The sequence below is a fragment of the Paraliobacillus sp. X-1268 genome, assembly GCF_003426095.1.
GTDB lineage: Bacteria > Bacillota > Bacilli > Bacillales > Amphibacillaceae > Paraliobacillus_A > Paraliobacillus_A zengyii.
Map to the genome: position 1 here is coordinate 57,672 of NZ_QJSK01000002.1, position 115,343 is coordinate 173,014.

The window sequence follows — 115,343 nt, forward strand, 5'->3', positions numbered from 1 at the left end:
TTTTGGTGGTTATCTAGCTTTGTTAATCCGATTTAAAGATTTAGACTATTCACTTGGTGAAATAATTAATTCAAAGGTATTTGGTGCCGAGATGATCACAATTCTTTGTGGTGGGATTGGTGTTGCCTTGATTATCCCGATTACTGCTCTAATAACTTCAACCGTTTTAGTTAACAAAGAAATAAATAATACTTCCAAAATCAAATAGTTGACTTAAAATATTTAACTGTTTTATGATGTTTATCACAGTTAATATCTCTGAATTGAGATATTATACTGAGATAGTTGTTTTATGACTATAAATAAGATTGAAAAAATAGAAAGGTGTTATGATTATGTCTAAAGTATTATATATTACAGCACATCCGCACGATGAAAAGATCTCTTTTAGTATGGCTACAGGTAAGGCGTTTATTGATACATATAAGGATGTTAACCCTAATGATGAAGTGATACACATAGATCTTTATAAAGAAAACATTCCTTCGATTGATGCAGATGTTTTTGAAGGTTGGGGAAAACTTCAGTCTGGTAAAGGATTTGAAGAACTTAGTAAAGAAGAGAAAGAAAAAGTAGGACGTCTCAATGAATTGAGTGAACAGTTTATCGGAGCGGATAAATATGTATTTGTTTCACCTTTATGGAACTTCTCTTTTCCACCTGTAATGAAAGCTTATATTGATTCAGTTGCGGTTGCAAATAAAGCATTTAAATATACAGCCGAAGGTCCTATTGGCCTTTTGACTGACAAAAAAGCTTTGCATATTCAAGCTAGTGGAGGAATTTATTCTAAAGGCCCAGCTGCTGATATGGAAATGGGACATCGTTATTTAAATACTGTTATGAATTTCTTTGGTGTACCATCCTTTGAAGGTTTGTTTGTTGAAGGCCATGCCGCAATGCCTGAAAAAGCAGAAGAGATTAAAGTAGACGGTATTAACCGTGCAAAAGATGTAGCACACACATTTTAAACAACTAAAGCTGTTTTCTTAAGGATTATTGTTTATGATAAGAGCCTCCATTAAAATGGAGGCTCTCTTTATTCTTTAATGATTCTATGTTAAGGATGCTGTGTAAATATTCTTGATGGACTTCTCTATCATCGCATTAAATTCTGCATCTGTTTGATTTGCATTTAGATCCTCAGATAGTGCTCTTGAGAAACTTGCTATTAGACCTGAATTATTAGCTAATTTTTCAATTGCTTCTTCTCTTGGATAACCTCCAGAAAGTGCGACTACTCTCACCACCTGTGGATGGTTAATTAATTCTTTATAAAAATTATCTACAGTTGGAATAGAGATTTTTATCATAACATTTTCATTAGCATTTAATGTATCTAGTTGATTTAAGATTTCATCTTTTAGGATTTGCTCAGACTGTTCCTTATCTGCACTGTTAATGTCTACTTCGGGTTCAATAATTGGAACTAAACCAGCAGCAAGGATTTGTTTACCAGTATCAAACTGCTGTGCAACAACTTTCTTTATACCTTCAGGGTTTGCCTCTTTAATAACGGAACGCATTTTAGTTCCAAAAATATGTTTTTCACTTGCTCTTTTTAATAAATTATCCAAACCTGGATTGGGCTTCATTAATTGAACACCCTCAGCTTCATCTGCCAAGCCTTTATCTACTTTTAAGAAGGGAACAATCCCTTTTTTCTCCCATAAATAATTAGCGGTAAAAAGATCTTGAATCTTGCTGTCCATAGTCTGCTCGAATAAAATAGCACCGAGTATATAATCAGAATCAAATGTTGGTGAGGTAATAATACGTGTTCTCATTTCATGAACAAGGTCAAACATTTCTTCTTCACTAGTATAAGAATTTTCTGCTACGCCATACTCTGCTAATGCCTTAGGTGTACTTCCGCCACTTTGGTCTAATGCTGCGATAAAGCCTTCTCCATTTTTAATAACATCAAATTGTTTTTTCTTCATGATTACAACTCCTTTAATTTATTTTAAGTAAACCTTCTATATTATTAGTGTATCAACTCAAGTTATGAACTACAAAAATAAACAACTAAAGAAGTACTACATAGTAGTATGTCTTATGAACAAATTTCTATTTCTCAACATAGAATTTATATTTTCCCTTTCCTTCACTTTTCACTTGATACATTGCCAGGTCAGCTTTATTCATTAATCCAGATGGATTTGTATCATCAAAAGGGTAAAGCGCAATACCGATACTAGGTGAACTTAGAACGTTATCGTCATTTATTACATGTGGTTGTATCAAAGTGTTAATCAAATCATTAGCTATTTGACTTACTTCTTCTCGATTTGAAATACCTTTAAGTAAGATAGTAAACTCGTCGCCTCCATTACGCGCTACAAGTGTATCTTTATTAACACATTTTCTTAATTTTTCGGATATCGACACAAGTAATTTATCTCCTACATCATGCCCTAATGTATCATTAATTTTTTTAAAATTATCCAAATCGATAAACATAATTGCAAATGGCTCATTTTGGGTTGTTGCTGATACTAATGAGTCTTCCAGCAATCTTCTGTTTGCTAAACCTGTTAACGCATCATGATATGCAAGAAATTGTATCTTTTCTTCATTTTGTTTGTTCTCGGTAATATCTTTTGCTATTCCATAAATACCTACAAGTTTGCCTCGCACAAGTATAGGGATATTAGTAATGTTTGCAATATATGTTTGTCCCACACTATCGCGCAAAGATATTTCATAATTCTGTGCTTGCCCGCGCATGACAACTTCCATATGCGCGTATGCTTTTTTATGGTCTTTCTCTAGTATAAAGTTAGAACTAGAAATACCAATTAGTTCTTCTTTATCGCTCGCGAGTAATTTTGCGCAGGCACTATTGACACTTTCAAATCTACCTTTTAAATCAAGTGAATATACTGCATCTGGATGATACTCATAAAGAGATTTATAACGTTTTTTACCTATCTCTAGTTGTTCTTTCTTCTTATGAAGTTGTTGAAGCAGTTGCTGGTTTTCTGAAACTATAAAAATTTGTCTTATCATAACTAGTAAAATGGAAATAGCTGAACCAATCGTAACAATATCAGTATTGGTATTACGATAGATCATAAAGACAAATAGAAAAGTAACAGTTAAGTATGGAAGAATAAGACGAAAAACTCCCGTTTTATGAATGGCTCTTTCATCTGTTTGATTCAACGTGGTTTCGGTCTTTTTAAAAACACCTGTTAAGCCTACAAATAGAATAGCTAATATAAATAAAGGGTCTATCAGGCTTCCGGAAGAATAACCGTCTATAGATATTAAATATAAAAAATAAGAGTCAGCAAAGATCTGTATCAATAAACCGATAAAGAGTAAATATAGTAATTTGTTTTCTTTGACTAGTTGATTTTGGAAGTAAACACTTATTATCCCTGCTAATAAGACTAAATCTCCGATAGGATATGCCAAGGAGACGACTAAAGGAAAGAGAGATACATCACCTGCAGCAATAGTGGGATGGATTAGAAAATGCCAACTGAAAGTAGAGGCAACTGTCATCACAATTACAAGGTCGAAAATAAACTTCGTAAAGTGATACTTTCTTTTGGTACCTGATAATTTATATGTAATAGCAACAAAATAAAAAACAATTTGTAAAAGGTAAAACAAATCAGGCAATCCAGGAAAGGGGACATCTATTTTGAGGATGTTCTCATAAAAATGCCAGAAGAATTCAGCTATAAATGTACTCGATGTTCCTAATAATAAGAGAAGCCAAAAGTTCCGCTCTGTTTTCTCGCTTTCTTTGGTTGCAGTATATAACCAAATGGCGGCTATGAAACAGCCGAAAAGAGAAAGGAAGTTCCCGACCAAGGATAGGACACCTTCATTACTTTTCCATGTGATCAAAAAAATATAATAAAGACCTGTATAAATAAATATGAATAATATGGATAATTGTTTCTTTTTACGTATGTTCATGTGTGTGTGCCTCACCGTCTGTGCTTATTCCGTGCTAGTTCTATATACCCGTTTTTTTAATTTTCAACCTAGTTAAATAATGTTTCTCTATCTAGTACTATAATACTAATTTTTTTGATAATTCAATAGTTTTATTGCTAGTATTGGTATTTATAAAACAATTTTTTGTAAAATTTGTCTTTTATAGAGGTTTATTAGCTACTGTTGTGGAATTAGTACATATATAGAGAAAATCGAATTTAACTGTCTAAAAAGTTAACAGAGGGGGTGTAAGGTTGAATCAAACGAGGTATTCAAGACTTGCTAATATTACAAAGTTAATAAATACAAAGTTAGAATTACGAGAGGTGTTGGAGAATGTTGTAACCGCAATATCTGAAGAGATCGTTCAATGTGACTCTGTTGGGATCTATTTACCTGAAGCTGATGGTACATTTAGAGGATATGTAGGTAAACCTCAGGTGATTAATGGCATGACACTTGATATGCAAGTCATTGATATGGAAGAAGACTTACTTGCTAAAGAAGTTGTTGATACACAAAAGGCAATTTACATTCCAGATACAATGAAAGATGATCGTCCTGATTCAAGAGCTGTCAAGGGATTTCAGATTAAGTCTTTACTAGTATTACCTATTTCACATGAACAGGAATTATTTGGTTTAGTCTTTTTGTTTGATTACGGTATTCCAATGAACTTAACAGATGTGGAAATAAAAACCGTAGAGGCTTATGTGAATATGGCTGCTGTTGCGATTCGAAACTCAACTAATTTAGCGCGTAAGGAAAATCTTATTAAGGAAAAGCAACTATTACTTGATGTTACACGTGATTTATCCATGTGTTCCACTATGCAAGATGTATTGGATAAGTGTTTTTACTATGTAGGTAAAGTTTTAAACAACACGAATGTAGGCGTTCATTTATTAGATCCGATTAGGAATAGAGAATTTAAACCAGCAAAGTTAAGCAAGGATAGTGATTGGACAGAAGAAAATTGGATGAATACACATAAAACATTTAATTTAGGTCAAAACAATGATGCTTTATTTCAAGAAGTTATTAAAACCAAGAAGGCCATTCTAATTCCAAATGTGTACGAAGATACAAGACCAAGTCATCTTGTTTGTCGTAATTTTGGTATTAAAGGTTTATTTATGGTTCCTTTAGTTTCTATGGGTGAAGTATTAGGTTTAGTAGCAGTTGCTAAATTGGAAGAGCAACACATCGTTTATTCAGAAGCGAGTATGCAGTTAGCGCAATCTATTGTAGATACAACAGCATCAACATTAGCTAACTTATTATATATGGAGAAACAAGAACAAATTATTGAAGAAAGAACATCAGAAATAACAACTAAAAATAAAGAATTAGAAAGCGCTATCTCTGAATTAAAGACAATTAGTCGAGAAAAAGAACTAATTCTTAATTCAGCAGGAGAAGGGATTTTTGGTTTAGATCTTGCAGGTAATATTACGTTTTGTAATCCTGCTAGTGATTCTATGCTGGGCTATGAGAAGAGTGAATTAATAGGGAAATCGTATAAGGTTATTTTTAATGGAAATAAAGCAAATTTAAAAGAGAATAATTATAAAATTAAAGGTTTTGATATGGATTCAGAAGGATTTAATAAGAATGATAGCTTTTATAGAAAAGACCGTTCAAGCTTTCCAGTTGAATATGTTATCTCATCAATAAAGGAACAAGGTGAAATAATAGGTGATGTTATTACGTTTAAAGATGTAACACAGCGACAACAAATGGAGGAAGAAATTAAATATTATGCGTATTATGATAGTTTAACAGATTTACCTAATAGAAATCTCTTTAAAGATAGACTTAACCAGGGAATTATAAAAGCGAAATATACAAGTCAAAAGTTAGCTGTTATGTATTTGGATTTAGACAGATTTAAATTAATTAACGATTCTCTAGGACATAGCTATGGGGATTTATTATTGAAGGATTTTGCAAATCGTTTAAGAGCCTGTATTTCTAAGTGCGATACAATATCTCGTCAAGGTGGTGATGAATTTTCAATATTTTTACCAAATATAAAAGGTAAAAATGAAATATTAGCTGTTATTAAATGTATAAATAAAGCCCTTTGTCAGCCATTTAATTTAAAAGGACACGAGATCTATATTAAAGTTAGCATAGGTGTAAGTATGTTTCCTAGTGATGGTGATAATACTGAAGAATTAATTAAAAATGCAGATACGGCTATGTACAGATCAAAAGAAGTGTCTGGTAACAACTGTAATTTTTTTGTAAAGGGAATGGATACGAGAACTTTTGAAAGTATCAAATTAGAGAACGCTTTATACAGAGCTTTAGAGCAAGATGAACTAGTCATTCAATATCAGCCTCAAGTAGACTATCAATCCAAACAATGTATCGGTATGGAAGCGCTATTGAGATGGAACCATCCGACAGAAGGTATGATACCACCTGATAAATTCATACCAATTGCTGAAGAGACAGGTCTAATCGTTTCGATAGGAGAATGGGTAATCGAAAAAGCTTGTGAACAATTAAAAACCTGGCATGAGCAAGGATATCCATTGATAAGTGTAGCTGTTAATTTATCTGTTCGACAATTTGAAGAGAATGACTTATTTACTAAAATTAAAACTATTCTTAAGAAATTTAATTTATCTCCTGAATTTTTACAAGTGGAACTTACTGAGAATCAAATTATTAAGAATAAGGATAGCACCTTACGAACAATGGAGCAACTTAAAGAGTTAGGGATAAAAATAGCTATTGACGATTTTGGTACAGGCTATTCATCTTTAGGCTATTTAAAGAATTTCCCTATCCATACATTGAAAATTGATAAGTCATTTATTCAGGATATTATAGAAGATAACAATAATGCAGCGATTACGAATACAATTATTACATTGGCCCAAAATTTAAATCTTAACGTAATTGCAGAAGGTGTGGAAACAATAGAACAAGCAGAATTTCTAGCTTCAAGGAGCTGTTATTTCATGCAAGGATTTTGCTTTAGTCGTCCGCTTAGTGCCACTGATTTTGCGCAGCAAATTTTTATAGATAATAAAATAGAAGCAGGAGGAATTATATGAAAGCAGCTCGTTCCGTATTAAATTACTTAAGAAATAGTGGAGTGGAATATATTTTTGGGATTCCAGCAGGATCAGTTAACGCGATATTCGATGAGCTTTATGATATGCCTGAAATACAGCCAATAGTAACGAAACATGAGGGTGCAGCATCATATATGGCGGCTAGTTATGCTAAATATGCAAAAAAAATGAGCGTGTGTATAGCTTGTAGTGGTCCCGGTGGAGCAAACCTAATGACGGGTGCGGCAAACGCAATGCGTGAACATTTACCTGTATTATTTATTACAGGAGCAGTTCCTGTAAATACAGTAGGATTAAATGCTTCTCAAGAGCTAGATGCTGAGCCAATTTATCGGAATGTAACGAAATACAGTGTAACGGTTAACACTGCAGATGATCTGTTGGCGGAGGTTGCTAAAGCAAATGAGATAGCTATATCAGGGGTTCCAGGTCCAGTCCATATTGCAGTTCCCATTAATGTTCAATTACAAGAAGTTCAAGTGACAGAAATGCTCGCGCCTCCTAAAAGAGAGCCTATTATCCCTGATGTAGAAACAATACAAATGGTAGCTAAAGAGTTAGCTAGTAGAAAGAAAGGCTATGTTTTTGTTGGTCAAGGAATTAGAAATTCTGTAGAACAAACAATAGAATTAGCAGAAATTCTTAACTGGGACATCATAACAACCCCACAAGCGAAAGGATTTATAAAAGACGATCATCCATTACTAGCGGGTGTCTTTGGATTTGCTGGTCATGATAATGCCTCGTCGTTAATTAATGAGGGTAACGGAGAAGCCTTATTGGTAATAGGATCAAGTTTGGGGGAAACAGCGACAAATAATTGGAATGTAAATTTAAACAAGAATCGCTTTACTGTTCAATTTGATTTTGATGAGACAGTTTTCAATCGAAAATACAAAGTTGATCTTCCAGTATGGGGCGATATTGATTTAAGTTTATTATTTCTAATCGAAGAGTTAAAAGAATTAGGGTTCTCCAAAAATGACATGAATACTAGTGAGAGAAAGTTGGATAATGTTGATCAAGATGCCTATAATACAAAAAATATCCTGTTAAACATACAAAAACACCTTCCTACTTCTACTAGATATACAATCGATATAGGTGAGTTTATGTCTTATGTGATTCATCATATGAATGTGCTTGATTCAGATAGCTTTGATATTAACGTACATTATGGTGCGATGGGAACTGGGATTAGTTCGGCTATAGGTTCAAAATTGGCTGAGCCAGAACGACCTGTTGCTTGTATAACAGGAGATGGATGCTTCTTTATGCACGGTATGGAAATATTAACGGCAAAGGAAAATAAGCTACCGATACTGTTTGTGGTTATGAATAATGCGCGTTTAGGGATGGTGTATCACGGACACTCGCTACAATATAAACGTTCCCACCAGAGCTTTGAACAGGAACCCGTTAATATTGCAGCAATGGCAGCAGCTATGAATATACCAAGTTATCGCGTAGACAAATTAGAAGATTTGGATGAAGCAGCGATTAAAAATTTGCTTGAATCTGATGGTCCAGCAGTTTTAGAAATCGCTTTGGTAGATAACAATACACCACCAATGGGCGATCGCGTCAAATTCCTTTCATCATTTAGTAAATAAAGGCTATTTACTATCGAATTAGCGCTCGCTCCGCCGGATTAAAGGCTAGTTCCGTCGAATTAGCTTCTCGCTTCGCCGGATTAAAGGTGAGTTCCGTCGAATTAGCTTCTCGCTCCGCCGGATTAAAGGTGAGTTCCGCCGAATTAGCGCTCGCTCCGCCGGATTAAAGGTGAGTTCCGTCGAATTAGCGCTCGCTCCGCCGGATTAAAGGCTAGTTCCGCCGAATTAGCGCTCGCTCCGCCGGATTAATAGCTAGTTCCGCTGAATTCTATCAAATCCCAATAGCAAAGTAATATTTTTTACAAAAAAAGTCTAAATAAAAGGATGTTTTTTATAAGAGAGGCTGACTTTAATAAGTCAGCCTCTCTTATTTAATAGTAGGTTAGAAATCTATATATGCGAGTAGGAGCTTTTGATTTCATTAATAATTGCTCCAATAGTTTGTCCTTTAAATGCACCATCAACCGGTTCGTTTGTAGGACTTAAGAAATAATAAGCATTGATATCTTCGTTGTAATGAAAGCCAATACCTTTTAATGCATGTTGTAATTTATCGGGGATTTGCTCTAAACCAGTTTTTTGCGTAAAGTATGCTGTTGGGTAAACCTTTACATCTACATCACCCGTTCCAGTATAAACAACAAATAAATCGTTCTCATTTTTAATAACCCACTGTCCTTTTGAGTATAAGGATAATCGAGCATCTTCTAATGCGTTTATCGCATTTAAGTTAACACCAAAGAAGTCATTTATGATTGTTCGAATTTCATCACCTGAAACATTGCTTCCGCAAGAATTTAGTTTAGAATCTATTAAATCTCTAGCAATAGTAATTTGCTCTTGCTTATCCTCGTGTAATGGAATTTTCTCTAAATCGAATCCAAAAACTTGTTTAACAATCCAACAAATCGCCGTGCTAGTAAGCTCAGGTCCCAGAGAAGCTAAATAATTATCCATTAACTCTATCTTTGTCATTTGTTCAATTTGTTGTACTACGTCAAGTTCAGAATACGAATACTTCTTACTATTAATCGTCTTTTTAACGCCTTCTATTAATTCTAAAGGGTATCTTGGTTCTACCATAAAAATTATCTCCTTTTCGTAGTGAGAATATAATCGAATTTATTGGATGGATATTTGGTAAGAATCATCTTTTTGATTGATTTTTTTCTTCCTTCCTAATAAGTCTATAATTGCTCTTCCGTCACTAAAAAAGCCATCTTTATAATACTGTGAGATAGCGGTATAGAAAGCTGTAATGTATGAGTAAAAAATAAATCCTCTAACCGGGAGATAATCAAAGTGTACAAAGTACCATTGAATAATTTAATGAATATCGCATGTCCAGTTTCATGTATTAAAATAACTAAAGGTATTGATAAGGTTAATTATAAAAATATACCTAGAACTTTATATACACCAACTTTATTTCATAGTGGTTATCCAATACCGAAATAAGAATATAATTTACTCAACTTTCTCACTTAAAAAATAAGTGCTAATTGTTTGCTTTTATGAGTTTGAAGTGTGTTTAATACTGAATAAACATAGACTCTGTCGTAACTGCCATGTTGATTTCCGCTTCAGGCAGTCGCTTTCCGCGGGCAAATGTTTTCGATGGGATGAGTAATCGCAATCCCACAAAAAGGGAGACCATTTGCTACCGTAGCGTATCTAAAGTTGTAAAATATTTACGACAGATTTTCTCTCAAGTGCGTCAGGTCAAACGGACTGATGATTACCAAAGAAGTGTGAAGTCAACTCCTATTTTAGATTGTGAGACTTTCTTGTTGTACCAAGACTTAAGTGCCTGTTTTACAGTGCGAAAGTTGAGTAATTTAGAACAGTTTAAAAGTTTTTGATTCCATTTCACCACTGTTATATTAGAGAACGTACTTTGAAGTATAATTTCTATAACTGACACATGGTAATGAGAATATTTAATCAAAAAGTAGAAACTATATTTATAGATCGCTTAGTTATATAGTATAGGAAACCAAGGATAAAAGGAAGTTAATGGATGTTTTTTTGATGTGAATTTTCCTTTTTTAGCTCTTTTCATAAATGGATATTAAATTAGCTATGGTATACACTAAAAGAAGTAAATTCAAATCCAGAAAAAGATATAAAAAGCGGCTTTGAAACAAACTTCCCACTTACTACGCCAATAAAATATCTAGCTGTTTGTAGTTATTTAACTTTAAGGGCTAATTACAACTAATAGGGCAGTTCAACTAACAATAAAGTTTACGAAAAGAGGGATATAATGACAAAAAGTGTAAAAGAAACTGGTTGGAATTTAGAAAACACATATGCTACGCTTCCTGATCTGTTTTTTTCAAAGATTACTCCAAACCCAGTTCGTGCACCTAAATTGGTTATTCTAAATGATTCATTAGCCGAATCTTTAGGTTTAAATAGTGAGGCATTAAAAGCTGAAGTTGGTGTGGAAGTGCTCGCAGGTAATCAGACTGTTGATGGAGGATTACCTCTTGCCCAAGCATATGCTGGACATCAATTTGGGAATTTCACAATGTTGGGTGATGGAAGAGCCATACTACATGGCGAGCAGATAACTCCTCAAGGAAAACGATTTGATATTCAATTAAAAGGCTCAGGTAGAACACCTTATTCACGAGGTGGTGATGGTAGAGCAACACTTGGTCCTATGTTACGAGAGTACATTATTAGTGAGGCTATGCATGCGTTAGGAATTCCTACTACCCGGAGTCTCGCTGTTGTGACAACAGGAGAGCAAGTTATTCGTGAAACGGATCTACCTGGTGCGATTATGACTCGTGTGGCTGCTAGTCATCTGCGAGTAGGAACGTTTGAATATGCGTTAAAATGGGGTGAAGATGACGATTTACAGGCATTAGCTGATTACACGCTAGAACGGCATTTTCCAGAGGTAGAAAGAAGTGAACATCGCTACCTATCTTTGCTAAAAGAAGTGATCAAGCGTCAGGCAGCACTAATTGCAAAATGGCAGCTAGTTGGCTTTATCCATGGTGTAATGAATACCGACAATATGGCTATTTGTGGGGAAACAATAGATTATGGTCCATGTGCATTTATGAATGTTTATAACCCGAAAACGGTATTTAGTTCTATCGATAGACAAGGTCGTTACGCCTATGGAAATCAACCACCTATTGGAGGCTGGAATCTTGCACGATTTGCAGAAACACTAGTACCTCTGTTGCATGAAAATCAAGAAGAAGCGGTGAAGATAGCACAAGATGAATTGTTAAAGTATGAGGAGCATTATCGTTCAAATTGGTTACAAGGAATGAGAGCGAAAATAGGGATAGTTAAAGAAGAGGATGAGGATGAAGCGCTTATTGTAGATCTCCTACGTATGATGGAGGAGCATGATGCTGATTATACCAATACTTTTCGTGCACTAACATTTGATAATTATGAAGATGAAGTCCTATTTGAAACCCCAGCGTTTGCGAAATGGAAAGAAAGATGGCACGCACGATTGGATATTCAACGAGAATCAAAAGATGTTATACACAATTTAATGAAAAAGAGTAATCCTGCAGTTATACCTCGAAATCATCGAGTGGAAGAGGCGCTAGAAGCTGCGGTGAAAAATAACGATTATAGTGTAATGGAGCAACTTCTTGCCGTTCTTAAAAAGCCATATGCACACACTACAGACCAGGAAGTATATGCTTTTGTACCAGCTAGAACAGATCGTTACTACCAGACTTTTTGTGGCACGTGATAGAGTGAAAATGGGGATGGGGTCGAGAAACTCTATGCCCCAATTTCACTGGTACATAGTTTAAATAATTTTTTTATCGTATACTATATAAATGATACTACTAGAGAATAGTAGTTTATGTTGGTAAAATTAATAATGATTGGAGAAATGATAGTATGGTAGAGTTACCAAATTGCCCCGAATGTAATTCAGAATATACATACGAAGATGGAAGTCTACTAGTATGTCCTGTATGTGCACATGAGTGGACTTTGGATTCTGAAAATGAAAACAGTGAAGATGAAAAAGTATACAGAGACTCGAATGGTCATGTGCTAAGCAATGGAGATTCTGTAACAGTAATTAAAGATCTTAAAGTAAAAGGAAGCTCAAATCCTTTAAAAATGGGAACAAAAATTAAAAACATTCGTTTAGTTGCTGATGGAGAAGATGGACATGATATTGATTGTAAAATTGATGGTTTTGGAGCAATGTTAGTAAAATCAAAATTTGTTAAAAAACTTTAAAACCTAAAAGGCTATGTAGTGTCAAAGAGTTGTTGACGCTACATAGCCTTTTCAATACGTTACGTTCAAATCAAAATAAATGTATAAAGAGCAATATTCTGTTAAAATAACCCATAGTAATGAATAAGGGAGACGTTTATATGATAAAAAATAAACAAATCGTTTTAGCAAAAAGACCTCAAGGAATGCCAGATAATGATACATTTAAATTTATTGAAACAGACCTGAAAGAACTAGAGGCTGAAGAAGTACTGGTCCGTACGATATATGTTTCCGTTGATCCATATATGAGAGGAAGAATGCAAGATGTAGCGTCTTATATTGAACCGTTTAAAGTTAATGGTGTAATAGAGGGAGGCTCAATTGGGGAAGTAGTGGAATCAAAGTCAGCTAACTTTAAGCAGGGAGATATTGTTATTGGATCATATGGCTGGCAAACGTCCTATATTGCAAATGAAAATGAAATAAGAAAAATTGACCCATCACTTGCTCCTATATCAACACACTTAGGTATATTAGGAATGACTGGTTTAACTGCTTATTTTGGTTTGCTTGATATAGGTGATCCAAAAGCAGGAGAGACAGTTGTTATTTCTGGAGCGGCAGGAGCAGTAGGATCAATAGTTGGCCAAATCGCAAAAATAAAAGGTGCACATGTAGTTGGTATAGCTGGTTCAGATAAGAAGACCAAACTATTAAAAGAAGAATTCAACTTTGATGCAACGATAAATTATCGAACAACAGCTAACATGGAAGAAGCATTAAAAGAAGCTTGTCCTAATGGTGTTGATGTTTACTTTGATAATGTAGGTGGGGAAATCTCTGACGCAGTTTTAACGCAAATAAATAAACATGCCCGTATCCCAATTTGTGGAGCAATCTCTTCTTATAATTTAGAAACATTAGACATCGGACCTCGTGTTCAAACAAAACTTGTTAAGAAAAGTGCGCTAATGAAAGGTTTTACCTTAGGTGACTACTCCAGTCGTTTTAATGAAGGAACGATGCAATTAGCCCAATGGTTTAAAGAAGGAAAGTTAACATACCGTGAAACAATTAAAGAGGGATTTGAGAATATTCCTGATGCTTTTCTTGATCTCTTTAAGGGAAATAATATTGGCAAGCAACTTGTGAAAGTGGCTGATCAACAGTATAATAAATAAGTAAATTACGGCAAATTTTAAAGGACTACACAGACGTCAAGAGATTTTGACATGTGTAGTCCTTTTATTTGTTCTTAAGCTCCGCTTTTTTCAAATTTGTCCCGATGCTCTTTACCCCATTCGGTCATAAAATATAGTGTTTCCTCAAGATCTCTTCCGTACTTAGTTAGTGTATATTCAACTTTTGGTGGAACTTCAGGGAAGATCTCGCGCTCAATGAGCTGTTCTTTTTCCAACTCGCGAAGCTGTTGTGCTAACATTTTCTTGCTTATTTTTGGAATCTTTTTTTGTAATTCTCCGAAGCGCATTGTTCTATCAAGTAAATGACAAAGAATTAGCGCTTTCCATTTTCCACAAACAACATTTAAGGTTACTTCAATTGGATGTTCATATGTTTTATCCATTTTTTCACACTCCATAGGTAACTATCTAGTAACTATTACACCAAAAAGTGCCTACTTGAATAATATCTTATTCTATTACTATCATAGGTGTATTAGTTAGATAGTAAATACCCGATTATGAGGTGATTGAAACCATGGGAATTCCAATTTTAGAAAAGGCGAAAAAGGAAATTAAGACCAATATCATTAAGAATAAAGCTAAATTGGCTGGGTTTCAGTATCATCTTTTGAATGATAGAGATAATACACATAAGAATTTAATTGATTTTAGGGAAACCCTACTTATCATATACGCCGATTCTGTGACGTCTAACACACGAATGATTTGTTTGTGCGACTACAAAACTGGAGTTGTGCAATTTCTGGAGAGCTATTAGAGCAACAGCTATCAATAGAAGATGTGATAGAAGAGGCATATTTTTCTAGAGAGGCAATTGACCTTCTAATTAAAGAAGAGGCAAATTATTATGAATTAACAATTGATGATTTTTATGCGATTATTTCGTCGTTTCATACTACAGTGGAGCAGGCTGGACAATTATTAGGTTTAGCATATAAAAAAGGGCACACGAAAAAACGAAAGTATTTAATTCAAAAGTACGGGAATTGTCTACCCCGATGTTGAAGCTTACAGAAAGTATTGGTTTTTTTCCTTTGATTGGTGCTATTGACAATGATCGAGCAAAACAGTTAATGGAGACAGCGTTGACACAAGGAAGTGAATTAAAGGTTAAGTATATCATCTTTGACTTATCTGGTGTCCCTGCTATTGATGAATGGGTAGCTTCGCAAATAATCCGGTTTGTCACAGCACTTAGGTTAATTGGGATCGAGGCAGAATTAAGTGGGATTCGCCCTGAAATAGCACAAAAGCTTGTAGGGTTAGGAATAGAATTTAAAACTATTCAAACCTTCTCTAATCTTCAACAGGCAATAGATCATGTAAATCATTTGAAGACCGCCCAAAAATAGAGCATTCCCAAATTTGGGAATGCTCCTAATTACTTAAGGTTTACTGGTGCTCTTCTTCTTTCAGTTCTGTTACATCTACTTCAAACTCAGTCTCGGATTTTTTTGTATAATTAATGAGGGCCTTTTGTGACTCATCATCAACATCATGAATGTAGACATACTTCCCATTATAAACAACATCTTTCATAACAGGATTGTCTTTTATATCTTTTGCTCGCATAAGATTCACCTAAATCGCCTCCGATAATTTATTAACTTATACTTTATCATTAACCGTTATCGATTTAATTTAAACATTTGCTTGGTAGATATAGACTGTTATTTATTTGTGTTATGTTGTTTACTAGGTAATGTACGATCGGCGTGTGCCTTTCCTTGTCGCTTTTCAATTTGCTCCGCTTTGTGTTGTGTATCGTGCAATTTTTCAACAAATTCATGTGTATCATCCATAGTACGAATCCCTCCTTGTTTAAAATTTATTTATACGTTTTCTCTTGCAAGATGATTCATACATTTAAGATTAGCTTTTTATTTTAAAAAGCATCCTAAAAGTTTCGTTATTTAATTAGATTAAATGACTTTGCAACAGTGATAGCTTGGACTCTATTTTTCACTTGTAATTTCCCGAAAATATTAACAATATGATTTTTGACTGTACCTTCCGCCAACTTATATGTCAGAGCAATTTCTTTGTTTGTTAGTCCGTTACTCATAAGATTGATAATTTCCAATTCCCTTTTGGTTAACGACTCAATAAGCTTAGGTGTTAGCCCTTTTGTAACCAATTCTGTTACTTCGGTGGTATTTTCATCAGAGCGAAAGCGTTCAATTGTAGTGGTAAGTCTTTCTTGAGAAAGAGGTTTGACGATGTAATCATAGGCATGCACATCAAAAGCAGATAAGGCATATTCTTTGTGCGATGTCACAAAGACCAACCTCGTTCGCCAACCGCTCTCTCTTAAACGCTTGGCAAAATCAAGACCATTTTCTTTATGCATATTAATATCAATAAATACTAAGTCAACTTTACAGTTCTTTAGATAGGAAAAGGCTATTGTCGTGTCTTGAAAACTTCCAACGATTTCAACGTTATCAATCTTCGCAAGCATGCGTTTCATAATCAAGTGCATAGCAAATTCGTCGTCAATAATTACTACTTTCATCTTGTACTCATTCCCTCTTCTTGTTTTACAGCGTCTGGGCTCATTCCAATAGGAGTAGAGAAATAAAAAGTACTACCTTGATTAGGGACACTTTCAAACCACAGTTCCCCACCATTTATTTGAGCAAATTCTCTACATAAAGTAAGTCCAATACCAATACCTTTTTCTCCCGCGGTTCCGTTCAAAGATTCAAGATATCCTTCTTGATCTTGTAGTAATCTAAGCGCTTGATCTGGAGGTACCCCTTGACCACTGTCTTTTATAGATATTATTACTTTGTCTTTTACCTGATCTGCACGTAATAGGATAATCCCTTCAAATTCTGAGAATTTAATAGCATTCGAAAGAATATTTCTGATAAGTAGATCTAATATTTCTTTATCCGCATAAACAACCATATCATTAGCTATTTCTGAGATGACCGTAATTTGTTTTCTATCACTCTGAATGTGTAATAAATCTGTATTCTTCCGAATAATTTGCGATAAATTCCATGATACAGGATTAAATGACATGCCACCTTTTTGACTTCGGAACCAGTCAAGTAGGCTTTCTACCAGTGAAAAGGCATTTTGAATTTGTTGTTCCATTTCACGGGCAATTTCATCGTGCTTGTCTTGATACTCTTGTAATTCATCTTTAAGGATCTCCATCAGATTCATCAGTAATGAAAGTGGATCACGAATGTCATGAGCAACAATTGTGAACATCTTATCCTTAAACGCATTCAGTTCTTCTAACTGTTTTGAACTAGCAAGTAGTTTTTCCTCATTAAGTACTAATGCTGTTATGTCATTTAACCAGAGTGTTTTCCCAACGATTTTCTGTCTCTTATTACGAACATGTGAAATGTAAACATGATAATAGTGAAAACCTGTTTCGTTCGCTAACTTTATTTTTCTTTGCAAGGAATCGCCAGCTGTAATAGTTTTAAGTAGTTCTGGATAGTAGGAGAGTATAGTAGTGGCAGATTGTCCAATTACTGTCTTGTCAAGCTCTTGAAAAACTTGGCTAGCGGAGAAGTTAAAGCTTGTGATGTTATTATCTAGGTCAAGTATTATTACTGCGTCCTTCATTGAATTAAAAACTTGATTTAATGCATGTGGCAACAATTTCATCATGTTTAAATGATAGATTCCCCATATAATAAGAATACCTGAAAAAAGAAGTCCAAATGGAGAAAGGTCGATAGGTGTTTCCATAAAACCGCTTAAATATATAATGGAAATAAGATAAGGTCCACAAGAGCCTATCATCATTACTAAAACTTGATTCTTCATATGGCTTGCAGCTTTTCGGTACATATGCAATAAAAATAACATTCCGACAATAAAAAGTACGAAAGAATATATGATGTGAAGCATATAAAATGGGCCGATTTTTATGGAAACTAGAGAAAAGCTATTCCACTCATAAAGCCAAGTATCTTTATAAAATAAATGATGCCACTCATTCGTATAATGACTTACAAATGTAAGAATAGGTATAATGGAGAGCTTTACTAGTATCCACTTTTGCAGAAGCATATGATGACTCGTAAATTGCAACACCATGATAAACCAAATAAGTGTTCCAAAAGAGATACCGATATATTCCACTTTAAGCCAAAAGTGTATTTGGTTTAAGTCTGAGCTAATTATTTCAAAAGCATAACCAAATGAATAACAAGCCCCTGAGCACATACCTAAAAATAAGCTGACAGCAACAGGTGATTCTCTTTTTCTCCATGCGAGATATGCAATATAAAGCAAACAACCAGTGATGGCCAACAATAGTAAAAACAACACTTGATTTAAGCTCATTTTCGAGGAAACCTCCTCTCATTATTTTTCATTATATACTTAATATACCATTAAATTAAGTAAGTTCACCTTTTTTTAAACTATTCAGGCTAATTACTGTATAACTGTATTATTAATTACTGAGAATAGCTATTATAATAACGGATTTCCGGAAATTTTTGTCTTTGCTATTTTTAACAGATAAGATTGTCCGACAAATTCATTTGTATAAGCCCATCTTTTTTCCTTATTGAAATTATTCATAAATAACTAATAAAGAAACGTACACACAAACTGGTATTAAGATAGAAATTTGAAACCTATACTCCTTTTATTTGTATTTATATAAGGTGAACAATATGATTTATTGACGTATTGACTTATATCTTATATGGAAAATATTTTATTTATGGCAGCTCTAATTTTAGAAATAATAGAAAAGTCCATTAACAAAAACAGAAAAATCCATTCATAGAAAGTATAGCCTCCTCTACAATAACAATGAGAATGATTATCATTATTAATTTGTGCATTAGTTGTTATTAGGAGGAAAAAGAGTTGTTATGACTACTTTAGTTAAACCTGTGAAAGAAAAGGTGAAGTCAGAAGAAGACATTGTAATAAAATCACGTCCTATATTTGCAATAAGTATTATTGCAGTAGGCATTATTCTTATTTTAATAGGAATGGTTACATCAATAAGTACTGGTGCTGCAGGGATCTCTTTTTCTGTTGTATTGGATGCAGTATTTCACTTTAATCCAAGCCTAGAACAACACCAAATAGTATACAATCTTCGTTTTCCTCGTGCTTTAACTGGAGCACTAATAGGGGCGGGTTTCGCAGTATCAGGTGCAATTATGCAGGGAATGACACGGAATCCTCTTGCAGATACAGGCTTACTAGGAATTAACGCAGGTGCAGGATTTGTTTTAGTAGTGGTATTTGCATTTTATCCTAATATGGAGTTTAAGTATTTAATCTTGTTCTCGTTTATTGGGGCAGGACTTGGAGTTGGTCTTATTTATGCAATTGCCTATTTTGCTAAGGGTGGACTAACACCACTACGATTAGTCTTAGCTGGAGCAATTATTGGTTCACTTGTAAAAGGAATCACACAAATTATTTCATTGGTTTCGGGTGTATCATATGAATTGGCTTTTTGGTCAGCGGGAGGGATTTCGGCTGTTGAATGGTTTCAAGTAAAGGTGATCATACCCTGGATTACCATTGGCTTACTTGGGGCTATTGCAATATCTCCTAAACTAACAATATTAAGTCTTGGTGAAGAAGTGGCAATTGGATTAGGACAAGGAACGAAAGTGATTAAGGCATTAGCGGCAGTTGTTGTACTCCTTCTTGTTGGTGCTTCTGTGTCAACTGTTGGTGGAGTGGGGTTTATTGGATTAATCGTTCCACATATTGTGCGTTTTTTAGTTGGTGTCGATTACCGATTAATTATACCTTGTTCAGCTGTTGTTGGTGCAGTAATCGTGGTTATTGCCGATATTGGTGCCAAGCTGATAAACATGCCTTATGAAACTCCATTAGGTTCAATTATGGCTGTGCTTGGTGTTCCATTTTTCTTATATCTAGCTAGAAAAGAAAAGAGAGAATTAATATGAAGCTAGTTACAATAACGGAAATTCAACATAAACGAATGGTTAAAAGTTTAAAGTTAATACTTATCTTTGCTATTCTTTTAGCGATCGTTTTTGTTATTAGTATGAATACTGGAACAGTCAGATTGTCACCGCAAGAAGTATTCGATACTCTATTAGGAAATTCATCAGATAAGCACCATATTATTCTATATCAACTTCGATTACCGAGAATGATAATTGCAATTATGGTTGGAGCGAGCCTTGCGATTTCGGGGGCTATTTTACAAGGGATATCAAGAAATGGTTTAGCAGACCCTGGAATTATAGGGATAAATTCGGGTGCGGGTTTAGTGGTATTGCTTATCGTTGTGATGAAACCAACTTCAACAGGAGTTAACCCCTATATTTTACCGTTATTTGCTTTAATAGGAGCTGCACTTACAGCATTGTTGATTTATTTACTCGCCTTTAAAAAAGGAGAAGGAATGACGCCGACTAGGCTACTTTTAGTTGGTATTGCAGTTAGTGCAGGACTATCAGCTGTCTCGATTATTTTAACTTTAAGACTTAATCCGAATGAATATGACTTTGTGCTTCAGTGGAATTTAGGAAATCTTTATGGTGGAAATTGGAGCTTTGTTTTAGCTTTACTTCCATGGACATTACTTTTATTACCGTATGTTTATTATAAATCACATGTTTTGAATTTATTAAATTTAAATGATGCCCTAGGTACGAGTCTTGGACTTTCATTAGAGAGAGAAAAGTTATATTTACTAGCTGTGGCTGTTGGTTTAGCAGCATCTGCTGTAGCTATTGGAGGCGGTATTGGTTTTATTGGATTAATGGGACCGCATATTGCGCGAAAATTAGTAGGACCTAAACATCAATTTATGCTTCCAGTAACAGCGTTAATCGGATCGCTTTTGGTATTAACAGGAGATACAATTGCCAGAAGTATTATGAAATATTCTGAACTACCTGCTGGCATCATCATTACTTTAATAGGAGCACCATATTTTTTATACTTATTAATTAAATCAAAATAAAGGGAGTAGGATCGATAAATGAAAAAAAATCTATTGTTTTCAATCGTTAGTTTAACGGCATTAATGTTTCTAATAGTGGGCTGCAACACGCAAACAGAAGAAGTAAGCTCAGAGGAAACATCGAATCAGGAATCAGAAGAGGCGGAGGAAGCTATTTATCCACGTACAGTAACACACACTAATGGAGAGATCACGCTTGAACAACAGCCTGAAAAAATAGTAGCTATTAACGAACATATTATAGATGTTTTAGTTATGTTAGGACATCCACCAATAGCCAGTGAAGCAATAGAGGAGGTCAGCAATTCAACTATTATGGATCCTTACTTAGAAGGTCAAGATATCATTGATTTAGGTAATAGATTAAATTTGGAAACACTTCTAGATATGGAATCAGATTTAGCTATTTTAACAACAGACAAAATAAATGAATTAGAACAAATTGAACCACTTGCACCAACTGCAGTTATAGAGTGGGGGACAGACTATCCTAGTAGTATTCGAAAAATTGCAGAGTTAATCGGTGAAGAAGCAAAGGCAGAAGAAATTATTACAGACTATGAAACGAAAGTGGCAGAAACTAAAAAGGTAATTGGTTCAGAATTCGATGAAACCGTTCTTGTACTTCGTGCAAACGGAAAAAACTTTACAGCTATTAGTACAGAAGATTTTAGTCTTTTGTATGAGGAACTAGGCTTTTCACCTGTTGCTGATATAGAGTATGGTGGAGAATTAACAATTGAAGGGGTAAGTGCAGCGAACGCTGATCATATTATTATCGCAGAATGGGCTCGGAATTCAGATCCAGAAAACCCAAATTCTTTAATTAATATGTGGCATGATAATTCCGTATGGCAAAGCTTAGAACCAGTGAAAAACGATAATGTTTATGTGATGGATAAATTGTTTATTGAGCCAGTATTTTCTTCCCAATTTGAAATACTAGAATTAGCTGAAGAGATTGCTACAAAGTAATATAGTTTGCTTATTGAACTCCCACTGTACTAGTGGGATATCATGCTTTTGATGGAGGAATTGTCAATGAAGGACATTATCGTCACCGAGAAGTTGAATATAGGCTATGAAGAAGCGATTATTGTAGAGGATTTGAATTTAAAGATTCCTAAACATCGTATTACTGCATTAGTTGGAGCAAATGGTTCGGGTAAATCAACAATTTTAAAAGCTATTTCTCGTATTTTAAATCCTGTTGGTGGCGCTGTTTATATAAATGGTAAAACCATTAAGGAGCAAAGATCAAAGGAAATAGCAAAACAGTTAGCTGTACTTCCACAAAATCCAGTTGCTCCTGATGGATTAACTGTTGCAGAATTAGTCAGCTATGGACGTTCACCTCATCAAGGAGGATTTGGTGTATTAAGTAAACATGACAAAAAAATGGTTCAATGGGCTATCGATGTGACTAATATGAGAGAGTTTGCAGACAGGTCCATAGATAGACTATCAGGCGGACAACGACAAAGGGTCTGGATAGCTATGGCCCTAGCTCAAGATACAGAAGTTTTATTGCTTGATGAGCCAACAACTTACCTTGATATTGCTCATCAATATGAGGTGCTTTATCTATTAAAACATTTAAACGAGAGAGAAGGACGAACTATTGTAATGGTAGTTCATGATTTAAATCATGCCAGTCGTTTTGCTGATCATATGGTTGCTATCAAAGAAGGTAAGGTGATGCGTAGCGGAACCCCTCAAGAAGTTATGGAACCCGAGTTGCTTTTTGATGTCTTTGGCATTCATTCGGATATTATAACTCATCCAAGGAGCGGACTTCCAATATGTTTACCGTATGTCAAGGAAGAAAAGGGAAACACATCCGAATCAAATTCACTAGATAGAAAAGCTGCGTATCATCCATCTTATGAGGGAATATATTGAAAATTACTAACCGCGTATTAACTAAACTATAAGTTTATATTACTTAGGGAGGATTTAGATATGATAAATAAAGAAACTTATCCAATTGCTCAACTAATCCGTGATCGAAGAACAATAAAGAAGTTTAAGGATAAAAAAATACCGGTAGAATTGATAACGGAAATTCTTGATACAGCAGTTTGGGCTCCAACTCATAGATTAAGAGAACCGTGGCGTTTTATAGCATTCATTGGAGATGGACGAAAAAAAGTAGTTCAGTTGATTAAGTCAGAAAGTGAAAAAGGAAAAATGGGAAGGCCACTCAAACGAGCTAAATTGGAATATCTTTTATCTATTCCTTGTCATATCGTTATAGTTATGAATGAAGATCCTCGTACGAAGGTTTGGGAAGAAGATTATGCTGCTGTGTGTGCATTAATTCAAAACTTCCAGCTTACAGCATGGGAGCGTGGTCTTGGTGTTGTTTGGAAAACGGATGAATATATTTCTTCGCCTAAATTTAGAGAGGGGATAGATGTAGTACCAGGTGAAAAAATTGTTGGACTTTTGCAAGTAGGATATCCAGATGCAATCCCAAGATATTCTAAAAGAATACCTGCAACTAAAAAGCTAACAGTAATTGATAGGTTTATGGATAAAGATAAAAAAGATAAATTTAAGTTAGACATCAATCAAAGTAATGTTTTTTTTGACCTTCCTGATATGTCTAAAACAGCTGCGATACAATTTGCTGGAGAGAAATTAGTAGAGCTAGGGTATGTTGGGGAAGCGTATGTTGACAGTATGCATGAAAAAGAGAGCATGAAGTCTACATATCTTGGCAACGGAATTGCGACACCTCACGGGTCAAAGTCAGCCAAAGAAGCTGTTGTAAAATCCGGAATTATTATCATGCATTTCAGAGATGGTATTGATTATGACGGTGAGAAGGTTCATTTAATGGTTGGTATTGCAGCCGAAAGACAATACCATTTAGACGTTTTATTAAAAGTCTCAACGATGTTTGAAGATATCAAGAATTCAGAAAAAGTTTTTGCGGCGTCTTCTTTAAAAGAATTTATTAATCTTTTTGAAAAGGTCGATGAAGAGAGTGATCTTTTTTAATTATAGATTTAAGTAGGAGTAGTTAATTACTATGAAAAAACAATCTTACATTCTAGTAAATCCTCTGGGTTTACACTTCAGACCAGCTAGTTTAATTATTGAAAAAGCATTATTATACACCTGTCAGATTACACTTTGCAGGGATACTGAGGTTGCTCATACAAACAGTATAATGAGTCTCTTAAAGCTTGGAGCTAAAGGAGGAGAGGAGATTATTGTAATAGCTAATGGTATTGATGAAAATGAGGCAGTTAAAGCTATTGGGGAAATTATTGAGTCGAATAAAGACTAAGAAATAGCTATTAATAAAAAGTCTTTTTAGATAACAGGATAATACAGGTAAGACATTTTAGAATAGTGGTGCGGGATTATAACCTGCACCACTATTTGGCATTCTAATTGACAGAATTTTAAGTTTTGTATAAAATGATAATGATAATCATTATCATTTATTCGTTTGTTATTATGTGAATTTATTCTATCATCTTAGTTAAGAAGACCTCTACATTAAAAATTAGTTGGAAATTAGCAAGAGATTAATTGGTTTTTACCATGATTTCACTTCAACAGAAAAGCAACTGAGAAAGGATAGATATCATGGACAATTTTAAGAATGAGATAAAGCATCTTTGGTTTACTATTGAAGGTCATTATACGTTGAAATTAAACACAAGAAAGATTCATGAATTAATGACAAATACTAATACGCTCATATATGTCCAAACAGGAGAAGCAGAGGTTTATGATGATCTTAAGTCTAAGATGGTTTTAAATGGTGATTTACTTTATTGTAATCCCGCAAAAACTACACGCATTGTAAATATTGGTGATAGTCCGTTGAAAGTAAAGGTGTTTACATTTACTTGTAGTAAAATTAGTCGAGTTAAAGGTGATTGGCAGGCGGTAGCTTATATCATTCCATTCAATAGTTTTCTTACTCACAAGTCTGCAACAAATGCTAGGTCTGTCATGGAAAGTCTTTGGGAAATAGTGGATGATACTAGAAATAATCAACAAATTGAAATACAAGTTTTAATTAGAAACTTATTAGAAAACTTAATAGAAGCTGATGGAATAAATGATAAAAGCGTGTTTGATGAAGATGCAGGCATCTTGCAAATAGCAAAATTAATGAAGGCAAACACACAAGAAGAGTTTATGATAGAGGAACTAGCTGAAAAGTCAGGGTCAAGTGTTTCTGTGTTTTATCAACGTTTTAAAAAAAGAATGGGATTGAGTCCTGGTCAGTATATAATTGAACATCGTATTCGCAAATCAAGAGAGCTCCTATCTGGTTCATCGTTCAAAGTATCAGAAGTAGCTCATTCCGTAGGTTATAGTGACGAATATTATTTTAGTAGAATTTTCAAGAAAAAAGTTGGTCTCTCACCTATCCAATTTATGCATTGTTCACGAAAGAAGATTGCGGCATTATCTTGGGAGATTGAAGAAACGCTACTTGCATTGGGGATCAAACCATGCATTGCTATAATGAATACACCACGGCCATGGCGTTGGGAGAAAGTGATTGATAGCTTAGCAGACCAACTTAGGGAAGCGAAACCTGATTTAATAATTGCACCTTCTGGAGAAGAAGCCTGTATGGAAATTTTATCTGAAATTGCTCCAGTTTATTTCATTGACTGGAGAGGGGAAAACTGGGATTCAAATTTAATAAAAACAGCTGAAATACTTGGAATGAAGGAAGCCGCTTTTGCTTGGCTTAGTAATTATTATACAAGAGAAGAGCAAGTTCGAAAACACCTCTATCAAGAGACAAAAGGGGAATCATTCCTATTAGTAAAGGATAATCAGAATTCTTTAGGTATTTACGGTTCAAAAAAGGGAAGAAGAATTGGAGAATTTGTTTACCAGAGTCTCGGCTTAAAGCAGCCAGAATCATTAAAAGGAATCTCTTATCTTGAAGTGAAGCGTTGGAGCGACCTTGAGGATTTTGATGCGGATCGGATTATTTACTTAATTGATGAGTTTTCTGAACAATATCGGCATAAATTAATGGCAACAAAAAGCGATAATGTATATATATCAAATTCTTATCCGTGGACGCATAATTCAGCGCTAGGACATGAGCTAATGCTTGATAAAGCACTGTCTCTATTTTCATAAAAGGTTCGATCTAATAAAGTAAGTTCACTTTACTTTTTAACTATTTGGAAATTTTATTATATAAGCATTCTGTTATCTACTAAAAATAGCTAGGATAGCAATACATGACAATTTGTGATAGCATTTAGATTAATACAGAAAGAGGAAGTGAGCATACGTGATAGAAATAACAATTCCGACACCGGATATTACAATTAAAAAGAAAGACCATCCAGAGTTAAGTAACATCTATGGTTTTACGGACTTTCACCTTATACCTAGAGATAAGGGTGGTATTTTTTTGTTTTACAATGACGATAATGAACTGTTATTCGTCGGGAAGGCAAGAAAGCTAAGACCTAGAGTTAAGAAACATTTTGAGGACTCTGTATCTGTAATAAAAGAACACAGACATGAAGTTACCAAGATTGAAGTGTGTAAAATTGAAGAACCTGTCGACAGAGAAATTTATGAAACGTACATTGTTAATAAACTTAAAGCTAAATATAATGTAGAGAAAGCGTTTTTTAAATAAAATCGATAAACGAAAAGCAATACGTACAGTCAAATGTAGACTATGCCTATTGCTTTTGTTATGTTATAAAGAACATTTACTTGTTGAACATGAAATTGATAACTTAAAGGATGACTAATAAATTGCATACGAATAACCTACAAACTTCGAATAATTATATATATAGTTGCTCATTTCCCGAAGATGAGAGATCATTATTTGCTTTGGAAATGCGCACTTTCTTTGGGAAGGAAGCAACGTCTAACGTTTTGGAAAGTACGGTGGAAGTTGATCCTACACGAAGTCCATTTCTAAAGGAAAGAATTCGTGTAATTTATGAAGGCGAAACGTTAGAAGATCTAATCAATCAAGTGAAAGACTTAGACTTGGCTGAGGAAACGTTTAAAATAATCTATGTCAAAAACCTTGGCTTAACCAAGAAAGAAAAAGAGGGTTTTGAGCTACGACGTACAATAGAGAAAGATATTGGACTACATGTTACAAGTGAAGCTGACTTTCATAATCCAGATCGATTACTTGGGGTTATGTTTGTGAATGGTCGTTGGGTATTTGGTGACTATGTTAAAAATGAACCAGTGTGGTTACATCATCAAAAGAAGCCACATAGTTATTCGACAGCGCTTAACACACGTGTTGCAAGATCAGTTGTAAATATTGCTATTCCAAAAACAGAGGGTATCAAAGCGATTGATCCTTGCTGCGGAATCGGAACTGTATTAGTTGAGGCTCGATCAATGGGTATTGATATTGTAGGTAGCGATAGAAATTATCTCATTCTAGATGGGGCGCGAGAAAATATTGCACACTTTGGTCTTACGGGAGAAGTGAATCTAGCAGATATCCGAGATATCACAATGAATTATGATGTAGCTATCATTGATTTGCCTTATAACTTGTGTTCTGTCATAACGCATGAGGAACAAATTGAGATGCTTGCAAGTGCGCGTAGATTTGCAAAGAAAGTAGTAGTGATAACCGTTGAACCAATTGACGAAATTTTACTAACAGTTGGTTTTACAATAGTTGATAGGGCTGTCGCTAAAAAAAGATTATTCACCCGCGAAGTTATTGTTTGTAACTAACTGGGCTTTAACAGTAGGGAATAGCTATCCCCTACTGTTTCTTTTAATTATTTTCTATTATATGTAAAGTAAACCGTACAACTTTCTAATAATTCTTATTAACTTGAGTGTTTGTAAAAAACAAGAGAAAAATCCGGTTGACAATTACTGTCAGGTGTATTACATTAAGTAATGTTCAAAGCTTTTAACTTATTGACAAGTTTGATGTAAGCGTTTTAAAAATTATGGGTACATCTACTTATTGGAGGTTTTATATGACGGAAATTTAATACAACCATCTACAATTGCTGTTTAGTAAAGCTCACTCAACGACTCGTATTTCTATTGCACATCTAAGAGCCCTCTTCCCTGCTCTATTTTACATACTCAGAAAAAAGGAACAGAATCTAACGTTCTTAACAACAAGAAAGTCTTTATTGAAGTTAGTGTCTAACTACTCAATATAGATTTATGGAGCAATATGGTTACGCTTTCAAAAATTGTGTTAAGAGAGGAGAAAGAAGTAATGCGACATTTTTTTAAATTATTTATATCTGTTTTTTTATTGCTTGTTTTATTTATGCCATCCACTGTTTTAGGTGTTGAAGAAGGGGATGAACTTGAAGTGCCTGAATTGAGAAATGCCTCCGTACATGATCCATCAATAATTAAGGCTGAGGACAGTGAGACTTACTATGTGTTTGGTTCACATATCGCGTCAGCTAAATCGACCGACTTAATTAATTGGGATACATTCACTACTGAGTATAGTACGCCAGAGGATAATCAACTTTATGGTGATTTATCCGAAAACTTAGCGGAATCATTTGCTTGGGCAGGGGAAGATGACGCGGATAGTAGTGGCGGATTTGCTGTATGGGCGCCCGATATTTTTTGGAATGAAGATTATGTAAATCTAGATGGGACAACTGGAGCTTATATGATGTACTATAGTGTTTCTTCTACGTATATTCGATCTGCAATTGGGATCGCGGTTTCAAAGGATATTGAAGGACCGTATCAATACGTTGATACAATTATGTACTCTGGTTTCACGAACTATGAAACATATGATAATAGTAGTGATGTAAATAAACACTATGAAAATACAAATCTTCCAGAATTAATAGAGGATTGTGTTATTGAAGATGTAAATCCAGATTGGTTTACTAGTGAAGAAAATGGTAATTACAATAATGCACTTTATACAAATGCCATTGATGCGAATATTCTCTATGATGAGAATGGAACGTTATGGATGACTTATGGTTCCTGGTCTGGCGGAACTTTCATTTTAGAACTAGATAAAGAAACGGGTCAACCACTTTATCCTGGAGAAGATGGGCAAACAGAAGATGGAAGAATGATTGATAGATATTTCGGTACTAAGATTGCTGGTGGATATGGAAGATCTGGCGAGGGAACTTATGCAGTATATGATGAGGAGACTGGCTATTACTATCTTTATATCACATATGGCGGCTTAGCTTCTGATGGTGGCTATCAAATGCGCCAGTTTAGATCAGAAAATATCGAAGGTCCGTATGTAGATGCTGCAGGAAACGAAGCCGTTTTCCCAGAGTCATTTGACGAAGGTGTTGGGAATTTCCCTGCAATGGATGACCATAAAGAAATAGGAAATAAAATGATGGGTAACTTCTTGTTTAAACGGGATCTTGGAGAAGCAGGCACTGGAATTGGAACAGGCTATGCCGCACCAGGACATAACTCTTACTATACCGATTCCGATACAGGAAAAGAATTTTTGGTTACGCATACACGTTTCCCAGAACAAGGGGAGACACATGAGGTTCGTGTACATCAAACATTTAAGAACACGGATCAATGGCCGGTACCAACACCATATCGCTATGCAGGTGAAACAATCGAAACGGTTTCGACTGAGGCTATTGTTGGCGACTATAAGTACATTAACCATGGAAAAGAAATTACTGGAGATGTAACCGAATCATCATGGATAAAATTAAATGCCGATTATACAATCTCTGGAGCTGTAACAGGTACATGGGAATTGTATGACGATTATCGAGTGGAATTATCGATTGATAATAACACCTATGATGGCGTATTTATTCGGCAGTGGGATCCTACTTCCGAGAGTTGGGTTATGACGTTTAGTGCGATGTCAGGTGAAGGAGTCGTTATTTGGGGAAGTCACGTGGAAAGTTCATCGGATGCCGAGTTGGTAGCAGCGATAAAAGATGAATTAAGTAACGCGATTCCAACTACTGTCATTAGTGACGTATCACTTCAAACTGTAGCAACAAGAGGAACACAAATTTCATGGGAGTCTTCAGCACCTGACGTACTAGCGAATGATGGGACTGTTGTGCGACCAAGATTTGGTATGGAAGACGCGCCTGTGGAGCTTAAGGCGACGATTACATTAGGAGATGTTACTGAAACATTGTCGATTACTACTACTGTTTTAGCTGAGGCTGAAGGTGGCTTATCTGCTTATTACAACTTTAGTGATAATTTGAAAGATCAATCTGGCAAACAAGAAGATGCCACAGTAACGGGTAACAGAATTAATAATGATGGTGGATCGATTACATTTGAAGATGGTGTGGTTGGTCAGGCAGCAAAGTTTGATGGTGAATCGGGCTTACGCTTAGCGGATGGTTTAGTTTCGAGTGATACGTATACTGTATCATTATGGATGAAACCAGAAGAAATTACACAGTATACAACTACATTTTTTGGTGCGAGGACAGAGAACAACTGGATTAGTCTTGTGCCAAGTGGGCCATCTGATGGAAATACGGAGTTATGGGCGCATAATGGAGCTGATTGGTATGATGCAGTACCGAGCACAAATATTCCTGCTAACGAGTGGACACATGTAGCTTTGACGGTTGAAGCAGGAAATATTGTATTTTATATTAATGGTGAACCACAATTCACGGGTGATGAATTCCCAGATATATTTACATCGATAGATGCAGTCTTTGGTCTTGGTGTTAACTACTGGGATACACCATTTAAAGGTTTAATGGATGAGGTTCGTATTTATGACGGAGTGGCTCTTTTAGAAACTGATGTAAACGAACTTTATCAAAATCCAAATGGGTTAACAGCTAACTATAAGTTTGATGATAATTTAGAAGAAGAAACAGGGAATTTAGAAGCAGGAACTATTACAGGTGATCTTATTGATAATACGGGTGGGAGCATTTCCTTTGATAGTGGTATAAATGGTCAAGCTGCATTATTCAATGGCGAATCTGGTATAAGGTTACCAAATGGTTTAATTGATACGGATACGTATTCTGTATCCATGTGGTTAAATCCAGATGAAATAAATGACTATACCACAACATTCTTTGGCACAAAAACAAACAGTGAATGGGTTAGTTTTGTTCCGATTAGCCCAATTGATGGTGAGGAAAAAAACACCAATCTAATGGCTGATAGTAGTGGTGGACGTTATAATGCATCAATCGGTGAAACGATCCCAACTAACGCATGGACACATGTAGCTTTTACTGTTGATAATGGAGAGATTGTTGTATATATCAATGGTGAGGAAGCATTTGCTGGTACGGACTTCCCTGATGTGTTTAGCGCCTCAGATGCAAGCTTTGGCTTAGGTGTTAACTATTGGGATGCACCATACAAAGGTTTAATGGATGATCTGCGTATATACGGCGAAACAGCTATATCTAAAAATGAGATTAAAGCTTATTATGATCTTGTTATAGGGGAATATGAAGAACCTGGACAAGAGCCAGAACCAGAAATTGATACAATCGAATTAGAAACATTAATTGAAACAGCAAAAGAGTTATCTGAGGAAGACTATACAGAAGCGTCATTTGCTGATTTACAAGTAGCAATAACAGGAGCGGAAGAGGCACTTGGATCGATTGATTCACAGGAGTCTTTAGTTGCAGCAATAAATGCCTTGCAAGGGGCAATTGATGTACTGGTAGAACAGGTGGAAGAAGAGCCAGAACCTGAAATTGATGTAACTGAGTTAGAAGTATTAATTGAAAAGGCAAAAGAAATACAGGCTGATGGTTATACGGAAGATACGTTTTCAGCATTACAAGAAGCAATTAAACAAGCGAAAGAAACGCTTGAATCGATTGATTCAGAAGATACCGTTGCTACAGCTATAACAGCATTACAAACAGCAGTTGAGGGTCTTACACCTGCAGAAATAGAACCAGTAACAATAAGTGATATTGGGGATTTAGAATTTACCGATAATGTTTATAAAACGAATTTAAATGAAAAAGTTACAGTTTTGACAAAAGAAGTTCTTGAAAATTTAGAAGAAGGAACTTCAATTGAAATGGTCTATAATAATGTCAAAGCATCATTCCCGATCGAGCTTTTAAAAACGGGTGAAGATGTTACATTTAGTTTTGGTACGATATCAGGTATGACAAACGTTACGCATGCGGACGCTTTAAGTACCTTGTATGACTTTACATTAACTTCAGGTGATGAGGATATTAGTTTGGAGACGCCAGTATCATTAACCTTTACTGTTGATCCAACGAAAGTAACCGATTGGGAAAATGTAAAAGTTGTCTATATAAACGAAGATGATGTGAAAGAAGAAGAGATCACGCCAATCTCCTATGATTCAGAAACAGGTGAGGTAGTTGCAGAAGTAACACACTTTAGTATTTATGGTGTCTTTGAAATAACACCTGCTTCAGAAGTAGATGTAACAGAATTGGAAACATTAATTGAGACAGCAAAAGAATATGCTAGTGTAGATTATACGGAAACATCATTTGATAATTTGCAATTAGCAATCACAGAAGCGGAACAAGCACTTGAAACCATTGATTCAGAGGAAACATTAACTGCAGCTATAACAGCATTACAAGCTGCCATTGATGGACTGGAAGTGGTAGAGCCAGAACCAGAACCAGAAATCGATACAACGGAGCTAGAAGCATTAATCGATACTGCAAAAGAAATAAATGCGGACGGTTATACGGAAGCCTCTTTTGCATCGTTACAAGCAGCGATTACAGAAGCGGAACAAGCGCTTGAATCGATTGATTCAGAGGAAACATTGACTGAAGCATTAACGGCATTACAGGCTGGAATTGATGGGTTGGAGGAACTACAGGTAGAAGAGACAGAGCAGCCAGAGCAACCAAAAGAACCAGTTGAGCCAACAACTCCAGTAACAGAGGAGACTGAAGGTGACGATAGCGAAGAAAATAATACAGTAGAAGAAACAGACCCAGTGACAAGCGAAGAGTCTGACGAAGCTGAAGTTAATGGTGAGAAGTTACCAGAAACTGCAACAAATCAGTACAATTGGTTAGTGTTAGGTGGAGCATTATTAATCATTGGTTTTGGTAGTCTTCTTGTACTACGAAGAAGAAAGAATCAAGCGAATTAATACTAGTAAAGTAAAAGAACCCTTTAGTTACAATATGTAGCTAAAGGGTTCTTTTATTGGTTTGATTATATCAGTGTACTTTAATTATTATGAACTTAAGTAGTTCGCAAAAACAACCTAAAATAAATGGATAGGATTAAAATCTAGTAATCTAGACTTTAATCCTATCCGTTTTTTATAAATCAGATGCGTATTTATTAAGCTTTTTACTCATTGCTTCAATTTCATCAATGAAAGCAGAAATTTCTGTCGTTGAGTTAGCTTGATTTTTCCCGAATGCTACCATTTTATCAATAGAAACGGTAATTTCATCTACTGATTTTTGCGTATTTTCTAGAACATTTTTAATCTTTTCTGTCGAAGTGATCGTTTCTTCTGATAACTTGCGAATTTCTTTCGCGATAATTCCAAAACCATTCCCCTTGTCACCTGCATGTGCTGCTTCAATTGCTGCATTTACACCTAGTAGATTGGTTTGAGAAGCAATTTTATTAATAAAATTTATTACTTCTCCTGTTTTCTTCATTTCTTCGTTTGTATGATTAGACTGATTGAGCAGCGTATTACTTAGCTCAGACAGTCCATTAGCGCTTTGCGATATAGTTGTTACACGATCATTTGCCTGCGTTAATGATGTGACGATTTGCTCTGATATTTTTCGTAACTCTCTTTCGTTTTGCTCTTGTACTTGAATTGCAATGGCCCCTATTACTTTCCCATTTTCTAATATTGGATTCGCCATTCCCGTGAAATGAAAGCCATAAAAGTCTTCAGGGATAACATCTTTAATTACTTTATTATTTTTCAAGCAATCTGCTAAAGGTTCATTTGGATCAATCTTTTGTCCTTTTTTAACACCTAAATCGACTTTTTCGCCTGGATAATAAGCAAGCCATTCTTCTAGGTTTGTTACACCGATTGCCATTTTTGGGAACATAGTATGAAACATAGGAATTACATCTAAATATTTATCTAAGATAGTTATGTCTTCGTGCTTAAAATGTGTCGATTCTGTATGAGTCAATTTTAAAATATCATCCTTTTCTGTGCATGCCTAGTATTTAGTATAGTATATAATAAATATGGCTTATTGAACAATGTAAATCGTTTACAAATGAAAGACTATCATATAAACCCTTGGCTAGTTTTGCCGTTTTTGATAGAACCGTTTATAATTGGTTAGCAATAAAAAAGGGAGAATAAAAATGAGAATAGATAAAAGAATAGATGCACAAAAAAAGCAAATAGGAAGAAAAACCGATAAAGGTCTATATAAAACTATCTGGAGATGGCACTTTTATGCTGGTATTATTTTTGCTCCTATTCTAGTTTTACTAGCTATAACAGGTTCGATTTATTTGTTTAAAGCTGAGATTGAAGCTGTTATTTATCAGGATTATTATGAAGTAGTGCCAGAAGGAGAAGAAGTAGCTCCTTCTTTACAAATTGAAGAAGTAAAGGACTTGTATCCAGATGCGGTTGTCACGCAGTATCGTCCTGGTGAAGATGATAGAAGGTCGAGTGAAGTGACAATCAATTTGAATAATGAATCCTTAACAGTATTCATAAATCCTTACACAGGAAAAACAATTGGTGAATTAAATAATGATGATCGAATTATGGATAAAATAGAAGAAATACACGGTGAATTGATGGCTGGGACATGGGGAGATCGCTTGGTAGAATTAGCTGCTTGCTGGGCTATTGTGCTAATTGTAACTGGCTTTTATTTGTGGTTCCCGAAAAAAAGAAAGAATTTAACCGGTATATTTTTCCCACGTTTTAATAAAGGTAAAAAAATATTGCGAAGAGATTTACATGTTGTGCCTGCCTTTTGGTTAACTGGCGGCTTGCTATTCTTGATTATGACAGGCCTACCTTGGTCAGGTTTTTGGGGAGAAAACTTTCAGTCTATTATTACAAATACAGGTGAAGGCTATCCACCTTCTATTTGGGTTGGTGAAGTACCAGCGTCAAATATAGAAACGGAAAATGTAGTAGAAGTACCATGGGCAGCTGAGAATCTAGATGTACCAGTTTCAAGTATACAAGCGGTGCTTCCGCTATCGATTGATAGAGTTGTAGAAATCGCAGAAGAAGAAAATATTTATCCTACATACGCCGTATATATTCCACAAGATGAGGAGGGCGTGTATACCCTCTCTGTATTTCCACCAAAAGCCCAAGATGAAGCAACGATGCATATTGATCAATATACGGGAGCAATCCTAGCTGATTATCGATATGATAACTATGGATTTATTGGTAAGGTAGTAGCATTAGGAATTACCCTTCACAAAGGTTCCCAGTTCGGTTTAATAAACCAACTAATTAGTCTTTTCATTTGTTTAGGTGTCGTTTTTGTAGTGATTAGTGGTATCTATTTATGGTGGAAGCGAAAACCAGAAAAGGGTTTGGGTGCCCCTGCTGCACCTTTGATAAGAAGAAAGAAAACATTTTTACCAGTAATGGTGTTATTGGGAGTGGTTTTCCCACTTGTTGGTATATCTATCATTCTCGTTTGGTTAATAGATTGGCTTATTATTCAAAGAATAGCTCGTCTAAAAAAATACTTTAATGCATAAATGACTTGAAAAGGTGGTGTTTGTTCTGAAAAATCTTCAAAGGAATTCAATTTTGCTCATTAGTATTTTAATGATTAGTGCTTGTTCCGTTCGCAGCGATGCGGAGAATTTATATTTAAAAGAGGAGCCATTAGAAATAGAATTTCATCTCCCTACAACTATCTCGGTAGGTGATGAGGTTATAATGGAAGTACTATTAACCCAAAATGATCAAGTAGTCGAGAGTGCGGACCTTGTCCATTTTGAAATTACCGACAAAAATGCTACTATAATAGCCTCGATGGAAGAAGCTATAGAAATCGGAAAGGGAATATATAGAAGAACGGTCAGTTTTAAACAGGATGGTCTCTATTATTTAGAAGTACATGCAGAAAATAATGAATCTATTATTACACCGCGAAGGCAATTCGTAGTAGGGACACTTACAGATGCTATGTTAGATTCGTTAGAAGAAATCCCGGCGAGTGAGGAAACAGAGCATCATCATTAAACGTAAGCGAAATGAGGGTGATAAAATGAGGAATAATTTGCTTCGAAGTAAATTAAAACAGTTGGTAGATAGTAAGAGCTTCCAAGCGATCATAATTGGTATTATCGTATTTAACGGACTTGTTATAATAGCTGAGACATACTTTAGGGGTAATGATCTACTCCAACTCTTAGATAGAGTAATCGTTTGGATCTTTGTCATAGAATTAGTCTTAAAAATAGCTGGACTTGGTTTTAAAGGGTACTTCTCTAAAGGTTGGAACATATTTGACTTCTTAATTGTGGCAGCAAGTTTACTGTTCTACGCAACCAATTTCGTAAGTGTAATTAGATTATTAAGGGTATTACGTTTATTAAGAATGATTCCTGCCATACCGGCTTTACGAAAAATAGTTGACGCTTTAATGAAATCGATTCCTGCCTTAACGGGGATTTTAGGGTTATCTTTTTTGATTTTTTCGATATACGCGATTATAGGAACAACATTATATAGTGAAGTGCTTCCAGCGGAATTTTTCGGTAGCTTCCATGAATCGCTTTTTACATTATTACAAGTTGTTACATTTGAATCATGGGCAAGCCAGGTTGCTAGACCAATCGTTAATGAAATGCCATGGGCTTGGACTTACTTTGTATCCTTTATCATCATTGGTGCGTTGGTTATATTAAATCTTGTTGTAGCTGTTATCCTAAGTTATTTAGGTCAAGAAGATGATAGTAATCGTGATAAACAATTGGAACGCTTATATGAAGAAAATCAAGAAATGAAGCAGGATATAAAAGAAATGAAGCAGTTAATGGTAGAGGTTCATAAGTTAAATAAAGACAATTAAAATTGCTGTAGGGAATGGAGATACCCTATGATGGAAATAATTATTGAGATAGATATTTTTTAAGTGAGGAGTAGTTAAAATGGATGGAAGTAATGATACGTTGAAAAATGTAGCTTCTGTAGGTGATTTACTTGCTATGGAAAGAACAAAATTAGCTAATGATCGAACGATACTAGCCTTTATCCGTACATCATTGGCATTCTTTGCAACTGCAGCAGCACTTATCGAATTCTTTGATCAGAATGTAAAATTAGAAATTATAGCATATAGTGCAATATTTTTTGGAGTTATGATTTTGGTGATCGGAATTTATAGTTATTATCGTTCAAAAAGACTAATTTAAAATGCAATGTGTAAAATTGATAAATAGCTAAGCGTGTTAAAATGAAAGTCGACTCATTTTTTACTTAAAACGTATTAAAATAGTGCGTAAAAAGGAGTGGCATATTAAGATGGAATATCAAGAAAAGGTACGTGAGGATTTAATTATTTGGCGTAGGAAGGTATTGAAGCGTTCAGGTCTATTTAATCAACTATCTAAAAAGGCCCAAACAAAAATAAATGGGTTGATTCCAGAAAAGGCGCATAAGATTATTACCAATAGTATTAAGAATATGGTTAAGGCAACTTTAGTTGGTTCCAATATGATTACGAATAAAAAACAATTAAATGATAAAAGTCTGTATGAACGCGATGAGCTTTTAAAGGAAAAACTTATTACTCATCGAAAAACAGCGGTTGTTGAAGGCGCTGGTACAGGTGCTGGTGGTATCTTTTTAGGTCTCGCTGATTTTCCTTTGTTATTGTCAATTAAAATGAAGTTTCTATTTGATGCTGCTGCCGTTTATGGATATGATGCGAATAAGTATGAAGAACGTTTATTCATACTCCATGTCTTTCAATTGGCTTTTTCTAGTGATGATAAGCGTAGAGAAACGCTCGCTATTATTGAGAATTGGGAAGAAAAAAAAGAAACGCTCGTTGATATGGATTGGCAAGTTTTTCAACAAGAGTATCGAGACTATATTGATTTAGTTAAATTGTTGCAACTGATTCCAGGTTTTGGAGCAATTGTCGGGGCATATGCAAATCATAATCTCTTTGACACGTTAGGTGAGACAGCAATGAATGCTTATCGCATACGGTTTTTAGCGGCAAAACAATTGAATGGTTAGGTTTAAATAAAAAGAAGGTAAGAGTTAGACTTAAAGCTGAGCATTTAAATCACTGACCATCTATGCAACATATATAAATAGTAAGTATTGTATAACCTTTTTCTTTGTTTTAACTATAAATTTCCATAACGTGTGTATAATGAAGGGATAAGCAAAAATTTAGAGAACAGAAAGTTGATGAAATATGAGAAGTTTTCCTATTTTAAAAAACAAGATACAAGAATCATTTTCTGAACCGATTTACCGTCAAGGACAAGCCTATTTTAATAACGGACATATTCGACATCTCTATTATGAAAAAAACCAGAATAAATGGTACGGCAAAATTGTTGGAAGTGAAGAATATGCTGTTAGTATTCAGCTAAACGAAAACGATATGGCGTATGAGTGTGAGTGTTTAGCCTCTTCGGAATATGGCGAATGTAAACATATCGTTGCTTGCCTATTAGAAATAGAAAGAAGACAGGGGAATCGCAGTTATCTGCCTGATGAAAACAAACAAAAAAGGGTACAACAGAAGATGGTTAACCACTTTATTAATACCTTTTCAAATTTTTATCAATCAGAAGGCTATACGCAAGAACATATAAACAAGCATCAGGTGCATGTTGAGTTTATTGTGAAAACAATGTACCGATCATCAAGTTTATGGACACTGGAATTAAAAATAGGCATAAAACGAACCTATGTTGTGAAAGATTTGAAACAGTTTCTAAAAGCTGTTGAGCAACAAAGAAATTACTATTTTACCGATAACTATACGTATGAACCAATGGAACAAGTTTTTAAACAAGAAGATTTAGATTTGATCCATTTATTAATAGATGTAAGTCGAAACGAAGAAGCTTATATGGATCCCTATTTTTCCTATCGAAAAGAAGACCGTGTTGTATATATTCCGCCAATGGTTGTGGATGAATTTTTGTCAAAAATACTACATACTACATACACATTTGAGAATGAGGATCAAGTTTATAACCAAATAGAGCTTATTGATAAAGATCTACCATTTCATTTCAAGTTGGATAAAGGTGCAGAGGAAGAATTTCATTTAGATATTACGGAAATGATAGATATGTCGTTTTTTGAGCTTTACAATTATGTCTTAAAGGACAATTATCTTTATAAGTTAACTACCGAGCAACAAAATATCTTATTAGAGATTTCTTCTGGATTGCTTCCGACTGTACCGATCGTAAATGAAGAACAATATATTACGATCTCTTCTGATCAGATTGAGTCCTTTCTATCTATTGTAATACCTGAAATGAAAAAGGTAGGTCAGATAGAGATTGCAGACCAAATTTCGAATCAAATTATCCAATACCCATTAAAAACGAAACTATTAATTGATCGAGAAGAAGATACTTTACTAGTAGACTTAGAATATCACTATGGTGATAAAATAATTAATCCATTTAATGAGACTGAACCAGATATGGATGAAACAAAGGAATTAATGATTCGGGATACACGGAAAGAGCAACAAATTATGTCGGTTATTGAAAGTGCGTTATTAAAATATAATGGAAAAAAACTCTATGTCGAAGGTGAAGAGGAAATTTATAATTTTCTCTACCGATCCGTTCCTTTCCTAGAGGATAAAGCAGATATATTCCTAACAAATGCAGTAAAGGACCTTCTTTTACCAGAAAGCCAAGCACCAGAGACAACATTTGATTTTAATCGTGATGGAAGCTTACTTGAAGTTAGTTTTGATATGAAGGACATCGGACAAGAACATATTCAAAATATTTTAGACTCTGTCATTGAAAAGAAAAACTACTATCGTCTTCCAAATGGAATATTCGTCTCAATAGAGGGTAATGAACAGTTTCAACATATAAGACAGCTGTATTCTGAATTAAATACAAATGAAACGGATATTCGGTCAGGTTCCTTACAACTTCCAGTTTATCGCGCTTTGCAAGTTGACGATATTATCAATGAAGGAAACAAGAATAAGGTACGAATTGGGAAGCAGTTCCGTCACCTTATCCAAACATTAAAAAATCCGGATGAATTAGACTTTGAAATTCCAGCGAACTTACAAGCAGAACTTAGAGATTACCAGGAAATCGGATTTCAGTGGTTAAAAACTTTAGCACACTATTCGTTAGGTGGTATTCTTGCAGATGATATGGGCTTAGGTAAAACCGTTCAAGGGATCGCTTTCTTGCTATCTGAAAAAGAAGAGTTAAAAGAAACAAATCCAGCTTTAATTGTAGCGCCAGCCTCACTTGTTTACAATTGGAAAATGGAATTCGAAAAGTTTGCTCCTGATCTAGATGTAGAAGTGGTGATCGGAACGCCGATTGAGCGTGCAGCAATTTTGGAGAGAAAAGTTGCGCCAGATGTTTTTATCACATCTTATCCCATGTTAAGACATGATCTTGATTGGTATAAAGATGTTCAATTTAGCTCCTTTTTCTTAGATGAGGCACAAGCAGTTAAAAATGCTGCAACCAAAACATCCAAAGCAGTTCGAACTATTCGTGCACATAAACGTTTTGCTTTAAGCGGCACACCAATTGAAAATTCTTTAGATGAACTGTGGGCAATCTTCGAGGCGATTTTGCCAGGATTTTTCCCGACGCATGCATTGTTCCGTAAACTTTCACCAGAAAAAATTTCTAAAATGTCACGTCCATTTATATTAAGACGTTTAAAGAAAGATGTTTTAAAAGAGCTTCCTGACAAAATTGAATCCACACATGTATCTGAGTTAACTGTGGAACAAAAAGAATTGTATCTCGCTTATTTAGAAAGAATCCAAAGGGAAACAAAGCAATCACTAATGGATGAAGGATTAAATAAAAGTCGGATTAAAATATTAGCTGGTTTGACACGTCTACGGCAATTATGTTGTCATCCATCTTTATTTATCGAGAATTACCAAGGTTCCTCGGGTAAATTGGAACAATTAATAGACATTGTAGGTAATGCCTTAGAGAATAAAAAGCGGATGTTAATTTTCTCTCAATTCACTAGTATGCTTCACATTATAAGGGAAGAGCTTACGAGACAAGGTATTGGCTTCTTTTATATTGATGGCCAAACACCTTCTAAAGAACGCGTTGAGATGGTTGAACGATTTAACCAAGGTGAGAATGATATATTTCTTATCTCGTTAAAGGCTGGTGGAACTGGACTAAACTTAACTGGTGCAGATACGGTAATCTTGTATGACTTATGGTGGAATCCCGCTGTGGAAGATCAAGCTGCAGGAAGGGCTCATCGTATGGGACAAAAGAATGTTGTGCAAGTCATTCGTTTAATAACCAAAGGAACAATTGAGGAAAAAATTGAAAAGCTTCAACAGCGTAAAAAAGAACTGATTGAAAAAGTTATTCAACCAGGTGATACGATGCTATCGAGTATATCGGAAGACGATATTAGAGAACTGTTGAGTATATAAAAGTAAAATAAAAGGAGAGGTAGCTAAAAAGCCTCTCCGTTTTTAAAGTGAATCCAATGATATATACGGCAAACGTATAGATCATTTTTGTATGAAAAAATTAAAATACAAGAACTAATAGTTTTAGTTGTAAAGGTAACTATTTAACATTTTGACTATAAATCGGATATACGGATAAAATGCGAAATATATTAGAGACTAGTAATGGATAGAAAAGAGGTATGCTGGATGTTGAATAGTAATCCAATTGAAGCGATTCTCCAAGATCACGAGATAATGATTTTAGATGGTGCTTTAGCAACAGAGCTTGAAATACGTGGCTGTAATCTAGATGATCCACTATGGTCTGCACGTGTACTACTTGAAAACCCTGAGTTAATTTATCAAGTCCACCTTGATTATTTTCATGCAGGTGCGGACTGCGCAATAACAGCAAGCTATCAGGCAACGGTTGATGCCTTTCTAAAGCGTGGGATAGATGAAAATGACGCACTGGAGTTAATAAAGAAAACAGTTTACCTTGCAAGAAGAGCCAGAGATAACTTTTGGCGAGAAGAAGGAGCGCAAAAGAAACGACCGAAACCGCTTGTTGCAGCCTCTGTTGGACCATATGGGGCTTTCCTTGCAGATGGATCGGAGTATGTTGGTAATTACGGTGTGACAGATGAAACATTAGAAATATTTCATCGGGCTAGAATGCATGCATTAATTGAAGCGGGAGCTGACCTAATAGCATTTGAAACAATACCATCTCTACAGGAAGCAAAAGTAATAAGCCGCTTAGTAACAGAGTTTCCACATACATATGCATGGTTAACTTTTACTGTGAAAAATGAAAAAGAAATCAGTGATGGCAGTTTGTTAGCGGAATGTGTAAATGTGCTAGAGGAGAATAAGCAAATAGTCGCAATTGGTATGAACTGTTTGCCAGTTTCTATTACTACAGAAGCAATCACGAACATAGCTTCATACACAAAAAAACCAATCATTGTTTATCCAAACTCTGGTGAAACCTACGATCCGAAAACAAACAAATGGCATGGACTGAAGTCAGCTGATAGATTTGATGTGAAATCGGAAGAGTGGTTTAAAGCTGGAGCACGTATAATTGGTGGGTGTTGTAGAACAACGCCACATCATATTACAGAGCTCTCAAAGAGATGGCGTCCTTCTGTTGAACTATCGGATAGCTAAAGTAACCAGATTTAATAATGCAAAAACTAATTAGGGATTGACACAACAGTCTTTATTCGGTAAATTACTAAAGTATGTTTTATTTTAAGGAGGATACAATGGAGACTCAGAAATTGACAGAAGTAAAAATCGCAACAGCAGATCCATCTGCCCTTGGCCTATTTGGTCTTGCAATGGTAACGTTTGTAGCATCATCGCAGAAATTAGGATTAACAGAAGGACTAGCATTGATTTTACCTTGGGCATTTTTCTTAGGTGGACTAGCACAATTATTTGCTGCTGTTCAAGATGCCAAGCATAATAATATTTTTGGAACTACGGCATTTGGCGCATTTGGCCTATTTTGGTTTGGTGTCGGCACAACGTGGCTAATGCAATTAGGTGTATTCGGAGAAACATTGGCAGCAAATGCAGATACTAAACAACTTGGGTTCGCATTTATAGGTTATTTAATCCTATGTCTCTTTTTGACAATTGGAGCTATGGAAACACATAAAGTTCTATTCTTTATCTTCGTCTTTATAGACTTCTTATTTATCGGCTTATCTTTAAGTACATTTGGTGTTATGTATGAGGTGACACATATGTTAGCTGCAGTATCAGAAATGTGTATTGCCTTACTATCGTTCTACGGTGCAGGTGCAATAGTGTTAAACAAACATTTCGGATATGTGTTCCTACCAATAGGAAAGCCATTTGGGATTTTTAAAAAATAAATAAAAGTAAAAAAGATGATTCCTGCGTAATAGGAATCATCTTTTTTATTATCGATACGGTTATTTTATACTACCCCTTGTGAAACCATTGCATCGGCTACTTTAACAAATCCAGCTATGTTGGCACCAACAACGAGATTACCAGAAGCACCATATTCTTCTGAAGATTTAACGCATTCACGATAGATGTTTTTCATTATTTCTTGCAATTTCGTATCGACTTCTTGTGCTGTCCAAGCTAATCTGGCACTATTTTGTGCCATTTCTAATGCGGATACAGAAACACCACCAGCATTTGCAGCTTTAGCAGGTCCAAATAGAACGCCTTGATCAATAAATAGATCAATTGCTTCTTGTGTGGAAGGCATATTTGCACCTTCTCCAACCGCTTTTACACCATTTGATAGTAGGAGATTCGCCGCTTCTTTATCAAGTTCATTTTGTGTTGCACATGGTAATGCAATATCACATGGAAGTGACCAAATTCCTGTGCAGCCCTCTACATAGATAGCGTCCGGATGAATGGCAACATATTCGGATATTCTCTTGCTTTCGACTTCTTTTAATTGCTTGACCGTATCTAGATTTATACCACTCTTGTGATATATATAGCCACTTGAATCACTACATGCAACAACTTTTGCACCTAATTGCATTGCTTTTTGCATAGCATAAATTGATACATTACCTGAACCAGATATAACAACAGTGTTATTGTTAAAGCTTAATCCTTTACCTTTTAACATTTCATCGACAAAATAAACCAAGCCATATCCTGTTGCTTCTGTTCGGCCTAAGCTTCCACCATAATTGATGCCCTTCCCGGTTAAAACACCAGCCTCGTAAGCACCGCGTAATTTTTTGTATTGACCAAACATATAACCAATTTCTCTCGCTCCAACACCTATATCACCAGCTGGTACATCAGTATCTGGTCCGATATGTTTACTTAGCTCTGTCATGAAACTTTGACAGAAGCGCATAATTTCTAAATCTGATTTACCTTTTGGATCAAAATCAGAACCGCCTTTACCGCCACCGATTGGTTGACCAGTTAAAGAGTTTTTTAATATTTGTTCAAATCCTAAAAACTTAATAATGCTAGCGTTTACTGAAGGGTGAAATCGTAATCCACCTTTATATGGACCGATTGCGCTATTGAATTGAACACGAAATCCTCGATTTACTTTTACGTTTCCCTCATCGTCCACCCATGGGACTCTAAAGTGAATTAATCGTTCCGGCTCTACTATTCTTTCTAGAATTCCCTGTTTAATATATACTGGATTTTTAACAAGTACAGGTACTAATGAATCAAAGACTTCTTTAACAGCTTGTTGGAACTCTAATTCACCTGCATTGCGCTCTTCGACAATTTTAAATTTATGATTAACGTAATCCTTTACGATTTGAATTTGGGTTTCATCAACTTTTTCAATTACTTTGATATAAATCAGCTCCTATTACTATTTTAAAATTCAGTAAATTGCTTTTTACTGTCAATTAATTTTATAATTAATTGATTGATAGTTACAATATAAAGAAACGATTAAGTTAATGCGTTTAACGCATTGATTGTTGGAGGTGTTATCTATGGAGATGCGTCAAATCAACTATTTCATGGAAGTTGCTAAAAGAGAACATATGACAGAAGCTGCCGATGCACTACATGTCGCACAATCTTCCGTTAGTAGACAGATATCTAATTTAGAAGCTGAGCTAGGGATAGATCTTTTTATACGTGATGGAAGAAGAGTTAAATTAACGCCAATAGGTAAAATATTTTTAATGCGAATGATAAAAACGACAAACATGATGGAAGAGGCAAAAAGAGAAGTAAAAGAATACCTGAATCCAGAAAGTGGAACTGTTAGAATTGCCTTTCCAATCAGTATGGCAGCCCATACATTACCATCGGTTATCTATGCCTTTCGTATGCGATATCCAGAGGCTAAATTTCAAATGAGTAATGCGCTCTATTATGATTTAATAAATGGGGTTGTACATGGTGATTTCAATCTTGCAATGATTGCACCGATGCCGTTAAAGGAGCAGGAAACAAGAATAAGTGGGACTAATTTATTCACAGAAAATATAATAGCACTCGTACCTATTCACCACGCATTAGCAAATAGAACATCTATCAAGTTAGAAGAATTAAAAGATGATTCGTTCGTCGTTCTTCCTGAAGGTTTTGTGTTTCGTGATCAGGTTATCGAGGCGTGTAATAAAGTAGGGTTTTCACCTGAAATTGCATTTGAAGGGAAAGATATTGACGCTTTAAAAGGACTAGTTTCAGCTGGTTTAGGTGTGGCGTTAATGCCTGAGATGACACTGGTTGATAATACACCACAATCAACAATAATGGTTCCATTAAGTAACTCAAATCTATCTAGAACTGTCGGTGTAATCTATCCAACACAACGAAAGTTACTCCCGACAGAAGAGTTGTTTTATAACTTTTTACTAGAGACATATGATAAAAAAAATTAATTTAATATTGCTGATATATATATAATGTTCAGTATGTATTGGAGTTGGATGTTAGGAAACTCGAGTGTAAAATAGCAATTTTAAAATTAGCTACTATATTGTATATTTTATAATTAGATTAAAATTGGTATTATTATGATATATAGTAAATAGCAAGATAAGAAAATTATAAAGGAGAGGGATTAATTTGAAAAAGATGATAAAAGTAGTTGCTGCTATTATTGAAAATGAAAATAACGAAATACTATGTGCATTAAGATCTTCAGATATGTCTATTCCTAACACATGGGAATTTCCTGGTGGTAAAGTAGAGGAAGGTGAAGATTTATATTCTGCTGTGGTAAGGGAAATAGATGAGGAACTTGATTGTAGGATAGAAGCACAAGAATTCTTCAATGAGCATACACATGAGTACACTGCATTTATGATTAATTTAGTTGCAATTAAGTGTAAAGTTATTGAGGGTACACCTATTAGAAGTGAACACGCAAAACTTATTTGGTTAAACAGAGAAAACTTATCCTCGTTAAAATGGGCACCAGCGGATATCCCTGCTGTGGAGCAGTTAATTAAGGAAAAATAGCCTTCTTAAAATATAAGAAGGCTATTTTTCAGTACGAGTATATTAATCATTCAATCCTTTTTTAATATAATTATAAAGTTGATTATGAAGTGGTTGTTCCATAATCATATTCATACATACTACAGGAAGCTCTTTGCCATTTTTATCTGCCATTGTAGTTTGACTAACACTTTGTTTATCAGGCCTTGCTGTACCTAAGTAATAAAAATCTGTACCTTCATCATCGTCCTTTTTAACAAAAAGATGAATAGTATTATCCATGCTTGATGCGTGTATAATTTTTTGGACTTCTTCTGATTTTAAAGTCCTATTACTTCTAGAGAACCATTTAAGTACTTCATGATTTAGAAACTCATCACCATAATTCACACTAGAATCAATATTATCATTTTTATGATAGGTGATAAATATTGGGCAAGTATTATGTTTTGGTTTATATCCATACATAGTAGAACTTTCATCTTTTTCCCAGTTTAATAGTTTGCAAGCATCTTTTCTTGAATATTTCTCATATAACGTTAGTTGTTTATTACGTTGGTAGGATTTATTTTTTTCTTTGGCACTATTAACAATATCAACAACTAATTTATTAAAGTATTTATTGTTTTGTAGATTTTTCATAATCTGTTCGTTGAATAGATAATTATTTTCTGTATTCAGATAAATTATTGGTATATCTCCGTACTTTTTTGTACAGTTTTTGGTAAAGAAAGATAAATTAAATATGCTATTCACGGAGGCGATTGTTGAATTATCAACTGCACATCCCATGTCTTTTAGGTGATTGATGTACTCTTTATATTCCACTTTTCCCTTACGTAACAATAAATCTAATAATATAATTTCATGACTTCTTTTACCGTCTAGAACTTCTAAAGATAGCATGGACAACACATTATTCTCATATTCTGTTAACGAAGGGGCTTCTTTTAATACTTTCAATAAAAATTGATGGTAATTAAAATATTTCTCTGTTATGACAATAGGATCGATGGACTGATTCAATATAAAGTCATATAAGTATGGAACCCTACCAATTTTGTTTCTTAATTCACTAAAGGCATCTTTAAAAAGTTTCAATGTAGTTAGGTTACTATTATTTATTGCATTAAAGATGCGCTTTTTTGCTATTTCTTCAAAGTTAATCGTTGAGACACCTTTGATGTAACTGGTGTTGGTAGTTTTTCTGCGAATATTGTCTTTGTTTTGTGACTTATCTCCTGAAAGAGCTACAGGTATAAGGTAGTTATTGTTATAATTTCCAATAAAATCAATAATAGTAACGAAATCTTTTGAATCATGCTTACGTAATCCTCTACCAAGCTGCTGGATGAAGATAATACTTGATTTCGTTTGTCTTATCATTACAACTTGATTAACGCTAGGGATATCAATCCCTTCGTTGAAAATATCTACAGTTAAAATATAATCTAGTTTACCACTTTCAAGTTGATTTACTCGAAGTGCTCGTTCTTCCTGCGAATGATCTCCAACTAGTGAAACTGTGCGTAAACCTCTATTGTTTAATGCTATAGATAAAGTCCGCGCTTCGTCTTTCCTGCTACAGAATATTAATCCTTTCACTTTATCGCCGGAAAACCCATAGTAGTTAATTTTTTCAAGCATATGGTTCACACGTTCACTTGTTACAAGCTTTGATAAGATTGTGGCGTCATCGATTATTTCACCATTATAGTCTAAATCTGTAACCCCAAAATAATGGAATGAACAGAGCATATCTTCTTCCAACGCTTCTTGCAATCGAATCTCATATGCAATATTGTAGTCAAATAATTCATATATATTGAAATCGTCTGTCCGTTCAGGTGTAGCTGTCATTCCCATCAAAAATTTTGGTTTAAAGTATTTTATTACGTTAAGATAAGACTGAGCACCTGCTTTATGAACCTCATCTATTAATATATAATCAAATGTATCTTTTTTAAATTGTTCCATGTATTCCTTTTTTGAAATGGTTTGAATTGTCGCGAAGATATATTTTGCTTCTGTTTGTTTCGTTGAGCCAGAAATGATCCCAAAATCTTTATCGATACCACCAAGTATTCTTTGGAAATCTGATTTAGCTTTATTGAGAATTTGTTCTCGATGAACAATGAAGAGCATACGTTTAGGCCTAAAACTTCTTACATCAAAGGCTGAGAGATATGTTTTTCCTGTTCCTGTCGCAGAGATTATAAGTCCCTTGTTTTCACCCTTTACACGTAGTGATTGAATTTGCTTTAATGCTGCTTGCTGCATTTTATTAGGGACAATCTGTAAAGCATCTTTAATAGTGTTAGTAGAATAACTAGTAGGTAACTCTATTAACTTATCATCTTCTCTAGTTACTATTTCATTTACATAGACCTCTTCGTAGCTTTCTATCCACTGCTCAGTTAATGCTTGTGCATTACTCCAGACCTCTTCAAATTGATTTTTGAAATGGTGAACGATATCTCCATTATCATGTGAAGTAAGTTTTATATTCCATTCATAATTCACCTTAAGAGCTTGAGCTGTTAAATTGGAGCTTCCAACTATTAAGGAGTAATGGTTTTGGTTTTTAAATATATATCCCTTGGAATGAAATCCTGCTATATCGGTCAATCTAACTTCAACATTCTTTATTTTCAACAGTTCTTTAAATACTTTGGGATTATTAAATTTTAAAAATGTTGAGGTCAGTATTCGTCCTTGTACTCCTTTATTCTTAATATCTAATAAATGCGATTTTAATGTTGCGAGACCGCTCTCTGTAATGAAAGCAACTGAAAAAATAAAGGAACTACTATTTTCTAATTCTTCTAATAGTGAATCCAATACATTTATATTACTTTTTGGATCATTAATTAAAAGTTTTGGCATATAACTTCCGGAAGTACTATGATTTTGATTTATAAATCCCTTATGTAATGAATTTTCTAGATTTTTAATGAAATCTTCCATGTTATTCTCCATTCACATTAATAGTATGATTTTTTTGTGTAATAATTCTTTAGTGAAGTGCTTTCTCATCGAAAATAAAGCTTCCTTTGTTATCCGTTTCTAAATTTACGAAACCGTCTTTAATTAGTTATTTATGCTCTAATTTTAATGGAGTAAATAATTAAATTTGAACAAATATGTATAATAGTAGTATATAGTTTTTATCTTAACATAGCTGTCCATAAATATTACAATAACATTCGATCATTCTAAACGATTAAATTTTTAGGTGTTGCTAAAGATAAAGCATAGTAATATCCTAAAGTCCTTTAAATAGAACAGGAGTAAGAAAATTTTTAAGCAACTGCTTATAAACAAGCGCATTTAAGATCATTTATAAGAATAAATGTTTTATTCATTTTGCACTGTATTAAATAAGCATATATGTAAGCTCTACAGGTCTAATCTCATTTTATTTGTACTAAATACTATGTTAGAATTTTTAACAGTGCGATTGAAAAAATTCTATAAAACAACTATCAGGAGGAGATTACGATCTCATTTGAAATGGCACCAAAATGTGAAACGTGTAGACTTGTAGCAACAACAAAGGTTGAAGATGAAATACTATTAACTGTTCTTCATAGTGAGGATGGATTTGTTTACTTTAACTTAACTGATATAGAAAACCAACGTGAAGATATTCAAGTGTATATAACAGAACTACAGCCGAAAATCCTATCAGGAGCGTATTGTGCTGAGTTAATTGATATGGAAAAAGAAGAAGTATGTTGTTAAATGTAAGCCCCTCATTGAGGGGCTTTTTTATTGCATTTTATTTTAACAAAGTACATGTTTATTATGCCAAAGAGCTTGGAGATTATGTTCACTATATGATGTGGAAATATATAGATCGAATATTTTGGTTATAGATTCAATGTTAAATATGCAAGAAAATTCACTGATAATTTCTTGATTTACTGCACAATTCACTTTCTTCATATCCGTTCACCACTAATTTATACTTCTGTGAAAAATATCCATTAATAATCATATCCAGAGTAATAAAATAATTTTTTTGAGGAGAGTCTTTATGCCACAACAAATTGATGTAAATCAATTAGATCAAGCAAAAGGTAGTGCAGCATTGACGAAAGAACTATTAACACAAGCTATTGAAAAGTCATCGTCAGATCAAGCGATGTCAAAAGAAGCAATTAAACAAGCGCAAACTGAACTTGCACAGGCACAAACTGCAGTTAGCCAAGTACAAAGTTCTATAATGGCTCAAGAACAACAGCAACAAGCAAAACCCGAATAACCTTCTTTATTTTATTACAGTAAAGGCGTTTCATGCGCCAAAATGCTAGATATTTTTGTCTAAACTACTACCAATAGGGTGATCTAAGGGAGCCTGGCATTAAGCTGAGGCTCCTTTAGAGGTTCTTTAAAAAGGTTTGTAACACAATTGTCATTACTTTCGTTGATTTGCTATTGAATCGATATATTACTTTTCATTACAATTAAAGATGTATTTAAAATACACTTTTTAAACAATAAAGTATAAAAGGGGAGTTAGTATGACAATTCAAGACCAACCTATCTTAGATGAAAAAACAATACGAATTGTGAAATCAACAGTACCAGTGCTTGAAGTTCATGGTGAAAGTATTACGAGCCGATTTTATCAACGACTTTTTGAAAACCATCCAGAATTAAAAAACATATTCAATCAAACGAATCAACAAAAGGGAAAACAATCAAAAGCATTAGCGGGTGCTGTTTATGCTGCAGCTGTTCATATTGACAATCTAGAAGCTATTTTGCCAGCAGTTAAACAAATTGCTCATAAACATAGAAGTCTGAACATTTTACCTGAACATTATCCGATTGTAGGTGAAAATTTATTAGCTGCGATAAAAGAGGTTCTTGGTGATGCTGCAACAGACGATATTATAAATGCATGGGGAGAAGCATATGGTGTTATTGCTGATGTATTTATTCAAGTTGAGGTTGATATGTATAAGGAAAACGAAGAAAAAATAGGAGGATGGAAGGGATATCGTGACTTTAATGTAATCAAAAAGGTAAAAGAAAGTGATGTTATCACCTCGTTTTATTTGAAACCAAGTGACAATGGATCTATACCATTTTATCAAGCAGGGCAATACATAACAGTCAAGATAGAAAAAGAGGGCGCACCTTATAACTTCTTGCGCCAATATAGTTTGTCTAGTAAATCCAACGATAATTATTTTAGAATAAGTGTTAAACGTGAAGCTGGAATAGATGGAAATCCAGATGGTGTTGTATCAACATATTTGCATGATACAGTAGAAGAAGGTGATACGCTTCCTTTGAGTGCGCCTTCAGGGGACTTTTTTCTAGTAGAAAGCGAGAAACCACTCGTCTTAATTAGTGGTGGTGTTGGATTAACACCTTTAGTTAGCATGTTAGAAACAGCTGTTGCAGAACAACCGAATCGACCAATTTATTTTATTCATGCTACACAAAATAGTAATGTGCACGGTTTAAGAGATGCGGTCAAAGATATTACAGATAAGTTCAGTAACGTAAGTAGTTATGTAGTATACGATAATCCGTTGGAAGATGACCAGTTTGATAAAGAAGGATATGTAGATTTACCTTGGCTTCAATCTATTATTCCAACAAACCAAGCTTCATTTTACTTCTGCGGTCCAGAAGGATTCATGCGCGTCATTAATCGAGCATTAAAAGAGTGGAATGTTGAGGAAGAAGAAATACATTTTGAATTCTTTGGTCCTGCTGGGAGTCTTGAATAAATAATAAGTTATAATAAGAGTTTAATGATATTCTTGTTCAACTCAAAACAGCGCGTGCATTCTCTATTAAATAATTTTGTTATTTTTACCAAAGTTTATAAGTGCTTCATAGGGGTCCCCTTCTAATCCTAGAACTTCACAAAATGCAGGCTCCGTTTTATATCCCTTTCGTTTAAGTAATATCACTTTTTCTTTTATAGAGGGATGGTTAGTCATTAAGAAGTCTTCAATTACCATATGTAGATAAGCATGTTGTTTTTTTACGTATTGAGGTTGACCAAATAACTCAAATTCAAATCCTTGAAAAAAGAAATTCGCTTTTGAAACGTTGATATTCCTAATCACGGACTTTTTAAATAAAAACTTTTCTTTATCGCCATATAAAGACTTTACCTTTTTCTCAAACTTGTTTGGGTCAAAAACTTTCATAATAATATCTAAGTCAGAATCCTCCATATCAATTCCAATCGGCAAGGTACCACATAAGATTGGGTTATATTCCGATAAGTTTCTGATAATTCTTAGACTATTTATCGCTTCATAGGCAAGGTGCTGTTTCTTATTGCCACGTTCTAAATAGCCGATTGTCTCAAACATATAGATTCCCCCTACATCGAAAATGATAATACAATTATTTGAGAAGAAAATTGATCAACTATAAATTACAATATCTAATTATCGTTTTCTATCTTTCGTTACGGCTAGCACCCACCAAATTAACACAAATTGGATTGGTAGTCTTATCCATAGTGCAAGTGATGGGATACTAGTATATTGCTCTGCTGTTAATGCCATATAAATATTAACAGGAAATACTAGTAGTAAGAATACTGTTGCCAAAACTCCGGTCTTCCTTCTTGTATTTGGATATAGTAAAAATAATGCTAGTAAAATTTCGACCATTCCAGACAAATATATTACAGTATAGGGAAACGGGGTCCGGGGTCCACTCTGGTAAGGCAGAAAGGAAAAAGTCAGCCATAAGAAAATGGCCAATTCCAGCTATTAAAAATAAAAGTGCGAACAAATATAAACCAATGATTTTATACATATAGATCTCCTTTAGTTAAAGCTTGTTTTGTTAGCGTTTTAGTTAAAATGCTCCTTATGTTGTTTGATTTCCGGTTACTCGATCTATCAAAAAGACTTGCCTGCGGAAAGCGACTGCCCGAATTGAAAATATATATAGATAAAAGCACCCACAATTCGTGTAAAACAATGTGGGTGCTACATATTGTTATTTACTTCTTGGCTGCTTTGCTAGCTTTTTCATTGATAAATAAAGCAATGATAACACCTAAAATTGCTAAAATAGAAGCAAATAGAAATGCGTTATTATAACCATTTAGCATAGCGTCATTAGCCAGTTGTAACTTTGCCTCACTCTGTGATAGTTCTGCCAATGCTGACATGTCAGGTTCATAATTAGAAATACCAGTTGATAATATAGTGAACAATATGGCTGTTCCAATAGAACCAGCAACTTGTTGCATTGTGTTAGCCATCGCTGAACCATGTGCATGCCAACTATCTGGAATTTGATTTAAGCCAGCTGTCATAACAGGCATCATAGCCATTGCAAGTCCAAACATACGAATTGCATAAATGGTTGATATGAATACTAATGGTGTATCCATTGAAAGGTTGGTAAAAACAAATGTCGTAACTGCTACGATAGTTAATCCAGGTACAGCAAGTACTCTTGCACCATATTTATCAAATAGCATACCGGTAATAGGAGACATAATTCCCATTACAATTGCACCAGGGAGTAACATTAACCCTGAATCAAGTGGAGAGAAACCTCGTAATGTCTGTATATACATAGGTAAAATCATTTCGGCACCAATCATCGACATCATTACAATCATGGTGATAATAAGTGATAATGTGAAGATGTTAAATTTAAATACTCTAAATTGCAACAACGGTGTCTTTAATTTTAATTGTCTCCATATGAATAGTCCAAGAATGACTGCCCCAGCTATAATAGAAATAACTACAATCTCACTAGACCAACCTTTTTCTCCAGCAGTACTGAATCCATATAATAATCCACCAAAACCAAATGAAGATAACAAAATTGATAGAATATCAATTTTGGGTTTGGTAACTTTCGTAACGTTTTTAACCGAAAAGATAGCTAAAATAATTGTTAAAATAACGATGGGTAATACGACATAAAAAAGTGAACGCCATGAGTAGTATTGTAATAATAATCCTGATAAAGTTGGTCCGATTGCTGGTCCAAAGGAAATGACAACTCCAGCCATACCCATTGCTGCTCCACGTCGTGCCTTAGGAATAACAGTTAAAATTACTGTCATCATAAGTGGTAACATAATTCCAGAACCAGTAGCCTGCACGATCCGACCTGCTAATAATACCGGAAACGTGTGAGCGAACGCACTAATTGTTGTACCTATTCCAAAAACAGTAAAAGCGGTTAAAAACAATTTCCTTGTTGAAAAAGTCTCAATTAAAAAGGCGGTAATGGGTATCATAATTCCGTTTGTTAATAGAAAGGCAGTGGTGAGCCATTGGACCTTGTTTTGTGTTACATCTAAATCAACCATAATACTAGGTAATGCAGTTGCAAGTAACGTTTCATTTAAGATACCGACAAAGGCACCAATTAACATTACTGCTAACATTGCTCCCATTTTTTCATTTTCTACTTTATCTTGCTTTATTGCTTGTGACATAAATTATTTCTCCCCCTCGATCAAGTTATGAACTAACTTTTCGAATTGTAATATTTTTTTCTCTAATTCAGGTTGTGTCTTTAAATATAAGGACAATGCTTCTATTAGATATAAAGCAGGGACCTCTTGTTGACATTCTTTTCGAAGGTTAGTTAAGCAATCCAATAACTTCTCTTTTTCGTTATCAGAAATGGTTAATCTCTCCACTTTAGGCTTTAGCATCGAGAGCATATCATCTAGCTGTTCAGCTATTGAAACATGACTTGTTCGATTTGAGTTACATAACAGTTCCTCGTTTAGAATTGGTTCCATATTTACTATTGATTCAGCAAGTGTATCCATATGGGCAACGATAAATTTGGTGAGCTTTTTAATAGAGATCGTTATACCTTGAAAGACAATGAGTGAGATATACTCTTTCATCATACCTTCAAGAATAGTCGTTAAATCCCAAACCGTTGCTTTGATTCGTTCACCATAGACTTCTAAAAGTTCATCTTTATGTCGTTTAATTAAACGTATACGAAAATCCTCATTTATTTTAGACATGACATCGTCATTTTTGTGTGGAAACTCTTTGAACATTATTAACAAAAAGGAGCGATCTCGGTGGATTTGTTCTAACTCAATTTCTAACTTCTTCGTGAATACTTCTTTTTTAGTTAACGAAGTAGATAAGTGAAGTGAATCCAATTTTTGATATAATTCTTCATGATTATTTTTCATTAATTCAATAAATAATTGATCTTTGGAATCAAAATGGTTGTAGAAGGCGCCCTTAGAAATATTGGCAGTTTTAGCAATTTGCTGAATAGAAGTATGATGATAACCTTGATCAGCAAATAACTTAATGGCAATTTGTTTTAGCTCTTGTTTTTTTGCGATTGGTCACCCCTCCTAATATAAACGAACGGTCATTTTAGGTAACCGATTGGTCAATGTTCATAAAAACCATCATAATTAATAGTTAAGCTAATGTCAAGAAAAGAGCACGTAAATAAAAAAGCCTCTCTTCAATTTGGGAGAAGATAGCTTTGGTTATTACTTCATTTAATTGTAAAAAGAGATCTTTTCCATGATATAGATCGCAATTAACTGAAGTCCATTAGACTTCTTAAATCTACTTGGTTTTCAATCACATCTGCTAGTGTGTAGTCATCTAGTACTTGTAAAAATGCTAGTAGTGCTTTATTTAATGCGTGTTTTAACTTACAAGCCGGACTGAGGATACATTGATTGGTCTCCCTGTTAAAACATTCTAGAATGACAAAGTCATCCTCCATCAACCGTACAACCTTTCCAATGTTAATATCTTGTGGGTCTTGTGCAAGTTTTAATCCACCATTTCTGCCTCTACTAGTTTGAATAAACCCTAATTTGTTGAGCTGAAAAACAACTTTTCGGACATGTTCTACAGATATAGAATAGGTGTCTGCTATTTCTTTAATATTTGTTAACGCATTATCCTCTTTTGACCCAGCCAGCATTAAAACACGCAAGGCATAGTCTGTATGTTTTTTTAAGCGCATTTCATCACCCTATCCAACGTATGTTTACTAGCAATCATATCTTATTTTTAATAAAAAGTCTTATAAAAAGATTAAAAACATACTATTCAGTCTTTTTAAACACACAAACAGAGTAATCGCTTACAAAAAGTGATAGAATAGGAGCGTAGATAAACACTGTTTGAGAGGAAGCGATTAAATGAAAGTATTATTTATTGGAGGAACGGGGCTTATTAGTAAAGAAGTTTCCAAGCTGGCTGTGGAAGAAGGTGTGGATCTTTACTTATTAAATAGAGGGAATCGAAACTCTTTTGTACCAGAAGGAGCTAAAGTGATTTATGGTGATATTAATAACCGAAAGGAAATGAATACATTATTAGATGAGCACCATTTTGATGTTGTTGTTAACTGGATCGTGTTTACAGAGGCAGATATCGAGCGAGATATTGCTTACTTTACTGGAAAAACAGAACAGTATATATTCATTAGTACTGTCGCTACATATCAGCGACCTCCGCTTCACTATATGGTCGACGAATCAACGCCACAGCATAATCCATGGTGGAAATATGCTAGTGAAAAAATAGCCTGTGAAGATAGGTTAAGACAGGAACTTCGTGAAAATGGCTTTCCAATGACAATTGTCCGACCTTCACAGACATATGGAAATACTAGTATCCCTTTTGCTGTTACAAGCGGTGTTCATCCGTGGACATTGATCGATCGGATTATAAACGGGAAAAAGATTATCGTACCTGGTGATGGAAGCTCCTTATGGACAATCACGCACAATACCGATTTTGCAAAGGGTTTAGTTGGTTTATTAGGGAATAGCGAAACAATTGGGGAAGCCTTTCATATCACTTCTGATGAGGTGAAAACATGGGATCAATATCTTGCTGTTTTGGGTAAGGTTGTTGGTGTTAAACCAAGGATCATCCATATGACTTCAGAATCTATATCTCTTTTTATGCCGGAGTTTAAGGCGCCGTTATTTGGGGATGCTTCTACTAGTTATGTTGTTGATAATAGCAAAATAAAATCCTTCGTTCCAGGTTATAAAGCAACAACTAACTTTGAGCAAGGGATACGAAAGTCGATTGCTTATTTTGAAGAGAATCCAGAATTACAAACTATTGACCATGTCCTAAATGAAAAAATGGATTATGCGATAGCTAGCTATGAGGAGTTCTTAGCGCAAATTAACTAGAAAGAAAGCGTCACAACCTATTCAGAGGTCTGACGCTTTTCTTGTTTTTTCGTTTCGGTTAAATAGCTTAATACCCCGATGGCAACTCCTAGTACAGCACCTCCGGCTACTTCAATTGGTAAATGTCCAAGCATTTCTTTTAATTCTTTCTCCCTTTTATCATGGCGAACACCAGAATGTTCGTATGAAAGATCATCCAATTGTTCATTCAAGTCATTTACCGCAATTGCAATTTCTCCTGTTTGCCAGCGAATCCCCATTGCATCGTACATGACAATCAAACCAAAGACAGTACTAACACCAAAATCTATTGATGGCACCCCCTTTTTCAAGGCTACATATGTAGTGAGGGATGTAACGGCGGAGGAATGCGAACTTGGCATATCCCCTGTACCAAAAAGCTTTGTCCAGTCCCAGTTGCCGTTTTCTAAATAATTTAACGGTACTTTTAAAAATTGCGCGATACCTATTCCAGATAAAGCTGTTGTTATTGATCGATTCAACATTTCGTCACCTCTAGGTATAAGATGAGAAACAAGGACTTATTTTATACGAAAAAAATCATCTTTTATATTCTTTCATTGCAACTAAATTATCACCAGTCACATTCCTTATAATTTCTTCACTTCATCGCGCCAATTATAAATAGGCTTCCAATCGAGGATTTCTTTTGCCTTTTTGTTACTTAACAATGTTTCATAACCTGTTAGTGGTTCACGGAAATCGGTTACACCAGGGAAAGCTTCCTTCATTAAATCAGTACTTTTTATATTCATACTACTGTTATCTGCCGCGATATTTAAAACTGCCGTTCCAAGTTCGTTCTTTTCTACTGCTAATCGATAAGCGATTGCTGCATCACGGGCATCAATGTAGCTCCATAGAATTGCTATACGTTCTTTAGGATTATCTATAAACCCCGGGAAATTTTTATACATATGTGGTGCGATAACGTTTCCAATCCGTAATGAGACAACCTGCATTCCTGTTCGGTTATGGATCATTTTAGCGGTTTTTTCGTTAACTATTTTAGATAGACCATAGCTATCTTCTGGTAATGTCGGATGTTCTTCATCTATAGGAACATATTGTGGTGTTAACCCGCTTTTTGAAAAAACGATGCCATAAATAGATTCGCTTGATGTAATAACAGCCTTTTTAATACCTAAGTTCCCTGCTGCTTCTAAAATATTAAATGTTGCCATTGTATTATTCTGAAATGTAACATCAGTTGGGGCCATGTATGCTCTCGGAATAGCTGCTAAATGTACAACTGCATCAGCACCGACCAATACGTCATATGCCTCACCTAAATTTGTTAAATCTGCAATAATTGTTTCGCAAATTGGATTATCAGGTAGTTTATGATCAACATTTAATACCTTATACCCACTATTAATAAACTCTTCGATAACAGAAGGACCTAGTAAACCACTACCACCAGTAATAACTACTTTTTTCAATAAATTCACCTCTTCTAATTTGATTGCGCTTTCATTTATCATTATACGCGTTTGCTTACATTATTTAAAAGGATATGGCCTGAAAGTAAGTAATAAACGTGTATAATCTTAGTAAGATAATAAAAGAGAAGAGGGTGTGTAAATGGAAATAGTGATTAGTAAAATGCAACAAGAGCACTGGGAACGAGTAAAACAAATCTATGAAGATGGAATTGCTACAGGTAATGCAACTTTTGAAACAAAAGCACCAACTTGGGAAGCATGGGACAAGGGACATCTTGCTACTTGTCGCTTAGTAGCGCTAGTTAATAATGAAGCAGTTGGTTGGGTTGCACTTAGTCCAGTTTCAAGTCGTTGCGTGTATCAAGGTGTTGCTGAAGTAAGTATTTATATAAAAAATGGTTATACGGGTAAGAAGATTGGAAGTAAGTTGATGGATGCGCTTATCGAAGAAAGTGAAAAGACGGGATTTTGGACACTTGAAGCAGGTGTTTTTACTGAGAATAGTGCCAGTTTAAAACTTCATCAGAAAGCAGGCTTTAGAATAGTTGGCACAAAAGAACGGATAAGTAAAATGGATGGTAAGTGGCGAGATGTAGTAATACTTGAACGAAGGAGTAAAGTCATAGGGAATGATTAGAGATGCAAGATGTATCTCTAATCATTAAACTAATCTATTAGTGAATAGTCATTTCGAAATACTTCTATAAGGTCTTTCGCATGATAAATAACTTTATCTGGTTGCGCTAGTGTTGTCGGCATCCTATGCCGGTGATTTAACCAAATCGATTGCCATCCAGCTTGTTTTGCTCCTACAACATCATTTTCAAATGAATCCCCAATATAGATTGTTTTTGCCTTGTCTAATTGTAGCTTTTCTTCAATATAGTTAAATACTTCTGATTCCGGTTTTGCATGTCCAATTTCCCCAGAAATAAAAAGATGATCTTCTGGAATCCACTTTGATAAACCGAGTTGTTTAATTTTCATTGTTTGATGTGCTTTCTCTCCATTGGTAAGGACAGCTAATTGCTTTTTCTCTTTAAAAAGTGCCTCTAATAATTCTTCCACTTCCTTAAAAAGAGTGATTTTCTTTTGCTCCGCTAAATATGTAGCTTGAAATTCAATTGCTTCTTGATAGCTAATCGTAATGCCGAATTCCTTACAAGCTTCAGTGATTCGATATGTTTGTAATTCAACGGTAGTTACTTCGCCAGTTATACTTTTATGAAATAATGCATCACTATATTTTCTACTAGCTATGTAAAGCTTAGTATGCTCTTCATCCGTAAACGTCTGTTTAAACTGTTTAACTACTGCCTTTTTAAAAGGTAATGTTTGATCATAAAGTGTGTCATCCAGATCAAAAATGATTGTATCCAAGATTGTTGCCTCCCGTCATTCTATCCAAGTCCACTGTTAATCATAACATGCTAGATTGATAAGGATGAAGGGTTTTTTGGATTGATAAATAATTACCTTAATTTTTTGAATATTGTAAGTTGAAAGTAAATACGAATGCTGTTAAAATGATCACAAAGATTAAATTGCTTTTTATAGAATAAGTCTACTAGATAAATTGTTTGGGATTTTATAGATAAAAATAGATGGGTGTGGTGATATGAATAGAGTGTATAATTTTTCAGCTGGACCGTCAATGCTTCCTTTACCAGTTTTAGAGAAGGCGCAATCAGAATTATTGAGCTATCGTAGTTCTGGCATGTCTGTAATGGAGTTAAGCCACCGTTCGGCTTTGTTTACGGATATTATTACAGGGGCAGAAAAGCATTTACGACAATTGATGACCATTCCTGATAATTATAAGGTACTATTTCTACAAGGTGGTGCATCGCAACAATTTGCGATGATACCGATGAATTTACTTGTTAAAAACGGTAGAGCTGATTATATAAACACAGGATCATGGTCTAAAAAAGCAATAAGTGAAGCAAAGAAATTCGGTGATATTCGCGTCATAGCTTCTTCTGAGGAGGAGAACTTCACTTACATACCAAAGATAGATCGAAGCATGATTGATCCAGAAGCTGACTATGTTCATATTACTACCAACAATACAATAGAAGGAACAGCTTATACAGAGTTCCCAGATACAGGTGATGTTCCATTAATCGCAGACATGTCTTCTAACATATTATCAGAAGAAATTGATGTATCTAAATTCGGTTTAATTTACGCTGGCGCACAGAAAAATATCGCACCAGCAGGGTTAACACTTGTGATTATTCGTGAGGATCTAATTGGTCATGCATCGGATAATTGTCCTACAATGATGGATTATAAAACACATAGTGAAAGTGGATCACTTTATAATACGCCACCGACTTATGCCATTTATATTGCTAAGTTAGTTTTTGAGTGGTTGAATGAACTAGGTGGTATTCAAGAGATGGAACGGATTAATCGTAAGAAGGCACAAATTTTGTATGAGGCTATACAGGATTCATCGATGTTTGCGTCACCAGTTAGGGCAGATAGTCGTTCGATTATGAACATCCCATTTGTTACGGTTAATGGAGATGCAGATTTAGAAAGTGCCTTTATTAAAGAAGCACAAGGATTAGGTTTGGAAACACTAAAAGGTCATCGTTCTGTTGGCGGCATGCGAGCTAGTATTTATAATGCAATGCCACTAGAAGGTGTAGAAAAGTTAGTTGGTTTTATGAAAGAATTTGAAGAGAATTATAAATAAATAGGTAGCAGGAGTGGTAATGATTCTATCATTGCCACCTTTTTATATAAGTTGAATCTATGCAAGGTGTCAGATCGGAGGGTTAGTGATGAATGAAAATACGTGTATCTATTGGTCAGATTTTACTGTTGGAGAGTGGCATTTTTATTTAGCTGCGACTACAAAAGGTTTATGTTATGTTAGTTCACCAAATAGTAAGCGGGAAGAGCTTCAAAGTTGGATCACTAAGAAGTTTATTTCTGTTAACTTAATAGAAGATACTGATCAGCTAGAACCATATAAAAATGATTTAATCGCCTACTTCCAAGGTGAATTAACAAACTTAAGCTTTGCTACTGATTTACAGGGAACGCCCTTCCAACAGAAAGTGTGGCAAGCACTTCACCACGTACCATATGGAAAAACGTATAATTACGCACAAATAGCTGAATTAATTGGAAAACCGACTGCTGTTCGTGCAGTTGGAACAGCGATTGGTGCAAATCCAGTGCTTATTTCGGTTCCTTGCCATCGCGTAATTGGTAAAGACGGGACATTAACAGGTTATCGTGGTGGTATAGAAATGAAAAAGCATCTCTTGAAACTTGAACAACATACATTAACAGAAGGTTTATCTTAGACAAAAGGACAATTCTTATTCATCGTGGAATGGTTCTTTTTTGTTGTGAGATAATAGTGATGATCACGTATAAAAAATAAGTGTTTTTTGCTAATAATGCTGTTATAATTTGTTTTTACGTTATATTACAAGGGAAAAGAGAGAGCATATGAATCCAATAAATATATCCTATAAAATGCCGGCAGAATGGGAAGAACATCAACGTACATTTATCTCATGGCCTGTAAAAGAATCGATGTGTTACCCTGAAGATTACGCGACTGTTTCCGATGGTTATCGTGCTATTGTAGAAGCGATAGCAGTCTATGAGCCTGTTACTGTTTTGGTCAATCAGGCAGAAATAGAGAAGGTACAATCACTTTTTAATAACGCGGCTATTGAACTACTTGTAATTGAACATGATGATGCGTGGTTACGTGATAACGGACCAACATTTGTTGTATCAGAGGCAGGTGAGGTTGCAGGTGTCAACTGGATATTTAATGCGTGGGGAGAAAAATACACGCCTTGGGATTTAGATGATCTTGTTGCATCAAAAGTATTAGCGAATTATCAAGTGAAACAAATAGATGCACCAATCGTAATGGAAGGTGGTTCGTTTCATGTTGATGGAGAAGGAACATTAATTACGACTGAAGAATGCTTACTCCATCCAAATCGAAATCCATCCTATACAAAGACAGAAATTGAAGGTTATCTAAAAAAACACCTAGATGTTTCGAAAGTTGTCTGGTTGAAGAATGGTCTTGCTGGTGACGAAACAGATGGTCATGTCGACAATATTGCTTGTTTCATTGCACCTGGGAAAATAATGATCCAGGTGTGTGATGACCCAACTGATGCGAACTATAAGACTACTCAAGAGAATCTTGCGATATTAGAAGCGGAAGTAGATGCAAAGGGAAGAAAGTTAGAAATCGTACCGGTCAAACAGCCGCCACTTCGAACAGATGGTGACGACCGGTTAACATTGAGTTACCTTAATTTCTATTTTGTTAATGGAGGTATTATACTACCGGTTTTTGGTGAGGATGCAATAGAAACAGATAAAGCTGCGATCGAACAATTCAAGCAGTTATTTCCTGAACGTGTTATACACCCAATTGATGGAATGGCAATTATTCGCGAAGGTGGTAATATCCATTGTATGACACAACAAATGCCCGTTAACAGGTAAAGAAGGAGAGATAGTAATGGTCCGAAATATAACATTTGCTGCGACCCAGATGAGTTGTTCCAATCAGATAGAAGATAATATTACGAAGGCAGAAGCACTAGTTAGAGACGCTGCAGCACAAGGTGCACAAGTCATCTTATTACAAGAACTATTTGAAACACCATACTTCTGTCAAAAGGAAAAACCTGCTTATTATAGCTATGCGACTGAATTAAGTGAAAACAAGGCAATTCAACACTTTCAACAGATTGCTAAAGAGCTAAAGATTGTTCTTCCAATCAGTTTTTATGAAAAAAAGAACTATGCTAGATACAATGCGCTTGCGATGATTGATGCAACTGGTGAAATATTAGGAACGTATCGAAAGAGTCACATTCCAGATGGTCCTGGGTATGAAGAAAAGTTTTACTTTAACCCAGGTGATACTGGCTTTAAAGTTTGGGAAACGCGCTTTGGAAAAATCGGTGTAGGAATCTGTTGGGATCAATGGTATCCAGAAGCAGCAAGGGTGATGGCTTTACAGGGTGCTGAGGTGTTGCTTTATCCAACAGCAATCGGTTCAGAACCAGAAGACGCATCGATTGATTCAAAAAATCATTGGCAAGCATGTATGCTTGGTCATGCAGCTGCGAACTTAATGCCTGTAATTGCATCCAATCGAATTGGTGTTGAAAAAGATGAAGAATCAGAAATTACTTTTTATGGCTCTTCATTTATTGCAGGTCCAGAAGGGAATAGAATTGCAGAAGCTGGAAGAACTGAGCAAGAAATCTTACTTGCTACATTTGATTTAGATGCGTTAGATGCACAACGAATTGAATGGGGTATTTTCCGTGACCGCCGTCCAGAGCTTTATCACGTTATTACGACAAATGATGGGCAACAACCAGCCAAATAATGTAGAAAGATGATCCTCCTATTTTAGTGTGAGGGTCATCTTTTTTTTTGTTTTTTGTTTTTTGTTTTTTTAATTATGCAGTAATACAGTATAATAGAACGTTGTTTTGACGATATAAAACTGTTATATTATATAGTGTAATTAAAGTATAACAGGGGGGATTTTTTTGAAGAAATTAGTAAGTGTTTTTGTTTTGCTAGTTGTTTTAGCTGCATGTGATAGCAGTAGCAGTGAAGAAGTAACTAATTGGGATGAAATAGAAAAATCAGGTGAAATTGTTTTTGCGACAGCAGGTACGCTATATCCAGCTTCTTATTATCCTGAAGGTTCTGATGAGTTAACTGGGTATGACGTTGAGGTAATCCGAGAGGTAGCTTCACGCTTAGACTTGGAAGTTAAATTTGAAGTTATGGCTTATGATGCTATGCTGGCTGCATTGCAATCTGGACGTGTTGATATAATTACAGCTGGTCCTAGAGAAGAGAGCAAAGACAATTTTATTTTTAGTCAACCTATTAAATATTCTTATTCAACTATGATTGTTCGTTCAGAAGATCATTCAGGAATAGAGAAGTTGGAAGACCTTGAAGGGAAAAAGGCTGGTGGAGCTGCGACAACTGTATATAGCGATATAGCAGAGAAGTATGGGGCTGAGGTAGTAACGTACGGTAATGCAACCAATGATGTCTATTTACGTGATGTGGAAAATGGCCGAACTGATGTTGTGATTAACGATTACTATTTACAATCCCTTGCTCTTGAGGCTTTTCCTGAGATGGAAATAGAATTGCATTCCGACTTAAGGTTCCATCCTCAAACAGTTAGTGTTGTGGCTGACTTAGGTAGTGACGAACTAGCGGAGAGAATCGAACAAACCATTGGTGAAATGAAAGAGGATGGAACACTGACTAAAATATCCGCGGAATTCTTTGGTGGTCAGGATGTATCGCAAGAAATAACTGAAGATATTGAAGAAATAGATGGAATAGAATAAAAATAGTGCATAATCATGAATCCCTTAAAGTTTGAAAGTATGAACCTCGGGGATTTTATTGTGTTTACCTAATATGTATTAGAGAAATTTATTATTCACTAATAATTAGTTTATTATGCCCGATATAAGATAGAAGATATCTTATAAATAATATTCTTTCGAAACCTTAGTACAAGTGGAGGGTAACTTTTGTACACACAACCAGATCTTAACTACTTTATTGTTTTAAATGGTGAATATGATTGGCCTATTGTATTTTTATCTGTTCTTATGGTTTGTTTCGCTTCTTATGTAGCAATTTCAATGAATGATCGCATACAAAAAAATAGTTTTTTTGATCGTAGAATTTGGCTATTATTAGCCTCAGCTGCGATGGGTTTTGGGATATGGTCGATGCATTTTGTTGGTATGGGCGCATATATGTTGCCAGTTTCAATGAGCTATGATCATAGTTTAACATTGTTGTCGATGATTCCAGCATTTGGTGCATCCTTCATAGCCTTCTATTTAGTGAATCAACTAGATAAGTCCTGGTCTCTCTATATATTGTCAGGATTTATAATGGGTCTTGGGATTACTGGAATGCATTATATTGGAATGGAATCCATGGTTATGGATGCTAACTTTTCATATAATCCGCTTTTTGTATTCTTTTCCATTGCTATTGCAGTAATTGCTTCTTTTGGTGCATTATATATTTTTTCGACTTCTCGAAAAAGGAAAACGCGAGGATCACTCATAAAAGCGGTAACGTCTATTTTTTTAGGACTTGCTGTTACGAGTATGCATTATACCGCAATGTTTGGAACAACTTTTTATCTGAACCGAAATTACTTAGTTACGGATGGTACTACCCATCAAATGAATACGCCGCTTTTAATCACAGGTATATCTATTGGTGTTGTAAGCTTATTGGTTTTGTTAATGCTATCCGTATTTCTTGATCGTTATATTGATTATCGTGTAAGTTTCTTCGATACACGTACAAAGCTTCCTAATGCTCGTCTGTATGAGAAGGCAATTAGACAAACGAGTTCAAGTAAGTCTTTAGCGGTTTGGCAAATTAATAATTTTGAAAAAATGAATATGGTGTACGGTTATCAATCTAGTGATGAATTAATTGATTATGTGGTGGATACATTAAAAAAAGTCCATATTCCGCAACTAACACTATATCGTTTAAGAGATAATCAATTTGCTTTCTTACTGAATCGTTCAGATCATTTAGAACGTTTGAAACTGGCAATGAAAGAAGTGTCTCAGGGTTGGGATAATCCTGTATTGATTTCAGATAATCATATTATGATTGAAGGTGCATGTGCAATTTCAACGATTACGCATAAAGATGATATCAGAGATTTATACAATCATGCATTATCTGTATTGGAACACCCAACCACTGGTTTTCAACAAGAGGTGGTTCTTTATGATTCAGCTGTTCACACCTATTCTTTCGATCATAAAATAATGGAGGGAATAGATCGAGCGATGGTGGAGAATCAACTCTTTCTCGTTTACCAACCTAAAGTGTGGGCTGATACAATGTCCACGTTGGGATTTGAAACGTTAATTCGTTGGCAACACCCAGAATATGGGCTGTTATCACCCGCCGTCTTTATTCCAATATTAGAGCGATATAAGCGGATGAGAGACTTAACGGACTGGATTATAAAAAAGGCATGTAGGCAGTTGGTAGACTGGCAAGAAGAAGGTCATATAGAATGGAGTATTGCGATTAATATTCCCGGTGAATATGTTAGTTCATCCCGATTAGTTGGCGTATTGCAGCATGTAATAAAGGAAACGCAACTAGATGCCCAAAAGATTGAATTAGAAATTACCGAAACGAGTTTTGTTGAGTCTATTGATACGGCAATGTATTCTATAGAAACCTTCCGTTCGCTCGGTTTTAAAGTCGCACTAGATGATTTTGGAACTGGAGTATCATCTTTATCTTATTTAAAACAAATGCCTATTTCTACATTGAAAATAGATAAAACATTTATTGATCATGTTCCAGGCTCAGAAAAAGACGCAGCAATAGTAAAAGCAATTATCGACCTTGGGCAGTCGCTTAATTTAACCGTAGTTATTGAAGGAATTGAAACAAAAGAACAATTTCTATTTTTAACCAAGCATAGATCAGATTTACTATTGCAAGGTTATTACTTTGCCAAACCAATGACAGTAAAAGAAATAGAGACTTGGATAGTTAAGAATCACACCTTGATTTAAAAAGGTGTGATTTTTTTGCTTTTAATTATAGAGCGTTTCAATTTACGTGAAATTCTAGCATTAATTTAGGTTGAATTTCTTTAGCTAATAAAACAAATTGAATGGTGTAATCCCCCTTTGGTAACATATCTATACTTACCTCATAACTAATATGGCCCCCTGGTTTGACCGGAAAGGTGCTTGGTAATTTTGGCGATTGGTTATCTTTCGGTGATTCTTGTACTACTTGTCCATCTTTATTTTTGATTTGATAACTAAAATGTCGGGTTGATGCAAAATGAAATGTAAACATATTAGTGGACTCATTTGTAATGGTAAAGGTAACTGTCTTATTAGGCTCATCATATAAAATTATTGGAACCATATTATCTATTACATTTGTTTCTTCTATTTGGATGTCTTTTGAAGGTGTTGTAGACAACTTGATGTCCATATTTTTATACCCCCCTATCAAAATAAGTAGAATGATTAATATTGCATAAATTTTAGTCATATCTAATTCCCTCTTTTCTCACATATTTAAATTCACTATTCTATCTACAAATCCCTTCTTATTTAAAATAAAGTCATTAAGTTCAAATGCCGAAAAGAAATATTGTTTATGAAAAGAGCTAGAACAAAAGAAAGAGTGTAAAAAAAGAATAATTTATTGTGATAACTTGTCTAAAATAAAAGTCGTATTTCCAAGCCTAAAAGAGAATTATTAGAACCTTTGTAGACTTTTATGAACTTTACTTGAAAGGATATATTGTTCGCTATTTCTATGCTATAAATAAATCTATTATTTAAATTTTTCCAATAAATAGGGTTGTATAGAGAATAGGTCGAAGGAGGGAAATGAAATCCTATTACATAAAAATGGGGAGGTCATACTTTGTTAATTGCAAAAAAAGCTTTATATAGTTTGGTAGTTTTAAGTATTATATGTGGTTTAGTTAGTAATATGTCTCTAATTGAGGTGAATGCAGCAAAAGAAACTACGGAAGAAGAATATATTTATCCATTTATGAAACAGCATGCCAGTGGCCCTTTTGATATAGGTATAGTTAATCAAGATAAAATCCTGTTAGCTTTGATAGAACAAGGGATTATTGATGGTAGTTTATCTAAGGAAAAACAAGAAGAGCAATTGAATGAATATTTACTAAAGCGGTCTGAAAATGCAGAAGAATTAGCTGTTGACCGACATGACCAAAAAAAGCTCAGGAATGAGTTATTAGAACAGGCAGATCTAAAACAAGTACCTGCTGGTGTTGCGAAACAGTCAGAAGAGAGCGGTGTTAAAGCAAAATCGAATGGCATTGAATCAATTGTAGAAGAAAGTTGGGACGGGGCAGTACAAACGGATGAAGTTCTTGTTTTATTAATTGATTTTGCTGATTATCAAAATAGTAATATTACAGAAGCGGATAATCCAGTGTTACTATATGATAATTACACAAAGGAACACTATGAAAATATGGTATTTGCAGATGAAACGTATAAGGGAGGAAATGGAGAAGACTTTATCTCGATGAAGGCTTTTTATGAGCAACAATCTGGTGGTAGCTATACGATTGATGGCCAAGTAGCAGGTTGGTATACAGCAGAACATCCGGCCGCTTATTATGGAGCAAATGAGCCTGCTCCAGATGGTAATGACATTAGGCCGCGTGAATTAGTAAAAGAGGCATTAGCGCAAGCTGCTGCTGATCCATCTATTAATCTAGCTGATTTTGACAAAGAGGATTTATACGATTTAGATGGTGACGGAGATTATCGTGAGCCAGATGGTATCATTGATCACCTAATGATTGTTCATGCAGGGACTGGTGAAGAAGCTGGTGGAGGAAGTTTAAATGGGGATGCAATTTGGTCCCATAGTTGGAATTTAGATGCCCCGACAGTTGTCCCAGGTACAGAGGACGAAACCGATGTACCATATTGGGGTGGTATAGCTGCTTACGACTATACAGTACAGCCTGAAGATGGTGCGGTAGGTGTTTTTGCACATGAGTTCGGTCATGATTTGGGATTACCTGATTCCTATGATACAAATAGTACGGCGGGTGGTGTTGGTGCGCCTACTGACTATTGGACTATTATGGCTGCAGGTAGCTGGGCTGGTTTAATTAATGGGACAGAACCAACTGGCTTTAGTCCTTATGATAAAGAGTTTTTGCAAAATAGGATGCCGGAATCGAATTGGTTTAAGGACGCTGAATATAGCTTAGACGATATAAAGGCTGGAGATATTTCGCTTAACATAGATCAAGCAAGTGTAAAAGGGACAAACGCTGATGCCGTGAAAGTGACCTTGCCAGATAAATTAACAACGATTAATACACCAACAAGTGGTGAATATCAATACTTTAGTGGAAATGGAAATGATCTTAACAATAGTTTAGTGACAACTATAAATCTGAAAGATGTGTCAAACGCTTCTTTTAAATTTAATGCTTTCTATGATATTGAACTAGATTGGGATTATGGATCTGTTCAGGTAAATGACGGATCTGGTTGGGTTGCAATTCCAGGAAACATTACAACGGATTCTGACCCCTATGGACAAAACCCTGGTCATGGGATTACAGGTGATTCAAAAGGTTGGATTGAAGCTGTTTTCAATCTAGATAGCTATGTCGGAAAGGAAATTCAATTACGTATTAATTATTGGACAGATGTTGCTGCTTCACTACCGGGTTTATATGTGGATGATTTAGAAGTTATCGCAAATGATACAGTGCTTCTAACTGATGATGCGGAATCTGAGGATACCATCTTTACTATGGAAGGATTCACTAAATCAGACGGTAATAAGAAGTCAGACCATTATTATCTTATTGAGTGGAGGAATTACGCAGCAGCGGATACAGCTCTAGAGCGGATCACGCGTGGTAATTCAGTAATGACTTTAGATCCAGGAATGGTTGTGTGGTATGTCGATAATAAATATGATAATAATTGGGTAGGTGATCATCCTGGTGATGGGTTCTTAGGTGTTGTAGATGCACATCAGGAAACAGCAGTATGGTCAAATGGTGAGACAGCTGTTACGCGATACCAAATACAAGATGCGGCATTTTCGCTAAATGAAACAGATAAACTGTTTCTGGATTATCTTGATATTAATGGGACAAGTTTAGAGATGGAATCCCAAGCCGCAGTCTCCGTGTTTAATGATGCGTTTGATTATACGAATCCAGGTCAAATATATGCTGGACGAAATGTGTTGCCTTATGGTTTGACGGTAGCGATAACTGATCAGGCACAGGACTTGTCGGTGGCACAGTTGTTATTAAATTATGAGACAAGAAAACCTACTTTATCATTTGAAGGATTGAGTGAAGTATACTCTAGCAAAGAAAGTCATCATTTACTTGAGCTGAAAGTGGCTGCATATGATCCTAATCTCAGTGAGGAAGTAACGGTTGAAACTGAGGTGATTGATCCAAATGGAGAAGTTGTGGCGACAGATGATCAATCTTTTGTTGCTGAAAATGAGGAAACTTCTTTAGATGTCAGTTTGAAGTTGCCAGAAGGAATATCATCTGGTATCTACACACTCAAAATGACAGCTAATGACGGTACGAATACTGTAACGGATGAAGGAACTTTTACAGTGGATAATGAAAAACCAACAATTGAAGTAGATCAAGATGGTAATCAAGATAGTAGTAAAGAAGCAAGTGTTAAGGTCAATATTCAAGAAGCAGAATCTGACTCTCTGCAATACGTCTGGTCTGAATCTGAAGATTTGCCGACTGACGGTTGGACTCACTTTGATAACGGTGATACGCTCAAACTATCAGATCAAAATGGTAGCTGGTATTTGCATGTTAGGGCAACGGATGCGGTAGGAAATGTACTAGATTGGCATTCACAAGAATTCACACTTGATAATACAATACCGGAAATCACTTTAGAAGGTGATAATCCATTAGTATTACAAGCAGGTGCTGCATATACGGAGCCAGGGTTCATGGCTTTTGATGAAATTGACGGTGATATAACTGAAAGTGTTGAAATTACGGGAGAAATTGATAATACGGTTTTAGGAGAATATATCCTAACATATCTCGTAACGGATACGGCAGGGAATGAAACAATTGCTGTTCGTAAAGTCCATGTTGTTGATGAAGAGGTTCCCTATATTGAACTGTCTGGTGATACTGTTATTGAACTACAGGTGGGAACGAGTTATCAAGAATTAGGCTATGTTGCGGAAGATAACTTGGACGGTGATATTACGGAACAAGTTGTTGTAACTGGAGAAATTGATACGGAAACAGTTGGAGAATATACCTTAGTTTATACAGTCGCAGATGAAAATGATAATGTATTTGCGGTAACGAGAACTGTTTTAGTGGTTGATCATACAGCCCCGATAATTGAATTAAAAGGGGATGCTTCTGTTACATTGGAAGTAGGTGCGGTATATGAAGATGCAGGTATTAGCGCTACGGATAATTACGATGGAGATGTAACAGATATCGTAACAGTTACAGGTTCAGTAGATACGGACGTACTTGGCGAATATACGTTGACGTATAAGGTGATAGACGAATCTGGAAATGAAGCAACGATTACAAGGACTGTCCATATTATTGATACACATGCGCCTATTATTGAATTAGCTGGAGAAGAACCCTATATTTTAGAAGCTGGCTTAGCTTATTTGGAGCAAGGATTTACAGCTACAGATAACTATGAAGGAAACGTTACGGATAATGTTGTTATTTCTGGTAAAGTAGGCTTTGCTGTCGGAGAATACACTGTAAATTATACTGTAACAGATGCCTCCGGAAATGAAGCTACAGCAATACGTACGGTCAAAGTAGTAGATACAATAGCACCAGTTATTGAACTAATAGGAAGTAACCCAGTTGAGATTGATGAAGGAACTACTTATAAGGAACCAGGTTATGTGGCAAGTGATCTTGCAGATGGTGACTTAACTGATAAGGTAAGTGTTTCAGGCGATCTTAATGTAGATAAAGTGGGTGCTTATACTCTAACTTATACAGTTCAAGATGCTTCTGGAAATGAAACGATTGCTAAACGAATCGTTACGATTAATGCTCTAACGAAAGAAGAAGAAACTGACTCGGAAACGGCTGAAGATAACGATGAAGTGAAAACAGGTACAGAAACGTCTGGGAATAAAGGAGGGAAAACAGGTACAGGTGGAGCTGTAACTGCCTCAACAAAAGGAGAAACAGCCACAAGTGGTAGTAATCTACCTAGCACGGCGACAAATATTTTTAATTTGGTTGGAATAGGAGTAGTTGTTCTCCTTATCGGTGGTTTATTGTTTATCTTTCAAAGAAGAAGAAAAGTTAACTGATTTACATTTTAAAGAAACCACGTGGCATCAGGCTGCGTGGTTTCTTTTATAAATACAGATAGTGCTAATCTTGTTTAAAGGTGACTTTACTATCAGTTAATGATGCTATTCTTGCTAAGGATTCGACATGGTAGCCTTTAGAAAGTAATGTAGTTGCACCTGGTTGAAAAGACTTTTCAATTAGTATGCCAATTCCACTTACTTTTGCTTTTGCCTGCTCAATAATTTCAGCTAGTCCACGTGCTGCTTGTCCATTTGCTAAAAAGTCATCGATAATTAATACATGATCTCCTGGTTGAATATACTGTTTGGATACGGTAATGTCATTCGATTCCTTTTTAGTGAAGGAATAAACAGTTGCTGTGTATAAGTTATCTATAAGCGTCAGTGACTTTCTCTTTCTAGCAAAAATAACAGGAACATTCAGTTCAAGTCCAGTCATTATCGCAGGAGCAATACCAGAGGATTCAATTGTTAAAATCTTTGTAATTTGTTTATCGCGAAAAAGTTTAGCAAATTCGATTCCGATTTCCTTCATTAGGATTGGATCCATTTGATGATTAATAAAGGAATCGACTTTAAGTACATGATCACTTAACACAATACCTTCAGCTTTAATTTTATCTTCTAATAACTTCATTATATATTCCCCCTTCAATTAAATAAAAAAGCGACATACTCATAAGAGTAAGCCGCGGTTTATAATATAGACTCTATCTATCGAATAGACACAGAACTCTTAAAATTATAAATGCTTACTCATAGTCAGCCTATTTACGGTAAGCTGGTAGAAACATGCAGGCCCTATTCCTGCTTTTATACGAGTTAAATGAAGATCATTTAGTTACTTTGAATTATATAGGATTGAATGTAAATTGAAAACCTAATAAGTAAAATGTGCTTAAATCACTTTAATAGATCATTAGTAAAATATTTTTTAAAAAGGTATTGCAAACGTTTTCTTGTGATGCTATAATAAATTTATCAGTTAGGAATGTTACCGCTTTCGGGCATAACCTGAACTGATTTGAACGCCACATTTACGTGTGTGTGCTCAAATCAGTTCGGGTTTTTTGTTTTTAAAATATAATAACAGAAGGAAGGGTTTATTATGAAATACGAACAATTGTCAAAAGACATTATCCAAAACGTCGGCGGAAAAGAAAACGTTATCAGCGTTGTTCATTGTATTACACGTTTACGTTTTAAGTTAAGAGATGAAAGTAAAGCAAACACAGAAGTCTTAAAAGATATGGATGGTATCGTTACAGTAATGAAGAGTGGTGGTCAATACCAAGTTGTTATTGGTAATCACGTACCAGATGTATTTAAAGAAATTGTTGAACTTGGTGGATTCCAAACTGCTGCAACTGAAGAAGAGGAAGATAATTCAAATCAAAGCATATTTAATAAATTAATAGATATTATTGCTAGTATATTTACTCCTGTACTTGGTGTGTTAGCAGCAACAGGTATGATCAAAGGTTTTAATGCACTATTTTTAGCTTTAGGTTGGTTAGAAGATACTTCAGGTACGTATCAAATATTAAATGCTGTAGGGGATTCATTATTTTACTTCTTCCCAATATTCTTAGGATATACCGCGATTAAAAAATTTGGTGGATCACCATTTATCGGTATGGCAATAGGTGGTTCGTTAGTTTATCCTGATATTACAGCTCTATCAGCAGGTGAACCATTATATACTTTGTTTGCAGGTTCAGCGTTATTTGAAGCTCCGATTTTTGTTGAGTTTTTAGGTATTCCAGTAATTCTTATGACATATTCATCATCTGTTATTCCAATTATTTTAGCAGCATTCTTTGCATCAAGAGTAGAAGGATTCCTTAAGAAATTAATCCCTGATGTAGTAAAAGTATTTGTTGTTCCATTCTTAACGCTTATTATAGTTGTACCAATAACATTTATGGTAATTGGACCAATTGCAACTTGGGCGGCTAACCTTATCGGTATGGCGACAAATGGTATTTATGATCTAAGTCCTATTATTGCAGGAGCATTCATTGGAGCGTTCTGGCAAGTGTTAGTTATCTTTGGTCTACACTGGGGTCTTATACCAATTGCTATTAACAATTTAACAACATTAGGTTCAGATCCAATCTTAGCAATGATGTTTACAGCTTCATTTGCACAAACTGGTGCTGTAATTGGTGTTCTAATGAAAACGAAAAACAAAAAAATTAAAACATTAAGTATTCCAGCAGCTATTTCAGGTATCTTTGGTGTAACGGAACCAGCAATTTATGGTGTTACACTTCCACTGAAAAGACCTTTTATTATAAGTTGTATTGTCGCTGGTCTTGGTGGTGCTGTGCTAGGTATTGCAGGTACAAGAGGTTATATGATTGGTGGATTAGGAATCTTTGGTATACCATCTTACATTAGTCCTGAAGGAATGGATGCAGGATTCTGGGGTATGATCATTGCAATGATAGGTGCGCTTGTTTTAGGTATCGTTTTAACGTATCTATTCGGTGTGAAAAACGAAAAGACTTCAGAACAAACGGTTAAAGAAGAAACAACTACACCTGCAACAGATAAAGTGGTTGTAGAAGAAAAAGCAATTAATGGAGAAGTTATCGCTAGCCCACTTGCTGGTGAAGTAAGACAATTATCAGAAATTAAAGATGAATCATTTGCTTCAGGTGCAATGGGTAAAGGGGTTGCGATTGAACCAATCGAGGGTAAATTATTCTCACCAGTTACAGGAACAATTACAGCATTATTCCCTACCAAGCATGCACTTGGAATTACAACAGAAGATGGTGCAGAAATTCTGATTCATGTTGGTATGGATACTGTTAATCTGGGTGGTCAATATTTCACAAGCTATGTAAAACAAGGTGATAAAGTAGAAAAAGGTAAATTACTTGTTGAATTTGATCTAGTTGAAATTAAGAAAGCTGGTTATCTTGTAACAACACCAGTGATTGTAACCAATCCAGATAACTATGCGGTAATTTCCTTTACAGAGCAACATATAGTTAAACCAACAGAAACATTAATTACGCTAAAAAATGAGAATTCTGGAAATTAAGATAAGGCAGTTTAATAAGTAATAAACAATATGACAGCAAGGTGTGAGTACTGACTGATACTCTCCTTGCTGTATGTTGTTTCTACATAAGAAGTTGATAAACGTAAATAGGAGGAATGAAATATGACAAATAAAACAAACTTTCCGAAAGATTTTTTATGGGGTGGTGCAATTGCCGCTAACCAAGTAGAAGGCGCATATTTAGAAGGTGGAAAAGGGTTAACTACAGTGGACCTTTTGCCAACTGGAAAGGAACGTTTTCGTATTATGTTAGGCAATATAGATTCTTTCGAGCCAAAGGAAGGCGTCTATTATCCATCTCATGAGGCAATTGATTTTTATCATAAATATAAAGAAGATATCGCATTATTTGCTGAGATGGGATTTAAAAGCTTACGTTTATCAATAGCTTGGTCAAGAATCTTTCCAACTGGAGAAGAAGAAGTTCCAAATGAAGCAGGATTAAAATTTTATGACGATGTGTTTGATGAATTGTTGAAATATAATATTGAACCAGTTGTCACAACGTGCCATTTTGATGTACCTGTACATTTAGTTGAGAAGTATGGTAGTTGGAAAAGCAGAAAAATGATTGAACTTTATGAAAAATATACAAAAACAATTTTCAAACGTTATCAAGATAAAGTGAAATATTGGATGACATTTAATGAAATCAATATGCTACTACACCTTCCTTATATGGGAGCGGGTATTGTTATAAAAGAAGGTGAAGATAAAAATCAAGTGCTTTATCAAGCAGCGCATCACCAATTAGTGGCAAGTGCTTTAGCGGTTAAAGCATGTCATGAGATAATCCCTGATGCCAAAATTGGTTGTATGCTTGCAGCTGGAATGACTTATGCTTATTCATCAAATCCTGACGATGTTTGGAAAGCAATGGATAAGGATAGGGAGTCATTCTTCTTTATTGATGTACAGTCTAGAGGAGAGTATCCAGGATATGCAAAGCGTTTCTTTGAAGATCAGAACCTTGATATTAAGATGGAGGATGGTGACGAAGAAATTTTACGTAATAATACAGTAGATTATATCGGATTTAGCTATTATGCTAGCCGCTGTACCAGTGTTGATCCAGAAGTATTAAAAGATCAAACGGCAGGGAATGTTTTTGAATCTGTAGCAAATCCATATTTAAAAACATCTGAGTGGGGATGGACAATTGATCCTAAAGGTTTACGTATTACAGCAAACCAGTTACATGATCGTTACCAAAAACCATTATTCATTGTGGAAAACGGTTTAGGTGCAGTGGATGTGCCAGAAGAAGATGGTAGTATAAATGATGACTATCGTATTGATTACTTACAGCAACACTTTGTTGAAATGTCTGAGGCAATTAAAGATGGTGTTGAAATTCTTGGTTATACAAGTTGGGGACCAATTGATATTGTAAGTGCTAGTACTGGCGAGATGAAGAAACGTTATGGTTATATTTATGTTGATAGAGATAACGAAGGAAATGGTACCTTGGATAGAAAGAAAAAGAAAAGTTTTGATTGGTACAAGCAAGTAATTAAAACAAATGGATCGAATTTATAAGCGTGATTTTAAGGAGAGCGAAACGAGCTCTTCTTTTTTATCGAAAGAAAGTCTAAAAAAACTGAGGTCTAATAATCAAAAAAATATTTTACTTACGCAACGAATTAAAAATTCTATTAGGTCACAATTTTCATCAACTGCGACTTAATAGAATTTCCTGCCCCGCTCCTCAAGTGAAATTGACTCCCTTTTCGCAGGCATGGCTTCAGCTAAATTTGGAAAGCAAAAATCGCTTTCCAAAGTGGATCTTCAGCCCGTGGGATTGCGATTACTCATCCCATCGAAAACATTTGCTGTTCCAGCAGGAGTGTCGTCAATTTCACTTGATACGCTAGTACCCGTCTGCTCATCACTAACAGTGAGTATAAATGTGAACGTAAAGTGATGGGTTCTAATCAAATTTTGAAAGTAACAATCAGCATGTTAATTGTTACTTTCAACCAGATTAATTCATCTTATCTGTCCATACTGATATCGTTTGTAATTAGACGCCAGCTACGGAAGCAAATGGTTGTGCCCACCGGAAAGCGAAAACATTTGATGACGCGACGGGTTAGGATCTACGTCGCAGTTTCTATTGACTACGAAGTTTTAAATAAAAACAATACATCAAATTATTTTGATCTAAAGTATTGTGTTTTTAAAAATAAGTAATATAATGAGGATACATCAATTTTATTTGATATATTAGAGGAGGTAAGGTTGTTGCAGACAAAACAGATAAATAATAAAGTTCAATTCGAAACGTATGAATTAAAGTTTAAGGCATTAGCAGATCAGTTACGGTTACAAGTTATGTATGAACTTAATCAGCATGGACAGCTATGTGTTTGTGATTTAACGGAAAAGGTAAATTTACCACAATCTAAATTATCATATCATCTAAAAATTTTGTTGGACGCGAATCTAATAGAACGAGAAAAGATTGGTACATGGAATTATTATCGTTTAAATGATAAAGAAGTCAAAGGTCTATTGTCCGAAGAACTATGTTGTATATTTTATCCGAGTAAAAAATAATTTTTTTTGCGCCATACATCAATTTTTTTTGATGTAATGTGTAATAAAAAGATTATGAGAGGAGTTTTCTTTATGAATGGATGGACAGATTTTATAATAACGTTTGTTACGCTTTTTCTGGAATTAGCAGTTTTATTTATTTTTATTAGCTTTTTAATTAGTTTGTTACAGCAAAATATATCAGAAGATAAGATAAAACGGATGTTAGATCGACCCAATAAATTTATCAGCTATTTATATGGTGTTGGTCTAGGAGCAATAAGCCCTTTTTGTTCATGTTCGACCATACCTATATTAGCAGGATTATTATCGTCTGGCGCTCCTTTTGGCCCAACAATGACTTTCTTAATTGCATCGCCATTATTAAACCCAGTCATTATCATCCTGATCGGGACATTGATGGGCTGGAATGCAGCATTATTTTATACGGTAATTGTAGCGATATTTGCAATTTTAATTGGAGTTGTTTGGAAGACATTAGGTTTAGCAGATTTTGTGAAAGAAGTTCGTGTACGAAAGAGTAAAACAGAAACAGAACACAACACAGAACAACCAAAATGGAGAGTAGCGTTGCAAGATGCTTGGGGATTCTTTTATCCTGTTTTACCATTTTTAGTAATTGGCGTTCTGATTGGCTCTTTCATTCATGGCTTTCTACCAGAAGAAATAATTGTACGTTTTGCGGGTGGAGATCAGCCTTGGGCAATTCCGGTCGCCTCTATTATTGGTATTCCAATGTATATTCGTGCGGAGGCTATTCTACCAATTGCGGACGCGCTGGTATCAAAGGGAATGGGGATCGGCTCGATAATTGCGCTTGTAATTGGTGGTGCAGGAGCAAGTATTCCTGAAGTGGTATTGCTTAGTAAGTTATTTAAACGAAGATTAGTTATTGCATTTTTGATCTCAATTTTATCAGTGGCAATCATAGCTGGTTTTATTGCACAATCGATACTTTAAGGAGGTGAAAGAGATGACGGAAAAGAAGTCTGTTTTTAGTAAACTATTTGTAAAAAAGGAAAAAGACTGTTGTAATGTGGAAATTGAGGAGGTGAACAAAAAGGTCGATTGGAGTGAAATTGAAAAGAAAAGTGCTGATAAATCCTGAAGGACTTCTGAAAATTAGTCTGGTAGTCCTTCAGGATAGAACATCAATAGAATAGTTTAAGAGCAACTTGTGAAAGTTATAATCTTTTGGTAATGAACGCACCTAGTTCGATGAAAATAAACAAAAACATCATGTAGACTATTAGGATTTCGATTTCGATTGTTTTAACACCTATTGCGAAAAGGATAAGGAGTAGAGCACTACTACCAAATAACACTATATACAAAACAAGCAAAAAGTATCGTTTAAATAGTAAAAGACTTCTCTCATCTACTGTTGGTACATTCCCATGTTTTTTCTTGCGATAGTAGGATTGCAAAAAGACAATTCCAAAGCCGCCTATTGTGCCGATTAAACTATATGTGATTATTTCCAAAAGTGATAAGGGAATCTCTTACCCTCCTTTTTTCAATTAAATATAGGCCTAAAAATCCTCCAAATTGAATACAGATAATTAGGAACACATACATAAGTATTTGATGCTTTTTCTTCACTTTTTGGTTTCTCCTTTCTCTAAATAGAATAAAGTTTCAAATGGTATATCAAAATAGCTAGCTAATTTTAAAGCAAGTTCTAAACTAGGATTATATTTATTTTTTTCAATTGCATTAATAGTTTGACGCGTGATTTGTAAGTCTTCTGCCATTTTCACTTGTGTAATCTGTCTGCTTTTACGTACTTCCTGAATGTGGTTGATAACCTTCACGAGCCACGCTCCTCTCATCAAAAAAGTGTCAAAATATCTTTACATATATAATGCTAACTTTATTTTAATACGTTAGAATAAAAGCAGATAACAGGAAAGGATAGATGTTCATGAAAACAGTGGCAGTATATTGTGGTTCTAGTAAAGGGAATAACCTGATCTATATGGAACAAGCAAGAAAGTTAGGTGAAATTCTAGTAGCAAATGGAATAGATCTCATTTATGGTGGAGCAACGGTAGGGTGTATGGGTGCTGTGGCAGATGGTGTTCTAGAGGCAGGAGGAGAAGTAATTGGTGTGATTCCTAAAAAGTTAGCTGACGTTGAAATCGCTCATCAGAACTTAACCGAAATACATGTAGTAGAAACGATGCATGAAAGGAAAGCGTTAATGGCTGAATTAGCGGATGGTTTTATAGCATTGCCTGGAGGTTCTGGGACATTAGAAGAGTGGTTTGAGGTATTCACTTGGGCTCAACTTGACTACCATCACAAGCCGTGTGCACTTTTAAATATAAATCATTATTATGATCCAATCGTAGCGCTTTTTGACCACATGATAGCTGAAGGCTTTGTCAAAAAAGAATATAAAGAGCTAATTATTTTAGAGGAAAACGTTGATACTTTACTAAGTAGGATGACGGACTATCAACCGCGCTATATAAATAAATGGTAAACAAATAAAAAAGTAAGGCAGAAATCACATCTGCCTTACTTTACTGAGCTTTTTTCTATTTCTTGCTGTTTTAGTTCTCTACGCAAAATCTTACCACTGATTTTTGTTTTAGGTAATTCGTCCACTACTTCAATTTCTCTTGGGGCAGAGTGAGCTGCCAATTTATTTCGAACGAAAAGACGGATTTCTTCAATTAATTCAGTTGAACTAGTGTATCCAGTTCGCAATGTAATAAATGCTTTCACAATTTCACCGCGTAATGCATCAGGTTTACCAATTACGCCAGCTTCTGCAACTGCAGGGTGTTCAATCAATGTACTCTCAACTTCAAAAGGTCCAATTCTTTCGCCAGCGGAGTTGATCATATCATCATTTCGGCCTTGGAAAAAGACGTATCCTTCCGAATCTTGAATAGCTAGATCACCTGAAATATACCAACCTTTATATTGGAAGTAAGAGTTGTATTTGTCGTGGTTCCCCCAAATTTCTTTCATTAATCCAGGCCATGGCGTCTTCACAGCTAACTGTCCTACTTCACCGTTTGGGACTTCTTTACCTTCTTCATCCAAAATGCCAACATGAATTCCTGGAAATGCCCTACCCATGGATCCAGCTTTAATTGTTTCCGAAGGTAAGTTCACAATTAGATGTCCACCTGTTTCGGTCATCCACCATGTGTCGTGAATGCGTAAGTTCAAAGTATTCCATGCCCAGCTAATTACTTCTGGATTTAGTGGTTCTCCAACACTTAGCACGTGACGAAGGGATGATAGATCATAGTTTTTATGAAGATCTCCCTGAGACATTAACATGCGGAAAGCTGTTGGTGCACTATACCATGTTGTAACATGTAACGTTTCAATCAATTGGTACCAATCTTCAGCTTTAAAACGTCCACCTTGTATTACGATTGTTGCTCTGTTAAGCCATGGAGCGAACAGACCGTAAACACTTCCGGTAACCCAACCAGGATGTGATGTACACCAATATACATCGTTTTCTTGTATGTCCAGCACCCATTTTCCTGTTTGGTAGTGATGAATGATCGATCGGTGGGCATGAAGTACACCTTTTGGTTTGCCGGTTGAACCACTCGTATAATGAATAAGCAAACCATCTTCGGGATCTACCCATTCAATCAAGGATGTATTATTTTCTGTAACATATGTTTTCGATTCAATATCTTCTGTATATAAAATTTCTTTTAATGAGGGAATTAGTTTTTTCTGTACACGTTTCCCGAGATTTTTATCAGTAATTAATAAATTCCCTTGGCAATCATTGATACGATCTTGTATTGCTTCATCCATAAAACCTTCAAACAACGGACCAGCAATTGCACCTATTTTAATTACTGCTAAGATAGAGATATAGCATGCAGGATTTTTTGGTAAAAAGATAAAAACACGATCGCCTTTTCTTACGCCATTTTCTTTTAAAATTCTAGCGTAATGATCTGTTTTTTCTTTTACCTGTTGGAAAGTAAGTGAATAGCTTTCCTCTTGATCAACATAATGTAGCGCGATTTTATCACCATAACCATCGGCGACGTGCCGATCAATTGTTTCGTAAGCTGCATTCATTTTCCCTGTCTTACCATAATATAAAGCTTCTTTAGCTTGATCCCAGTCGAATGTATCTTTCGTTTTTTGATAATTTGATAGATTATATACTCCATTTACAGGAGTCAGTTCAATAGCCATCGCTGCTTTCCCCTTTGTCTGTTTAACATTATTCTATCTCTAATTTGTTCGATTAAGGTCTAAACTTTGTAATATATCAGATTTGCATTTTGCGAGTTCCTGACTTCCTCTATTTCTTGGTCTTTGTTCGGTTAAGGTTATTTCACGATCAACTTCGCCAGGTTGACCACGAAGGATAAGGATTCGATCACATAAATAAGTAGCTTCATCTATATCATGCGTTACGAGTACAATAGTTGATTGATATGCTTTCCATATATCCAGAAGTAGGTCCTGTAGTTGCATTTTCGTAAATGCATCTAACGCGCTAAAAGGTTCATCTAATAAAAGAATTTCTGGTGATGTTACGAGTGCACGTGCAATTGCTACGCGTTGAGCCATTCCTCCTGACAATTGACGAGGGTATAGATTTTCATTACCAACAAGCCCAACGTTCGCAATATATTCTTTCGCACGTTTCTCTCTAGTTGCTTTATCACCTTTTAGGCCAAAAGTGACATTGTCTAATACGGTCAGCCAGGGTAATAGGCGTGGTTCTTGAAAGATAAATCCTGTGGTATCATGTACACCTTTAGAGGTACTTCCGTTAATTTCGATTTCCCCTTCGTAACCATCATCCAAACCAGATATTGCACGTAATATCGTGCTTTTTCCACAACCACTTGTACCTAGTAAGCCAATTATCTCTCCAGGTTGAACAGATAAATTAACATTTCGGACGGCTGTGTTTCCGGCAAAGGTTCTGCTAACGTTACGTAATGCTAAGCTCATGTCGGTTTCCCCCTGTTATGTTTTTACGAATCGATCTTGCCAGTGTAGTGAGCGTTCTTCTAAAATCTTTAGCAACCAGTCTGATAATTTACCAATAATTGCAAAGAGAATAATACTGGAGATAATCGTTTCTGGTGATAGTGTATTTTGTCCTAATACAAGTAAATATCCTAGACCTTGACTTGCCCCCATTAATTCTGCTGCAACAACGAACATCCAACCAAGTCCTAGTCCACTGCGTAAGCCAATTAAAAAAGAAGGTAAGGATGCTGGTAATATAATGCGATGTACTTGCTGAAAAGGCGTTAATTTATACATTTTTCCAACTTCAATTAATTTCCGATCTACACCTAAAATACCGCTAACAAGATTTAGATAAACGGGGAAAAATACCCCGACTGCAATCATCGTGATTTTAGATGTTTCCCCGATACCCATCCATAAGATAAATAAGGGTACCCATGCTAGTGATGGAATCGAACGAAAGGCTTGTATAATTGGATCAAATAATTGTTCCGCTTTTTGATAGAAACCAACAAGAGAACCTAATAGTATGGCTACAAGTGTTCCAATTACAAAACCAGCAAAGACACGATAAACGGTAATGCCAATATGCCCCCATAATTCGCCAGTCTGGCCCATTTCCAGAATGGTTAAGAATATTATTGAAGGAGCCGGGAGTTGGTAGGAGGGGAAGACCCCCGCTTTACTTAGAAGCTCCCAGAAGATAAGCAATATAACTGGTAATATACTGCCTAAAATAATAGTTTGTGAACGTTTATTTCTAGCTTTTTTAAGTTTATCCTTTTTCACTTGACTCGTAACATATGCACTTGAAACATCAGCTTCATTTTTAGACATTTGTTATTCCTCCCACTTATTCAACTGTTTCTTCTGCAAAAGCGGGGTTAATTAATTCATTCGTAAGTTCCTCGATATTAGCATCTGCATCAATAACTTCCCCATCTTGCAAAATGCCTCCAGATTCAATTAATGCTTCGATATGAACATCACCAGGAATTGGATTAGAAAAATCATTTCTTTCTAATTGGATTTTTGCAACTTCTACATCAATATCTGCTTCTTCAGCTAATAATTCAGCGGCTTCCTCAGGGTTTTCAAGGATCCAATTTCTAGCTTTTTCGTATACTTTAATCACACGATTTACGTAATCAGGATAATTTTCAGCGAATTCATTTCTTACGTTTAAGAATCCATACGTATTAAAATCAGCATTACGGTAGAACAATTCAGCGTCTGCTTCAATTTCCAGTCGTGCCATATGAGGATCAAGTCCTGCCCATGCGTCAACTTGCCCAGAAACAAGTGAGGATGCACCGTCGCCATGTTGTAAGTTAACAATTTCTACTTCATCAGGATCGATATTTTCAGCTGCCAATGCACGTAGTAGGAAAATATACGGATCTGTTCCGATTGTTGCTGCAACCTTTTTACCGGTTAAGTCAGCTACTGACTCAATGTCAGAATCGGGATTCGTTACGAGTGCTGTCCATTCAGGTTTTGAATAGATATAAACATTTTGAATTGGTGAACCATTTGATTTAGATATTAAAGCTGCCGCTCCAGCTGTAGAACCGAAGTCGACACTATCACTATTCAAGAATTCTAAAGCTTTATTACTTCCTTGACTTAATGCCCATTCAATCTCAATACCTTCTTCTTCAAATTCTTCCTCAGCCCAACCGAATTTCTTTAAAACTAAACTAGTTGGAGAGTAGTATGCGTAATCTAAACGGATTTCTTCTGGACCTGTTTCTTCTCCACTTGTATCAGATGAACAACCTACAGCTATTACCAATACAACACCTACAAGAATAATTGCAAGAAAGCTTCTAACATCAATCAATGCTATTTTTTTCAATTTTATTTGCCCCTTTGTTTTTACTAATCGACTTTTATCTCTATAAGCCAATTATAGTTTCATTTAAATTTCACATGCATATGTTGAAATTGACCCGCGTAAACGTTGTGCCTCTTTATACGTACATCTGTTATGGATTACTTCTAATCCTGCTTCGCTGGCAATTGCAGCAGCTTCTGGTGAGACCACACCTTCTTGCAACCAGAAGACTCTTGGTTTGACTTCAATTGCTTCTTTTGCAACGCCAATTGCTGCTTCTGGACTTCTGAATACTTGAACAATGTCAATCGCTTCAGGGATACTCTTTAAATCTGGATAAGCTTTTTCACCCAATATTTCTGTTTCACGTGGGTTAACTGGAATGATTTTATAACCGAGACGTTGCATTTTTCTTGCTAGACGGTAACTTGGTCTTGCTTCTTTACCGCTTAATCCAACAATGGCTAACGTCTTTTGTCTTGTTTTTTCAACGCCATCTATTTCAAATCGTTCGTAAGGGGAGTTTAACGCCCATTTAATGATTCCTTCATCGTTGATGACAATGTCATTTGTTTCGCCTTTGCCAATACCTGTTGCCTTAACTAATGCTTGATTTAGATCATGGATAATATCATCAAGCGATTCAAGACCTACAGATAATCTTACCAATTCTTCTTTAACACCAGTTTCAATTAACTTCTCTTTTGATAATTGTTGATGTGTTGTCGAAGCTGGGTGAATTATTAATGATTTAGCATCTCCAACATTGGCTACGTGTGACCAGAGCGAGACATTATCAATCAATTTTCTTCCTGCATCTCGGCCACCTTTAATACCAAATACGAGAATGGAACCAAAACCATTATTTAGAATATCCTTTGCTAAGGCATGTGAACTGTGACTTTCAAGCCCAGGATAATCAACCCAATCAACTGCTGGATGGTTATCTAAATAGTTGGCTAGTTTAATTGCATTTTCATTATGGCGCTGTACACGTAGATGTAAAGTTTCTAATCCTTGGATAAGTTGGAAAGCATTATATGGACTCAATGATGCACCAAAATCACGTAACAATTGCACACGGACTTTCGTACTAAATGCTAAAGTGCCGAAATCTGTTGCATAGCGAATACCGTTATAGCTTGGATCAGGCTCTGTGAAAGTTGGGAATTTTTCTGAATTCCAGTTAAATCGACCACCATCAATGATAATTCCACCGATTGTAGTACCATGTCCGCCTATCCATTTGGTAGCAGAGTGTACGACAATATCGGCACCGAGTAAAATAGGTTTACACACATACGGCGTGGCAAAGGTATTATCGATAATTAATGGTACACCAGCCTCATGTGAGATTTCAGCTACTTTCTCTACATCCAAAACATGTAAGTTAGGGTTACCGATAATTTCACCGAAAACTGCTTTTGTTTTATCAGTAATTGCATCTTTAAAATTATCTGGATTACTTGGATCAACAAATTTTACATTGATTCCGTATCGAGGTAACGTTATAGCAAAAAGATTATATGTTCCACCGTATAAGTTAATCGCTGCTACAATTTCATCTCCCGCACTGGCTACATTTAAAATAGATAACGTAATGGCAGACATACCAGAAGAAGTCGCAACAGCAGCTACACCATCTTCTAATAGAGCTAACCGTTTTTCGAAAACTTCAACAGTGGGATTGCCAATTCTTGAATAAATGTTACCTGGTTCATCAAGCGAAAATAATCGTTCTGCGTGTTCAGAGTCATGAAATACATAAGAAGTAGTTTGATAGATTGGTACTGCACGTGAACCAGTTGTTGGATCGGGAGCTTGCCCGCCGTGTAATGCTAAAGTTTCGATGTCATACGTTGTGTTTTTTTCTTTTGTCATAGTAAAACCCTCCTGTAATGTTATAAAAAAGCCCTCTTCTTTAAGAAGAGGGCGGTAAATGCATGCTCTTCTTATCTATCAGAATGAATCTGCTGGAATTAGCACCTTTTAAGTAGTAACTTAATGGTTGCTGGGTGTCATCGGGCCAGTCCCTCTACCACTCTTGATAAGAGTTATTTTGTTTTATTTGCAAGAAAAACCCTCTTTCAACTGACGATGAAAGAGGGTTTTAATCCGCGAATTACTTCATCATCCAAAGCTTATGCTTTGCTGGTAGGGGCACCTTGCTGAGCAGGTTGCCGTGGAGTCGTTAAGCCAGATCTTTCGTCCACTCTTTATAAATGTTTAATGTTAAATAGAGTATACCACAGATATCTTATGTGTCTAGTGGGTTTTTTAAATTTATTTGAATATTCTTTATAAAAAGATATTATTTGTTTACATACATAAACCGTTCCATATAGTAAATAAAAGCTTGATTGTAGTAACTAGCAAAATAATAGTCCCCATTATGTCCGGCATAAGGCATCATTAGTAAAGTAGCTTGCTCATTTCCATTCTCTCGATACGCTTCATAGAAATCACGAGAAATAGATGCGTCAACAATGCCATCTGCGTCTCCTTGGAATATGAGTGCCGGCGGACTATCTTCTTTAACTAGGAGAGATGTATCCATAAACGAATCAGAACCGGCTATTCCAATATTTTTAGCTAATCCATTGGCAGGATAAATCGGGATAATACCATTTACATCAAGTTCAGGGTTTAAAACATCTTGATAATTCTCACTTGTAAGGCCTAAACCAGCTGCATTTGCTAATTGTCCACCTGCAGATGCCCCAGAGATAAAAACGGAGTCTAAATTCGCATTATAATCATCATTGTTTTCAACTAAATAATTAGTAAAAAGACCGATGTGACGGACCATATCATCAAGAGAGAAGTCAGCAACGATATTTTCGGGGACTGGTGCAAATTCAACAAATTTATCCTCACTACTTAATCCGTACTGAATATCAAATACTACATAGCCTTGACTTGCGAAGTACTTATTAACTGCTGCATTGTTAGATGATCCTTTGTCACCAATTGTCCAACCGCCACCATGAATTCGAATTAAAACAGAGCTATTTCCAGGCAATTGGGCTGGATTTGATGTCGGTAGATAAGCATCGAAGTGTAATTCAATTCCTTCATCCACACCCTCTGTTCCTGAGTAGAATAAAGTGTCTTGTTCAAGATTATAGTTTTCAGTTGATAATCCGAAAAAGTAAGCCGGTAATGAAAAAGGTACGTCTAAAAAAGTATCTGTCATACTATCAGTTAATGAATTTTGATCCGCTTCATTTAATGTGTTTGAAAAGTCATTTTCCATCTCTGAAAAGGTTAATACGGTTGTAACGAGAGGAACAGAAAAGGTGATAGAAACAGCTATTCCTATAATAGAAGTTATGATACTAATAAACGAAAGGTTTTTACCAGTCCGCATTCTAAGAATCAGTGCGACGATTGCTAACGTTATTAAACTGAAAAACAAAGCATATCCAGGAACGAATAATTCAACAATGCTACCATTATTTTCTCCTCTTATTAGTAGAAACGATACATATGCTCCTAAAAGCAGACAGAGTATCCATAGACTTATCATCAGGATATGGAAGAATCCCTTCTTATCTTGCGTCATTGTGTTGCTAAATCTTATGTATCCCATGTTATTTAGACTCTTACGTGTCGTTCCTGCTATTATCCCGCCTAAAATAAACAAACTAAGTAATAGAATTATAGAAACCATACTTCGTGAAGTTGTATTTAAAGGATCAAAAGAAGCGATGGAGTTTAGAATAGGCAAGAGTAACATTATTAAGATTGTGAAGGTTAAATAGAAGTAATCGAGACCCTTCTGATTACTAGGAATAGCAGCCACAATAAAGTTACCTAAAAGAGTTAACATCATAAAAATACCGTAGATATTCCATAACCCATTTGAACTATCAATTAATAGATAAACAATTCCTGCTATAATCGTTAAGCTATTTGCTAGTATAAGCATGCTAGAGAAGCTACTTGCAAAAGAACGACTAGGCTTCGTAAATAGGTTTGTTTGGTTTAATTGTTTATTTAATGAAGTGCGCACGTTCAGTTCTCCTTTTTGTTTACTTACATTTTTTTCTTTGAGCCATGTTAATTTTAACATGAATACATATTTTAAGTAACTCAACTGTCGCAGAGTGAAACTGAAAAATAAGTCTTACCATTCAAAGCTAAAGTTGACTTCATGCTCCTTTCATAAGCATCACTGTGCTTAAGTTTTTTTACAAAAATAGATACTAAATTCCAGAGTTAGAACATATACTCTCTAAAAGTATGCATAAATGTTAGGGGATGAGAATGTAGTGAAACATATTTTAATCATCAACGGTCATCAAAAGTACCCACATAGTAAAGGGGATCTAAATCATACTATCTTTCAAGCAATAATTAAAAAATTAGAAACAGTATATCAAATAGATACAACGATTGTTGATCAGGGGTACGATATAACAGAGGAACAGGAAAAATTCTTATGGGCAGATATTATCATTTTCCAAACTCCTATTTATTGGTTTAGTGTACCAGGTAAATTCAAATCATATTTTGAACAGATCTATAAGCGAGATCTCTTTTTTACAGGCGGAAAGGGTTATGGGTGTGGTGGATTGTTAACGGATAAACAATATATGTTCTCTACAACATGGGGTGCACCGGAAGAGGCGTTTTTAAATAAAGCGGAATTCTTTGATGGGAAAGCTATTGATGATGTATTACTTCCGCTTCATAAAACACAGGAATTCACTGGGATGAAGCAATTAAAAACTTTTTCTGTTCACAAGGTTAAAACCCCTGATATAAGTGGATATCTAGAAAAGCTTGATAAACACTTAGAGGAAGTATTTGATTTATCGTAGTGCTACCCAAAACCTAATTACTTTAATTTTCACCTTACAATAGTGAAAACAGTGTCTTAAAAAGGCGCTGTTTTTTTATTTGGTGTATAGATATTTTTAAAATATAAATAATAAGTGAATATATTAATGTGTTTGATAGCAGATAAAGTTGAAAATGTATTACTATATGTGAATTTTAGAAGGAAGGAGATGAAATATGAACAAACAGAAATGGTTCCATTATGGAATAGAAGATGTAGTGGAGAATTTAAATACGGACAGAAAAACTGGACTTACGATTAAAAATGTAGATAAGCAACAAGAAAAATGGGGTAAAAATGAACTGCCAGAGCAGGAAAAAGATCCAGTATGGCTAAAGTTTATTCGACATTTTAAAGATGTATTAATCTATGTATTATTAGTAGCAGCAGTTATTACAGCGATATTAGGACATTATATTGATACGGTTGTTATTATTCTTGTCGCGTTAATCAATGCAACAATCGGCTATATTCAGGAGAATAAAGCGGAGAAAGCATTGGAAGGGATTAAAAACATGTTATCGTTGCAAGCAACAGTTATTCGTAACGGAGAGCGTTCAGATATACCATCTAATGAACTAGTACCAGGGGATCTTGTTATATTGCGAGCCGGTGATAAGATACCAGCTGATGTTCGATTAATACAAGCAGATAATTTAAAAATAGAGGAATCACCTTTGACGGGTGAGGCGATTTCAGTAGACAAAAATACAGAACCTTTACCAGAAGATACAGTATTAGGTGATCGGACAAATTTGGCTTTCTCAGGTACATCTGTTGCGAGTGGTTCTGGTAAAGGTCTTGTAGTGGAAATTGGAGAGCATACGGAAATTGGTAAAATAAACAAATCAATTACAGAAGTGGAGGAAATTCAAACACCACTGCTACAACAAACTGCGAAATTTGGAAAGATGATCTCAATTGTTATTTTATTTTTAGCAGCAGCGTTATTTGTTTTTGGTTCTCTGTTTCATGATTACGAAATGGGAGAATTATTACTAGCGGTAATTGGTTTAACTGTTGCAGCTATTCCAGAAGGTCTACCAGCTATATTATCAATTATTTTAGCGCTTGGAGTTCAAACGATGGCGAAAAAGAATGCCATTATGCGTAACTTGCCTTCTGTTGAAACATTAGGAGCAGTATCGGTAATTTGTTCAGATAAAACGGGAACATTAACGAAAAACGAAATGACAGTACAAGCAGTGATGACTGCTAAAGCAGAATATCGTGTTACTGGATCGGGTTATGCCCCAGAAGGAAGTATACAAACTGGTCAAAAGGAAGTTAGCGTTACTGAAAATCAGGTTTTACAGCAATTTTTAACCGCAGTAAAAACAGTAAATGATACAACGCTTAGACGTAATAAGAAGGATGAATGGGTTATTAGTGGTGAGCCGACAGAAGGTTGTTTAATAACATTAGCTGAAAAAGCTAGTGAACCCGTTGCACGACTTGATGTAATTTCAAAGATCCCGTTTGATTCTTCTTATAAATATATGGCGGCACTTGTAGAAGAAGATGGCCAAAAAATCATTTATGTAAAAGGTGCTCCTGATCGATTGTTTGACATGGCAAACTTGAAAAACGATACAGAAGACCGTAAAATGTGGGAAGACAAGATGCAGAGACGAACAGAAAAAGGGGAGCGTATAATAGGCGCAGCAATGAAATATGTCGATGCTTCTACAGAACAAATTGACCATGAAGATATTATAGATGGATTAACAATGCTAGGATTAGCTGGTATTATGGATCCCCCTCGCGAAGAAGCAATAGAAGCGGTTAAAGAGTGTAAAAAGGCAGGAATCCAAGTGAAAATGATCACGGGAGATCACAAGGAAACTGCCATCGCGATTGCAAGGAAGATGGGTATTACAAATAATGAACGAGCAATTGAAGGTCGCGATTTAGATAATATGTCTGAAACAGAATTACAAGATACTGTAGAAGCATATGATGTGTTTGCCCGGACAAGCCCAGATAATAAATTACAATTAGTTAAAGCATTACAGGCGCGTGGTCATATAAGTGCTATGACAGGTGATGGAGTAAATGATGCACCAGCATTAAAAAGAGCAGATATTGGTGTGGCCATGGGTATAAAAGGTACAGAAGTTGCGAAAGAAGCTTCACAAATGGTTTTAGTAGACGATAACTTCCGCACAATTGTTAATGCAGTTAGTGAAGGAAGACGTGTTTACGATAATTTGAAGAAAACAATTCTATTTATTTTACCTACAAACGGTGCGGAAGCTTCATTAATATTTGCTAGTATATTATTTGGTATGGTTATGCCTTTGACACCAGTTCAAATTTTATATGTCAATATGATCACAGCAGTAACGGTATCATTGGCTATTGCTTTTGAAAAATTAGAGGCTGGTGCAATGGAACGTTCACCAAGAGGTCCAGATACCAAATTGTTAAGTGGTTACTATATCTTTCGGATAATTTTTGTTTCCTTATTAATAGGTGGTGGAATTCTTTGGATGAACGCAGATCTGCTTGGTGATGGTTATGATATTGCAGTTGTGAATACAGTAACCTTGCATGCATTAGTAATTTCGCAACTTTTCTATTTGTTTAATTGTAGAAATGAACGTGATTTTGCATTTAATAAAGATTTCTTCTCCAATAGAGCAGCGTTTATGGTTTCAGGCTTGCTATTATTAATTCAATTAGGTATTACATATTTACCATTTATGAATACGATCTTAGGAACAGTTCCAATAGATTTGGTGTATTGGCGTTTTCCACTAATCATTGGTGCTAGTGTATTTGTTATTGTAGAAACAGAAAAATATATTACACGAAAAATTGCTGGATTGAGGTAATAAATAATAAAAAGGCTTCTGTCTTGTTAAGACAAAAGCCTTTTTATGTACGTGATATTATTCTGTTAATATTAAAACTTTATGATAAAATAACGAAGATACATATTTTTTTAAAAAATAAGTCAATGCATATAAAAAGTTTGAGTAAAAGGCAGGTTAATTCATGGTAGAAGAGAATATTACACGAATTGAACAAAATGGTAAAGAATTCATTTTGATTGGAACAGCTCATGTATCTAAAAATAGCGCGGAGCAAGTAAAAGAAGTAATAGAGGCTGAACAGCCAGATGCTGTTTGTATTGAATTAGATAAACAGCGTTACCAATCGATTATGGACGGAAATAAGTGGAAGGAAATGGACATATTTAAGGTTATTAAAGAGAAGAAAGCATCACTTTTATTAATGAATCTTGCTATTTCCTCTTTCCAAAAAAGAATGGCGAAACAATTTGGTATAGAAGCAGGTCAAGAAATGATTCAAGGTATTGAATCTGCTAAAGAATCAGAGGCAAAGCTAGTGTTAGCAGATCGTAATATTCAAATTACATTTGCTCGTATTTGGTCTGGTGTAGGTTTTAAGGGGAAAATGATGCTGCTAACGCAGGTTGTTGCTGGTATCTTTAGTAAAGATTCAATATCAGAAGAAGATCTAGAGAAGATGAAGAGTCAAGACTCAATTAATGCAGTGCTAAGTGAATTCACGCAATCTTTTCCTAAATTGAAAAAGCCGTTAATTGATGAACGAGATCAGTATCTAGCCCAAAAAATTAAGGATGCTCCTGGAAAGAAGATAGTGGCCGTATTAGGTGCAGCACATATACCGGGTATTAAGGAAGAGATAAAGAAAGAACACGATTTAAAGGCATTAAATCAGATACCGCCAAAGTCAAAAATCCCTAAAATTATTGGGTGGACAATACCGATGTTAATCATTGCATTAATTGCCTATACGTTTATTGCCAATCCAGCAGCAGGTCAACAGCAAATTGTAAGTTGGTTGTTATGGAATGGTGGATTTTCAGCTCTTGGAGTTGCAATTGGTTTAGGTCATCCATTAGCAATAATTACTGCCTTTGTCGCAGCGCCGATAACGTCACTAAATCCTTTAATAGCAGCTGGTTGGTTTGCTGGATTTGTGCAAGCTTTTGTAAAACGTCCGCAAGTGTCCGATTTTGAAAGTTTAACAGAAGATGTTTTTAGTGTGAAAGGTTTTTGGCGTAATAAAGTAACACGTGTATTACTAATCGTAGTGCTTGCTAATTTAGGAAGTACATTAGGTACAATTATTGCGGGAACAGATGTTATTCGATTATTTATTGAAAATCTATAGATTAATATGATAAAAAATGTAATATACTTATTGTTCCGAAAATAGCAGCTGAGAGATTCGAACTGTTTTTAATTGAAATGCAAGTAGCGCCTGTGTGTTTAGTTTTATAAAAATAGGTAATAACATAACCATTAAGGATTTTTTTAGGAGTTGTTATGTTATATGTCAGAATATAAAAAGAATAGTATTACATTAACTGGAGCTGTTGGACTAGGTACAGGTGTAATGATTAGTGCCGGTATTTTCGCGTTACTCGGACAAGTAGCTGCGATGTCGGGAGTTTGGTTCCCGATTATCTTTATTATTGGTGGTATCGTAACTGGATTTAGTGCTTATTCATATGCAAAAATGAGTCAGCAGTATCCATCTGCTGGCGGTATTGGAATGTATCTAGTCAAAGCTTATGGAAAAGGAACCATTGCGGCCTCAGCTGCAATGCTAATGGCTTTGTCGATGGTTATTAATCAAAGTTTGGTAGCCCGAACATTTGGTACGTATACGTTACAATTATTTGATGTAAATACATCGAGTATTCTTGTGCCGGTATTAGGTGTTGGTTTGCTAATCCTTGCTTTTATTGTCAATATCTCAGGAAATAGTTTTATTCAATCATTCACATCCTCTGCATCATTAATAAAAATTATTGGTTTGCTTATTTTTGCAATAGGTGGACTATGGGTGGCTAACTTTGCAATTGAGCCAGCAGAACTTGGTGATAATCCACCGAATCCAGGTATGGTAAATTATGTAGCAGCAGTTGCCCTAACTATTTTAGCCTTTAAAGGTTTTACAACGATAACAAATAGTGGATCAGAAATTACTAAACCAAAGAAAAATGTAGGGCGAGCGATTGTTATATCAATTTTAATTAGTTTATTTGTTTATTTAATCCTTGCATGGGCAGTTTCTAGTAATTTATCAATAACTGAAATTATTAAAGCCCAAGATTATGCTTTAGCAGAAGCCGCGCGACCAGCATTCGGTAATATTGGTGTCTGGTTCACCGTTATTATTGCTATTATTGCAACCATTACAGGGATTATTGCTAGTGTATTTGCAGTATCTCGTATGTTGGCTATGCTTACGAATATGGAGCTCATCCCACATAAACATTTTGGCATGCCAGGTGGAATACAAAAGCATACACTTGTTTATACGATTGTAATTGCAATGGTATTAACCATATTTTTTGATTTAAGTCGTATTGCTTCCATGGGTGCTATTCTGTATTTAATTATGGATATGATCATTCATTGGGGTGTATTTAAACATCTGCGTGATCAAGTTGGGGCTAATCCTTATATTGTGATGAGCGCCTTTATACTTGATGGTATCATTCTACTAGCATTTATCTGGGTCAAGTGGACCTCAGATCCACTGATCATAATTATTTCCATTATTGCAACGTTGCTTGTTTTTGTTGGCTTGCATTTCTTTTTAAAAAAACAGCAAACAGAATGAAAAATAACGCTTGCTAATTTGAAAATAGGTGCTATGCTATATCTGATTCTAGTCAGATGGAGTGTGAGAATAGCAACATGAAAATCGTATCGTTTAATGCCTTTCGCACGATTGGTATGCCAGGCGTGCATTATATAAAACCTGATCTTATGTTTAAAGAAATAGATGCAATTAGGAAAGCGGATATTGTCCTATTCCCGGAAACGTGGCAAGTCCCAGCACTTGTTTATGGATGGAAGAAAAAGATTTTCCCTAGTATAGAATCGATGCAACTCGGTTTTAGTAAAACAGAAATGACAAGAGCGTTATGGGCTGTTGCGCCAGAAAATGTACCGTATACAGAGATTGTGGCAAGTACGCCAACAAATATCGCGATGATATTAGATACGTTTCCTTTTCCCTTTGTCGCTAAAGAAATACGGAATTCAATGGGTAGAGGGACTTTTCTTATTGAAAGTGAAGAACAATTTATCAATTATGCAAAGCAAAATGATGTACTTTATGTACAAGAACATTTAGAGAATGATGGGAAAGATATGCGAATATGTGTAATAGGTGATGAAATTTTCGCATCTTATTGGCGTGTTGGAATGGAAGGGGAATTTCTGCATAATCTTGCCCAAGGCGGCAAGCTTTGTTATGATTTTGTCCCACCGGAAGCTAGTGAACTTGTTCTCCGAATAGCAAAGGAGTTAAATATTAATCATGCTGGATTTGATGTCATGATTAGTGAAGGTAAATTTTATATTCTGGAATTCAATATATTATTCGGTAATCAAGGTTTGCAAAGGGCAGGAGTATCTCTTGAACAAGCAATCTATCAATATATAAGTAATGAATTTAATCAGCCATTTCCAACAAGGCCTTTACCAACTAGAACTGTTTCATAAGCTATACGAAGTCGTTTGCACTTATACTTCTGCAAGTAATTTTAAAAATTTGTATGATTTGGATAGGTATTTTACTGATGACATTACATTTACTAAAACTATGATAAGAGAAGGAGAGGGGTTCTGATATAATAGACCCTCTGCTTTTTTATATATAATAAGGTTGGTTACTTGTACTAGAGGGAATAGATATTATAATAAAGTTATGACATGTGTTTAAAAGGGAGATAGTTATGTCCAAAAAAACAATGATCGTTTGGTTTCGTAAAGATTTACGACTTCAAGATAATATGGCCTTATATGAAGCCGCTAAAGAAGATAATGTTATTTTAGTCTACATACATGCACCTGATGAAGAAGACATGGGGATGGGATCTGCTGAATCGTGGTGGTTACATCATAGTCTAAAAGCTTTGCAACAGGAATTAAAAACGTATCATGTTCCACTAATTTTACGAAAAGGTCCAACTCAAGAAACGTTACAAAGAATAATAGAAGAAACACAGGCAGATGGTATATTCTTTACTAAACGGTATGAACCTCAAATAAGTGAGCGTGATCAACAAATCAGTAATGTTCTCGCAGAGCAAGGAATAAGTGTGCAAACCTTTCATTCGAACTTACTATTTACACCTGGCACAGTGAGAAATAAGCAAGATAATGTTTATAAAGTATTCACACCTTTTTTGAAACAAGCTAGACAGCAAATAGTAGAAAAGCCAGTTCCTAAACCGAAGCGTATAAATTCTAAACTCCCTTCTGACTTTGTTGTTGGAGAATTGGAAGAGCTAGGTCTATTGTCAGATTACCCTTGGTCAGATAAATTTAATCATTACTGGACCCCAGGGGAAAATGGTGCCTATACGAAATGGAAAGATTTTTTACTAGATGCAATTGAACAATATGATGATCAGCGAGATATTCCCTCCAAAGAAGGTGTTTCAAAACTATCACCACATCTTGCATGGGGTGAAATTAGTCCACGTAGTATCTGGTATCAAAGTAAAGAGAAATTAGATATGGTTAGTAAAGAGGAAGGTGATCGTTATAAGCAAATTGAGTCCTATTTACGACAAGTAGTATGGCGTGACTTTGCTTATCATCAATTAGTTAGTTATCCACATGTTATTAACCAACCGTTAAAAGATGAGTTTAAGGCGTTTCCATGGCTGAAAAATACGGAAGCGTTAGATCGTTGGAAAAGTGGTATGACAGGTTATCCGCTAATTGATGCTGGAATGCGTGAACTATGGGAAACAGGATGGATGCATAACAGGATTCGCATGATTACTGCATCCTTTTTGGTTAAACATTTACTTATTCATTGGCTAGAAGGCGCAGCATGGTTCCGTGATACATTGATTGATCATGATCTTGCAAATAACACGATGGGTTGGCAATGGGTTGCAGGATCAGGTTATGATGCTTCTCCATACTTTCGTGTGTTTAACCCTATTCTTCAGGGGGAGAAGTTTGATAAAGATGGCGAGTATGTACGAAAATGGATTCCGGAAATCGCTGACTTACCAAATAAATACATCTTCTCTCCATGGACCGCTCCGGAAAAAGTATTAACACAGTTGGGGATAAAACTGGGACAAACATATCCAGAACACATCGTTGATCATAAAGCAGCTAGGGAACGAGCTTTAGTAGCTTATTATGAAATGAAAGAAATTAATAGTATTTAAAAAACCTGTGGATGACTGAGACAATCCACAGGTTTTATTACAATAATGGTTTCAGTTATTTCATTAAATTAGATTATGTGGATAGTGTGTGGATAAGTGAAGTTCATAAAATAAAAAGGAATTGGATGACATGCATCCAATTCCTTTTGTAACTATTGAATTAAAATTCTAAATTATTATTTTCGGATACATGTTGCACGTTATACCACTTATTCCCGACATTTGAATAACGTGTGTTTACCATGTTAACTTCACTCGTATTACTATCTGTTCTAAAAATAGCTTCATCCATATTGGTAATTACACTGCCTTCAATATTAATACTTGTCTTAAAAGTAGTGCCACCATTTTGTCTAATCATTTTACCAGCATCGTTTGCGGTAAAATTAATAATATTAAATGTAGAAGGTGCGTTCACTTGAAACATCTTATCATCGCCGTGTTGAGCTGACCCACCACGAATTGTAACATTACCTTCGCCTTTAATGGTTAGAGCGTCTTCTCCAATGTCTTCCCAGACAACATTCTGAACGAGAACATCCCCATACGTATGCACACCATCGGCTGCTGGTGCACCTAGCACAACGTTGCGTAATGTTGCGCCATCTTCTAAACGAAATACTGGATCTTGATCTTCATCCTGGCTACCATCTCCAACTGTATTGGGATTAGCAACATATCTATTCCCTTCACCATCAAAGGTTTGTCCTTCTTCTACAACAATGGTTTGATTTACTGTAATTGTATCGGATGGTGTGACTTCAGTAATCCGCCATTGTTGATTATCTCCACCTAAATCTGCCCATTGCACGACATTCGCGCCATCAGCTGCGGACCACTCATACACCTCTAACGCTTTTCCACTGAATCTATTGATAATTTTGACATAGCCATTACCTAAGTCGACGATATTCCATTGTTGACTATCGCCATTCCAGTCTGACCACTGTGCAATATTAGCACCGTCTGCAGTCGACCAATCCTGGACTTCCATTGCCTTAATGCTGAATGCGTTTACAATTTTATCGTAACCATTTCCAACATTAATAATTTTCCATTGTTGGCTCAGGCCACCCCAATCATCATACTGTACAATATTTCCACCGTCTGCTGTAGACCAGTCATAAACTTCAAGTGCTTTGCCACTAGATTTGTTAACAATCTTATAGGATTTACTTGCTTCAAAACTAGCTGCTTGCACTGAACCCGCTATCATAAAAACACCGATAAATAAACTTAAAGCTAATAATAAATAGACCTTTCTTTTCATTCCGCACATCTCCTTCATTTTAGTGAATTTTTGATGAATACGTATGTTAAGAAAAGCTCATGATGTTTTCTATCGGCCGATAGATTACACATATTAGTATACAGATTATGTAAAATATTACAATAGTAAAATAGTAGTACATTACTATTTTACTAACGACTCTATCATAAACGTTATTTTCATCTATACTTATAATAGATATGATATGAATAGTAGTACTCGCTTACATCATTATATGAAAAGCGAGTACTACGTCATTGTTCATCAATCTTTTCTGACAATGGACCTTTTAGAAAATGGTATAAATAATTCTATAGTCATGTGGAAAACAATTGACTCATATCCAATGCTGGTACTTCAGCTAAACGAATATGTTCAAATGTATCCTTTTGAGAATTGTACTGATAGTCTTTACACCACTCATCTTTATGTTCGATGACCTCTTTAATGGCCATGAGTATATATTGAATTTCCTTATTTGACATGACAGGGTGTAAAGAAATCCTTACCCAACCAGGCTTTAATGACATATCACCAGCCTCTGCTTTGTTGGCCATTTTTTTAGAGTAGGAATGATCAATGTTAAATAAGTAATGACCATATGGTCCAGCACAAGAACAGCCACCTCGTGCCTGAATCCCAAATCGATCGTTCAATAATTTCACAAACAGATGATGATGAATATCTTTTGTATAAAATGCAATAATACTTAGACGTTGATGTAAAGATGAATTATCTAATATAGTAATCTCTTTCATTTGTTCTAATTGTGGTAGGAAAAAAGCTATCAATTCTTTCTCTCGATGGTGCATTTCTTCGATACCCATCTGTTCTTTTAGTTGAAGGGTTAATGCAGTTTTGATCATTTGTAAAAAACCTGGTGTACCACCATCTTCTCGTTCTTCTAGATTAAATGCATACTTATAATCCCCCCATTGATCTGTCCATAAAACTGTTCCACCACCTGGGTTGTCGGGTATAGCGTTTTTAAGTAAAGTATTCGATAGTATTAAAATGCCACTTGTGCCAGGTCCACCTAGAAACTTATGAGGCGAAAAAAGGATTCCATCTAATTTTTTTAATTTATCTTTAGGATGCATATCAATCTCAACATAAGGAGCACAAGCAGCGAAGTCAATAAAACAGACCCCACCATGCTGATGCATAATCTTTGCTAATTGATGATAGTTTGTTTGAATGCCGGTTACATTGGAACAAGCCGTAAAGGCGCCAATTTTCAATTTTCTATTTTTGTACTTGGTGAGGAGTGATTGAAGCTCATCCATGTTGATCGTACCATCTGATCTTGGGGGTAACATAACTACGTCACCAATTGTTTCTTGCCAAGAGAGATAATTAGAATGATGTTCCATATGACTGACGAAGATTATTGGACGATCTTCCTTCTTTATATGCATTTGCTTTTGCATGTTTTCGGGGGCACGTATCCCTAGTAACCTTTGTAATTTAGTTACAGCAGCCGTCATACCTGTTCCAGCTGAGATTAATATGTCAGAATCATCTGCATGGACATGGCTTTTAATTATTTCTTTCGCATAATGATAAGCCTCTGTTGTTGTGGTTCCTGTAACAGTTGACTCTGTGTGTGTATTTCCGATAAACGGACCAAAAAGATTAGTGATTTTTGTTTCGATTGGACGATATAGTCTACCGCTAGCCGTCCAATCTGCGTATATGATTTTTTTTATTCCATAAGGAGAATGAAATACGTGATGATGGCCAACTATGTGTCTCCGAAATGCTTGAAAGTGTTGTTCTAACTCGCCAGTTGGATAGTTTATATTATTACCGATCTTTGCTTTAAACATCGTCAATCCGCCCTTCTAATCAAAAACATCTACCATCAGCCTATGTTTAAATGATGAAAGTGTTATGCATAAAAGGGATAAGACATAATTTTGTCACGGCTAAAGACTTTATTAGATAAACAACTGCATGTTTGATTGTAACGCACTTTTTAAATATGTTTTTGCATCAACGATTTCTAATTCAGGTAATAACTCTTCTTCTTTAAAGCCCATGATATCTACTGAAAGTTTACATCCATAAAACTTCACATTTTTTTTTCGTGCGCCTTTTAAGAAGTGTATAAGGTGAGGTGCATGGTTATCATCAATCATATCAACTAATAGTTTTTTTCCTAAACCGTTAAAATTCATTTTTGATAATGGGAGGTCCTCTATGCCCTTAGGTGAAAAAGAGCTGAACATTTTTTCGTAAATAGTCTTGGCCTCGTTTGAAATTTTTTCGGGATCACGAACTAACCATAAACCCCAAAAAGAAAAAAACATGGTTACTTCAACATCAAGCTCACGTGCAGCATTTGCTAAAATTAGGCCTGCCATTGCTTTGTCATATTCACCACTAAACATTAATAAATTCATTTCTTCTGACATGGTTACACTCCTTTTTTCCAATAGTATGTGCGATGCGCGCCTGAAAATGTATAAAAATATTTCAATTTGATTAAAAAGTATATATAAAGATAGACTTTCTAAATAATCATGCTAAAATTTAATATAACAGCAGTAATTGATAAAGGGGGGTACTTACGTGATGAAAAATATTTGGTTGAAAAAAATATTTGTCGTATTGGTTTCAATTATGACGTTAGGCATGTATGTCCCCCCGGTACAATTACATACAAACACGGAAGCAAGTAATAAAGAAATCGAGTCGTCCAAAGACGATTCTCTGGTAGATAATGGATCTGTTTTTATAGATGAAACGACTGAAATAGTCGATGCATTTATTCCGGATACAGATCCAATCAGTAGCTTAACAGAGCAAGCAAAGGCGCAAGCTTTCCTAAAGTTAGGACCGAAAATTTCGAATCGAATTGAAGCTAACTTTACTTCTGAAATTTTGCCTGGAATTGAAGAGGTGGTTGCAACAATCTTACAAGATGTAGGAAGTGATGAAGTTCCTTATATTAAGGTATCAGAAGCACAATATGCTGGTTATGGTGAGAAAATATTTGACTTATATGATGAGCGAACAAAGCAAGATATTGCACGTTTCCATGTTCGTAGAGATAACCGTCCACAAGAAGGCTATTGGTTCAATTTCCACTATCATACAGAACAAGATGGATATGAAACACACCACACTATTGGCGAAGTATACTGGAGTAAAGATACACCACCAAAATGGATGGCATAATAAAAGTTACGCAAAAAAAAACGACTGAGCAATCAGTCGTTTTTTTGTAACATTTCTCCTACTATCTCATAAGAACGTAGTCGATCTTCCTGGTGATAAATTTGTGAGCTAATAATGACTTCATCAGCATTTGTTTCAGCTAAAAAGGCTGCTAGTTTCTCTTGAACTTGTTTTGCATTTCCAACGATAGTTGAACGCGAATCAAGTGTTTTTTCAACAGCTGCTTTTTCTTGTGCTGACCAGAAAGTATTAATGTCATCAATCGGTGGTTGTAATTTTGTAGGCTTACCACGAATAATGCTTAAAAATTGTTGTTGCTGTGAAGTAGCTAGCCACTCTGCTCTTTTCGTTGTATCAGCAGCAACAATGTTAACGCCAACCATGGCATATGGTTTTGTTAACGTATGAGAAGGTTTGAAATGATCCCGATAAATGTTTAATGCTGGTATTGTATAATCTGGTGAGAAATGACTCGCAAATGCAAAAGGTAACCCCTTTTCGGCGGCTAGTTGTGCGCTAAATCCGCTAGATCCCAATAACCAAGTAGGAATAGCTAAACCTTGTCCTGGTACTGCACGAACGCCTCTGTTACCCTCTTCAGTAAAATAAGCTTGTAACTCTGCTAATTGTTCTGGGAATTCTTCAGCTGAGCTGTTCAACGTTCGTCTTAAAGCATAAGCTGTACCTTGATCACTACCTGGAGCGCGGCCAAGACCGAGATCGATACGACCTGGATATAGAGACTCTAAAGTTCCGAACTGTTCCGCAATTACTAGTGGTGCGTGATTAGGAAGCATAACTCCTCCAGAACCGACACGAATCGTTTTGGTGGCTCCAGCAATGTGTCCAATAACGACGGATGTGGCTGAGCTTGCTATTCCTGGCATGTTGTGATGTTCAGCAAACCAATAACGATGAAAACCCAATTTCTCAGCGTCTTTTGCTAATGCAACGCTATGTTTAAATGATGCAGCGGGATTGCTTCCTTCATTTACAGGCGCAAGATCTAAAACAGATAGTGGCACGCCGTTGAAATATTTATGTGTAGTCAATTTAAAAGCTCCTCTATATTAAAGTAATCTTAGAATACGCCGTTTTTTATTTTTTCTCCAATTATCTGTTTCAAGTAAATTTCCTTTTAGTTACAACAGCTTTTGACTAAACAAGTAGTAACATCTCATGATATAGTAAATAAGAAGACGGACAAGTCAAAGGGGTCGAAAATTTAATGCAACGAACTGATATTCTTAATCAATTTGAATCTGAAATGAAACTTCCGCATTTCTTAGATGCTATTAATTCAATGGGTGTAGGTTTAACTGTTGTTGATGCTACAAAAAGGGAACTACCACTTATTTATGTTAATCAAGGATTTGTTGAAATGACTGGCTATAATAAGGAAGAAGTTTTAAATAAAAATTGTCGATTCTTACAAGGAAATAGTACAGACCAAAAAGAAGTAGATAAAGTAAGAGATGCTATTAAGGAAGCAGAAGCAACTGGTGTAGTTTTAAAAAACTATCGCAAGGATGGCAGCTATTTCTGGAATCAATTTATTATCAGTCCTGTCCATGATACGGAAGGTAAATTAACTTATTTTATTGGATTACAGTTTGATGTTACTGAAGAGATTGAAGAAAAGAATTACTCCAATAAGAAAATGAAAGAGTTGTCTAACTTTGATCGTGTAACAGGATTAATGAACTTAGATTTTTTTAAGAAGCGTATTCAACAAATTATTAATCAAGATAAAAAAGGTAGCCTGTTACGTATCAATTTACATCGTTTTCGTAATGTAAATAATACATACGGAGAAGCCTTGAGTGATAACATTTTATTGCAAGTAGCAGAGCGGTTACGTCAAGTATGTACATTAACGCCGATATGTCGTAGTTTTGCTGATGATTTTGTTATTTTGTATTCGAATGAGCTATCCTTAGAAGATATATTGACGGAATTGGAGCAAAAACTAAGTCGTCCTTATTTATTACAAGGAGAAGAGATTCAACTAGATTATAGTATTGGAATAAGCCAATTCCCAGAGAATGGACAGGATGTAGAAAGTTTGCTTACATTTGCTTCTCTTGCAATGAAACAAGCTAAACAGTTCACAACGCGTAGTTATGCTTATTTTAATCTGCAATTATCAGAACAGTTAGCAGAACGGATGAGGTTGGAAAAAAGATTTCAACACGCATTAGAAGAGAATGAATTTTCACTTCATTATCAGCCAAAGTATACGGTGGAATCGGAATTAAGAGGAATGGAAGCTTTAATTAGGTGGAGTGATCCAAAATTTGGCATGATTAGCCCTGCGAACTTCATTCCGATTGCAGAAGAAACAGGCTTTATTATTGAGCTTGGAGAATGGGTAATGTATACAGCTTGTGTTCAAAATAAAAAGTGGCAAGAAGAGGGGTTCGAAGCTATACCTGTATCAGTTAACGTTTCTGCCGTACAGTTTGTTCATCCGAAATTTGTTAATAAAGTGGAACAAACCTTAAATGAAACAGGCTTGTCGCCAGCTTCATTAGAATTAGAAATTACAGAAAGTCTATTAATTGACCCAGAGCATATCATTAGCAAACTGCATAAATTAAAAGCTTTAGGTATCTCGATCTCTATTGATGATTTTGGGACAGGGTATTCATCGATAAATTATTTAAAAGATTTTCCAGTTGATACTTTAAAGATCGATCGTTCTTTTATTATTAATGTTCCGGAGAACAAACGGGATGCCGCATTGTTACATTCCATTATGCAACTAGGTAAATCATTAGGACTAACTGTTTTAATTGAAGGTGTAGAAACCAAGGAACAATTGCAATTTTTTAAAGAACATGACGGTGACCTGATTCAAGGATATTATTTTAGTAAACCATTGCCAGTAGATGCTATGACCAAAAAGTTAATCGGTAAATAAACAGAAATACTAGTCACATAACTTTTTAGCCAAAATAAGTACTAATCCGTCGCTTTTTAAGTTTAGCGTGTGAAACATCCATAGACTCTGACAAAACGTTCCATGCATCAGAATAATCATCAACTGAGACATAAACCGCCATGTTGATTTTCGCTTCGGACAGTCGCTTTCCGCGGGCAAGTCTTTTCGATGGGTCGAGTAATCGCAGACCCAACGCTTCAACTTCCTCGGAAGCAAAAAGCACTTCCTGCGGGATTTTCAGCTGTTGCTTTTCCCGCAGGAGTCGACTGTCCTACGCTACAATCAATTAGCATAACGTGAACAGCTATTGTCATAAGCACAATTAAAATTCCTGAACAGTAGACGATGTATCAGTTTTATCGCCTATCCAGCGGAGCAATTGAAATGGGTGAGACTCCAGTGGGAACAGCGCGGGCTGAAGATCCACTCGGAAAGCGAATTATGCTTATCCGAGTTAGTTGAAGCCGTGCCTACGGAAAGCGATCCCATTTTAATTGTGGAGCGAGTATGGAATCTACGTCGCAGTTTCTATCAAGTTAGCAAGATGAAACGTAATGATGCTAACGAAAGTAGTTTGAAGTCAACTTCACCTTTAGATTGCGAAATTTCGCGTGTTTATCAAGACTTAAATGCCTTCACTCGCTAAAGTTAAGTTAGTTATAAAGGGTTAATGTCATCTGTTTGAATAATAGCGTTATTATTAGTGAGATTTTGATCTGGATTTGGTACAAGTCTTAATATAATCATACCTACAATGAATAATAAGATAAGACTAAACACACCCAAGTTTGAACGTCCTGTTATTTGCGTTGTTATACCGACTAGCAATGGACCAGTAATGGATGCGAATTTACCAAAGATATTATAAAAACCAAAGAATTCATTAGCTTGATGCTTTGGTACGAGTTTTGCGAAATATGCACGACTTATAGCCTGAATACCACCTTGTGATGTTGCAACAAGCATTGCTAAAATCCAAAAGTCAACAATTGTTTCTAAAAAGAACGCATAGATGCAAACTACCATATATACGCCGATTCCAGCATACAACATCTTTTTTCCTTTAAAGATTTCAGATAGTCTTCCATATAAAATGGAAAACGGTGCCGCAACTACTTGGGTAACAAATAATACAATTAAGAGACTTGTGGTATTCAATCCTAGGTCGGTTCCATATGCAGTAGACATGGAAATGATCGTACCAACCCCATCAATATAAAAGAAATAAGCAAGTAAGAATAAAAATACGGCTCGGTATTTCTTAACCTCTTTAAAGGTGCCACTAAGTCGTTTAAAACTATTTCTAATAATGTGTGGTTCAGGTTTGATCGCATAGCGTTGCTTTACATTTCTTAATAAGGGGATTGAGAATAGACCCCACCAAGCTGCAGTTATTAAAAACGCTATTCGACTTGCTGTAATACTAGATATGGGTAAAACTTCTTGCTGTGCCAATAGAATAATGACGATACTTAATAAAAATGGTATGGCACTACCTATGTAGCCTAAACCATAACCGCGTGCAGAAACTCGATTCATGCGCTTGTCTGTTGTAACATCAACTAAAAATGCGTCATAAAAAATGTTTGCACCCGTTGATCCAATCGAAGCTACTAAATAACAAATTAAGAGCAATAGCCAATTATCACTAGGGATAAAAGCAAGTGTTGCGGTGGCTGTAATACCTAAGCTGAAAAAGAAGGTGAAAAACCGTTTTTTATATCCTTGGTAATCCGCAATTGTCCCTAAAATTGGGGCAATCATAGCTAGAATAAATGTGAAAATAGAAATGGTATAGCCAAGATAAGCAGTTGAATTTGGCCCTGAAACACCAGCTTCCGTCGCAGCTGCTTTATAAAAGATAGGAAAAACAGCTGTTGTAATAACAATAGAATAAGCAGAATTAGCCCAATCATAAAATACCCAGCTTGATTCCCTTTTAGAGAACTTCCTCATTTATACCTCCACCTTTTATCATTAATAACTAAATCTCATGTTACGCAATAAAATACATGCTGTCTCAATTATTTTGAAAAGTTTGGACTAAATTTACAATTATAGAGGTTTAGTTTCATTGTGTAAGTGAAATAGAAAAAATAGGTGATAATAAATGACAATAAAAGTAAAACGCGTATATGAAACTATCAGAAAAGATGATGGGAAAAGAATATTAGTTGATCGTGTTTGGCCTAGAGGTATCTCCAAGGAAAATTTACAGTTGGATAATTGGTTGAAAGAACTAGCGCCGTCAACGTCATTAAGGAAATGGTTCCAACATGATCCTGATAAGTATCAAACGTTTAAACAAAAATATCAAACAGAGTTAAAAGAAGACTCAGAGAAACAAGAAGCATTAAAGGAACTAAAAGACGTTATTCGTTCAAATGATAATGTGACACTTTTGTATGCAGCCAAGGATGAACAGCATAACCAAGCGTTAGTATTAAAGGAAGAATTAGAGAATATTAATTAGTAATTGTTTATTTTGTGAGTAGTAGGGTAACGGATGGTATAGATTATAAATAGAAACTCAAACAAAATTAGAAAGGATGATCAAAATGTTTAAATCCTTACAAGCTTATTTTAAGACTGAAAATGATGCAGAAAGCGTTCATGCAAAGTTAAACAATAAAGTTAATGTGCGCAATGTAATGATCGATGAGGTTTCCGATGGTTTGAAAAATAAAGTAGTTGTACCATTGGTAGCTGCAAGTGGGGGACAATCTTCTACAACTCCTAGTAGTTCTCCTTATCCAATTCCTGCACTTGGTGATGGTCTTTTAAAACCAGGTCAGACAGAACATAAAACAGTGTTAGAGTGTGAGGTTGCAGAAGAAGATTTTGGAGAAGCGTTAATAATATTACAAGAAAATGAAGCTCATGTAGATAAAAATGCATTTGAATAATACTAGTAATGAACTTTACTTATAAGTGATTTATCTCACAACCTCCTAAACAAAAGTGCGTTATGTTCTTTATATACACTTTATTAGGAGGTTATTTTATGCAAGCATTTCAAATAAATGACACACCTGCAGAAATCGTTAAGACTTTCCCGCAAGCAAGTGATATTTTTAAAAAAGAGCAAATTAATTTTTGTTGTGAGGGAGATATGCCACTTAAAGAAGTATTAGTAGATAAAGAAGTGGATGTTGAGAACCTTCTTCAATCTATAAATCAAGCGTATAATAGTTGGAAAGAAGCGGGGAACGTAGTGACAGATTGGAATCAAGTATCAAGCACAGCCTTAGTTGAACATATTCTAGAACATCACCACGATTATTTGCACAAGGAATTAGAGCCACTTAGTCAATTTGTAACCAAAATATATCGGGTGCATGGTAAAAGTCATACACATCTTAAAGAGCTACATATTTTATATCACACATTTATGTCAGACATAGAGTCACATCTATTTGAAGAAGAAACGACGTTATTTCCACTCATACTTCAATACGAAGAAACCAAAGATTCAGAAACGGCAATTCTCATTCAAGAACTGTCGGATAAGATGCAAAATGAACATCAACTAATCGGTGATTTATTAAAGGAAATGTATGCTGTTACTAATGGATTTGTTCTACCAGAAGGTTCGTGTAATTCATATCGAATGACATATGCTCGCTTAGCGGAGTTAGAGGCAAATACATTTGAGCATATTCATCTAGAAAATAATATATTATTTAAAAGATAAACCAAGGACATCAACAAAAATTGTTGATGTCCTTTTAATTTTTTATTGACTAACATGTATATACAAGATATAATGAAAGCGTAATCAGATAACATGTATATACAAGTTATCTTGTCCTTATTGTATAAGTCATTTATTTAGATATAAACTAAAATTAATCTTCGTAAAAGAAGAAAGGGGTCAACACAATGGGTAAATACACTGATTCAGCCAAAGCTTTACTAGAGTACGTTGGTGGTAGTGATAATATTTCAGTTGTCACACACTGTGCAACACGTATGCGTTTTGTTTTAAATGATAACGAGAAGGCGGATACAGATAAAATTGAAGAAATAGATCTAGTTAAAGGTACGTTTACGAACGCAGGTCAATTCCAAGTCATTATTGGAAATGAAGTATCCACTTTTTATCAAGAATTCTCTAAAATTGCTGGTGTAGGTGATACATCAAAAGATGATGCGAAAGTTGCGGCAAAACAAAATATGAATTTCATCCAACGAATGATTTCGCATCTTGCAGATATTTTCACGCCATTAATTCCGGCTTTGGTAGTTGGTGGTTTAATATTAGGTTTTCGTAATGTAATTGGTGATATTCCGAACTTTGGACCAAATGGTGATCAAGCACTAATCGAACTATCACAATTTTGGGCAGGGACACATTCTTTTTTATGGTTAATAGGTGAAGCGATATTTCATTTCTTACCAGTTGGTATAGTTTGGGCGGTTACACGCAAAATGGGTACAACACAAATTCTAGGTATTGTGCTTGGGCTTACGCTTGTATCGCCACAGTTATTAAATGCTTATGGTGTAGCGGGAGCGGGATCAACAGATATCCCATTTTGGGATTTTGGTTTCGCCACAGTTAATATGATTGGATACCAAGCACAAGTTATTCCTGCGATTTTAGCTGGTTTTGTGTTAGCTTATCTTGAAATTGGCTTAAGGAAGGTTATTCCAAATGTTATTTCGATGATATTTGTTCCGTTTTTCGCATTATTACCAGCAGTTCTAATTGCGCATGTCGTACTTGGACCTATTGGATGGGAAATCGGTGCATGGATTTCTGATATCGTTTATAGTGGGTTAACTTCAGCATTTGGTTGGTTATTTGCAGCAGTGTTTGGTTTTGCCTATGCACCACTGGTTATAACAGGTTTACACCATATGACAAATGCAATAGACTTACAACTAATGAGTGAGTTTAATGGAACGAATTTATGGCCGATGATCGCGTTATCTAATATTGCGCAAGGTTCAGCAGTAGTTGCAATGATTATCATTAACCGTAATGATGAAAAAGAAAAGCAGGTTTCAATTCCTGCGGCTATCTCCTGTTACTTAGGAGTTACAGAGCCTGCGATGTTCGGTATTAATCTAAAATATGGATTCCCGTTTTTGGCAGCGATGATTGGTTCTGCGATTGCAGCAATTATTTCAGTTGGTAGTGGTGTCATGGCAAACTCGATTGGTGTTGGTGGTATACCAGGTTTTCTATCAATCCAAGCTGCACATTGGCTAATGTTTTTTGTAGCAATGGCAGTAGCAATTGTAGTCCCATTATTCTTAACAATGCTTTTCTCAAAAATGAAAATGGGTCAAAATGCATTTCAACGCTTAGGGAAAAAATAATAAATAGACAGCATAGCGACTATGAACGTATAGTTGCTATGCTGTCCTATCTATAAATCAAAGAAGGTGAGCACAAAATGACGCAATGGTGGAAAAAAGCGGTGGTTTATCAAATTTATCCGAAGAGTTTTAATGACACAACAGCTAATGGTAAAGGTGATTTACAAGGGATTATTGAGAAGCTAGATTACTTATATAAATTAGGGGTCGATGTACTGTGGCTCACTCCAATTTATGACTCCCCACAGAATGATAATGGCTACGATATAAGTGATTACTATACTATCTATAAAGAATATGGCACAATGCAAGACTTTGATCAGTTATTAGAAGAAGCACATAAGCGGGATATGAAGATTATTATGGATATTGTGGTCAACCATACTTCTACAGAACATCAATGGTTTAAACAAGCAGCTTCCTCAAAAAATAATCCATATCGAGACTTTTATATTTGGAAAGATGGAATAAATAGTAAAGAGCCAACAAACTGGCAATCTAAATTTGGTGGGCCGGCATGGGAATATGATACAACAACGGGTCAATATTTTTTGCACTTATTCGATAAAACACAAGCTGATCTGAATTGGGAAAATGAAATAGTCCGCGATACAATCTATCAAATGATGGATTTTTGGTTAGAAAAAGGTGTGGACGGCTTCCGGTTAGATGTTATTAATTTAATTTCAAAGAATCAAGCATTTCCTAATGATGACGGCTCGGTTGCGCCTGGTGATGGTAGAAAGTTTTATACGGATGGACCTAAGATTCATGACTATTTACAGGAAATGAATGCACAAGTTTTTTCGGAATATAACATAATGACAGTTGGAGAAATGTCATCAACTTCGATAGATAATTGTATTAAATATACCAACCCTGAACGTCAAGAACTAGATATGACTTTTAACTTTCATCATCTAAAAGTGGATTATCCTAATGGTAAGAAATGGACAAATGCACGATTTGATTTTCAGAAACTGAAACAAATTCTTTCTGAGTGGCAGACAAAGATGCATCAAGGTGGTGGATGGAATGCGCTGTTTTGGTGTAATCATGACCAGCCACGAGTTGTCTCGCGTTTTGGAGATGATGTAATGTATCACAAAGAATCAGCCAAAATGCTAGCTACAACAATCCATATGATGCAAGGTACACCTTATATATATCAAGGTGAGGAATTTGGTATGACGAATCCGGCGTTTGACCGAATAGAAGATTATCGAGATGTCGAATCGCTAAACATGTATAAAATGAAGAAAGAAGAAGGTTTTAAAGACTCAGAGATTATTGCTATTCTCAAACAAAAGTCACGTGATAATTCAAGGACGCCTGTACAATGGAATGATAAGCCGTATGCTGGCTTTACTGCAGATGTTCCTTGGATTAATGTAGCGGATAACTATTCCACCATCAATGCAGAAGCGGCACTTGAGGATCAAGATTCTATCTTTTATCATTACCAAAAGCTCATTCAGCTTCGAAAAGAATATGATATCATTGTTGAAGGTGATTATCAGTTGATTTTAGATGACCATCATGCTATTTTTGCTTATATACGTAATAATGGAAATGAAAAATTATTAGTGCTTAATAATTTTTATGGAGAAGAATCTGACTTCGAATTAACGGGTAATTTAGAACTGGATATAATGGAGTCTACCATTTTGCTTTCAAATTATCGCGATTCTTCAACGGATTTTCGATCTGGAAAACTTCGTCCATATGAGTCCATTGTATATTATTTAAATATGTAGGCAGATAAGGACGTAGGTAGTATGACGAATAAATATTTAGTGATTTATAATGAAATTGTAACGCAGATCGATAATGGTACATGGCAAGATGACCAGTTGTTACCATCGGAGCATGAATTAAAAGAACAATATGAAACATCCCGAGAAACAATTCGAAAAGCGCTCAATCTATTATCACAAAACGGCTACATTCAAAAAGTAAGAGGAAAAGGCTCCTTAGTAATTCCGAGGAATAAATATGATTTTCCTGTCTCTGGATTAGTTAGTTTTAAAGAGTTGACTAACAAGATGGATAATAAAGTGAAAACAATCGTTCATGATGTATCACTATCAACGCCTAATGAATATTTAAAAAAACAGCTACACGTATCAAATAAAGATCAGGCTTGGCAAGTGATACGAGTTAGAGACCTTGCTGGTGATAAGGTGATTTTAGATAAGGATTATTTTAATGAAAAGTATGTTCCGCACTTATCAAAGGAAATATGTGAGGATTCCATCTATTCTTATCTAGAAGGGGAAGTGGGTTTGACGATTAGTTTTGCTAAAAAGGAAATAACAGTTGATGAGCCGACTGGAGAAGATCGTGAATTGCTTGATTTGGATGGTTTTCATAATATTGTTGTGATTAAAAATTATGTTTATTTAGATGATGCAAGTTTATTTCAATATACAGAATCACGTCATCGACCAGATCGCTTTCGTTTTGTTGATTTTGCGAGAAGGAACCATTGACGTTAATAATTGTACTCGTTAAAAGAACCGATATCAATTGATATCGGTTCTTTTAACGAGAGATTATTGATGCCATTTTTCATAAATGGTTGAATCAACTGAACGTAAGTGTAAATCTCGTTGTGGAAACGGGATTTCGATTTGGTGTGCTTTTAGTATATGATGGATCCGAAAATTAACATTTGTTTTGACCCGGACAATGTCATTTGGATTAGAAATCCAAATGAATAATTCAAAATCTAATGATGAGTCACCAAATCCAGTAAAATAAACAAAAGGTAAAGGATCTAATAAGACAGATTCTGTTGAAGATGATTCATCATTTGCCACTTGGATGAGTAAATCACGGACTAGTTCTGGATCAGATCCATAAGCAACACCAATTGGAATCACAAGACGCATCGTTGGATCGCTATAAGAGCGATTAATAACATGTTCTTCTAAGAAATAAGAGTTAGGAACAATAATATGCTCGTTATCAATTGATTTAATAATGGTAGCACGCATGTTGATTTGTTCAATATCACCAATAATGTCATTTACAATGACACGATCCCCAACTTTAATTGGACGTTCAAATAATAAAATAATACCTGAAATGAAATTAGATGTAATATTTTGAAGTCCAAAACCAATACCAACACCTAAAACACTTGCGAAAACAGTTAATGCACTAAGGTTGATGCCAACTGTAGAAATGCTGATCATAACAGCAATAATCATAATCATGTAGTGAGAAACACGATTAAAAGTAAATTGAATACCTCGGTCAAGTTGATAACGATCGTAAATACGTGGCATGAATAAACTAGTTAACACTTTTGAAATCTGGTAAGCAAACGATAAAATTAAGAATATTATTAAGAATAAAGATAACGTAATGTTAGTTGATCCTAATTGATAGAATGATTTTAACATCCAACTGGTTTCACCGAAATAAAAGAATAGAAACAAAAGAATACAATAAAAAGTAATCCAGTTTAAAAAATAGCGAATCGCTTGGTTACGCTCTGGATAGTCTGTCCCTTTTTTTGTTGCTATCCACAAGATAAGTAGACGTGTGAATAATATTAATGCCAATACGGAAGCAACGATAACCAGTTGACCAACGATAAAATAGTTCTGTAAAAAATCAATAATATTTTGCATATGCATCACCTAACCATTTTGAAGAATAGATACATTTTATCATAAATCTAGAAATGCCACCTATATTATAAACAAAAGTGGTATAATAAGCGTATATAGAAATGTGTGTAAACGCTTATTATAGAGAGGGTTTTTAATATGCGCAATGTCATGAAAATAATGAAGCCGTTCGATGTTATTATCATCGTTATTTTAATAGCAATATCATTTATTCCATTGACTGTTTTTTCAATGTCAAAGACAGTAAATGAAGGAGAT

The 115,343-nt window shown here is 35.3% G+C and carries 96 protein-coding genes, 1 pseudogene and 3 riboswitches (2 of these 100 cut by a window edge); of the genes and pseudogenes, 62 read left to right on the plus strand and 35 right to left on the minus strand.

Annotated features, from left to right (window positions below; all coding sequences use genetic code 11):
- Together D2K62_RS04930 and D2K62_RS04935 are read left to right on the plus strand one after the other, a co-directional pair.
- A protein-coding gene (locus D2K62_RS04930) for a YibE/F family protein (RefSeq protein ID WP_112182485.1) crosses the window boundary here: on the plus strand, positions 1-208 show its 3' portion. It extends 572 nt beyond the left edge of the window; only the last 208 of its 780 coding nucleotides appear in the window; its start codon lies beyond the left edge, outside the window; it ends in the stop codon at positions 206-208.
- Positions 209-335: 127 nt separating this feature from the next.
- Positions 336-971 carry an FMN-dependent NADH-azoreductase gene (locus D2K62_RS04935; protein ID WP_112182484.1) on the plus strand — a complete coding sequence of 212 codons (636 nt, stop codon included), beginning with the start codon at positions 336-338 and terminating at the stop codon, positions 969-971.
- 84 nt (positions 972-1,055) lie between these two features.
- Here D2K62_RS04935 and D2K62_RS04940 read toward each other — a convergent pair whose 3' ends face one another.
- Entirely contained in the window at positions 1,056-1,943 is an 888-nt protein-coding gene (locus tag D2K62_RS04940; RefSeq protein ID WP_112182483.1) for a fructose bisphosphate aldolase, read from the minus strand.
- A 127-nt stretch (positions 1,944-2,070) separates the two neighbouring features.
- Positions 2,071-3,936 (minus strand): DUF4084 domain-containing protein, encoded by a 1,866-nt coding sequence (locus tag D2K62_RS04945; RefSeq protein ID WP_112182482.1) that lies wholly within the window; start codon positions 3,934-3,936, stop codon positions 2,071-2,073.
- A gap of 275 nt (positions 3,937-4,211) precedes the next feature.
- On the opposite strand from D2K62_RS04945, the gene D2K62_RS04950 reads away from it, so the two are divergent.
- A complete protein-coding gene (locus D2K62_RS04950; RefSeq protein ID WP_117161029.1) occupies positions 4,212-7,028 on the plus strand; it encodes a bifunctional diguanylate cyclase/phosphodiesterase in 2,817 nt (938 codons plus the stop codon).
- Positions 7,025-8,662: a thiamine pyrophosphate-binding protein gene (locus D2K62_RS04955; RefSeq protein WP_117161030.1), complete on the plus strand. Its 1,638-nt coding sequence runs from the start codon at positions 7,025-7,027 to the stop codon at positions 8,660-8,662. Before D2K62_RS04950 ends, D2K62_RS04955 begins: the two co-directional genes overlap by 4 nt.
- A gap of 390 nt (positions 8,663-9,052) precedes the next feature.
- Here the strand turns inward: D2K62_RS04955 and D2K62_RS04960 are convergent, their stop codons facing one another.
- Entirely contained in the window at positions 9,053-9,745 is a 693-nt protein-coding gene (locus D2K62_RS04960) for a hypothetical protein (protein ID WP_112182479.1), read from the minus strand.
- A gap of 1,183 nt (positions 9,746-10,928) precedes the next feature.
- Here D2K62_RS04960 and D2K62_RS04965 point away from each other — a divergent pair.
- From D2K62_RS04965 to D2K62_RS04975, 3 genes are all read left to right on the plus strand, one after another.
- A complete protein-coding gene (locus D2K62_RS04965) occupies positions 10,929-12,398 on the plus strand; it encodes a protein adenylyltransferase SelO (RefSeq protein WP_112182478.1) in 1,470 nt (489 codons plus the stop codon).
- Between the two features lie 155 nt (positions 12,399-12,553).
- Positions 12,554-12,904 carry a zinc ribbon domain-containing protein YjdM gene (locus tag D2K62_RS04970; protein ID WP_112182477.1) on the plus strand — a complete coding sequence of 117 codons (351 nt, stop codon included), beginning with the start codon at positions 12,554-12,556 and terminating at the stop codon, positions 12,902-12,904.
- 140 nt (positions 12,905-13,044) lie between these two features.
- A complete protein-coding gene (locus tag D2K62_RS04975; protein WP_112182476.1) occupies positions 13,045-14,067 on the plus strand; it encodes an NADP-dependent oxidoreductase in 1,023 nt (340 codons plus the stop codon).
- 74 nt (positions 14,068-14,141) lie between these two features.
- On the opposite strand, the gene D2K62_RS04980 is transcribed toward D2K62_RS04975, so the two are convergent.
- On the minus strand, positions 14,142-14,471 hold the full coding sequence (locus tag D2K62_RS04980) for a winged helix-turn-helix transcriptional regulator (protein WP_112182475.1): 330 nt from the start codon (positions 14,469-14,471) through the stop codon (positions 14,142-14,144).
- A gap of 331 nt (positions 14,472-14,802) precedes the next feature.
- Here D2K62_RS04980 and D2K62_RS04990 point away from each other — a divergent pair, with 331 nt between their 5' ends.
- A complete protein-coding gene (locus tag D2K62_RS04990; RefSeq protein WP_157967844.1) occupies positions 14,803-15,096 on the plus strand; it encodes a hypothetical protein in 294 nt (97 codons plus the stop codon).
- Positions 15,090-15,443 (plus strand): STAS domain-containing protein, encoded by a 354-nt coding sequence (locus tag D2K62_RS04995; RefSeq protein WP_117161033.1) that lies wholly within the window; start codon positions 15,090-15,092, stop codon positions 15,441-15,443. Before D2K62_RS04990 ends, D2K62_RS04995 begins: the two co-directional genes overlap by 7 nt.
- 40 nt (positions 15,444-15,483) lie before the next feature.
- Here the strand turns inward: D2K62_RS04995 and D2K62_RS05000 are convergent, their stop codons facing one another.
- The 4 genes from D2K62_RS05000 to D2K62_RS05015 all read right to left on the minus strand — a co-directional run bounded on the left by D2K62_RS05000 (position 15,484) and on the right by D2K62_RS05015 (position 18,408).
- A complete protein-coding gene (locus D2K62_RS05000; RefSeq protein WP_232824087.1) occupies positions 15,484-15,663 on the minus strand; it encodes an H-type small acid-soluble spore protein in 180 nt (59 codons plus the stop codon).
- Positions 15,664-15,761: 98 nt separating this feature from the next.
- Positions 15,762-15,893, minus strand: coding sequence for a DUF4023 family protein (locus tag D2K62_RS05005; RefSeq protein WP_112182472.1), 132 nt, complete (start codon positions 15,891-15,893; stop codon positions 15,762-15,764).
- Between the two features lie 107 nt (positions 15,894-16,000).
- Entirely contained in the window at positions 16,001-16,606 is a 606-nt protein-coding gene (locus D2K62_RS05010) for a response regulator transcription factor (protein ID WP_112182471.1), read from the minus strand.
- The gene (locus D2K62_RS05015) at positions 16,603-18,408 is read right to left on the minus strand and encodes a sensor histidine kinase (RefSeq protein ID WP_117148862.1); all 1,806 of its coding nucleotides are present in this window, start codon (positions 18,406-18,408) and stop codon (positions 16,603-16,605) included. The genes D2K62_RS05010 and D2K62_RS05015 overlap by 4 nt, the downstream gene beginning before the upstream one ends.
- Positions 18,409-18,950: 542 nt before the next feature.
- On the opposite strand from D2K62_RS05015, the gene D2K62_RS05020 reads away from it, so the two are divergent.
- The 10 genes from D2K62_RS05020 to D2K62_RS05065 all read left to right on the plus strand — a co-directional run bounded on the left by D2K62_RS05020 (position 18,951) and on the right by D2K62_RS05065 (position 33,143).
- Entirely contained in the window at positions 18,951-20,012 is a 1,062-nt protein-coding gene (locus D2K62_RS05020) for a FecCD family ABC transporter permease (protein WP_117161034.1), read from the plus strand.
- Positions 20,009-21,040, plus strand: coding sequence for a FecCD family ABC transporter permease (locus D2K62_RS05025; RefSeq protein ID WP_112182468.1), 1,032 nt, complete (start codon positions 20,009-20,011; stop codon positions 21,038-21,040). Before D2K62_RS05020 ends, D2K62_RS05025 begins: the two co-directional genes overlap by 4 nt.
- An 18-nt stretch (positions 21,041-21,058) precedes the next feature.
- Positions 21,059-22,015 (plus strand): ABC transporter substrate-binding protein, encoded by a 957-nt coding sequence (locus tag D2K62_RS05030; RefSeq protein ID WP_112182467.1) that lies wholly within the window; start codon positions 21,059-21,061, stop codon positions 22,013-22,015.
- Positions 22,016-22,081: 66 nt separating this feature from the next.
- Entirely contained in the window at positions 22,082-22,942 is an 861-nt protein-coding gene (locus tag D2K62_RS05035) for an ABC transporter ATP-binding protein (RefSeq protein ID WP_117161035.1), read from the plus strand.
- A 60-nt stretch (positions 22,943-23,002) separates the two neighbouring features.
- Positions 23,003-24,046 (plus strand): PTS sugar transporter subunit IIA, encoded by a 1,044-nt coding sequence (locus D2K62_RS05040; RefSeq protein WP_117161036.1) that lies wholly within the window; start codon positions 23,003-23,005, stop codon positions 24,044-24,046.
- Positions 24,047-24,077: 31 nt separating this feature from the next.
- Complete coding sequence (locus D2K62_RS05045) at positions 24,078-24,338, plus strand: HPr family phosphocarrier protein (protein WP_112182464.1); 261 nt, start codon at positions 24,078-24,080, stop codon at positions 24,336-24,338.
- Positions 24,339-24,643: 305 nt separating this feature from the next.
- A complete protein-coding gene (locus D2K62_RS05050) occupies positions 24,644-26,173 on the plus strand; it encodes an AraC family transcriptional regulator (protein WP_117161037.1) in 1,530 nt (509 codons plus the stop codon).
- A gap of 157 nt (positions 26,174-26,330) precedes the next feature.
- Positions 26,331-26,687: a nucleotide excision repair endonuclease gene (locus D2K62_RS05055; RefSeq protein WP_112182462.1), complete on the plus strand. Its 357-nt coding sequence runs from the start codon at positions 26,331-26,333 to the stop codon at positions 26,685-26,687.
- A gap of 122 nt (positions 26,688-26,809) precedes the next feature.
- Positions 26,810-27,769: a TRM11 family SAM-dependent methyltransferase gene (locus tag D2K62_RS05060; protein ID WP_369974628.1), complete on the plus strand. Its 960-nt coding sequence runs from the start codon at positions 26,810-26,812 to the stop codon at positions 27,767-27,769.
- Between the two features lie 505 nt (positions 27,770-28,274).
- Entirely contained in the window at positions 28,275-33,143 is a 4,869-nt protein-coding gene (locus tag D2K62_RS05065) for a LamG-like jellyroll fold domain-containing protein (protein ID WP_117161038.1), read from the plus strand.
- Positions 33,144-33,318: 175 nt separating this feature from the next.
- Here the strand turns inward: D2K62_RS05065 and D2K62_RS05070 are convergent, their stop codons facing one another.
- Entirely contained in the window at positions 33,319-34,167 is an 849-nt protein-coding gene (locus D2K62_RS05070) for a methyl-accepting chemotaxis protein (protein ID WP_232824079.1), read from the minus strand.
- 181 nt (positions 34,168-34,348) lie between these two features.
- On the opposite strand from D2K62_RS05070, the gene D2K62_RS05075 reads away from it, so the two are divergent.
- The 8 genes from D2K62_RS05075 (at position 34,349) to D2K62_RS05110 (ending at position 43,553) form a co-directional block, all read left to right on the plus strand.
- Positions 34,349-35,728, plus strand: a complete 1,380-nt coding sequence (locus tag D2K62_RS05075) for a PepSY-associated TM helix domain-containing protein (protein ID WP_112182459.1) — start codon at positions 34,349-34,351, stop codon at positions 35,726-35,728.
- A 52-nt stretch (positions 35,729-35,780) separates the two neighbouring features.
- Positions 35,781-36,218, plus strand: a complete 438-nt coding sequence (locus D2K62_RS05080; RefSeq protein ID WP_117161039.1) for a FixH family protein — start codon at positions 35,781-35,783, stop codon at positions 36,216-36,218.
- Positions 36,219-36,243: 25 nt separating this feature from the next.
- On the plus strand, positions 36,244-37,050 hold the full coding sequence (locus D2K62_RS05085; RefSeq protein ID WP_117161040.1) for an ion transporter: 807 nt from the start codon (positions 36,244-36,246) through the stop codon (positions 37,048-37,050).
- Positions 37,051-37,129: 79 nt separating this feature from the next.
- Positions 37,130-37,393, plus strand: coding sequence for a DUF202 domain-containing protein (locus D2K62_RS05090; RefSeq protein WP_117161041.1), 264 nt, complete (start codon positions 37,130-37,132; stop codon positions 37,391-37,393).
- Positions 37,394-37,502: 109 nt separating this feature from the next.
- A complete protein-coding gene (locus D2K62_RS05095) occupies positions 37,503-38,225 on the plus strand; it encodes an EcsC family protein (protein ID WP_117161042.1) in 723 nt (240 codons plus the stop codon).
- 184 nt (positions 38,226-38,409) lie between these two features.
- Positions 38,410-41,643: a DEAD/DEAH box helicase gene (locus tag D2K62_RS05100; protein WP_117161043.1), complete on the plus strand. Its 3,234-nt coding sequence runs from the start codon at positions 38,410-38,412 to the stop codon at positions 41,641-41,643.
- Between the two features lie 228 nt (positions 41,644-41,871).
- On the plus strand, positions 41,872-42,837 hold the full coding sequence (gene mmuM, locus D2K62_RS05105; RefSeq protein WP_117161044.1) for a homocysteine S-methyltransferase: 966 nt from the start codon (positions 41,872-41,874) through the stop codon (positions 42,835-42,837).
- 98 nt (positions 42,838-42,935) lie between these two features.
- Positions 42,936-43,553 (plus strand): acetate uptake transporter, encoded by a 618-nt coding sequence (locus tag D2K62_RS05110; RefSeq protein ID WP_117161045.1) that lies wholly within the window; start codon positions 42,936-42,938, stop codon positions 43,551-43,553.
- 65 nt (positions 43,554-43,618) lie between these two features.
- Here the strand turns inward: D2K62_RS05110 and gdhA are convergent, their stop codons facing one another.
- Positions 43,619-45,001 (minus strand): NADP-specific glutamate dehydrogenase, encoded by a 1,383-nt coding sequence (gene gdhA, locus D2K62_RS05115; protein ID WP_117161046.1) that lies wholly within the window; start codon positions 44,999-45,001, stop codon positions 43,619-43,621.
- 145 nt (positions 45,002-45,146) lie between these two features.
- Between gdhA and gltC the strand changes: the two genes are divergently transcribed.
- Together gltC and D2K62_RS05125 are read left to right on the plus strand one after the other, a co-directional pair.
- Positions 45,147-46,046, plus strand: a complete 900-nt coding sequence (gene gltC, locus D2K62_RS05120; RefSeq protein ID WP_117161047.1) for a glutamate biosynthesis transcriptional regulator GltC — start codon at positions 45,147-45,149, stop codon at positions 46,044-46,046.
- Between the two features lie 187 nt (positions 46,047-46,233).
- Positions 46,234-46,629: a (deoxy)nucleoside triphosphate pyrophosphohydrolase gene (locus D2K62_RS05125; RefSeq protein WP_117161048.1), complete on the plus strand. Its 396-nt coding sequence runs from the start codon at positions 46,234-46,236 to the stop codon at positions 46,627-46,629.
- A 42-nt stretch (positions 46,630-46,671) separates the two neighbouring features.
- Here D2K62_RS05125 and D2K62_RS05130 read toward each other — a convergent pair whose 3' ends face one another.
- Positions 46,672-49,575, minus strand: coding sequence for a DEAD/DEAH box helicase (locus D2K62_RS05130; protein WP_117161049.1), 2,904 nt, complete (start codon positions 49,573-49,575; stop codon positions 46,672-46,674).
- 546 nt (positions 49,576-50,121) lie between these two features.
- Here D2K62_RS05130 and D2K62_RS05135 point away from each other — a divergent pair.
- The 3 genes from D2K62_RS05135 (at position 50,122) to hmpA (ending at position 52,358) form a co-directional block, all read left to right on the plus strand.
- Positions 50,122-50,352 carry a hypothetical protein gene (locus D2K62_RS05135; protein ID WP_112182449.1) on the plus strand — a complete coding sequence of 77 codons (231 nt, stop codon included), beginning with the start codon at positions 50,122-50,124 and terminating at the stop codon, positions 50,350-50,352.
- A gap of 295 nt (positions 50,353-50,647) precedes the next feature.
- Complete coding sequence (locus tag D2K62_RS05140) at positions 50,648-50,875, plus strand: hypothetical protein (RefSeq protein WP_112182448.1); 228 nt, start codon at positions 50,648-50,650, stop codon at positions 50,873-50,875.
- A 259-nt stretch (positions 50,876-51,134) separates the two neighbouring features.
- Positions 51,135-52,358, plus strand: coding sequence for an NO-inducible flavohemoprotein (hmpA, locus tag D2K62_RS05145; RefSeq protein ID WP_232827967.1), 1,224 nt, complete (start codon positions 51,135-51,137; stop codon positions 52,356-52,358).
- 66 nt (positions 52,359-52,424) lie between these two features.
- Here hmpA and D2K62_RS05150 read toward each other — a convergent pair whose 3' ends face one another.
- The 6 genes and pseudogenes from D2K62_RS05150 to D2K62_RS05170 form a co-directional block, all read right to left on the minus strand.
- Positions 52,425-52,955 carry a DUF4269 domain-containing protein gene (locus tag D2K62_RS05150; RefSeq protein ID WP_112182447.1) on the minus strand — a complete coding sequence of 177 codons (531 nt, stop codon included), beginning with the start codon at positions 52,953-52,955 and terminating at the stop codon, positions 52,425-52,427.
- Positions 52,956-53,033: 78 nt separating this feature from the next.
- Entirely contained in the window at positions 53,034-53,198 is a 165-nt protein-coding gene (locus D2K62_RS19060; protein WP_232827968.1) for a DoxX family protein, read from the minus strand.
- 401 nt (positions 53,199-53,599) lie between these two features.
- Positions 53,600-55,063, minus strand: a complete 1,464-nt coding sequence (locus D2K62_RS05160) for an MDR family MFS transporter (RefSeq protein WP_117161050.1) — start codon at positions 55,061-55,063, stop codon at positions 53,600-53,602.
- A 3-nt stretch (positions 55,064-55,066) separates the two neighbouring features.
- Complete coding sequence (locus D2K62_RS05165; RefSeq protein WP_232824075.1) at positions 55,067-55,789, minus strand: hypothetical protein; 723 nt, start codon at positions 55,787-55,789, stop codon at positions 55,067-55,069.
- Positions 55,790-55,801: 12 nt separating this feature from the next.
- Positions 55,802-55,948 (minus strand): annotated as a pseudogene (locus D2K62_RS19400) (TetR/AcrR family transcriptional regulator); the annotation flags it as partial.
- 206 nt (positions 55,949-56,154) lie between these two features.
- Entirely contained in the window at positions 56,155-56,592 is a 438-nt protein-coding gene (locus D2K62_RS05170; protein ID WP_112182444.1) for an RrF2 family transcriptional regulator, read from the minus strand.
- Positions 56,593-56,770: 178 nt separating this feature from the next.
- On the opposite strand from D2K62_RS05170, the gene D2K62_RS05175 reads away from it, so the two are divergent.
- On the plus strand, positions 56,771-57,781 hold the full coding sequence (locus tag D2K62_RS05175) for an NAD-dependent epimerase/dehydratase family protein (protein ID WP_117161051.1): 1,011 nt from the start codon (positions 56,771-56,773) through the stop codon (positions 57,779-57,781).
- A 17-nt stretch (positions 57,782-57,798) separates the two neighbouring features.
- On the opposite strand, the gene D2K62_RS05180 is transcribed toward D2K62_RS05175, so the two are convergent.
- Both D2K62_RS05180 and D2K62_RS05185 read right to left on the minus strand, forming a co-directional pair.
- Complete coding sequence (locus D2K62_RS05180; RefSeq protein WP_112182791.1) at positions 57,799-58,284, minus strand: divergent PAP2 family protein; 486 nt, start codon at positions 58,282-58,284, stop codon at positions 57,799-57,801.
- 108 nt (positions 58,285-58,392) lie between these two features.
- Entirely contained in the window at positions 58,393-59,244 is an 852-nt protein-coding gene (locus D2K62_RS05185; protein WP_198671274.1) for an NAD-dependent epimerase/dehydratase family protein, read from the minus strand.
- Positions 59,245-59,386: 142 nt separating this feature from the next.
- Here D2K62_RS05185 and D2K62_RS05190 point away from each other — a divergent pair, with 142 nt between their 5' ends.
- Positions 59,387-59,884 (plus strand): GNAT family N-acetyltransferase, encoded by a 498-nt coding sequence (locus D2K62_RS05190; RefSeq protein WP_112182441.1) that lies wholly within the window; start codon positions 59,387-59,389, stop codon positions 59,882-59,884.
- A 29-nt stretch (positions 59,885-59,913) separates the two neighbouring features.
- Here D2K62_RS05190 and D2K62_RS05195 read toward each other — a convergent pair whose 3' ends face one another.
- On the minus strand, positions 59,914-60,627 hold the full coding sequence (locus tag D2K62_RS05195) for an HAD family hydrolase (RefSeq protein WP_112182440.1): 714 nt from the start codon (positions 60,625-60,627) through the stop codon (positions 59,914-59,916).
- A gap of 238 nt (positions 60,628-60,865) precedes the next feature.
- Here D2K62_RS05195 and serC point away from each other — a divergent pair, with 238 nt between their 5' ends.
- The 6 genes from serC (at position 60,866) to D2K62_RS05225 (ending at position 67,877) form a co-directional block, all read left to right on the plus strand.
- Complete coding sequence (gene serC, locus D2K62_RS05200) at positions 60,866-61,954, plus strand: 3-phosphoserine/phosphohydroxythreonine transaminase (protein ID WP_112182439.1); 1,089 nt, start codon at positions 60,866-60,868, stop codon at positions 61,952-61,954.
- A gap of 88 nt (positions 61,955-62,042) precedes the next feature.
- Positions 62,043-62,573, plus strand: a complete 531-nt coding sequence (locus D2K62_RS05205) for a methylated-DNA--[protein]-cysteine S-methyltransferase (protein ID WP_112182438.1) — start codon at positions 62,043-62,045, stop codon at positions 62,571-62,573.
- Between the two features lie 148 nt (positions 62,574-62,721).
- Complete coding sequence (locus tag D2K62_RS05210; protein WP_117161053.1) at positions 62,722-63,750, plus strand: agmatine deiminase family protein; 1,029 nt, start codon at positions 62,722-62,724, stop codon at positions 63,748-63,750.
- Positions 63,751-63,766: 16 nt separating this feature from the next.
- Positions 63,767-64,648: an N-carbamoylputrescine amidase gene (gene aguB, locus D2K62_RS05215; protein ID WP_112182436.1), complete on the plus strand. Its 882-nt coding sequence runs from the start codon at positions 63,767-63,769 to the stop codon at positions 64,646-64,648.
- A gap of 166 nt (positions 64,649-64,814) precedes the next feature.
- Positions 64,815-65,642 (plus strand): transporter substrate-binding domain-containing protein, encoded by an 828-nt coding sequence (locus tag D2K62_RS05220; protein WP_117161054.1) that lies wholly within the window; start codon positions 64,815-64,817, stop codon positions 65,640-65,642.
- A 189-nt stretch (positions 65,643-65,831) separates the two neighbouring features.
- Positions 65,832-67,877: a bifunctional diguanylate cyclase/phosphodiesterase gene (locus D2K62_RS05225; RefSeq protein ID WP_117161055.1), complete on the plus strand. Its 2,046-nt coding sequence runs from the start codon at positions 65,832-65,834 to the stop codon at positions 67,875-67,877.
- Positions 67,878-67,914: 37 nt separating this feature from the next.
- Here the strand turns inward: D2K62_RS05225 and D2K62_RS05230 are convergent, their stop codons facing one another.
- Positions 67,915-68,310, minus strand: a complete 396-nt coding sequence (locus D2K62_RS05230; protein ID WP_157967317.1) for a BsuPI-related putative proteinase inhibitor — start codon at positions 68,308-68,310, stop codon at positions 67,915-67,917.
- 441 nt (positions 68,311-68,751) lie between these two features.
- Here D2K62_RS05230 and D2K62_RS05235 point away from each other — a divergent pair, with 441 nt between their 5' ends.
- Entirely contained in the window at positions 68,752-73,203 is a 4,452-nt protein-coding gene (locus D2K62_RS05235) for an immune inhibitor A domain-containing protein (RefSeq protein ID WP_117161056.1), read from the plus strand.
- 64 nt (positions 73,204-73,267) lie between these two features.
- Here the strand turns inward: D2K62_RS05235 and D2K62_RS05240 are convergent, their stop codons facing one another.
- Complete coding sequence (locus tag D2K62_RS05240) at positions 73,268-73,843, minus strand: xanthine phosphoribosyltransferase (protein WP_117161057.1); 576 nt, start codon at positions 73,841-73,843, stop codon at positions 73,268-73,270.
- 102 nt (positions 73,844-73,945) lie between these two features.
- A riboswitch (purine riboswitch) is annotated at positions 73,946-74,047 on the minus strand.
- A 267-nt stretch (positions 74,048-74,314) separates the two neighbouring features.
- Between D2K62_RS05240 and D2K62_RS05245 the strand changes: the two genes are divergently transcribed.
- The 5 genes from D2K62_RS05245 (at position 74,315) to D2K62_RS19260 (ending at position 79,949) form a co-directional block, all read left to right on the plus strand.
- Positions 74,315-76,261: a beta-glucoside-specific PTS transporter subunit IIABC gene (locus D2K62_RS05245; protein WP_117148861.1), complete on the plus strand. Its 1,947-nt coding sequence runs from the start codon at positions 74,315-74,317 to the stop codon at positions 76,259-76,261.
- Positions 76,262-76,384: 123 nt separating this feature from the next.
- On the plus strand, positions 76,385-77,821 hold the full coding sequence (locus D2K62_RS05250; protein ID WP_112182428.1) for a 6-phospho-beta-glucosidase: 1,437 nt from the start codon (positions 76,385-76,387) through the stop codon (positions 77,819-77,821).
- A 705-nt stretch (positions 77,822-78,526) separates the two neighbouring features.
- Positions 78,527-78,841, plus strand: coding sequence for an ArsR/SmtB family transcription factor (locus D2K62_RS05255; RefSeq protein ID WP_369974629.1), 315 nt, complete (start codon positions 78,527-78,529; stop codon positions 78,839-78,841).
- Between the two features lie 72 nt (positions 78,842-78,913).
- Positions 78,914-79,801 carry a permease gene (locus D2K62_RS05260; protein ID WP_117161058.1) on the plus strand — a complete coding sequence of 296 codons (888 nt, stop codon included), beginning with the start codon at positions 78,914-78,916 and terminating at the stop codon, positions 79,799-79,801.
- Positions 79,802-79,814: 13 nt separating this feature from the next.
- Positions 79,815-79,949, plus strand: coding sequence for a hypothetical protein (locus tag D2K62_RS19260; protein WP_255421354.1), 135 nt, complete (start codon positions 79,815-79,817; stop codon positions 79,947-79,949).
- 490 nt (positions 79,950-80,439) lie between these two features.
- Here D2K62_RS19260 and D2K62_RS05270 read toward each other — a convergent pair whose 3' ends face one another.
- Positions 80,440-80,655, minus strand: a complete 216-nt coding sequence (locus D2K62_RS05270) for a helix-turn-helix transcriptional regulator (protein ID WP_112182425.1) — start codon at positions 80,653-80,655, stop codon at positions 80,440-80,442.
- Positions 80,656-80,765: 110 nt separating this feature from the next.
- Between D2K62_RS05270 and D2K62_RS05275 the strand changes: the two genes are divergently transcribed.
- On the plus strand, positions 80,766-81,329 hold the full coding sequence (locus tag D2K62_RS05275; RefSeq protein ID WP_112182424.1) for an LOG family protein: 564 nt from the start codon (positions 80,766-80,768) through the stop codon (positions 81,327-81,329).
- A gap of 35 nt (positions 81,330-81,364) precedes the next feature.
- Here the strand turns inward: D2K62_RS05275 and acsA are convergent, their stop codons facing one another.
- The 6 genes from acsA to D2K62_RS05305 form a co-directional block, all read right to left on the minus strand.
- Entirely contained in the window at positions 81,365-83,032 is a 1,668-nt protein-coding gene (gene acsA / locus D2K62_RS05280; protein WP_112182423.1) for an acetate--CoA ligase, read from the minus strand.
- A 39-nt stretch (positions 83,033-83,071) separates the two neighbouring features.
- Complete coding sequence (locus D2K62_RS05285; protein WP_112182422.1) at positions 83,072-83,803, minus strand: ABC transporter ATP-binding protein; 732 nt, start codon at positions 83,801-83,803, stop codon at positions 83,072-83,074.
- Positions 83,804-83,818: 15 nt separating this feature from the next.
- Positions 83,819-84,664 carry an ABC transporter permease gene (locus D2K62_RS05290; protein WP_112182421.1) on the minus strand — a complete coding sequence of 282 codons (846 nt, stop codon included), beginning with the start codon at positions 84,662-84,664 and terminating at the stop codon, positions 83,819-83,821.
- Between the two features lie 16 nt (positions 84,665-84,680).
- Positions 84,681-85,685 carry an aliphatic sulfonate ABC transporter substrate-binding protein gene (locus tag D2K62_RS05295; protein WP_112182420.1) on the minus strand — a complete coding sequence of 335 codons (1,005 nt, stop codon included), beginning with the start codon at positions 85,683-85,685 and terminating at the stop codon, positions 84,681-84,683.
- Positions 85,686-85,748: 63 nt separating this feature from the next.
- Entirely contained in the window at positions 85,749-87,545 is a 1,797-nt protein-coding gene (locus tag D2K62_RS05300; protein ID WP_112182419.1) for a PLP-dependent aspartate aminotransferase family protein, read from the minus strand.
- Between the two features lie 68 nt (positions 87,546-87,613).
- Positions 87,614-87,718: riboswitch (SAM riboswitch) on the minus strand.
- Positions 87,719-87,788: 70 nt separating this feature from the next.
- A riboswitch (SAM riboswitch) is annotated at positions 87,789-87,889 on the minus strand.
- 86 nt (positions 87,890-87,975) lie between these two features.
- Positions 87,976-89,679 (minus strand): alpha/beta hydrolase, encoded by a 1,704-nt coding sequence (locus tag D2K62_RS05305; protein WP_157967316.1) that lies wholly within the window; start codon positions 89,677-89,679, stop codon positions 87,976-87,978.
- A gap of 259 nt (positions 89,680-89,938) precedes the next feature.
- Here D2K62_RS05305 and D2K62_RS05310 point away from each other — a divergent pair, with 259 nt between their 5' ends.
- The 6 genes from D2K62_RS05310 to D2K62_RS05335 all read left to right on the plus strand — a co-directional run bounded on the left by D2K62_RS05310 (position 89,939) and on the right by D2K62_RS05335 (position 98,719).
- Entirely contained in the window at positions 89,939-90,490 is a 552-nt protein-coding gene (locus tag D2K62_RS05310; RefSeq protein WP_112182789.1) for an NAD(P)H-dependent oxidoreductase, read from the plus strand.
- A 196-nt stretch (positions 90,491-90,686) separates the two neighbouring features.
- A complete protein-coding gene (locus tag D2K62_RS05315) occupies positions 90,687-93,347 on the plus strand; it encodes a cation-transporting P-type ATPase (RefSeq protein WP_117161059.1) in 2,661 nt (886 codons plus the stop codon).
- A 163-nt stretch (positions 93,348-93,510) separates the two neighbouring features.
- The gene (locus tag D2K62_RS05320; protein ID WP_117161060.1) at positions 93,511-94,677 is read left to right on the plus strand and encodes a TraB/GumN family protein; all 1,167 of its coding nucleotides are present in this window, start codon (positions 93,511-93,513) and stop codon (positions 94,675-94,677) included.
- A 162-nt stretch (positions 94,678-94,839) separates the two neighbouring features.
- Positions 94,840-96,138, plus strand: coding sequence for an APC family permease (locus D2K62_RS05325; RefSeq protein WP_112182415.1), 1,299 nt, complete (start codon positions 94,840-94,842; stop codon positions 96,136-96,138).
- Between the two features lie 77 nt (positions 96,139-96,215).
- Positions 96,216-97,028 (plus strand): ATP-grasp domain-containing protein, encoded by an 813-nt coding sequence (locus D2K62_RS05330; RefSeq protein WP_112182414.1) that lies wholly within the window; start codon positions 96,216-96,218, stop codon positions 97,026-97,028.
- Between the two features lie 233 nt (positions 97,029-97,261).
- Positions 97,262-98,719, plus strand: coding sequence for a cryptochrome/photolyase family protein (locus D2K62_RS05335; RefSeq protein WP_117161061.1), 1,458 nt, complete (start codon positions 97,262-97,264; stop codon positions 98,717-98,719).
- Positions 98,720-98,879: 160 nt separating this feature from the next.
- Here the strand turns inward: D2K62_RS05335 and D2K62_RS19265 are convergent, their stop codons facing one another.
- From D2K62_RS19265 to D2K62_RS05350, 3 genes are all read right to left on the minus strand, one after another.
- A complete protein-coding gene (locus D2K62_RS19265; RefSeq protein ID WP_369974630.1) occupies positions 98,880-100,007 on the minus strand; it encodes a pectate lyase in 1,128 nt (375 codons plus the stop codon).
- A 299-nt stretch (positions 100,008-100,306) separates the two neighbouring features.
- Entirely contained in the window at positions 100,307-101,818 is a 1,512-nt protein-coding gene (locus tag D2K62_RS05345) for an aminotransferase class V-fold PLP-dependent enzyme (RefSeq protein ID WP_112182411.1), read from the minus strand.
- A 111-nt stretch (positions 101,819-101,929) separates the two neighbouring features.
- Complete coding sequence (locus D2K62_RS05350) at positions 101,930-102,406, minus strand: DsrE/DsrF/DrsH-like family protein (protein WP_112182410.1); 477 nt, start codon at positions 102,404-102,406, stop codon at positions 101,930-101,932.
- Between the two features lie 160 nt (positions 102,407-102,566).
- On the opposite strand from D2K62_RS05350, the gene D2K62_RS05355 reads away from it, so the two are divergent.
- A complete protein-coding gene (locus tag D2K62_RS05355; protein WP_112182788.1) occupies positions 102,567-103,172 on the plus strand; it encodes a YpjP family protein in 606 nt (201 codons plus the stop codon).
- Positions 103,173-103,204: 32 nt separating this feature from the next.
- Here the strand turns inward: D2K62_RS05355 and D2K62_RS05360 are convergent, their stop codons facing one another.
- On the minus strand, positions 103,205-104,224 hold the full coding sequence (locus D2K62_RS05360) for an LLM class flavin-dependent oxidoreductase (RefSeq protein WP_112182409.1): 1,020 nt from the start codon (positions 104,222-104,224) through the stop codon (positions 103,205-103,207).
- A 176-nt stretch (positions 104,225-104,400) separates the two neighbouring features.
- On the opposite strand from D2K62_RS05360, the gene D2K62_RS05365 reads away from it, so the two are divergent.
- Positions 104,401-106,095 carry a bifunctional diguanylate cyclase/phosphodiesterase gene (locus tag D2K62_RS05365; protein WP_232824073.1) on the plus strand — a complete coding sequence of 565 codons (1,695 nt, stop codon included), beginning with the start codon at positions 104,401-104,403 and terminating at the stop codon, positions 106,093-106,095.
- 678 nt (positions 106,096-106,773) lie between these two features.
- Here D2K62_RS05365 and D2K62_RS05370 read toward each other — a convergent pair.
- A complete protein-coding gene (locus D2K62_RS05370) occupies positions 106,774-108,072 on the minus strand; it encodes an MFS transporter (protein WP_112182408.1) in 1,299 nt (432 codons plus the stop codon).
- Between the two features lie 154 nt (positions 108,073-108,226).
- Between D2K62_RS05370 and D2K62_RS05375 the strand changes: the two genes are divergently transcribed.
- The 6 genes from D2K62_RS05375 to treR all read left to right on the plus strand — a co-directional run bounded on the left by D2K62_RS05375 (position 108,227) and on the right by treR (position 113,936).
- The gene (locus D2K62_RS05375; RefSeq protein ID WP_112182407.1) at positions 108,227-108,589 is read left to right on the plus strand and encodes a DUF488 domain-containing protein; all 363 of its coding nucleotides are present in this window, start codon (positions 108,227-108,229) and stop codon (positions 108,587-108,589) included.
- An 85-nt stretch (positions 108,590-108,674) separates the two neighbouring features.
- Complete coding sequence (locus D2K62_RS05380) at positions 108,675-109,022, plus strand: hypothetical protein (RefSeq protein ID WP_112182406.1); 348 nt, start codon at positions 108,675-108,677, stop codon at positions 109,020-109,022.
- Between the two features lie 98 nt (positions 109,023-109,120).
- Positions 109,121-109,810 (plus strand): iron-sulfur cluster repair di-iron protein, encoded by a 690-nt coding sequence (gene ric / locus D2K62_RS05385; protein WP_117161062.1) that lies wholly within the window; start codon positions 109,121-109,123, stop codon positions 109,808-109,810.
- Positions 109,811-109,998: 188 nt separating this feature from the next.
- Entirely contained in the window at positions 109,999-111,444 is a 1,446-nt protein-coding gene (gene treP, locus D2K62_RS05390) for a PTS system trehalose-specific EIIBC component (RefSeq protein ID WP_112182404.1), read from the plus strand.
- 77 nt (positions 111,445-111,521) lie between these two features.
- Positions 111,522-113,201: an alpha,alpha-phosphotrehalase gene (gene treC, locus D2K62_RS05395; RefSeq protein WP_112182403.1), complete on the plus strand. Its 1,680-nt coding sequence runs from the start codon at positions 111,522-111,524 to the stop codon at positions 113,199-113,201.
- Positions 113,202-113,222: 21 nt separating this feature from the next.
- Entirely contained in the window at positions 113,223-113,936 is a 714-nt protein-coding gene (gene treR, locus D2K62_RS05400; protein WP_112182402.1) for a trehalose operon repressor, read from the plus strand.
- A gap of 63 nt (positions 113,937-113,999) precedes the next feature.
- Here the strand turns inward: treR and D2K62_RS05405 are convergent, their stop codons facing one another.
- Positions 114,000-115,085, minus strand: coding sequence for a mechanosensitive ion channel family protein (locus tag D2K62_RS05405; RefSeq protein WP_232824071.1), 1,086 nt, complete (start codon positions 115,083-115,085; stop codon positions 114,000-114,002).
- 138 nt (positions 115,086-115,223) lie between these two features.
- Here D2K62_RS05405 and D2K62_RS05410 point away from each other — a divergent pair, with 138 nt between their 5' ends.
- A protein-coding gene (locus D2K62_RS05410; RefSeq protein WP_112182401.1) for a NusG domain II-containing protein crosses the window boundary here: on the plus strand, positions 115,224-115,343 show its start. The gene runs 294 nt beyond the window's last position; only the first 120 of its 414 coding nucleotides appear in the window; the start codon lies at positions 115,224-115,226; its stop codon lies off the right edge, out of view.

Excerpts from the sequence above, each read along its gene's own strand:
- treC (WP_112182403.1), top strand. The coding sequence starts at position 111,522 with ATGACGCAATGGTGGAAAAAAGCGGTGGTTTATCAAATTTATCCGAAG.
- D2K62_RS05210 (WP_117161053.1), top strand. The coding sequence starts at position 62,722 with ATGAATCCAATAAATATATCCTATAAAATGCCGGCAGAATGGGAAGAA.
- serC (WP_112182439.1), top strand. The coding sequence starts at position 60,866 with ATGAATAGAGTGTATAATTTTTCAGCTGGACCGTCAATGCTTCCTTTA.
- D2K62_RS05355 (WP_112182788.1), top strand. The coding sequence starts at position 102,567 with ATGAAAAATATTTGGTTGAAAAAAATATTTGTCGTATTGGTTTCAATT.
- D2K62_RS19260 (WP_255421354.1), top strand. The coding sequence starts at position 79,815 with ATGACGGAAAAGAAGTCTGTTTTTAGTAAACTATTTGTAAAAAAGGAA.
- D2K62_RS05250 (WP_112182428.1), top strand. The coding sequence starts at position 76,385 with ATGACAAATAAAACAAACTTTCCGAAAGATTTTTTATGGGGTGGTGCA.
- D2K62_RS04980 (WP_112182475.1), bottom strand. The coding sequence starts at position 14,471 with ATGGATAAAACATATGAACATCCAATTGAAGTAACCTTAAATGTTGTT.
- D2K62_RS05010 (WP_112182471.1), bottom strand. The coding sequence starts at position 16,606 with ATGAAAGTAGTAATTATTGACGACGAATTTGCTATGCACTTGATTATG.
- D2K62_RS04970 (WP_112182477.1), top strand. The coding sequence starts at position 12,554 with ATGGTAGAGTTACCAAATTGCCCCGAATGTAATTCAGAATATACATAC.
- D2K62_RS05020 (WP_117161034.1), top strand. The coding sequence starts at position 18,951 with ATGACTACTTTAGTTAAACCTGTGAAAGAAAAGGTGAAGTCAGAAGAA.
- D2K62_RS05345 (WP_112182411.1), bottom strand. The coding sequence starts at position 101,818 with ATGTTTAAAGCAAAGATCGGTAATAATATAAACTATCCAACTGGCGAG.
- D2K62_RS05050 (WP_117161037.1), top strand. The coding sequence starts at position 24,644 with ATGGACAATTTTAAGAATGAGATAAAGCATCTTTGGTTTACTATTGAA.
- D2K62_RS05110 (WP_117161045.1), top strand. The coding sequence starts at position 42,936 with ATGGAGACTCAGAAATTGACAGAAGTAAAAATCGCAACAGCAGATCCA.
- gltC (WP_117161047.1), top strand. The coding sequence starts at position 45,147 with ATGGAGATGCGTCAAATCAACTATTTCATGGAAGTTGCTAAAAGAGAA.
- D2K62_RS05245 (WP_117148861.1), top strand. The coding sequence starts at position 74,315 with ATGAAATACGAACAATTGTCAAAAGACATTATCCAAAACGTCGGCGGA.
- D2K62_RS05190 (WP_112182441.1), top strand. The coding sequence starts at position 59,387 with ATGGAAATAGTGATTAGTAAAATGCAACAAGAGCACTGGGAACGAGTA.
- D2K62_RS05025 (WP_112182468.1), top strand. The coding sequence starts at position 20,009 with ATGAAGCTAGTTACAATAACGGAAATTCAACATAAACGAATGGTTAAA.
- D2K62_RS04975 (WP_112182476.1), top strand. The coding sequence starts at position 13,045 with ATGATAAAAAATAAACAAATCGTTTTAGCAAAAAGACCTCAAGGAATG.
- D2K62_RS05090 (WP_117161041.1), top strand. The coding sequence starts at position 37,130 with ATGGATGGAAGTAATGATACGTTGAAAAATGTAGCTTCTGTAGGTGAT.
- D2K62_RS05335 (WP_117161061.1), top strand. The coding sequence starts at position 97,262 with ATGTCCAAAAAAACAATGATCGTTTGGTTTCGTAAAGATTTACGACTT.
- D2K62_RS05175 (WP_117161051.1), top strand. The coding sequence starts at position 56,771 with ATGAAAGTATTATTTATTGGAGGAACGGGGCTTATTAGTAAAGAAGTT.
- D2K62_RS05140 (WP_112182448.1), top strand. The coding sequence starts at position 50,648 with ATGCCACAACAAATTGATGTAAATCAATTAGATCAAGCAAAAGGTAGT.
- D2K62_RS05240 (WP_117161057.1), bottom strand. The coding sequence starts at position 73,843 with ATGAAGTTATTAGAAGATAAAATTAAAGCTGAAGGTATTGTGTTAAGT.
- D2K62_RS19265 (WP_369974630.1), bottom strand. The coding sequence starts at position 100,007 with ATGAAGGAGATGTGCGGAATGAAAAGAAAGGTCTATTTATTATTAGCT.
- D2K62_RS05095 (WP_117161042.1), top strand. The coding sequence starts at position 37,503 with ATGGAATATCAAGAAAAGGTACGTGAGGATTTAATTATTTGGCGTAGG.
- D2K62_RS04940 (WP_112182483.1), bottom strand. The coding sequence starts at position 1,943 with ATGAAGAAAAAACAATTTGATGTTATTAAAAATGGAGAAGGCTTTATC.
- D2K62_RS04960 (WP_112182479.1), bottom strand. The coding sequence starts at position 9,745 with ATGGTAGAACCAAGATACCCTTTAGAATTAATAGAAGGCGTTAAAAAG.
- D2K62_RS05165 (WP_232824075.1), bottom strand. The coding sequence starts at position 55,789 with ATGAAAAATAATCATGAAGAATTATATCAAAAATTGGATTCACTTCAC.
- D2K62_RS05135 (WP_112182449.1), top strand. The coding sequence starts at position 50,122 with ATGGCACCAAAATGTGAAACGTGTAGACTTGTAGCAACAACAAAGGTT.
- D2K62_RS04965 (WP_112182478.1), top strand. The coding sequence starts at position 10,929 with ATGACAAAAAGTGTAAAAGAAACTGGTTGGAATTTAGAAAACACATAT.
- D2K62_RS05045 (WP_112182464.1), top strand. The coding sequence starts at position 24,078 with ATGAAAAAACAATCTTACATTCTAGTAAATCCTCTGGGTTTACACTTC.
- D2K62_RS05275 (WP_112182424.1), top strand. The coding sequence starts at position 80,766 with ATGAAAACAGTGGCAGTATATTGTGGTTCTAGTAAAGGGAATAACCTG.
- D2K62_RS05405 (WP_232824071.1), bottom strand. The coding sequence starts at position 115,085 with ATGCAAAATATTATTGATTTTTTACAGAACTATTTTATCGTTGGTCAA.
- D2K62_RS05330 (WP_112182414.1), top strand. The coding sequence starts at position 96,216 with ATGAAAATCGTATCGTTTAATGCCTTTCGCACGATTGGTATGCCAGGC.
- D2K62_RS05375 (WP_112182407.1), top strand. The coding sequence starts at position 108,227 with ATGACAATAAAAGTAAAACGCGTATATGAAACTATCAGAAAAGATGAT.
- D2K62_RS04955 (WP_117161030.1), top strand. The coding sequence starts at position 7,025 with ATGAAAGCAGCTCGTTCCGTATTAAATTACTTAAGAAATAGTGGAGTG.
- D2K62_RS05365 (WP_232824073.1), top strand. The coding sequence starts at position 104,401 with ATGCAACGAACTGATATTCTTAATCAATTTGAATCTGAAATGAAACTT.
- D2K62_RS05315 (WP_117161059.1), top strand. The coding sequence starts at position 90,687 with ATGAACAAACAGAAATGGTTCCATTATGGAATAGAAGATGTAGTGGAG.
- D2K62_RS05100 (WP_117161043.1), top strand. The coding sequence starts at position 38,410 with ATGAGAAGTTTTCCTATTTTAAAAAACAAGATACAAGAATCATTTTCT.
- D2K62_RS05040 (WP_117161036.1), top strand. The coding sequence starts at position 23,003 with ATGATAAATAAAGAAACTTATCCAATTGCTCAACTAATCCGTGATCGA.
- mmuM (WP_117161044.1), top strand. The coding sequence starts at position 41,872 with ATGTTGAATAGTAATCCAATTGAAGCGATTCTCCAAGATCACGAGATA.
- D2K62_RS05205 (WP_112182438.1), top strand. The coding sequence starts at position 62,043 with ATGAATGAAAATACGTGTATCTATTGGTCAGATTTTACTGTTGGAGAG.
- D2K62_RS05035 (WP_117161035.1), top strand. The coding sequence starts at position 22,082 with ATGAAGGACATTATCGTCACCGAGAAGTTGAATATAGGCTATGAAGAA.
- D2K62_RS05075 (WP_112182459.1), top strand. The coding sequence starts at position 34,349 with ATGAGAATAGATAAAAGAATAGATGCACAAAAAAAGCAAATAGGAAGA.
- D2K62_RS05320 (WP_117161060.1), top strand. The coding sequence starts at position 93,511 with ATGGTAGAAGAGAATATTACACGAATTGAACAAAATGGTAAAGAATTC.
- D2K62_RS04935 (WP_112182484.1), top strand. The coding sequence starts at position 336 with ATGTCTAAAGTATTATATATTACAGCACATCCGCACGATGAAAAGATC.
- D2K62_RS05150 (WP_112182447.1), bottom strand. The coding sequence starts at position 52,955 with ATGTTTGAGACAATCGGCTATTTAGAACGTGGCAATAAGAAACAGCAC.
- D2K62_RS05260 (WP_117161058.1), top strand. The coding sequence starts at position 78,914 with ATGAATGGATGGACAGATTTTATAATAACGTTTGTTACGCTTTTTCTG.
- D2K62_RS05300 (WP_112182419.1), bottom strand. The coding sequence starts at position 87,545 with ATGACAAAAGAAAAAAACACAACGTATGACATCGAAACTTTAGCATTA.
- D2K62_RS05015 (WP_117148862.1), bottom strand. The coding sequence starts at position 18,408 with ATGAGCTTAAATCAAGTGTTGTTTTTACTATTGTTGGCCATCACTGGT.
- D2K62_RS05130 (WP_117161049.1), bottom strand. The coding sequence starts at position 49,575 with ATGGAAGATTTCATTAAAAATCTAGAAAATTCATTACATAAGGGATTT.
- D2K62_RS05005 (WP_112182472.1), bottom strand. The coding sequence starts at position 15,893 with ATGGATGATACACATGAATTTGTTGAAAAATTGCACGATACACAACAC.
- acsA (WP_112182423.1), bottom strand. The coding sequence starts at position 83,032 with ATGGCTATTGAACTGACTCCTGTAAATGGAGTATATAATCTATCAAAT.
- D2K62_RS05000 (WP_232824087.1), bottom strand. The coding sequence starts at position 15,663 with ATGCGAGCAAAAGATATAAAAGACAATCCTGTTATGAAAGATGTTGTT.
- D2K62_RS05160 (WP_117161050.1), bottom strand. The coding sequence starts at position 55,063 with ATGTCACAAGCAATAAAGCAAGATAAAGTAGAAAATGAAAAAATGGGA.
- treP (WP_112182404.1), top strand. The coding sequence starts at position 109,999 with ATGGGTAAATACACTGATTCAGCCAAAGCTTTACTAGAGTACGTTGGT.
- D2K62_RS05380 (WP_112182406.1), top strand. The coding sequence starts at position 108,675 with ATGTTTAAATCCTTACAAGCTTATTTTAAGACTGAAAATGATGCAGAA.
- D2K62_RS04945 (WP_112182482.1), bottom strand. The coding sequence starts at position 3,936 with ATGAACATACGTAAAAAGAAACAATTATCCATATTATTCATATTTATT.
- hmpA (WP_232827967.1), top strand. The coding sequence starts at position 51,135 with ATGACAATTCAAGACCAACCTATCTTAGATGAAAAAACAATACGAATT.
- D2K62_RS05230 (WP_157967317.1), bottom strand. The coding sequence starts at position 68,310 with ATGGACATCAAGTTGTCTACAACACCTTCAAAAGACATCCAAATAGAA.
- D2K62_RS05065 (WP_117161038.1), top strand. The coding sequence starts at position 28,275 with ATGCGACATTTTTTTAAATTATTTATATCTGTTTTTTTATTGCTTGTT.
- D2K62_RS05285 (WP_112182422.1), bottom strand. The coding sequence starts at position 83,803 with ATGAGCTTAGCATTACGTAACGTTAGCAGAACCTTTGCCGGAAACACA.
- D2K62_RS05170 (WP_112182444.1), bottom strand. The coding sequence starts at position 56,592 with ATGCGCTTAAAAAAACATACAGACTATGCCTTGCGTGTTTTAATGCTG.
- D2K62_RS05350 (WP_112182410.1), bottom strand. The coding sequence starts at position 102,406 with ATGTCAGAAGAAATGAATTTATTAATGTTTAGTGGTGAATATGACAAA.
- D2K62_RS05290 (WP_112182421.1), bottom strand. The coding sequence starts at position 84,664 with ATGTCTAAAAATGAAGCTGATGTTTCAAGTGCATATGTTACGAGTCAA.
- D2K62_RS05030 (WP_112182467.1), top strand. The coding sequence starts at position 21,059 with ATGAAAAAAAATCTATTGTTTTCAATCGTTAGTTTAACGGCATTAATG.
- D2K62_RS05325 (WP_112182415.1), top strand. The coding sequence starts at position 94,840 with ATGTCAGAATATAAAAAGAATAGTATTACATTAACTGGAGCTGTTGGA.
- D2K62_RS05370 (WP_112182408.1), bottom strand. The coding sequence starts at position 108,072 with ATGAGGAAGTTCTCTAAAAGGGAATCAAGCTGGGTATTTTATGATTGG.
- ric (WP_117161062.1), top strand. The coding sequence starts at position 109,121 with ATGCAAGCATTTCAAATAAATGACACACCTGCAGAAATCGTTAAGACT.
- D2K62_RS05085 (WP_117161040.1), top strand. The coding sequence starts at position 36,244 with ATGAGGAATAATTTGCTTCGAAGTAAATTAAAACAGTTGGTAGATAGT.
- D2K62_RS04995 (WP_117161033.1), top strand. The coding sequence starts at position 15,090 with ATGTTGAAGCTTACAGAAAGTATTGGTTTTTTTCCTTTGATTGGTGCT.
- treR (WP_112182402.1), top strand. The coding sequence starts at position 113,223 with ATGACGAATAAATATTTAGTGATTTATAATGAAATTGTAACGCAGATC.
- aguB (WP_112182436.1), top strand. The coding sequence starts at position 63,767 with ATGGTCCGAAATATAACATTTGCTGCGACCCAGATGAGTTGTTCCAAT.